This is a genomic window from Paraburkholderia tropica, assembly GCF_014171495.1.
Lineage (GTDB): Bacteria > Pseudomonadota > Gammaproteobacteria > Burkholderiales > Burkholderiaceae > Paraburkholderia > Paraburkholderia tropica.
Map to the genome: position 1 here is coordinate 1034397 of NZ_CP049134.1, position 112887 is coordinate 1147283.

Annotated in this window: 104 protein-coding genes, 4 tRNA genes, 3 rRNA genes and 1 pseudogene (2 of these 112 running past the window's edge); 69 read left to right on the forward strand and 43 right to left on the reverse strand. The window is 64.5% G+C overall.

The window, feature by feature from the left end; genetic code table 11:
* The 3 genes from G5S35_RS04645 to G5S35_RS04655 all read left to right on the forward strand — a co-directional run.
* Nucleotides 1-28, forward strand: the final stretch of a protein-coding gene (locus tag G5S35_RS04645) for a DUF4126 domain-containing protein (RefSeq protein ID WP_065064510.1). 587 nt of this gene lie to the left of the window's left edge; the window shows 28 of its 615 coding nt (coding positions 588-615); its start codon lies off the left edge, out of view; it ends in the stop codon at nucleotides 26-28.
* Nucleotides 29-138: 110 nt separating this feature from the next.
* Nucleotides 139-2652 carry an ABC transporter permease gene (locus tag G5S35_RS04650; protein ID WP_237181344.1) on the forward strand — a complete coding sequence of 838 codons (2514 nt, stop codon included), beginning with the start codon at nucleotides 139-141 and terminating at the stop codon, nucleotides 2650-2652.
* 153 nt (nucleotides 2653-2805) lie between these two features.
* Entirely contained in the window at nucleotides 2806-3228 is a 423-nt protein-coding gene (locus G5S35_RS04655; RefSeq protein ID WP_167371416.1) for a MarR family winged helix-turn-helix transcriptional regulator, read from the forward strand.
* 43 nt (nucleotides 3229-3271) lie between these two features.
* Here the strand turns inward: G5S35_RS04655 and G5S35_RS04660 are convergent, their stop codons facing one another.
* Genes G5S35_RS04660 through G5S35_RS04680 form a run of 5 tightly spaced genes read right to left on the reverse strand, consistent with a single transcriptional unit; the run spans nucleotide 3272 to nucleotide 8584 of the window.
* The gene (locus G5S35_RS04660; RefSeq protein WP_074984794.1) at nucleotides 3272-4024 is read right to left on the reverse strand and encodes an SDR family NAD(P)-dependent oxidoreductase; all 753 of its coding nucleotides are present in this window, start codon (nucleotides 4022-4024) and stop codon (nucleotides 3272-3274) included.
* Between the two features lies 1 nt (nucleotide 4025).
* The gene (locus G5S35_RS04665) at nucleotides 4026-5696 is read right to left on the reverse strand and encodes an AMP-binding protein (RefSeq protein ID WP_183038687.1); all 1671 of its coding nucleotides are present in this window, start codon (nucleotides 5694-5696) and stop codon (nucleotides 4026-4028) included.
* 8 nt (nucleotides 5697-5704) lie between these two features.
* Complete coding sequence (locus G5S35_RS04670) at nucleotides 5705-6193, reverse strand: aromatic-ring-hydroxylating dioxygenase subunit beta (protein ID WP_074984798.1); 489 nt, start codon at nucleotides 6191-6193, stop codon at nucleotides 5705-5707.
* Nucleotides 6190-7539, reverse strand: coding sequence for an aromatic ring-hydroxylating dioxygenase subunit alpha (locus tag G5S35_RS04675; protein WP_183038688.1), 1350 nt, complete (start codon nucleotides 7537-7539; stop codon nucleotides 6190-6192). Before G5S35_RS04675 ends, G5S35_RS04670 begins: the two co-directional genes overlap by 4 nt.
* A gap of 37 nt (nucleotides 7540-7576) precedes the next feature.
* The gene (locus G5S35_RS04680) at nucleotides 7577-8584 is read right to left on the reverse strand and encodes a PDR/VanB family oxidoreductase (RefSeq protein ID WP_183038689.1); all 1008 of its coding nucleotides are present in this window, start codon (nucleotides 8582-8584) and stop codon (nucleotides 7577-7579) included.
* A gap of 241 nt (nucleotides 8585-8825) precedes the next feature.
* Here G5S35_RS04680 and G5S35_RS04685 point away from each other — a divergent pair, with 241 nt between their 5' ends.
* From G5S35_RS04685 to G5S35_RS04705, 5 genes are all read left to right on the forward strand, one after another.
* Nucleotides 8826-9998 carry a thiolase family protein gene (locus G5S35_RS04685; RefSeq protein WP_183038690.1) on the forward strand — a complete coding sequence of 391 codons (1173 nt, stop codon included), beginning with the start codon at nucleotides 8826-8828 and terminating at the stop codon, nucleotides 9996-9998.
* Complete coding sequence (locus G5S35_RS04690; RefSeq protein WP_065064524.1) at nucleotides 9995-10327, forward strand: zinc ribbon domain-containing protein; 333 nt, start codon at nucleotides 9995-9997, stop codon at nucleotides 10325-10327. Before G5S35_RS04685 ends, G5S35_RS04690 begins: the two co-directional genes overlap by 4 nt.
* Before the next feature lie 128 nt (nucleotides 10328-10455).
* Nucleotides 10456-10866 (forward strand): group II truncated hemoglobin, encoded by a 411-nt coding sequence (locus G5S35_RS04695; protein WP_065064526.1) that lies wholly within the window; start codon nucleotides 10456-10458, stop codon nucleotides 10864-10866.
* Between the two features lie 140 nt (nucleotides 10867-11006).
* Nucleotides 11007-11771 carry an alanyl-tRNA editing protein gene (locus G5S35_RS04700; protein WP_065064528.1) on the forward strand — a complete coding sequence of 255 codons (765 nt, stop codon included), beginning with the start codon at nucleotides 11007-11009 and terminating at the stop codon, nucleotides 11769-11771.
* Nucleotides 11768-12358: a DUF924 family protein gene (locus G5S35_RS04705; RefSeq protein WP_183038691.1), complete on the forward strand. Its 591-nt coding sequence runs from the start codon at nucleotides 11768-11770 to the stop codon at nucleotides 12356-12358. Before G5S35_RS04700 ends, G5S35_RS04705 begins: the two co-directional genes overlap by 4 nt.
* Nucleotides 12359-12377: 19 nt before the next feature.
* On the opposite strand, the gene G5S35_RS04710 is transcribed toward G5S35_RS04705, so the two are convergent.
* The 10 genes and pseudogenes from G5S35_RS04710 to G5S35_RS04755 all read right to left on the reverse strand — a co-directional run bounded on the left by G5S35_RS04710 (nucleotide 12378) and on the right by G5S35_RS04755 (nucleotide 20661).
* Nucleotides 12378-13124, reverse strand: coding sequence for an SDR family oxidoreductase (locus G5S35_RS04710; RefSeq protein WP_065064532.1), 747 nt, complete (start codon nucleotides 13122-13124; stop codon nucleotides 12378-12380).
* Between the two features lie 89 nt (nucleotides 13125-13213).
* Nucleotides 13214-13798 carry an LOG family protein gene (locus G5S35_RS04715; protein WP_065064534.1) on the reverse strand — a complete coding sequence of 195 codons (585 nt, stop codon included), beginning with the start codon at nucleotides 13796-13798 and terminating at the stop codon, nucleotides 13214-13216.
* Entirely contained in the window at nucleotides 13795-14532 is a 738-nt protein-coding gene (locus tag G5S35_RS04720; protein ID WP_065064536.1) for a TetR/AcrR family transcriptional regulator, read from the reverse strand. Before G5S35_RS04720 ends, G5S35_RS04715 begins: the two co-directional genes overlap by 4 nt.
* Nucleotides 14533-14811: 279 nt before the next feature.
* Nucleotides 14812-15462 (reverse strand): diacylglycerol kinase, encoded by a 651-nt coding sequence (locus tag G5S35_RS04725; RefSeq protein WP_080180700.1) that lies wholly within the window; start codon nucleotides 15460-15462, stop codon nucleotides 14812-14814.
* A 244-nt stretch (nucleotides 15463-15706) separates the two neighbouring features.
* Nucleotides 15707-16738: a glycosyltransferase family 4 protein gene (locus G5S35_RS04730; RefSeq protein ID WP_065064540.1), complete on the reverse strand. Its 1032-nt coding sequence runs from the start codon at nucleotides 16736-16738 to the stop codon at nucleotides 15707-15709.
* A 173-nt stretch (nucleotides 16739-16911) separates the two neighbouring features.
* The gene (locus tag G5S35_RS04735; RefSeq protein WP_065064542.1) at nucleotides 16912-17862 is read right to left on the reverse strand and encodes a UDP-2,3-diacylglucosamine diphosphatase; all 951 of its coding nucleotides are present in this window, start codon (nucleotides 17860-17862) and stop codon (nucleotides 16912-16914) included.
* 264 nt (nucleotides 17863-18126) lie between these two features.
* Complete coding sequence (locus G5S35_RS04740) at nucleotides 18127-18669, reverse strand: RDD family protein (RefSeq protein WP_065064644.1); 543 nt, start codon at nucleotides 18667-18669, stop codon at nucleotides 18127-18129.
* 154 nt (nucleotides 18670-18823) lie between these two features.
* On the reverse strand, nucleotides 18824-19645 hold the full coding sequence (locus G5S35_RS04745; protein ID WP_074984813.1) for a DUF3106 domain-containing protein: 822 nt from the start codon (nucleotides 19643-19645) through the stop codon (nucleotides 18824-18826).
* Between the two features lie 25 nt (nucleotides 19646-19670).
* Nucleotides 19671-20102, reverse strand: a complete 432-nt coding sequence (locus G5S35_RS04750) for a DUF3619 family protein (protein ID WP_065064547.1) — start codon at nucleotides 20100-20102, stop codon at nucleotides 19671-19673.
* Nucleotides 20099-20661, reverse strand: a pseudogene (locus tag G5S35_RS04755) (RNA polymerase sigma factor). The gene G5S35_RS04750 and the pseudogene G5S35_RS04755 overlap by 4 nt, the downstream one beginning before the upstream one ends.
* 621 nt (nucleotides 20662-21282) lie before the next feature.
* Between G5S35_RS04755 and G5S35_RS04760 the strand changes: the two are divergent.
* The 6 genes from G5S35_RS04760 to G5S35_RS04785 all read left to right on the forward strand — a co-directional run bounded on the left by G5S35_RS04760 (nucleotide 21283) and on the right by G5S35_RS04785 (nucleotide 28395).
* Nucleotides 21283-23058, forward strand: coding sequence for an acetolactate synthase 3 catalytic subunit (locus G5S35_RS04760; protein ID WP_110327650.1), 1776 nt, complete (start codon nucleotides 21283-21285; stop codon nucleotides 23056-23058).
* Nucleotides 23059-23172: 114 nt separating this feature from the next.
* Nucleotides 23173-23664: an acetolactate synthase small subunit gene (ilvN, locus tag G5S35_RS04765; protein ID WP_065064551.1), complete on the forward strand. Its 492-nt coding sequence runs from the start codon at nucleotides 23173-23175 to the stop codon at nucleotides 23662-23664.
* A gap of 127 nt (nucleotides 23665-23791) precedes the next feature.
* Nucleotides 23792-24808, forward strand: a complete 1017-nt coding sequence (gene ilvC, locus G5S35_RS04770; protein ID WP_065064553.1) for a ketol-acid reductoisomerase — start codon at nucleotides 23792-23794, stop codon at nucleotides 24806-24808.
* Nucleotides 24809-24946: 138 nt separating this feature from the next.
* A complete protein-coding gene (locus tag G5S35_RS04775) occupies nucleotides 24947-25600 on the forward strand; it encodes a phosphatidylserine decarboxylase (protein WP_035534386.1) in 654 nt (217 codons plus the stop codon).
* Nucleotides 25601-25611: 11 nt separating this feature from the next.
* Nucleotides 25612-26487 (forward strand): CDP-diacylglycerol--serine O-phosphatidyltransferase, encoded by an 876-nt coding sequence (pssA, locus tag G5S35_RS04780; RefSeq protein ID WP_065064555.1) that lies wholly within the window; start codon nucleotides 25612-25614, stop codon nucleotides 26485-26487.
* Between the two features lie 357 nt (nucleotides 26488-26844).
* Nucleotides 26845-28395, forward strand: a complete 1551-nt coding sequence (locus tag G5S35_RS04785) for a 2-isopropylmalate synthase (RefSeq protein ID WP_065064557.1) — start codon at nucleotides 26845-26847, stop codon at nucleotides 28393-28395.
* A 97-nt stretch (nucleotides 28396-28492) separates the two neighbouring features.
* Here the strand turns inward: G5S35_RS04785 and G5S35_RS04790 are convergent, their stop codons facing one another.
* Nucleotides 28493-29053, reverse strand: coding sequence for a hypothetical protein (locus G5S35_RS04790; RefSeq protein WP_080180698.1), 561 nt, complete (start codon nucleotides 29051-29053; stop codon nucleotides 28493-28495).
* A 148-nt stretch (nucleotides 29054-29201) separates the two neighbouring features.
* On the opposite strand from G5S35_RS04790, the gene G5S35_RS04795 reads away from it, so the two are divergent.
* The 28 genes from G5S35_RS04795 (at nucleotide 29202) to G5S35_RS04930 (ending at nucleotide 56641) form a co-directional block, all read left to right on the forward strand.
* Entirely contained in the window at nucleotides 29202-30521 is a 1320-nt protein-coding gene (locus G5S35_RS04795; RefSeq protein ID WP_183038692.1) for a branched-chain amino acid ABC transporter substrate-binding protein, read from the forward strand.
* 187 nt (nucleotides 30522-30708) lie between these two features.
* Complete coding sequence (rpsO, locus tag G5S35_RS04800; protein ID WP_027795476.1) at nucleotides 30709-30978, forward strand: 30S ribosomal protein S15; 270 nt, start codon at nucleotides 30709-30711, stop codon at nucleotides 30976-30978.
* A 365-nt stretch (nucleotides 30979-31343) separates the two neighbouring features.
* On the forward strand, nucleotides 31344-33482 hold the full coding sequence (gene pnp / locus G5S35_RS04805; RefSeq protein ID WP_074984817.1) for a polyribonucleotide nucleotidyltransferase: 2139 nt from the start codon (nucleotides 31344-31346) through the stop codon (nucleotides 33480-33482).
* Nucleotides 33483-33623: 141 nt separating this feature from the next.
* The gene (locus G5S35_RS04810) at nucleotides 33624-34631 is read left to right on the forward strand and encodes an NAD(P)H-quinone oxidoreductase (RefSeq protein ID WP_124261154.1); all 1008 of its coding nucleotides are present in this window, start codon (nucleotides 33624-33626) and stop codon (nucleotides 34629-34631) included.
* 188 nt (nucleotides 34632-34819) lie between these two features.
* A complete protein-coding gene (tpiA, locus tag G5S35_RS04815; RefSeq protein WP_065064567.1) occupies nucleotides 34820-35602 on the forward strand; it encodes a triose-phosphate isomerase in 783 nt (260 codons plus the stop codon).
* Between the two features lie 107 nt (nucleotides 35603-35709).
* Entirely contained in the window at nucleotides 35710-36102 is a 393-nt protein-coding gene (gene secG / locus G5S35_RS04820; protein WP_074984820.1) for a preprotein translocase subunit SecG, read from the forward strand.
* Nucleotides 36103-36213: 111 nt separating this feature from the next.
* Nucleotides 36214-36298 (forward strand) — tRNA-Leu (locus G5S35_RS04825).
* A gap of 163 nt (nucleotides 36299-36461) precedes the next feature.
* Complete coding sequence (locus G5S35_RS04830) at nucleotides 36462-36821, forward strand: NADH-quinone oxidoreductase subunit A (RefSeq protein ID WP_065064571.1); 360 nt, start codon at nucleotides 36462-36464, stop codon at nucleotides 36819-36821.
* Nucleotides 36822-36893: 72 nt separating this feature from the next.
* Nucleotides 36894-37373, forward strand: a complete 480-nt coding sequence (locus G5S35_RS04835) for a NuoB/complex I 20 kDa subunit family protein (RefSeq protein ID WP_027819582.1) — start codon at nucleotides 36894-36896, stop codon at nucleotides 37371-37373.
* 22 nt (nucleotides 37374-37395) lie between these two features.
* Entirely contained in the window at nucleotides 37396-38001 is a 606-nt protein-coding gene (locus G5S35_RS04840; RefSeq protein WP_065064572.1) for an NADH-quinone oxidoreductase subunit C, read from the forward strand.
* Nucleotides 38002-38010: 9 nt separating this feature from the next.
* On the forward strand, nucleotides 38011-39264 hold the full coding sequence (locus tag G5S35_RS04845) for an NADH-quinone oxidoreductase subunit D (protein ID WP_065064574.1): 1254 nt from the start codon (nucleotides 38011-38013) through the stop codon (nucleotides 39262-39264).
* A gap of 148 nt (nucleotides 39265-39412) precedes the next feature.
* A complete protein-coding gene (gene nuoE / locus G5S35_RS04850) occupies nucleotides 39413-39898 on the forward strand; it encodes an NADH-quinone oxidoreductase subunit NuoE (RefSeq protein WP_065064576.1) in 486 nt (161 codons plus the stop codon).
* Entirely contained in the window at nucleotides 39895-41223 is a 1329-nt protein-coding gene (gene nuoF / locus G5S35_RS04855; RefSeq protein ID WP_065064579.1) for an NADH-quinone oxidoreductase subunit NuoF, read from the forward strand. The genes nuoE and nuoF overlap by 4 nt, the downstream gene beginning before the upstream one ends.
* Before the next feature lie 112 nt (nucleotides 41224-41335).
* The gene (gene nuoG / locus G5S35_RS04860; protein WP_124261155.1) at nucleotides 41336-43669 is read left to right on the forward strand and encodes an NADH-quinone oxidoreductase subunit NuoG; all 2334 of its coding nucleotides are present in this window, start codon (nucleotides 41336-41338) and stop codon (nucleotides 43667-43669) included.
* A complete protein-coding gene (nuoH, locus tag G5S35_RS04865) occupies nucleotides 43670-44734 on the forward strand; it encodes an NADH-quinone oxidoreductase subunit NuoH (protein ID WP_065064583.1) in 1065 nt (354 codons plus the stop codon). It abuts the gene before it with no gap.
* Nucleotides 44735-44748: 14 nt separating this feature from the next.
* A complete protein-coding gene (gene nuoI, locus G5S35_RS04870) occupies nucleotides 44749-45237 on the forward strand; it encodes an NADH-quinone oxidoreductase subunit NuoI (protein WP_065064585.1) in 489 nt (162 codons plus the stop codon).
* Between the two features lie 171 nt (nucleotides 45238-45408).
* Nucleotides 45409-46113 carry an NADH-quinone oxidoreductase subunit J gene (locus G5S35_RS04875; protein WP_074984823.1) on the forward strand — a complete coding sequence of 235 codons (705 nt, stop codon included), beginning with the start codon at nucleotides 45409-45411 and terminating at the stop codon, nucleotides 46111-46113.
* Nucleotides 46114-46130: 17 nt separating this feature from the next.
* Nucleotides 46131-46436, forward strand: a complete 306-nt coding sequence (gene nuoK, locus G5S35_RS04880) for an NADH-quinone oxidoreductase subunit NuoK (protein ID WP_006052894.1) — start codon at nucleotides 46131-46133, stop codon at nucleotides 46434-46436.
* An 11-nt stretch (nucleotides 46437-46447) separates the two neighbouring features.
* Nucleotides 46448-48499: an NADH-quinone oxidoreductase subunit L gene (nuoL, locus tag G5S35_RS04885; protein WP_074984824.1), complete on the forward strand. Its 2052-nt coding sequence runs from the start codon at nucleotides 46448-46450 to the stop codon at nucleotides 48497-48499.
* 13 nt (nucleotides 48500-48512) lie between these two features.
* Nucleotides 48513-50012 (forward strand): NADH-quinone oxidoreductase subunit M, encoded by a 1500-nt coding sequence (locus tag G5S35_RS04890; protein ID WP_065064591.1) that lies wholly within the window; start codon nucleotides 48513-48515, stop codon nucleotides 50010-50012.
* A 24-nt stretch (nucleotides 50013-50036) separates the two neighbouring features.
* Entirely contained in the window at nucleotides 50037-51509 is a 1473-nt protein-coding gene (nuoN, locus tag G5S35_RS04895; protein WP_065064593.1) for an NADH-quinone oxidoreductase subunit NuoN, read from the forward strand.
* Nucleotides 51509-51811: a DUF2818 family protein gene (locus tag G5S35_RS04900; protein WP_065064595.1), complete on the forward strand. Its 303-nt coding sequence runs from the start codon at nucleotides 51509-51511 to the stop codon at nucleotides 51809-51811. Before nuoN ends, G5S35_RS04900 begins: the two co-directional genes overlap by 1 nt.
* Nucleotides 51812-51903: 92 nt before the next feature.
* Nucleotides 51904-52497: an NUDIX domain-containing protein gene (locus G5S35_RS04905; protein WP_065064597.1), complete on the forward strand. Its 594-nt coding sequence runs from the start codon at nucleotides 51904-51906 to the stop codon at nucleotides 52495-52497.
* 268 nt (nucleotides 52498-52765) lie between these two features.
* The gene (locus G5S35_RS04910) at nucleotides 52766-53218 is read left to right on the forward strand and encodes a DUF1178 family protein (protein ID WP_074984826.1); all 453 of its coding nucleotides are present in this window, start codon (nucleotides 52766-52768) and stop codon (nucleotides 53216-53218) included.
* Nucleotides 53219-53284: 66 nt separating this feature from the next.
* Nucleotides 53285-54493 carry an acyl-CoA dehydrogenase family protein gene (locus tag G5S35_RS04915; protein ID WP_124261156.1) on the forward strand — a complete coding sequence of 403 codons (1209 nt, stop codon included), beginning with the start codon at nucleotides 53285-53287 and terminating at the stop codon, nucleotides 54491-54493.
* A gap of 11 nt (nucleotides 54494-54504) precedes the next feature.
* Nucleotides 54505-55632, forward strand: a complete 1128-nt coding sequence (locus G5S35_RS04920; protein ID WP_124261157.1) for an acyl-CoA dehydrogenase family protein — start codon at nucleotides 54505-54507, stop codon at nucleotides 55630-55632.
* A gap of 68 nt (nucleotides 55633-55700) precedes the next feature.
* Nucleotides 55701-56174, forward strand: a complete 474-nt coding sequence (locus G5S35_RS04925) for a MaoC family dehydratase (RefSeq protein ID WP_065064604.1) — start codon at nucleotides 55701-55703, stop codon at nucleotides 56172-56174.
* Entirely contained in the window at nucleotides 56171-56641 is a 471-nt protein-coding gene (locus G5S35_RS04930; protein ID WP_065064606.1) for a MaoC family dehydratase, read from the forward strand. The genes G5S35_RS04925 and G5S35_RS04930 overlap by 4 nt, the downstream gene beginning before the upstream one ends.
* A 121-nt stretch (nucleotides 56642-56762) precedes the next feature.
* Here G5S35_RS04930 and G5S35_RS04935 read toward each other — a convergent pair whose 3' ends face one another.
* Nucleotides 56763-57479, reverse strand: a complete 717-nt coding sequence (locus G5S35_RS04935; protein WP_074984828.1) for a glutathione binding-like protein — start codon at nucleotides 57477-57479, stop codon at nucleotides 56763-56765.
* A gap of 200 nt (nucleotides 57480-57679) precedes the next feature.
* Between G5S35_RS04935 and G5S35_RS04940 the strand changes: the two genes are divergently transcribed.
* A complete protein-coding gene (locus G5S35_RS04940; protein WP_074984871.1) occupies nucleotides 57680-58249 on the forward strand; it encodes a hypothetical protein in 570 nt (189 codons plus the stop codon).
* 69 nt (nucleotides 58250-58318) lie between these two features.
* On the opposite strand, the gene G5S35_RS04945 is transcribed toward G5S35_RS04940, so the two are convergent.
* The 4 genes from G5S35_RS04945 to G5S35_RS04960 all read right to left on the reverse strand — a co-directional run bounded on the left by G5S35_RS04945 (nucleotide 58319) and on the right by G5S35_RS04960 (nucleotide 62334).
* On the reverse strand, nucleotides 58319-59578 hold the full coding sequence (locus G5S35_RS04945) for an acyl-CoA dehydrogenase family protein (protein ID WP_124261158.1): 1260 nt from the start codon (nucleotides 59576-59578) through the stop codon (nucleotides 58319-58321).
* Nucleotides 59579-59671: 93 nt separating this feature from the next.
* Nucleotides 59672-60787 (reverse strand): phosphotransferase, encoded by a 1116-nt coding sequence (locus G5S35_RS04950; protein ID WP_110327628.1) that lies wholly within the window; start codon nucleotides 60785-60787, stop codon nucleotides 59672-59674.
* 39 nt (nucleotides 60788-60826) lie between these two features.
* The gene (locus tag G5S35_RS04955) at nucleotides 60827-61546 is read right to left on the reverse strand and encodes a histidine phosphatase family protein (RefSeq protein ID WP_065064614.1); all 720 of its coding nucleotides are present in this window, start codon (nucleotides 61544-61546) and stop codon (nucleotides 60827-60829) included.
* Nucleotides 61543-62334: an oxepin-CoA hydrolase, alternative type gene (locus G5S35_RS04960; protein WP_065064616.1), complete on the reverse strand. Its 792-nt coding sequence runs from the start codon at nucleotides 62332-62334 to the stop codon at nucleotides 61543-61545. The genes G5S35_RS04955 and G5S35_RS04960 overlap by 4 nt, the downstream gene beginning before the upstream one ends.
* 272 nt (nucleotides 62335-62606) lie before the next feature.
* Here G5S35_RS04960 and G5S35_RS04965 point away from each other — a divergent pair, with 272 nt between their 5' ends.
* Nucleotides 62607-63248: a glutathione S-transferase family protein gene (locus G5S35_RS04965; RefSeq protein WP_065064618.1), complete on the forward strand. Its 642-nt coding sequence runs from the start codon at nucleotides 62607-62609 to the stop codon at nucleotides 63246-63248.
* 94 nt (nucleotides 63249-63342) lie between these two features.
* Here the strand turns inward: G5S35_RS04965 and G5S35_RS04970 are convergent, their stop codons facing one another.
* Both G5S35_RS04970 and G5S35_RS04975 read right to left on the reverse strand, forming a co-directional pair.
* Nucleotides 63343-64536 (reverse strand): pyridoxal phosphate-dependent aminotransferase, encoded by a 1194-nt coding sequence (locus G5S35_RS04970; RefSeq protein ID WP_065064620.1) that lies wholly within the window; start codon nucleotides 64534-64536, stop codon nucleotides 63343-63345.
* A gap of 73 nt (nucleotides 64537-64609) precedes the next feature.
* Nucleotides 64610-65101 carry a putative toxin-antitoxin system toxin component, PIN family gene (locus G5S35_RS04975; RefSeq protein ID WP_065064622.1) on the reverse strand — a complete coding sequence of 164 codons (492 nt, stop codon included), beginning with the start codon at nucleotides 65099-65101 and terminating at the stop codon, nucleotides 64610-64612.
* A 65-nt stretch (nucleotides 65102-65166) separates the two neighbouring features.
* Between G5S35_RS04975 and yaaA the strand changes: the two genes are divergently transcribed.
* Both yaaA and G5S35_RS04985 read left to right on the forward strand, forming a co-directional pair.
* Nucleotides 65167-65964 (forward strand): peroxide stress protein YaaA, encoded by a 798-nt coding sequence (yaaA, locus tag G5S35_RS04980; protein ID WP_065064624.1) that lies wholly within the window; start codon nucleotides 65167-65169, stop codon nucleotides 65962-65964.
* 78 nt (nucleotides 65965-66042) lie between these two features.
* On the forward strand, nucleotides 66043-67206 hold the full coding sequence (locus G5S35_RS04985) for a M14 family metallopeptidase (protein WP_065064626.1): 1164 nt from the start codon (nucleotides 66043-66045) through the stop codon (nucleotides 67204-67206).
* Nucleotides 67207-67320: 114 nt separating this feature from the next.
* Here G5S35_RS04985 and G5S35_RS04990 read toward each other — a convergent pair whose 3' ends face one another.
* The 4 genes from G5S35_RS04990 to G5S35_RS05005 all read right to left on the reverse strand — a co-directional run bounded on the left by G5S35_RS04990 (nucleotide 67321) and on the right by G5S35_RS05005 (nucleotide 71364).
* Entirely contained in the window at nucleotides 67321-68028 is a 708-nt protein-coding gene (locus G5S35_RS04990; RefSeq protein ID WP_074984835.1) for a BspC domain-containing protein, read from the reverse strand.
* Between the two features lie 291 nt (nucleotides 68029-68319).
* Nucleotides 68320-68994: an energy-coupling factor ABC transporter permease gene (locus tag G5S35_RS04995; protein WP_065064652.1), complete on the reverse strand. Its 675-nt coding sequence runs from the start codon at nucleotides 68992-68994 to the stop codon at nucleotides 68320-68322.
* A 10-nt stretch (nucleotides 68995-69004) separates the two neighbouring features.
* Nucleotides 69005-69943, reverse strand: coding sequence for a response regulator transcription factor (locus G5S35_RS05000; protein ID WP_074984837.1), 939 nt, complete (start codon nucleotides 69941-69943; stop codon nucleotides 69005-69007).
* A gap of 206 nt (nucleotides 69944-70149) precedes the next feature.
* Nucleotides 70150-71364, reverse strand: coding sequence for a DUF2863 family protein (locus tag G5S35_RS05005; protein WP_183038693.1), 1215 nt, complete (start codon nucleotides 71362-71364; stop codon nucleotides 70150-70152).
* Nucleotides 71365-71603: 239 nt separating this feature from the next.
* Here G5S35_RS05005 and G5S35_RS05010 point away from each other — a divergent pair, with 239 nt between their 5' ends.
* From G5S35_RS05010 to rrf, 6 genes are all read left to right on the forward strand, one after another.
* Entirely contained in the window at nucleotides 71604-71858 is a 255-nt protein-coding gene (locus G5S35_RS05010; protein ID WP_183038694.1) for a hypothetical protein, read from the forward strand.
* Between the two features lie 158 nt (nucleotides 71859-72016).
* Nucleotides 72017-73549: ribosomal RNA gene (locus tag G5S35_RS05015) — 16S ribosomal RNA — on the forward strand.
* A 65-nt stretch (nucleotides 73550-73614) separates the two neighbouring features.
* A tRNA-Ile gene (locus G5S35_RS05020) sits at nucleotides 73615-73691 on the forward strand.
* Between the two features lie 38 nt (nucleotides 73692-73729).
* A tRNA-Ala gene (locus tag G5S35_RS05025) sits at nucleotides 73730-73805 on the forward strand.
* Between the two features lie 306 nt (nucleotides 73806-74111).
* Nucleotides 74112-76991: ribosomal RNA gene (locus G5S35_RS05030) — 23S ribosomal RNA — on the forward strand.
* A 196-nt stretch (nucleotides 76992-77187) separates the two neighbouring features.
* Nucleotides 77188-77301: ribosomal RNA gene (gene rrf / locus G5S35_RS05035) — 5S ribosomal RNA — on the forward strand.
* The 16S, 23S and 5S rRNA genes sit together here with 2 tRNA genes alongside, the layout of an rRNA operon.
* Nucleotides 77302-77524: 223 nt before the next feature.
* On the opposite strand, the gene G5S35_RS05040 is transcribed toward rrf, so the two are convergent.
* On the reverse strand, nucleotides 77525-77698 hold the full coding sequence (locus G5S35_RS05040) for a hypothetical protein (RefSeq protein ID WP_167371432.1): 174 nt from the start codon (nucleotides 77696-77698) through the stop codon (nucleotides 77525-77527).
* A 140-nt stretch (nucleotides 77699-77838) separates the two neighbouring features.
* On the opposite strand from G5S35_RS05040, the gene G5S35_RS05045 reads away from it, so the two are divergent.
* Nucleotides 77839-78006: a hypothetical protein gene (locus tag G5S35_RS05045; RefSeq protein WP_167371431.1), complete on the forward strand. Its 168-nt coding sequence runs from the start codon at nucleotides 77839-77841 to the stop codon at nucleotides 78004-78006.
* A gap of 85 nt (nucleotides 78007-78091) precedes the next feature.
* On the opposite strand, the gene G5S35_RS05050 is transcribed toward G5S35_RS05045, so the two are convergent.
* The 5 genes from G5S35_RS05050 to G5S35_RS05070 all read right to left on the reverse strand — a co-directional run bounded on the left by G5S35_RS05050 (nucleotide 78092) and on the right by G5S35_RS05070 (nucleotide 82253).
* Nucleotides 78092-79438, reverse strand: a complete 1347-nt coding sequence (locus G5S35_RS05050) for an MATE family efflux transporter (protein ID WP_074987465.1) — start codon at nucleotides 79436-79438, stop codon at nucleotides 78092-78094.
* Entirely contained in the window at nucleotides 79435-79746 is a 312-nt protein-coding gene (locus G5S35_RS05055; protein WP_065057929.1) for a DUF2288 domain-containing protein, read from the reverse strand. Before G5S35_RS05055 ends, G5S35_RS05050 begins: the two co-directional genes overlap by 4 nt.
* A gap of 27 nt (nucleotides 79747-79773) precedes the next feature.
* The gene (locus G5S35_RS05060) at nucleotides 79774-80049 is read right to left on the reverse strand and encodes a hypothetical protein (RefSeq protein WP_183038695.1); all 276 of its coding nucleotides are present in this window, start codon (nucleotides 80047-80049) and stop codon (nucleotides 79774-79776) included.
* Nucleotides 80050-80510: 461 nt separating this feature from the next.
* On the reverse strand, nucleotides 80511-81218 hold the full coding sequence (locus tag G5S35_RS05065; RefSeq protein ID WP_318298082.1) for a peptidoglycan DD-metalloendopeptidase family protein: 708 nt from the start codon (nucleotides 81216-81218) through the stop codon (nucleotides 80511-80513).
* Nucleotides 81219-81341: 123 nt separating this feature from the next.
* Nucleotides 81342-82253: an aldose epimerase family protein gene (locus tag G5S35_RS05070; RefSeq protein ID WP_183038696.1), complete on the reverse strand. Its 912-nt coding sequence runs from the start codon at nucleotides 82251-82253 to the stop codon at nucleotides 81342-81344.
* A 603-nt stretch (nucleotides 82254-82856) separates the two neighbouring features.
* Between G5S35_RS05070 and G5S35_RS05075 the strand changes: the two genes are divergently transcribed.
* From G5S35_RS05075 to G5S35_RS05085, 3 genes are all read left to right on the forward strand, one after another.
* Complete coding sequence (locus tag G5S35_RS05075; protein WP_065057932.1) at nucleotides 82857-83687, forward strand: undecaprenyl-diphosphate phosphatase; 831 nt, start codon at nucleotides 82857-82859, stop codon at nucleotides 83685-83687.
* Between the two features lie 104 nt (nucleotides 83688-83791).
* Nucleotides 83792-83868, forward strand: a tRNA-Arg gene (locus G5S35_RS05080).
* 371 nt (nucleotides 83869-84239) lie between these two features.
* A complete protein-coding gene (locus tag G5S35_RS05085; RefSeq protein WP_183038697.1) occupies nucleotides 84240-86798 on the forward strand; it encodes an SIR2 family protein in 2559 nt (852 codons plus the stop codon).
* Nucleotides 86799-87573: 775 nt separating this feature from the next.
* Here the strand turns inward: G5S35_RS05085 and G5S35_RS05090 are convergent.
* The gene (locus G5S35_RS05090) at nucleotides 87574-87984 is read right to left on the reverse strand and encodes a PH domain-containing protein (protein WP_176081951.1); all 411 of its coding nucleotides are present in this window, start codon (nucleotides 87982-87984) and stop codon (nucleotides 87574-87576) included.
* Nucleotides 87985-88286: 302 nt separating this feature from the next.
* Nucleotides 88287-89867, reverse strand: a complete 1581-nt coding sequence (locus G5S35_RS05095) for an acid phosphatase (protein ID WP_183038698.1) — start codon at nucleotides 89865-89867, stop codon at nucleotides 88287-88289.
* A 315-nt stretch (nucleotides 89868-90182) separates the two neighbouring features.
* Here G5S35_RS05095 and G5S35_RS05100 point away from each other — a divergent pair, with 315 nt between their 5' ends.
* Entirely contained in the window at nucleotides 90183-91673 is a 1491-nt protein-coding gene (locus G5S35_RS05100; protein WP_237181346.1) for a cytochrome-c peroxidase, read from the forward strand.
* 27 nt (nucleotides 91674-91700) lie between these two features.
* Here G5S35_RS05100 and G5S35_RS05105 read toward each other — a convergent pair whose 3' ends face one another.
* Nucleotides 91701-91946, reverse strand: coding sequence for a hypothetical protein (locus G5S35_RS05105; RefSeq protein ID WP_065065898.1), 246 nt, complete (start codon nucleotides 91944-91946; stop codon nucleotides 91701-91703).
* Nucleotides 91947-92140: 194 nt separating this feature from the next.
* On the opposite strand from G5S35_RS05105, the gene G5S35_RS05110 reads away from it, so the two are divergent.
* Nucleotides 92141-92527 carry a hypothetical protein gene (locus G5S35_RS05110; protein WP_110329559.1) on the forward strand — a complete coding sequence of 129 codons (387 nt, stop codon included), beginning with the start codon at nucleotides 92141-92143 and terminating at the stop codon, nucleotides 92525-92527.
* Between the two features lie 7 nt (nucleotides 92528-92534).
* The gene (locus tag G5S35_RS05115) at nucleotides 92535-92993 is read left to right on the forward strand and encodes an NUDIX hydrolase (RefSeq protein ID WP_110329564.1); all 459 of its coding nucleotides are present in this window, start codon (nucleotides 92535-92537) and stop codon (nucleotides 92991-92993) included.
* Nucleotides 92994-93087: 94 nt separating this feature from the next.
* Here G5S35_RS05115 and G5S35_RS05120 read toward each other — a convergent pair whose 3' ends face one another.
* On the reverse strand, nucleotides 93088-94806 hold the full coding sequence (locus tag G5S35_RS05120; RefSeq protein WP_065065896.1) for a glutamine--tRNA ligase/YqeY domain fusion protein: 1719 nt from the start codon (nucleotides 94804-94806) through the stop codon (nucleotides 93088-93090).
* A gap of 165 nt (nucleotides 94807-94971) precedes the next feature.
* On the opposite strand from G5S35_RS05120, the gene G5S35_RS05125 reads away from it, so the two are divergent.
* Nucleotides 94972-95550 (forward strand): RBBP9/YdeN family alpha/beta hydrolase, encoded by a 579-nt coding sequence (locus G5S35_RS05125; protein WP_074987459.1) that lies wholly within the window; start codon nucleotides 94972-94974, stop codon nucleotides 95548-95550.
* A 73-nt stretch (nucleotides 95551-95623) separates the two neighbouring features.
* Here G5S35_RS05125 and G5S35_RS05130 read toward each other — a convergent pair whose 3' ends face one another.
* Nucleotides 95624-96844, reverse strand: a complete 1221-nt coding sequence (locus tag G5S35_RS05130; RefSeq protein WP_065065894.1) for a CaiB/BaiF CoA transferase family protein — start codon at nucleotides 96842-96844, stop codon at nucleotides 95624-95626.
* Nucleotides 96845-97207: 363 nt separating this feature from the next.
* Here G5S35_RS05130 and alaS point away from each other — a divergent pair, with 363 nt between their 5' ends.
* On the forward strand, nucleotides 97208-99832 hold the full coding sequence (gene alaS, locus G5S35_RS05135) for an alanine--tRNA ligase (RefSeq protein WP_065065893.1): 2625 nt from the start codon (nucleotides 97208-97210) through the stop codon (nucleotides 99830-99832).
* Between the two features lie 79 nt (nucleotides 99833-99911).
* Here alaS and G5S35_RS05140 read toward each other — a convergent pair whose 3' ends face one another.
* Entirely contained in the window at nucleotides 99912-100829 is a 918-nt protein-coding gene (locus tag G5S35_RS05140; protein WP_065065892.1) for a LysR family transcriptional regulator, read from the reverse strand.
* A gap of 153 nt (nucleotides 100830-100982) precedes the next feature.
* On the opposite strand from G5S35_RS05140, the gene G5S35_RS05145 reads away from it, so the two are divergent.
* The 7 genes from G5S35_RS05145 to G5S35_RS05175 all read left to right on the forward strand — a co-directional run bounded on the left by G5S35_RS05145 (nucleotide 100983) and on the right by G5S35_RS05175 (nucleotide 107388).
* Entirely contained in the window at nucleotides 100983-102251 is a 1269-nt protein-coding gene (locus G5S35_RS05145) for a YbfB/YjiJ family MFS transporter (protein ID WP_183038812.1), read from the forward strand.
* A 291-nt stretch (nucleotides 102252-102542) separates the two neighbouring features.
* Nucleotides 102543-103073, forward strand: coding sequence for an NUDIX domain-containing protein (locus G5S35_RS05150; protein ID WP_183038699.1), 531 nt, complete (start codon nucleotides 102543-102545; stop codon nucleotides 103071-103073).
* A gap of 64 nt (nucleotides 103074-103137) precedes the next feature.
* Nucleotides 103138-103647: an acyl-CoA thioesterase gene (locus G5S35_RS05155; protein ID WP_183038700.1), complete on the forward strand. Its 510-nt coding sequence runs from the start codon at nucleotides 103138-103140 to the stop codon at nucleotides 103645-103647.
* A 25-nt stretch (nucleotides 103648-103672) separates the two neighbouring features.
* Nucleotides 103673-104611, forward strand: coding sequence for a branched-chain amino acid ABC transporter permease (locus G5S35_RS05160; RefSeq protein ID WP_183038701.1), 939 nt, complete (start codon nucleotides 103673-103675; stop codon nucleotides 104609-104611).
* A 4-nt stretch (nucleotides 104612-104615) separates the two neighbouring features.
* Complete coding sequence (locus tag G5S35_RS05165; RefSeq protein WP_237181347.1) at nucleotides 104616-105911, forward strand: branched-chain amino acid ABC transporter permease; 1296 nt, start codon at nucleotides 104616-104618, stop codon at nucleotides 105909-105911.
* The gene (locus G5S35_RS05170) at nucleotides 105908-106669 is read left to right on the forward strand and encodes an ABC transporter ATP-binding protein (RefSeq protein WP_074987453.1); all 762 of its coding nucleotides are present in this window, start codon (nucleotides 105908-105910) and stop codon (nucleotides 106667-106669) included. The genes G5S35_RS05165 and G5S35_RS05170 overlap by 4 nt, the downstream gene beginning before the upstream one ends.
* Entirely contained in the window at nucleotides 106666-107388 is a 723-nt protein-coding gene (locus tag G5S35_RS05175) for an ABC transporter ATP-binding protein (protein ID WP_183038703.1), read from the forward strand. Before G5S35_RS05170 ends, G5S35_RS05175 begins: the two co-directional genes overlap by 4 nt.
* Nucleotides 107389-107401: 13 nt before the next feature.
* On the opposite strand, the gene G5S35_RS05180 is transcribed toward G5S35_RS05175, so the two are convergent.
* The 3 genes from G5S35_RS05180 to G5S35_RS05190 all read right to left on the reverse strand — a co-directional run bounded on the left by G5S35_RS05180 (nucleotide 107402) and on the right by G5S35_RS05190 (nucleotide 110243).
* Nucleotides 107402-108310 carry an ATP adenylyltransferase family protein gene (locus tag G5S35_RS05180; protein WP_183038704.1) on the reverse strand — a complete coding sequence of 303 codons (909 nt, stop codon included), beginning with the start codon at nucleotides 108308-108310 and terminating at the stop codon, nucleotides 107402-107404.
* 26 nt (nucleotides 108311-108336) lie between these two features.
* Nucleotides 108337-108822: an adenosine-specific kinase gene (locus G5S35_RS05185; protein ID WP_065065883.1), complete on the reverse strand. Its 486-nt coding sequence runs from the start codon at nucleotides 108820-108822 to the stop codon at nucleotides 108337-108339.
* A 149-nt stretch (nucleotides 108823-108971) separates the two neighbouring features.
* Nucleotides 108972-110243: an MFS transporter gene (locus G5S35_RS05190; protein ID WP_065065882.1), complete on the reverse strand. Its 1272-nt coding sequence runs from the start codon at nucleotides 110241-110243 to the stop codon at nucleotides 108972-108974.
* A gap of 503 nt (nucleotides 110244-110746) precedes the next feature.
* On the opposite strand from G5S35_RS05190, the gene G5S35_RS05195 reads away from it, so the two are divergent.
* Nucleotides 110747-112459 carry a methyl-accepting chemotaxis protein gene (locus G5S35_RS05195; RefSeq protein ID WP_373681713.1) on the forward strand — a complete coding sequence of 571 codons (1713 nt, stop codon included), beginning with the start codon at nucleotides 110747-110749 and terminating at the stop codon, nucleotides 112457-112459.
* Between the two features lie 87 nt (nucleotides 112460-112546).
* Here the strand turns inward: G5S35_RS05195 and iolB are convergent, their stop codons facing one another.
* Nucleotides 112547-112887, reverse strand: the 3' portion of a protein-coding gene (iolB, locus tag G5S35_RS05200; RefSeq protein ID WP_065065880.1) for a 5-deoxy-glucuronate isomerase. It continues 463 nt past the right edge of the window; only the last 341 of its 804 coding nucleotides appear in the window; its start codon lies off the right edge, out of view; it ends in the stop codon at nucleotides 112547-112549.

Below are 112887 nucleotides of genomic sequence, written 5' to 3' on the forward strand. Positions count from 1 at the left end.
TTTCTCGCTGCGGAGCCGTCACGATTGAACCCGCCGAATCTGTCCTCGCCACCGTCTACGCCATCTTCTAACCCCGTTTCTTCTCGATCCACGCGCGCCGCCCCCGGCTGGGGCGACCTCGTGCGCCTCGCCGCCCGCATGACCGCACGCGACTGGCGCGCGGGCGAACTGACGATGCTGCTGCTCGCCCTCGTGCTCGCGGTGGCCGCGCTCGCGAGCGTGGGTTTTCTCGCTGATCGTCTGCAACGCGGACTGGAGCGCGACGCGCGCCGCATGATCGCCGCCGATTTCATCGTGCGCGCCGATCATCCCGTCGATCCGGCGTTCGCGCGCGAGGCACAGGCGCTCAAGCTGCAAACCGCGAATACGGCGATTTTCCCGAGCATGGTCAGCGCGGCCGGCGATGCCGACGGCGCGCAGACGCCCACGCGGCTCGCGGCGGTCAAGTCGGTGTCGGCAGCCTATCCGCTGCGCGGCGCGCTGCGTATATCGAGCGGCCCCGGCGCGCCCGATCACGCGGCGCAGGGCATTCCGCCGTCCGGCACCGTCTGGGTCGACGATCAACTGCTCGACGCGCTCAAGGTCCACGTCGGCAGCCAGGTGCGCGTGGGCACGCGCACGTTCACGATCGGCGCGCTCATCACACGCGAACTCGATCGCGGCTTCTCGTTCGTCAACTTCTCGCCGCGCCTGATGCTCAACGAGGCCGATCTCGCCTCGACCGGCCTCACGGGCTACGGCAGCCGCGTGACCTATCGCCTGCTGGTGGCGGGCGCCGATCAGGCCGTCGCGCAGTTCGCGCAATTCGCGCATGCGCGCGTCGACGGCGGCAAGATGCGCGGCGTCGGCCTCGAATCGCTGCAGGACGGCCAGCCGCAAGTGCGGCAGACGCTCGACCGCGCGCGCCATTTCCTCACGCTCGTCTCGCTGCTGACCGCTTTGCTCGCGGCCGTGGCGATCGCGATGGCCGCGCACCGTTACACGCGCCGCCATCTCGACGGCTGCGCGGCCATGCGCTGCCTCGGCGCGAGCCAGCGCACGCTGCGTACGCTGTTCGTGCTCGAATTCGCGGGCCTTGGGCTGGTGGGCGGCGCGATTGGCGTCGCGCTCGGTTATGCGGGCCATCTCGCGCTGCTCGCGTGGCTCGGCACCTTGATCGATGTCGCGCTGCCGTATCCGGGGCCGCTGCCCGCGCTCGAAGGCGTCGCCGCCGGACTGGTGCTGCTGCTCGGCTTCGCGCTGCCGCCGCTGTTGCCGCTCACGCGCGTGCCGCCGGTGCGCGTGCTGCGCCGCGAATGGGGCGAGGAAAGCCGCACGGCGTGGGCTGCGTATGCCGTGGGCATCGCGCTGTTCGCGGGCCTGCTCGTGATCGCGGCGGGCGAACTGAAGCTCGGCGGCATCGTCGCGGGCGGGTTCGCGCTCGGCCTGCTCGTGTTCGCGGGGCTCGCGCGTCTCGCGCTGTGGGGCGCGGCGCGTCTCGCGCGCAGTCAGCGCAATGGTTTGGAGGCGCGCGCGGGCGTGGGCTGGCGCTATGCGCTGGCGTCGCTTGAACGGCGGCCCGGCGCGAGCGCACTGCAGATCACCTCGCTCGCCATCGGGCTGATGTGTCTGCTGCTGATCGCCATGACGCGCAACGACCTGATCGAAGGCTGGCGCAAGTCGACGCCGCCCGACGCGCCCAACGAATTCCTGATCGACATCCAGCCCGACCAGCGCGATGCGGTGGCCGCCTGGCTCTCGCAGCACGGCATCGCGAGCCCCGATCTGGCGCCGATGGTGCGCGGCCGCCTCATCAGCATCAACGGCAAGCCGGTCGATCCCGAGCAGTACAAGAGCGAGGATGCGCGCCGTCTCGTCGACCGCGAATTCAATCTCTCGTACACGACGCAACTGCCCGACGACAACCGCATCGAAGCCGGCCAGTGGTACGGCGAGACGAGCACGCCGCAACTGTCGATCGAGCAGGGACTCGCGAAAATCCTCAACGTGAAGCCCGGCGACGTGCTGACCTTCGACGTGACCGGCCTCGAAGTGACCGCGCCCGTGACGAGTCTGCGCAAGCTCGACTGGGGCTCGTTCAAGGTCAACTTCTTCGTGCTGATGCCGCCCGCGCTGCTGCACGATTTTCCGGCCACGTTCATCACGAGTTTCCATCTGCCCGACGCGCAGCGTAATGTCGTCGACGGGCTGGTTGCGAAGTATCCGAACGTGACGGCCATCGACGTCGGGCCGATCCTCGCGCAGATCCAGCGCGTGCTGGAGCAGGTGATCGGCGCGGTGCAGTTTCTCTTTATTTTCACGCTCGCGGCGGGTGTGCTCGTGTTGTACGCGGCGCTCGCCGGCACGCGCGACGAACGCATGCGCGAGTCGGCGCTGCTGCGCGCGCTGGGCGCGTCGCATCGGCAGGTGAGGTCGGTGCAGATTGCGGAGTTTGTCGCCGTGGGCGCGCTCGCCGGGTTGATGGCGGCGCTCGGCGCGCAGGCTGTCGGCTACGTGCTGGCCACGCGCGTGTTCGACTTCTATCTCGCCTTCGATCCGTGGCTCGTGCCCGCGGGCATCGCGGCGGGCGTGGTGTGCGCGGGCGTGGGCGGCTGGGTCAGTCTGCGTCACGTGCTGGCGCGGCCCGCGTTGCAATCGTTGCGTGACGCTTGACGTTCGAACCGTGATGCGGATGCGCGCGGCGGTGCTTGCCTCACGCGGGTGTCGTGCGCGCGCATTCCGTTATAGGATGCCGGTGCTGCTCACACCGACACCATGACCACCGACTCGACAGAATCAAGCGCATCGACTGAGAAAGCCACGCCAATGCGCTTTCTCGACACCTATCTCGCCGCGCTGCTCGCGCGCGCGAGCGCGCTCATCTCCGACGAATTCCACGCCACGCTCGCGCGCAAGAAGATTCCTGCGCTGCAATGGCGCGTGCTCGCCTGTCTGTCCGATGGTCCGTTGCCGATGGGCGATCTCGGCCGCCTGATCCTCGCCAAGCAGCCGACCGTGAGCAAGCTGATCGATCGCATGGAAGCGGCGGGCATGGTCGCGCGTCAGGACGATCCGCAGAGCCGCCGCCGCACGCTCGTCGCGCTCACGCCGCAGGGCCGCGCGCTCGCGGCGGAGTTGATCGCGCTGGCGCTGGAGCACGAGGCGTCGGTGCTGCTGCCGTTTCCGCCCGAGTCGGCGAAGCTGTTCGTCGAGATGCTGCGTCAGCTGATCGAGCAGCACGCAAAATAACGCACTTTCCCCGCACTTTCCCGCAGCTTCACGGCAAGCGCGGTTAAAGCGCGAGACTGCCCGTGCTCGTCCCGCCGCACACATAAAGCGTTTGTCCCGTGACGAAGCCGTTTTCCGGCGCCGCGAAGAACATCGCGGCGCGCGCGATGTCGTCGGGCTGGCCAAGGCGGCCGACCGGAATGCCCGCCGCGATCTGCGCGACCTTGGGGCTGTCGGCGGGCACGACCGCATGGAACATGTCGGTCTGCACGGGGCCGGGCGCGATGGCGTTCGCGGTCACGCCGAGCGGCCCGAGTTCGAGTGCCCACGTGCGCACGAGGCCGAGCATGCCCGCCTTGGTCGCCGAATACGCGGTGCGCGTGGCGAGCCCGAGCGCCGCGCGCGACGAGATCAGCACGAGCCGCCCGAAATGCTGCGCGCGCATCGCGGGCAACATCGCCTGGGCGAGCGCGATGGGCGCGTCGAGATGCAGATTCGCGAGCGCGATCACGTCGTCGTGCGTGACGTCGGGCAGCAGCGCCGCGCGGATTACGCCCGCGTTGTGCACGAGCGTCGTGGGCGCATGGCGCGCGACGACCTCGGCAGCGGCGGCGCGCGTGGCGGCGGCGTCGCAGAGATCGACTTCGAGGGTGTGCAGGCGCGCGTGGCCCGGCGCGTCGGCGCGCAGATCGAGCGAGATCACTTCGTAGTTCGCTTCGAGCAGATGCTCGACGATGGCGCGGCCAATGCCCGCGTTGCCCCCGGTGACGAGGGCGGTGCGCGGTGCGGCGGATGGCTGGCGGGTGGAGTCGGTCATATCAGTCCTGGCGTTTTTTCAGGGCGCGCGTGTCGATGCAGCGCGCGGTGCCGGGCAACGTGCGCGCGAGTTCCTTGAGCGCGGCGCGTTGCACCTTCTGCGTGCCGGTGAGCGGCAGTGCGTCGACGAACGCGACGTAACCGGGCGCCTTGAAATAGGCGAGTTGCGCGAGACACAGTTGCGCGAGTTCGGCGGCGAGCGGCGCGGCGGCGGCATCGGCGAGCGGTTCGCGCGCGATGATGCAGGCGAGCACTTCGTCGCCGCGCACGGCATCGGGCGTCGCGGCCACGGCGACATCCGCCACGCACGGATGCTTGCGCAGCACGCTCTCGACTTCGACCGCCGAGATGTTCTCGCCGCTGCGCCGGATCACGTTCTTCTTGCGATCGACGAAATAGAGCCGGCCTTGCGCGTCCTGCCTGACGATGTCGCCGGTATGGAACCAGCCGCCTTCCCACGCGGCGGCGGTGGCTTCGGGATCCTTGAGATATTCGCGGAAGAAGCCACGACGCGGATGCTCGCCGCGCGCGCGCACGAGCAGTTCGCCGGGCGTGTCGATGCCGACGTCGCGTCCATCGTCGCCGACGATGCGCACGTCGAGCGACGCTTCGGGCTGGCCGAAGCACGACTGGCCGACCTGACGCGGCTCGCGATTGGCGATCACCACGGCGCCCGCGCCGGTTTCGGTCATCGCCCAGGCTTCGAGCAAGGGCATGCCGAAGCGCGTTTCGAACGGCGCGTGCAGCGTTTTATCGACGCCCGCGCCGAAGCCGAAGCGCACCGAATGCTCGCGATCCTGCGCGCTGGCGGGCGCGCCGAGCAGCATCGCGGGCATCACGCCGAGATAGTGGACGACGCTCGCGCGCGCGGCGCGCACGCTGGCCCACCAGGTGCGCGGATGAAAGCGGTCGAGCGGGACGATCGCGCCGCCCGCGAGGATCATCGCCATGGTCGAGTAGGCCATCGCGTTCATGTGCGTCATCGGCAGCGGCGTGACGAGGCGCTCGACGCCGGGACGCAGCGCGCACAAGCCGCCGATGCGGTTGTACCACTCGCCCGCGCGCAGGAAATACGCGTTGGGCAGCACGCAGGCTTTCGGGCGGCCCGTCGTGCCCGAGGTGTAGAGCAGGGCGCATTCGGTGTCGGCGTCGGGCGTGTCGGCGCGGGCGGGCGTGGCGGCGTGCTGGAGCGTCGCGCCGTCCGTCATGCAGTCGGCTTCGCAGATCGAGACGTTGCGTTGCGCGGCGCGCGCCGCCGCGTGCAGATCGGCATGACGCGCGGCGGGCGCGACGGCGAGATCGAGTTCGCTATGGCCTGCGATGTAGTCGAGTTCCGCGGCGCGCAGTTCGGTCGAGAGCGGCACGACCGAGACGCCGAGCGCATTGAGCGCGAACCAGTGCAGGAAAAATGCGGGCCGGTTTTCGAGCATCAGACCTGCGCGATGTCCGCTGCCAAAACCGGCTTCGCGATAGCGCGCGGCGAGCGCATCGACGCGTGCGAGCGCTTTGCCGTAGCGCAGCGTGTGCGCGTCGATGCCGTAGATCGCGGCGGTTTCGGGCAGCACGACGAGGAAGTCGTGATCGGGCCAGCGTGCGGCGCTGGCGGCGAAGGCCGCGTAGACGCTGGTGTTTGCGTCGGACTTGGCGTGATGGGGCGTATCGGCTGAAGGCATCGCGCGCCTCACAGGAACAGTTGCACGGACGGCAGCGCCGCGTCGCAGTTGAGCAGATCGATGCGCTTTTCGCGGATGCGTAGCGCGCCGTCCTGCTCGACGACGTGATGGCGGACGATGCCGGTGAACACCAGTTGCTCGTCGCCGCGCGCCTCGGCGTAGAAGAACGGCGTGCGCAGGCGATAGCCGCCGGCGTCGGCGGATTCGATTTCGGGGCGCTGCATGACGTGCTGGCAACGGCTCTCGGGCTGCTGCGAAAACGCGCGCGGCTGCTTGAGGCGTTCGATGCGCAGCTTGAGCAGCAGCCGGTCCTCGTACATCAGCGAGGCGTGATTGAGGCCGTCGTGCTGGCCGTGCGCAAGCGGTATCCAGTAGAGGCCGTCGTCGGCGAACAGCGTGTACCAGGCGTCGAACTGCTTGTCGTCGATGAGGCGCGCCTCGCGATAGACGAAGTCGGCGAGCGTGTCGCGCAGGGCGGGATCGTGGGCGTGGGTCATTGCGCGGTTCCGGTTTCGTGCTGGTGTTGCTGCTGGGTTTGCGGCGCCATATGCCGCGCCCAGGCGCGGAACTGGTTGCGCATCGAAATTTCGCTCGTGCCGTTCACGGTGAGATCGGCGACGTGCGCTTCATCCGCGCGATAGTCGCGATGCAGACTCACCCAATCGTTGCCGTTGGCCGCGAGCCCTTCCTGAATCGCGCGATACGCATGCAGATCGTCGTGGCCCACGACCGACATCGGCGAATTGATCAGCCGCGAATAGGTGAGCGTGCGTTGCAGCAGCGCGTCGGGCGCGCCCTTGAGGCGAAAGGTCCACGACTCGATCACCGTCTTGTCGGGCGCGATCGGGCGCACGACGCGGATCGCCTGAATCGCGCCCTTGATCGTGAGGCTCGGGTAATAGACCGTGTTGTGGCGCGCGGTGCCGAGCACCTGTTTCGCCTTCTCTTCGCCCCACGCGGCGATCAGTTGCTGCTCGTATTCGGGCACGGCGGCGTAGCTCGAATGAATCGAGAAGTTCACGCCGGTGTAGCTGTGGCCGTGTTCGAACACGCGCACGCCCATGCCGTCGAAAAAGCCGTAATCGGAGACAAAAGGCACGAACTGTTCGATCGCCATCGGCTTGGGTTCGTCGGCGGATTTGCCTTCCCAGAGTTTCTTCGCCGTGCCCGCCGATGATTCGTGCGCCACCATCGGATGCATCGTGTCGTTCAGGTTCTCGACGAACATCTTCCAGTTGCAGTTGTGCACGTAGCGCAGGCAGCCGCCCGCGATTTCGAGTTCGCCTTCGGGCGAGCGGTCGGCCATGTTATCGATCGACGACAGCGACGCGCCGAAATACTCGCTGAACGTCGGGCCTTCGTCGGCGAGACGCACGAACACGAAGCCGCGATAGATCTCGACGTTCGTCACCGCCTGGAGACCTTGTCCCGAGGGACATTCGGAAAGCCGCGTGCCTTCGTAGCCGTTCTTCAGCGGAATCGCGAGCGGCTTGCCATCGGTTTTATAGGTCCACGCGTGATACGGGCAGCGGAAGAATTTGCCGGTGTTGCCGCTCGGCGCGCTGACGAGTTTCGCGCCCTTGTGCGCGCAGCGGTTCATCAGCACGCGCACGCCGCCGTTGGCCTCGCGCACCATGACGAGCGGCTGGCGCGCGATGTCGACGCTCACGTAGTCGCCCGCATTGGGCACCTGGCTCGTGTGGCCGAGATAGATCCACGTGCGGCTGAAGAGCCGCTCCATTTCGAGGTCGAAGACTTCCTGGTCCAGATAGACGTCGCGATGAACCTGATCGGGTTCGACGAGCGCGGCGAGCGCTGCGGCGTCTTCGCGATAGCGTGGCATGCGGGGCTCCTTGGCGTGGGCGGTGACGAGACGGGTTTCAGGCGTCGATGACGAGGCGCGCCGCGCAGGCGCGCGAGACGCAGATGTGCATGACCTTGCCCGCGCGTTTTTCGGCGTCGCTCAGGCAGTAGTCGCGGTGATCGACCTCGCCTTCGATCACGCCGACCTGGCAGACGCCGCATTCGCCGCGCTTGCAGTCGTAGAGCGGATCGAGTCCGGCGTCGAGCATCGCGTCGAGGATCGATTGCGCGGGCGCGACGCTCAGCGTCATGCCCGACTGGCGCAACTCGACTTCGAAACTCGCGTCGCCGGATTTGGGCGCGGCGGCGGCGAACAGCTCGGAGCGGATGCGCTCGCGCGGCCAGCCTCGCGCCGTCGCCTGCGCGATCGTGGCGTCGATCAGACCTTGCGGGCCGCACACGTAGAGCGGCTGGCCCGGCGTGAGCGAGGCGAGCAGGCGGGCGAGATCGAAGCGCTGCGCGGCGTCGCCGACGTCGTCGCCGTAGAGATGCAGTGCGTCGCCCGCGAGCGTGCGCAGCGCGTCGACGAAGGCGAGTTGCGCGATCGAGCGGCCCGTGTAGTGCAGCGCGTAGCGATGGCCGCGCGACGCGAGTTTCGTGGCCATCGACGCGATCGGCGTAATGCCGATACCGCCCGCGATCAGCACGGCGTCGGCGCAGCCTTCGGGCGCGCTGTCGAGCGCGAAGGCGTTGACGGGCGCGGCGATGCGCAGCGTGTCGCCCGCACGGACCTGCGTGTGCATCCAAAGCGAGCCGCCCGCGCCGTGGTCTTCGCGGCGCACGGCAATCAGGTAATGCGCAGGCGCGGCGGTGGGTTCGAAATCGATCAGCGAATAGGCGTTCCAGGCGGTGCCGTTGCGCGCCTGCACCTGCACGCGCAGATGCGCGCCCGCGCGATACGCAGGCAGCGCGTGGCCGTTGGCGGCGCGCAGGCGGAACGCGGTGACGTGCCCGGTGAGCGGCTCGACGGCTTCGACGATGACGTCGAGTAATTCGGCCTCCTGAGGGAGGGGCGCGGCGCTCATGTCGAGGCTCCTTGCGCGGCGGCGCGTCGTGGGAACGGACTGCGTGTCATGGGGCGTCTCCTGCCCGCCGCGAGAGGCGGCGAGTTTTTTGTCGGCGAAATTCCGGTTTTCGATGCCCGGGTCGGCGCGATTAGGCGTAAACCCTTTAGATTCGAAAATATGAAAATTCATGTGTTTTATTGGATAATGAAAAAAACCGGCTGTCAAGACGAACGCGACCGGGGCCAAAACAGGAGGATCGATGGAGGCGGATTTCGAAGGCGTGGCGCTCGTCTGCGGCGTGGAAGTGCCGTACCGGCGGCAGGCGCCGGAGCACAGCACGGGCGATCTGCTCGCGCAGGCGTTCGACGCGGCGCTCGCGCAGTCGGGCTTTTCGGCGCGCGAGGTGGATGGGCTGGGCGTGGCGTCGTTCACGCTCGCGCCCGATCACGCGATCGACATGGCGTGGCGGCTCGGCCTGAGCCCGCGCTGGTGCATGGACGACTGCCACGGCGGCGCGAGCGCGATCAATCTGTTGCAGCACGCGATCCGCGCGATCCAGCATGGCGACGCGAGCGTGATCGTGCTGCTCTCGGGCGACCGCTTCGAGGCCGCCGATTTTCGTCAGCTCGTCGAGCACTACAACCTCACGACGCGCACGTATCTGCGCCCGCTCGAAAACGGCGGCCCGAACAGCCTCTTTGCGATGCTCACGCAGCGTCATGCGCGCAAGCACGGGCTCGACGCGCGCGATTACGGCGCGCTGTGCGTGGCGCAGCGCGCATGGGCGGCGCTCAATCCGGGCGCGGTGTATCGCACGCCGCTCACGCTCGACGATTATCTGAACGCGCCGCGCGTCGCGGACCCGCTCGGGCGTTTCGATTGCGTGCCGGTCGTGTGCGGCGCGAACGCCGTGGTGGTGGCGCGCGCGGATCTCGCGGCGCGGCGCGCGCAAGCGGGCGCGCCCACGCCGCTGCGCGTGCGCGCGCTGCAATGCCGCTACAACACCGATCATCAGGCGGCCGATGGTTTGCAGACCGGCCTCGCCGCGCTCGCCGACACGCTCTGGCAGCAGGCGAACGCCGCGCCCGCCGACATCGACGTGATCTCGGTCTACGACGACTATCCGGTGATGAGCCTGATCCAGCTCGCCGATCTCGGTTTCGCGCCCGACGTCGATCTGCGTGCGCTGATCGCGCGTATCGCGTCGCGCGAACTGGCGGTGAATACGTCGGGCGGACAGCTTTCGGCGGGACAGGCGGGCGCGGCGGGCGGCATGCACGGGCTCGTCGAAACGATCCGCCAGTTGCAGGGGCTCGCGGGCGCGCGTCAGGTGGCGGGCGCGCGTCTCGCGCTCGCAAGCGGCTACGGCATGGTGCAGTATCGATACGGCATGTGCGCGAATGCGGTCGTGCTCGACAAGGAGAACGCATGACGACGGTGCTGCATATCGAACGCTGCCGCGTCTGCGCGCAGGCGCTGTTTCCCGCGCGTTATCGGTGTCCGCATTGCGGCGCCGCCGATTGGGCGAGCGAGGCCGCGCCGCATGGCGTCGTGGAGGAGAGCACGGTGGTGCGCCATCGCGTGGGCGCGCAGGGAACGGGCGACGTGCATCTCGCGACCGTGCGCACCGCGGCGGGCGCGTTCGTGATCGCGCGTGCCGACGCGCCGCTCGCGCGCGGCACAAGCGTGGCGCTGAGTATCGACGAGACGAACCGCGTCTGGGCGAGTGCGTCCGGAGTGTCGCACCGAGCGTCGCACTGAGCGTCGCCCGGCCTCGTACGCTTCGCTATGCGAAAATCGGCGTCTCCGGCGGGCGCGCGTGCGCCTTGCCGTCCCCGTTTTCGTATCGAAACGTATCGAAACGCCTCGACTCCACCCGAATCAACCGTATGACCGATCCAGCCGACGAAGCGCCGCAGCAACCCACGGCCTTCGAACTCGTCGGCGGCGAGGCGCGCGTGCGCGAACTCGTCGACCGTTTCTATGACCTGATGGACCTGGAGCCCGAATTCGCGGGCATCCGCGCGCTCCATCCGCAGTCGCTCGACGGCTCGCGCGACAAGACCTTCTGGTTCCTGTGCGGCTGGATGGGCGGCCCGGACCACTACGTCTCGCGCTTTGGCCATCCGCGTCTGCGCGCGCGCCATCTGCCGTTCGCGATCGCGTCGTCGGAGCGCGACCAGTGGCTGCGCTGCATGGCGTGGGCGATGCAGGACATCGGCCTCGCCGAACCGCTGCGCGAGCGCCTGCTGCATTCGTTCTTCGACACCGCCGACTGGATGCGCAACCGTCCGGGTTGAGTCGCGCTTGCGGCGCTCCCCGGCTGGCCCGGTGCGAGCGCCGATACAGTCCGGTGCAGGAGCGTGCGAGGCGTATTTTGCGAGTGCGCGCGCATCGCCATAATGGAGGCTCCCGCAGAACGACGAGGAGACGCTTCCCCATGACAACGATTTCCGCCACGTCGGCCACGGCCGCCACGCGCGCGCTCTTTCGCGACGACGCCTATCTCACGCACTGCGACGCCACCGTGCTGGCCGTGGGCGAGGACGGCGTGCGGCTCGACCAGACCGTGTTCTATCCGCTCGGCGGCGGCCAGGCCGGCGACACCGGCGCGCTGGTGCTCGAAGACGGCACGCGCATCGCGATCGCCGACACCCGCAAGGCCAAATTCGAAGGCGCGACGCCCGACGACGCGCTTCATCTTCCCGCGCCCGGCCAGGACGCCGCGCTCGCGCGGCTCGCGGCGGGCATGCGTGTACGCGCCGAGATCGACTGGGCGCGCCGCCATCGGCATATGCGGCTGCATACGGCGAGCCATCTGATGTGCGCGGTGCTGCCGTACGCCGTGGACGGCTGCAGCATCACGAGCGAGTACGCGCGGCTCGATTTCGCGACCGTGGAGCCGATCGAGCGCGAGCACGTCGAGGCGCGGCTCGCGCAACTCGTCGCGGGCGCGCATGCGGTGGCGACCGAATGGATCACCGACGAAGCGATGGCGCAGCGCCCCGAACTCGTGCGCACGATGAGCGTGAAGCCGCCGATGGGTCTCGGGCGCGTGCGCCTGCTGCGCATCGAGAGCGTCGATCTTCAGCCGTGCGGCGGCACGCATGTGCGCAACACGCAGGAAATCGGCGCGCTGCGCGTGGCCAAGCTCGAAAAGAAAAGTGCGCGCACGCGCCGCCTCGTGCTGGAACTCGTCGAATGACGTCGCTCGATCCGCGTGCGCGCGAGGTGCTGGACTTCTGGTTCGGCGCGCCGGATTCGGAGGATTTCGGCCGCGCGCGCAAGATCTGGTTTCGCAAACGCGAGGCGTTCGACGCGCAGTTGCGCGAGCGCTTCGGCGCGCTGCTCGGCGCGGCGTGCGCGGGCGAACTCGACGCCTGGTGCGCGACGCCCGAAGGCGCACTCGCGCTGATCGTCGTGCTCGACCAGTTCTCGCGTAACTGCCATCGGGGCACGCCGCGCGCGTTCGCCGCCGACGCGCACGCGCTGCGCATCGCGCGCGCGATGGTGGCGCGCGGCGACGACCTCAAGCTGCCGACGGCGCAGCATCGCGCGTTCGCGTATCTGCCGTTCGAGCATGCGGAAAACGCCGAGGCGCAGCGCGAGTCGGTGCGGTTGTTCGGTGAACTGGCGAAGGGCGGGGAAGGCGGGGATTACTACGATTACGCGCTGAAGCACGCGAACGTGATCGAACGCTTCGGGCGGTTTCCGCATCGCAATGCGGTGCTGGGCCGCGCGTCGAGCGAGAACGAAACCGCGTTCCTGAGCGAACCCGGCTCGTCGTTCTAAACGGCAGTCCCCGCGAAAATCAGCGGCCGCCGCTCACGTCGATCAGCGCGCCGGTGACGTAGGACGCGGCATCGCTCATCAGCCAGACAATCGTTTCCGCGACTTCGTCGGCGCTGCCGGGACGGCCCAGCGGCGTTTGCGCGCCGAGCACGGCGGCGCGGTCCGGGCGGCCGCCGCTCGCGTGGATCTCCGTGTCGATGAGGCCGGGCCGTACCGCGTTCACGCGCACGCCTTGCGGTCCGAGTTCTTTCGCGAGCCCGAGCGTCATCGTATCGACGGCGCCTTTCGAGGCCGCGTAATCGACGTACTCGTTCGGCGACCCGAGCCGCGCCGCTGCCGACGACACGTTCACGATCGCGCCGCCGTCGCCGCCGCGGTCTTTCGACATGCGCCGCGCCGCCTCGCGCGCGCACAGAAACGCGCCGTAGACGTTCACGTCGAACATGCGTTTCAGACGCGCGGCGTCCATGTCGGCCACCTGGCTCGACGGCGCGACGATGCCCGCGTTGTTCACGAGCGCGTCGATGCGCCCGTAGGCCTGTTCGAGCGTGTCGAACATGGCGATGACGTCGGCTTCGTTCGCCACGTCGCCGCGCACGAGACGCGCGTGGCCGCCCGCGCGGCCCACTTCGGCGGCGGTTTCCTCGGCGGCGGGTTCGTTGTGCAGATAGTTGACGCCCACGGTCCAGCCGCGCGCGCCCAGCAACCGCGCGCACGCACGGCCGATGCCGCGGCTCGCACCCGTGATCAGGACGACCTTGCCCATCGGTATGTCTCCTTCGGGAAGGCGCGCGGCGCGCGCCGTGGTGCATCAAGTGCGCATTAATGGCGCACTAATCGCGCATTAATCGCGCCTCAAACGTTCTCGCGCAGATCGGCCCACTTGTCCTTCGCGGGCGCGTGATAGCGCTGGAGCTTGCCGATCAGCGCGGTGGGATCGCTGTCGAACTGCAGCAGATCGAGGTAGGTCTCGCGCATGAAACCTTCGCGCACGGTGTGCTGAAGCAGCGCGACGAGCGGATCGTAGAAGCCGTCGATGTTGAGCACGCCGACCGGCTTGTGGTGATAGCCGAGCTGCGCCCACGTGTAGACCTCGAACAGCTCTTCGAGCGTGCCCACGCCGCCGGGCAGCGCGACGAAGCCGTCGGAGAGATCGGCCATCATCTTCTTGCGGTGGTGCATGTCGGGCACGACGTGCAGCTCGGTCAGGCCGTTATGGCCCACTTCCTTGTCCACCAGCAGCTCGGGGATCACGCCGATCGCGCGGCCGCCCTCGGCCATCACCGTGTCGGCGATCACGCCCATCAGGCCGACCTTGCCGCCGCCGTAGACGAGACCGAGGTCTGCCGCGACGAGCGCGCGGCCGAACGCGCGCGCCGCGTCGCCATATTTCGGATCGGCTCCGTTCGAGGAGCCGCAATACACACAGACTGCTTTCATTCGCGAGTTTCCTTGCTGTCCTTGCCGGTGGGCGCGCCCGCGCCGTCGCGCGGCGGCAGGTAATCGTAGAACTCGCGCTTGGGCAGCTTGCCCGAGACGAGATCGTCGAAAAGCTGCTTCGCGCGGCCGCGCAGATACGGCGCCATCAGCGACACGATCTGCACGCTCACCTGATGGAGTTCGTCGCGGATCGCTTCCTGGTCGTTGTATTTGCGCGGGTTCATCACGAACTGGTACGAGAGCCAGTAGGTGGCGATCACGCCGATGTTGGTCGAGATCACGGCGATTTCGGCGGCGGTGGCGACCATGTCGCCATCTTCCACGAGCTGCTCGCAGAACTGCTTCGCGAAGTGCACCTTGTGGCTGATGATCTGCTTGAAGTGCATCTCCAGCGTGCGGTTGCGCGCGAGCAGATCGTTCAGGTCGCGATACAGGAAACGGTAGCGCCAGGTGAAATCGACCATGTACTGCAAATACGCCCACATCTCGTCGATGGTGGCGCGGTGGTCGTCGGGGAAACGCAGACGCTTTTCGATCTCCTGCTCGAACTGGCTGAAGATGCTGTTGATGATGTCGTCTTTGTTGCGGAAGTGGTAGTACAGGTTGCCTGGACTGATCTCCATTTCCTCGGCGATGGTCGTCGTGGTGACGTTCGGCTCGCCGATCTCGTTGAACAGTTTCAACGACAACTCAAGAATCCGTTCGCGTGTACGGCGGGGAGGTTTGGCTTCCATGTCCGGCCCTGAATGTGCGGCGCCGGGCGTGGCGCTGCCGCTGATGCGTCGCGTAATGTGCCCGGTCGCGGTTGGTCTTTTTTAAGACTGTCGTTCGATTATAAACCGACGCTTGGGGCGCAAAACGCACCCGCAAGGAATGGAGGGTAGAGGCCGCGCGCGCGTCGCGCAAGGGCGAGCGGCGTCCGGCGTGTGCGGCGGCTGTCCGGAGTCGGTGCGCAGGCGGCCCGAAGTCCGTGTGCAGTCAGCGCAAAAGCGGCCCGAAGTCAGGCCCCGAAGTCAGCGCGATTGCAGCCAGTGCAGCAGCGACGGACCGAAGCGCGGCACGAGGATCAAGCCCCACGTCATCACGCAGGTGAGGAGCGCGACCGTGACCGCCGCGCTGCCCAGATCCTTGGCGCGGCCCGAGAGTTCGTTGCGTTCGAGGCCGATCCGGTCGACGGCGTTTTCGATACTCGAATTGAGCAACTCGACGATCAGCACCAGCATGACCGAGCCGAGCAGCAGCACGCGCTCGACGGGATCGACCGGCACGAATATGCCGATCGGCACGAGGATGGCCGCGAGCGTCAGTTCCTGACGAAACGCGCTTTCTTCGCGGATGGCCGCGCGAAAGCCCTTGATCGAATATTTGAGCGCCTTCAAGGCGCGCGTGGCGCCGCGGTTGCCCTTGTAGGGATTGAAGGGCGCGGGCGCGAGCGGGTCGTCCGGACTCAGCGGCTCGTGCAGATGCGCGGGCTCGGGCGGCTCGGCCGGCATGCCGGGCTTCGGATGAGGCTGAGTCGGCTGGGCGCTCGGCGCATTCGCGGCGCCGCTGGCGCGCCACGGCGAACTGCCGGCGCTGCCCGGCTGGGCGGCGGACGGCGCCTGCGGATCGCGAGGCGCGGGAGACGGCTGCGGCGGGAGCGGGGACGAGGGACGAGGGGCCATATCAGTGCGAGTGGATGCCGCAGTATCGCACGCATGTTGGCCGGTTGCGCGGGAAACGTATGAGGATGCGGCCGGAGCGGCGCGCGGCCCGGCGGACGCCGCCCGCGCGTCGTCGGGCAGCGTCTGCACGCCGTCGTCGGCGCTCGGGCGATCGGTGGCCGCCGGGGCGCAGGGGGCGTTCGAGGCGTCGGGCCGCTTCATCGCTCGCTCCGGTCTTTGGCGGGTGCCGCGTCGCGCGGCCTGCTCAGGCCGCCGCGCTGCTTTCCTGCATCGAGGCGCGCGGACGCGGCTTAAGATGCGAGGCGAACTGCTCGGACGCCGCGTGCCACGAAAAGCGCTCGGCCCACGCACGCGCCGTCGCGCGGTCGATCTTGAGCGCTTCGAGACAGGCTTCGCGCAGATCCTCGTTCATCGCGCCGGCGTCGCCGCCGCTGAGCACGTCGATCGGGCCCGTCACCGGATACGCGGCCACCGGCGTGCCGCAGGCGAGCGCTTCGAGCAGCACGAGGCCGAAGGTGTCGGTGCGGCTCGGGAACACGAACACGTCGGCAGCCGCGTAAACCTTCGCGAGCTCGGGCTGGCTCAGCACGCCCAGATAGTTCGCCTGCGGATAGCGGGACTTCAGCTCGGCGAGCGCCGGCCCTTCGCCGCACACCCACTTCGAGCCCGGCAGATCGAGCTTGAGAAAAGCCTCGACGTTCTTCTCCACGGCCACGCGGCCGACGTAGAGGAAGATCGGGCGCGCGGTGTTGAGCACCTTCGAATCCATCGGATGGAAAATGTCGAGATCGACGCCGCGCGTCCACAGCACGACGTTGGTGAAGCCGAATTTTTCGAGGTCGGCCTTCACGACGGGCGTGGGCGCCATCACCGCGAGCGACGGCTTGTGGAACCAGCGCAGGAAGCGATAGGTCGCCGACAGCGGAATGCCGAAGCGCGCCTGCACGTACTCCGGAAAGCGCGTGTGATAGGCGGTCGTGAAGGGCAGGTCGTGGTCGATCGCGTAGCGGCGCGCGGCGAGACCGAGCGGGCCTTCGGTCGCGATATGGATGGCGTCGGGGCCGAACGCGTCGATGCGCTCGCGCAGATGGCGGCGCGCAAACAGCGAGAGCCGGATTTCCGGATAGGTCGGGCACGGAATCGTGCGGAATTCGAGCGGCGTGAGCAGCTCGACCTGATGGCCGAGCGCGATCAGCTCGCGCGTGGTGTTCTTGAGCGTGCGGACTACGCCGTTGACCTGCGGCTCCCATGCATCGGTCACGATCATGATCTTCATCGGTCGGAGGCCCTCTGGTGGTGCGGTTGGTGTGGCGTCGGCGCGCCGTGTCGGACGGGCGCGGCCGGCGCCGTGCCCGATGTGTTTACTGCGCGTTCACGGCGTGCGTGCGGATAAAAGACGGCGCATGTTCACGCGGGGCCCGTGTGAATCCGGCGAGGCGGCCGCGCCGCTCAGGCCGCGCTCACGCGCGCCTTGCGGCTCGCCGTCTGCGCCTGCGGCGACTGCATCACCGTCCAGTAGACGATGCGCAGTTCGCCCTCGAAGGTCTCCACGAGCGCCGACAGGCTCTCGACCCAGTCGCCGTCGTTGCAGTACAGCACGCCGTCGATTTCGCGGATCTCGGCCTTGTGGATGTGGCCGCAAACCACGCCGTCGCAGCCGCGGCGGCGCGCTTCGTCGGTCATCACGCGCTCGAACGACGAGATGAAGTTCACGGCGTTCTTGACCTGATGCTTGAGGTACTGCGAGAGCGACCAGTACTGAAAGCCGAGCTTTGCGCGGATGCGGTTGAACCAGCGGTTCAGCACGAGGATCACGGTATAGGCCGAGTCGCCGAGATAGGCGAGCCACTTCGCGTGCTGGATCACGCCGTCGAACAGATCGCCGTGCACGACCCACAGGCGCTTGCCGGCGAGCGTGGTGTGGAACGCTTCCTCGCGCACGTGGATGTCGCCGAACGCGAGGTTGCAGAACTGGCGCGCGCCTTCGTCGTGATTGCCCGGGATGTAGACGACCTGGGTGCCCTTGCGCGCCTTGCGCAGCACTTTCTGCACGACGTCGTTGTGCGCCTGCGGCCAGAACCAGCCCTTGCGCAACTGCCAGCCGTCGATGATGTCGCCGACGAGGTACAGGTACTCCGACTCGTTATGGCGCAGGAAGTCGAGCAGATAGTTCGCCTGACAGCCGTTGGTGCCGAGATGGATGTCGGAGAGCCAGATCGTGCGGTAGCGGGTCGGGGCGGGGTGATCGTCGTCGTGAGCATCGGGCGACGTGTCGCCCTGGAAGGGCAGCGGAGGCGGGTTGAGCGACGCGGCGCCCGGACCGGGGTGGAAGGCGGCGGGATCGGCGCCAGGGCCGGAAGTCTGCCGGAAAAGTGGGGTCGCGGTCGTCTTTTGGGCCATGGCACACGCGGCAGGTTGCAATGTGCGCATTGCGCCATGTGCCCATGACGACGCCGTGACAGTCACAAGAAGGTCTTGTTACTCGCCCTCGGCTGCGTTTGCGGGCGAGCGCCAAGTCTGCGCGGGGCCTGGCGTTGCGTCGCGGCGCGCGTGAACGGTGACGCGCGCGTACCGCCCCATGACATATCGATGACGTGGTTTGGCGGCAACGCGGCGGCTCAGCCGGATGATTTCGCTCCGCCGCGTGCGGTGGTTTGTCGGCTTTCAGCGCGGCACGGCGACGATGCGCGTGCCCGCAAGTCGATCGTGCGGGAAGCGACGCTCGCGGTCCAAACGCGCGGCGCCGGCCCAGAGCGCGAACCAGACGGCTTCGAGCGCAAGCGTGTGGGGAATCGTGAGATCGAGCAGCGGATGCAGCACGAGCGGCGGCAGGAACCAGAGCCACGCGGCCAGGTAGCGCAGCGTCGCGCGGCCTAGCGTCGGCGGCGCGCCATCGGGGCCGACGACGCGCATGCGCCAGGTTTTCATCGGCAGCGTCTGGCCGCCGCGATGCCAGAAGCCGACGAAGTAGAGCCCGGCCACCAGCACGATCCACGCGGACATCGCCCGATGGTAGGTGTAGCCATTGCGCTGTTGCATGACGAGGCTGAATGCGAGCCCGGCGATGAAGATCACGCCGAACAGCAGCACGCTTTCGTAGACGAGCGAGGCGAGGCGGCGTCGCAGGGTGACGGGTGCGGGCGCGGCGGGGATGCGTGAAGCGGCGGTCGCGGGATCGGCGCGATCGGCGGAATCCGCAACGGGCAGAGCAGTGGAAGCGCGGTCGTTCACGTTGGCGTCGCGGTGTCGGCGGTGTCGGAATGAGGGCGGGACACCGCAAGAATAACCGCGAACGGGGGCAGGGCGAAACGCGTGCTAATGCCAGGCTTAACGCGAGGCGAAGCGGCGGCGCACGCCGGGCTCAGGAGCCCTTGAATGCCGCAGGCGCTTCGGCGGGCGACACCGGCACCGGAACTGCGGGCTCGAAGCTGCCGGCCGCCGGAATGCTGGCGGCGGCCGCCGCGGCCGTGCCGCTGTTCTGGCCGGTCGAGCCCGGTTGCTCGGGCACCACGGGCGCGGGCACGCCGTTCACACCCGACGCGTTGCCGGCGGCGCGTGCACGGGCGCGATGCTCGCGTTCGTTGACGAGACGCTCGATGTCGCGGATTTCGCTCTTGTTGCCGCTCGGCGGCGCGCTGACCACCGTGCGGCGCTTGCGCTCGCTGGCGGCGAGCTTCGCCTTCTGCTCGTCGGAGAGTTCCTGGTACGCCTTCCACGCACGCTGACGCGCCTGTGCGGGCAGTTCCTTCGACACCTGATAGTTCTCGCGCGCAACGCGGCGCTGTTCGGGCGTCATGCGCACCCATTCGGCCATGCGTTCTTGTAAGCGTTTTTGCGCTTCGGGCGTCATCTTCGGATAACGCGCGGCGATCCGCAGCCATTTGCGCTTGCGTTCATCGCTGAAACGGTCCCACTCGCTGGCGAACGGCGCGAGCGCGACACGTTGCGCGTCGCTCAGGCGCGACCACGCCAGCGGGCTGCCGCTGCCGGGTTGCTGCGCGAACGGTGCAGTGGCCGCCGGCTCGGCGACGGTGGCGGTGGAACCCGGAGCGGGCGCATTGGCCGCGTTGGCGGCTTCCGGCGCGGCGAGCTCGGGATGAAAGCGCGGGTAGGTCGCTGCATACGACACCAGCGCCGCGACCACAGATCCAATGACAACGGCCAGGCCGCGCTTGTAACTCACCCCGTCAATCCCCCGGTTTTCCGTATTAATGCGAGCGCGACAGGTACGCGTTGAAGCCGTGATCGAGATAGGCCGTGAGCGGCAGGTCGTCGCTCAGCATGGCCGCGTCGATATCGGCGAGTTCCGCGGTACGTTGTTGATCTTCGAAGTACGCGATCGCGAAGAGGCCGGCCACCAGCGCGGCGAGCGGCCACGCGAGCGCGAAGCGTGCGAGGGCGGAGCGGCGGCGCGGCGCCGGCAGGCCGCCCGGCACACCACCGATGGCGCCGACACCCGCGGCGGCCAGCGCCGGCGCGCGCACGAGCACGGGCTCGGCCTTCTTGCGGGCGAGCGCGGCCTTGCGGGCGGCGGACAATCGGACAGTGGTGGCAGAGGGCAGGCTGGCGGCGCTCTCGTCGAGCGCGCGGCGCAACTCCTGCACGAACTCTAGTTCTTGTTTATCGAGAGCGGAGCTCATAGCGTGATTCCTTTGGCCTTGAGCGCCTGAGCCAGCGTATGCGTGGCCCGCGAGCAGTGCGTTTTCACACTGCCCTCGGAACAGCCCATGGCAGCGGCGGTTTCGGCGACATCCATATCTTCCCAGTAACGCATCAGAAACGCCTCCCGTTGACGTGCTGGCAATTTCTGGATTTCGTCGTCGATGAGCTGGAGGACCTGGGCGCGCTCCATCTGCTGTTCGCTGCTTTCCGCACCGGGAGAGCCCGATTCGGCCTCGAAGGTTTCGAGCGGGTCGAAATCCTCGTCGTCGGCGCCGCTCAGCGAGGAGAACAGGCTCACCCACGTATTGCGTACTTTCTGCCGACGAAAATAGTCGTGCATCGTATTCTGCAGAATACGCTGGAAGAGCAGCGGGAGCTCGGCGGGGGGCGGTCTCCGTATTTTTCCGCGAGCTTGATCATCGCGTCCTGCACGATGTCGAGCGAGGCGTCGTCGTCGCGCACGGCGTAGACCGTCTGCTTGAACGCGCGTCTTTCGACGCCCGCCAGGAAATCGGCGAGTTCCTTGTCTGATGCCATCCGTTGCAGGGCGCCGCCACCAGCGTACGCGTAATCGTTCGAAAAATGTCGTAAAACTCGCGGATGCTAGCAAATTTTCGCGCCGGCGGGTGATCCGGGCGTCCACGCAGCCGTGTCGCGTCAGCTTGGGCGCGGCGCGGATCATGTCCGGCGCCGCTGCCGCGCACTTTACCCGATCCGCGGCGCGCCGGTGCGGGTGAACGCACCGGATGCGCAGATGGAGTCGGTTTGAAGGTTGTTGGCAAGCCGGCGCAGCGTATTAGTAAGCGACTGCGCCTTAACAGCGCCTTAATTGCGTTTTTTCGCTTTGGCTGCGCTCCCGTTTTGCTTCCGTTTTGCTCCCTTGCGCTCGCGTTTCGCCGCCTCGCCGGCCCATGCCGATGTCCGGCGCCTGCGCAACCTTTGTACCTGTGATTCGAAAATGCGCCACGAATCGACAATAAGCGCTTGACCGAATGCTTTCGAGCCGCTATCTTCGACGGTTCGCAACATAAGTGACTGTCTCAATTGAGATGAGCCCAAGAAGCTCATCTGTCAACTGGACGCGCCGCTTGAACCCGAGCCACAAGCCCGGCAGAGAGCACCCGATCAATTTTTTGCCGAAAATTCGAAAGGTGAATGATGAACATGCCCAGCGCGGAATTCTCCACGTCGGTCCCCCCCTCGCAAGAATCTGACCCTCAAGCTCAAAACTCCATCGGCGGAACCGTGCTGATGAAGGCGCTCGCCGACGAGCAGGTCGAATTCATCTGGGGCTATCCCGGCGGCTCGGTGCTCTACATTTACGACGAGCTGTACAAGCAGGACAAAATCCAGCACGTTCTCGTGCGCCACGAACAGGCAGCCGTGCACGCGGCCGACGCCTATGCGCGCTCGACCGGCAACGTCGGCGTGTGTCTCGTGACCTCGGGTCCTGGCGTCACCAACGCGGTGACCGGCATCGCAACGGCCTACATGGACTCGATCCCGATGGTGATCATCAGCGGCCAGGTGCCGACTGCCGCCATCGGTCAAGATGCGTTCCAGGAGTGCGATACGGTCGGCATCACGCGTCCCTGCGTGAAGCACAACTTCCTCGTGAAGGACGTGCGCGACCTCGCCGCCACCGTCAAGAAAGCTTTCTACATTGCGCGCACCGGCCGTCCCGGCCCCGTGCTGATCGACATTCCGAAGGACGTGTCGAAGACGCCGTGCGCGTACGAACCGGTCAAGAGCGTTTCGCTGCGCTCGTACAACCCGGTCACCAAGGGCCACTCGGGGCAGATCCGCAAGGCGGTGTCGCTGCTTCTCTCGGCCAGGCGTCCGTACATCTACACCGGCGGCGGCATCATCCTCGCGGATGCGTCGCGCGAACTGAACCAGTTCGCCGACCTGCTCGGCTACCCGGTCACGAACACGCTGATGGGTCTGGGCGGCTATCGCGCGAGCGACCGCAAGTTCCTCGGCATGCTCGGCATGCACGGCACCTACGAAGCCAACATGGCGATGCAGCACTGCGACGTGCTGATCGCGATCGGCGCGCGTTTCGACGACCGCGTGATCGGCGACCCGGCGCACTTCGCGTCGCGTCCGCGCAAGATCATTCACATCGACATCGACCCGTCGTCGATCTCGAAGCGCGTGAAGGTCGATATCCCCATCGTCGGCGACGTCAAGGAAGTGCTCAAGGAGCTCATCGAGCAACTGCAGCACGCCGAACACGGTCCGGACACGGCCGCGCTCGCCGACTGGTGGAAGGACATCGAAGGCTGGCGTGAAAAGAACTGCCTGAAGTTCGACCGTTCGAGCGACATCATCAAGCCGCAGTTCGTGGTCGAAAAGGCGTGGGAACTCACGGGCGGCAATGCTTTCGTGTGTTCGGACGTCGGCCAGCACCAGATGTGGGCCGCGCAGTTCTACCGCTTCAACCAGCCGCGCCGCTGGATCAACTCCGGTGGTCTCGGCACGATGGGCTTCGGCCTGCCGGCGGCGATGGGCGTGAAGATGGCCCACCCCGACGACGACGTGCTGTGCATCACGGGCGAAGGCTCGATCCAGATGTGCATTCAGGAGCTGTCGACCTGCAAGCAGTACGACACGCCCGTGAAGATCATTTCGCTGAACAACCGCTACCTCGGCATGGTCCGCCAGTGGCAGCAGATCGAATACAGCAAGCGCTATTCGCATTCGTACATGGATGCGCTGCCTGACTTCGTGAAGCTCGCCGAAGCGTATGGCCACGTCGGCATGCGGATCGAAAAGACGGCCGATGTGGAGCCGGCGCTCAAAGAAGCGCTGCGCCTGAAGGACCGCACGGTGTTCCTCGATTTCCAGACCGACCCTTCCGAAAACGTCTGGCCGATGGTTCAGGCCGGCAAGGGCATCACCGAGATGCTGCTCGGCTCGGAAGACCTGTAACGGTTTTTGCACGGCGCCGTTCCAACCTCGCGCGGCGCGCGTCCACACAACGGGCGCGCGGGTTCGCGGGGAAGGGCGGCAACCACGCTCACTGGATAAATCGCGGATCACATCATGAGACACATCATTTCCGTTCTGCTGGAAAACGAGCCGGGCGCGCTGTCGCGCGTGGTCGGCCTCTTCTCCGCACGCGGCTACAACATTGAAACCTTGACGGTGGCGCCGACCGAAGACCGTTCGCTGTCGCGCATGACCATCGTTTCCATTGGCTCGGACGACGTGATCGAACAGATCACGAAGCATCTGAACCGCCTGATCGAGGTGGTGAAAGTGGTCGACCTTACCGAGGGCGCCCACATCGAGCGCGAGCTGATGCTGATCAAGGTAAGGGCGGTCGGCAAGGAACGTGAGGAGATGAAGCGGATGGCGGATATTTTCCGTGGCCGCATCATCGACGTCACCGAAAAGACCTACACGATCGAACTGACGGGTGCGAGCGACAAGCTCGACGCGTTCATCGAGGCGCTCGACAGCACCGCGATTCTCGAAACCGTCCGTACGGGCGGCTCGGGCATCGGGCGCGGAGAGCGCATTCTGAAGGTGTGACCCGACTCAGTCGATCTTGCACCGGAACTTGACCGGATGCGCGGCCCGCGACAAGCGACGACGCATCCGGCGCAGCACTAGCTAATTGCAGTACCGAAATTCACCAGACTCTCGCCAAGGAACCAACATGAAAGTTTTCTACGACAAGGACGCCGATCTCTCCCTCATCAAGGGCAAGCAGGTCACCATCATCGGTTACGGCTCGCAAGGCCATGCTCACGCGCTGAACCTGAAGGAAAGCGGCGTGAACGTCACGGTTGGCCTGCGCAAGAACGGCGCATCGTGGAGCAAGGCTGAGAACGCCGGTCTCCAGGTCAAGGAAGTGGCCGAAGCGGTGAAGAACGCCGACGTCGTCATGATGCTGCTGCCGGACGAGCAGATCGCCGACGTGTACGCGAAGGAAGTTCACGCGAACATCAAGAACGGCGCAGCCCTCGCGTTCGCGCACGGCTTCAACGTTCACTACGGCCAGGTGATCCCGCGTGCGGATCTGGACGTCATCATGATCGCGCCGAAGGCGCCGGGCCACACGGTTCGCGGCACCTACTCGCAAGGCGGCGGCGTGCCCCACCTGATCGCTGTCCACCAGGACAAGTCGGGCGCAGCACGTGACATCGCCCTGTCGTACGCGGCAGCGAACGGCGGCGGCCGTGCCGGCATCATCGAAACGAACTTCCGCGAAGAAACCGAAACCGACCTGTTCGGCGAACAAGCCGTGCTGTGCGGCGGTACGGTCGATCTGATCAAGGCCGGCTTCGAAACGCTGGTCGAAGCAGGTTACGCGCCGGAAATGGCGTACTTCGAGTGCCTGCACGAACTCAAGCTGATCGTCGACCTGATCTACGAAGGCGGCATCGCGAACATGAACTACTCGATCTCGAACAACGCCGAATACGGCGAGTACGTGACGGGCCCGCGCGTGATCACGGCCGAAACGAAGAAGGTCATGAAGGAAGTCCTGAAGGACATCCAGACCGGCGAATACGCGAAGAGCTTCATTCTCGAAAACAAGGCCGGCGCGCCGACGCTGCAATCGCGCCGCCGCCTGGGCGCCGAGCACCAGATCGAAGTGGTCGGTGCGAAGCTCCGCGCGATGATGCCGTGGATCGCTGCAAACAAGCTCGTCGACCAGTCGAAGAACTAATCTGACGGACTGAGTACGACCTCGCGTGCGGTTTTATACTGCTTCGCGACAGTGAGTGCCAAGAAAAGCCGCCCAGGTGGGACGAAGCCTGGGCGGCTTTTGCTATCCTACGGTTTTTAAAATAACAGCGAAGCCACCATGAATTACCCTCATCCGATCATCGCGCGCGAAGGCTGGCCGTTCATCGCCATTGCGGCCGTCGTGGCGCTCTTGATCCATGCGGTCGCAGGCTTCGGACTCGCATGGCCGTTCTGGCTGATCCTGATCTTCGTCGTTCAGTTCTTCCGCGATCCGCCGCGCCCGATTCCCACCCAGGCCAACGCCGTCCTGTGCCCCGCCGACGGCCGCATCGTCGCCGTGGAAACCGCGCACGACCCGTACGCCAACCGTGAAGCGCTGAAGATCAGCGTGTTCATGAACGTTTTCAACGTCCACTCGCAGCGTTCGCCCGTCGACGGCGCCGTCGCGAAGGTCGAATATTTCCCGGGCGCGTACCTGAACGCCGCCATCGACAAGGCCTCGACCGAGAACGAACGCAACGCCGTCGTGCTGACGATGGCCGACGGCACGACCGTCACCTCGGTGCAGATCGCGGGCCTGATCGCGCGCCGGATTCTCTGCTACGTGCGCGCAGGCGAGCCGCTCTCGCGCGGCCAGCGCTACGGCTTCATCCGCTTCGGCTCGCGCGTCGACGTGTATCTGCCGGTGGGTAGCCGTCCGCGCGTGTCGATCGGCGAGAAGGTGTCCGCCTCGTCGACGATTCTCGCCGAGCTGCCGACCCAATCGGCATAAGGAGGGCAGGTATGGCCGGATTCAAACCGCGTCGTCCCCGCAATCCCGCCGGCGGCCCGCTGCCGCGTCCGTTTCGCCGCAACAAGGCGGTGCAGGATCAGGTCGGCGTGGCGGCGAGCCGTCGCGCCGCGCGCCAGGATTTCCTGAAGAAGCGCGGCATTTATCTGCTGCCGAACGCGTTCACGACCGCGGCGCTGTTCTGCGGTTTCTTCGCCGTCGTGCAGGCGATGAACGTGCGCTTCGAAGTGGCGGCCATCGCCATTTTCGTGGCGATGGTGCTCGACGGCATGGACGGGCGCGTCGCGCGCATGACGCACTCGCAGAGCGCGTTCGGCGAGCAGTTCGACAGCCTTTCGGACATGGTGTCGTTCGGCGTCGCGCCGGCGCTCGTGATGTACGAGTGGGTGCTCAAGGATCTCGGGCGCTGGGGCTGGCTTGCGGCCTTCGTCTACTGCTCGGGTGCGGCGCTGCGGCTCGCGCGCTTCAACACCAACATCGGTTCGGTGGACAAGCGTTTCTTCCAGGGCCTGCCGAGCCCGGCCGCGGCCGCGCTGATCGCCGGTTTCGTCTGGCTCGCGACCGATAACCGCGTGCCGGTGAAGCTGTCCTGGCTGCCGTGGGTCGCCTTCGTGCTGACGATCTACGCGGGCGTGACGATGGTCTCCAACGCGCCGTTCTACAGCGGCAAGGCGCTCGACGTGCGGCATCGCGTGCCGTTCGCGGCCACGCTGCTCGTGGTGGTGGCGTTCGTGCTGGTGTCGTCGGATCCGCCGTTGATGCTGTTCGGCCTGTTCGTGCTCTATGGCCTGTCGGGCTATGTCTTCTGGGCGTATCAGGGGCTGCGCGGGCGCGCCAATCCGGCGCGTTCGTCGCCGCGCGAGCGCTAGGGCGCGCGGCGACTTCTGTCGCGAATACGATGAAAGGGCCACGCGCGAGCGCGGCCCTTTTTCTTTTTCGCCTGTTTCTTTCGCGTCACGGCAACGCCGGGCGGCGCTTTGCGCCCGCAGGACTTATCGGATTGCGCTATCGCCGGTTTCCGGCTATAGTCGGGCGATGGACACCATCCAGTTCCCCCTCTTTTCCCTTCAAGCCGGCGCGCTGCTAAGCACGCTAGCGCTAGCGCGCCTGCCGCGCTGATCTCGCTCGCCCTCCGTAAGCCTCGTTCATTGTCAGCGTCGCCATCGGTGGCGCGAACACCCAAAATCCGTTTTTAGACACTGAACAAGTCCCCCCGGAGACCCAAAATGGCAGCAGAAAAGCTCATCATTTTCGATACGACGTTGCGCGACGGCGAGCAGTCGCCCGGTGCGTCGATGACGAAGGAAGAGAAAATCCGCATCGCGAAGCAGCTCGAGCGGATGAAGGTCGACATCATCGAAGCGGGCTTCGCGGCCAGCTCGAACGGCGACTTCGACGCGATCCACACGATCGCCGGCATGATCAAGGACAGCACGATCTGCTCGCTCGCCCGCGCGAACGACAAGGACATCCAGCGCGCCGCCGACGCGCTCAAGCCCGCCGACCACTTCCGCATTCACACCTTCATCGCCACGTCGCCGCTGCACATGGAGAAGAAGCTGCGCATGTCGCCGGAGCAGGTGCTCGAACAGGCGAAGCTGGCGGTGCGTTTCGCGCGCAAGTTCACCAACGACGTGGAGTTCTCGCCCGAAGACGGCAGCCGCTCGGACATGGATTTCCTGTGCCGCGTGCTCGAAGCCGTCATCAACGAAGGCGCGACCACGATCAACATCGCCGATACGGTCGGCTACGGCGTGCCGGAACTCTACGGCAATCTCGTGAAGACGCTGCGCGAGCGCATTCCGAATTCGGACAAGGCTGTGTTCTCGGTGCACTGCCATAACGACCTCGGCATGGCCGTGGCGAACTCGCTGGCCGGCGTGCAGATCGGCGGCGCGCGTCAGGTCGAGTGCACGATCAACGGTCTCGGCGAGCGCGCGGGCAATACGTCGCTCGAAGAAATCGTCATGGCCGTGAAGACCCGCAAGGACTACTTCGGCCTCGACCTCGGCATCGACACCACGCAGATCGTGCCGGCCTCGAAGCTCGTTTCGCAGATCACCGGTTTCGTCGTGCAGCCGAACAAGGCGGTGGTGGGCGCGAACGCGTTCGCGCACGCGTCGGGCATTCACCAGGACGGCGTGCTCAAGGCACGCGACACCTACGAAATCATGCGCGCGGAAGACGTGGGCTGGACCGCGAACAAGATCGTGCTCGGCAAGCTCTCGGGCCGCAACGCGTTCAAGCAGCGTCTCCAGGAACTCGGCGTGCAGCTCGAAAGCGAAGCCGAACTCAACAGCGCGTTCGCCCGCTTCAAGGAACTCGCCGACCGCAAGTCGGAGATTTTCGACGAAGACATCATGGCGATCGTCACCGAGGAATCGGCCGAGCAGCAAGAGAAGGAACACTACAAGTTCATCGCGCTCTCGCAGCGTTCGGAAACCGGCGAGCGCCCGCACGCGCGCATCGTGTTCTCGGCGGACGGCTCGGAAGTGACGGGCGAAGCCGCGGGTAACGGCCCGGTCGACGCAACCTTCAACGCGATCGAAACCGAAGTGGGCAGCGGTTCGGAACTGCTGCTGTACTCGGTGAACGCGATCACGACCGGCACGCAGGCGCAGGGCGAAGTGACGGTGCGTCTGTCGAAGGGCGGCCGCATCGTGAACGGCGTGGGCACCGATCCGGATATCGTCGCGGCGTCGGCCAAGGCGTACATCTCGGCGCTCAACAAGCTCTACTCGTCGGACACGAACAAGCTCAATCCGCAGCTTTCGTAAGCGTTCGGCCGGTGCGTCGCCTCGTGCGGCGCGCGCCAATGAAAAACCCCGCGTTCGCGAGAGCGCGGGGGTTTTGTTTTGCCGGGCCAGGTCCGGATCAGAAGCGGGCGCGCAGATCCGGATCGTGCAGCGGATCGGGCGTTTTCTGCGTGAGGCGCAGGATGCCCTGATCGTCGAAATAGAAGCTGTAGAGCATGTACCAGACGCCGTCTTCCAGATAGCGATAAGTCCATGCTTCCTTCTTCATCAGCGGGAAATAGGACGTATCGACCGGGCGGCCGAAGTTCACGAGCACATCGGCGCGCGTCCATTTGCCGATCTCGGCCTTGTAGAACTCATTCGGCTGCAGGACCTGGCGCACGTTGACGACCTTGCCGTTCTTGTCGATGTCGGCGGCCGTGGTGACTTCGCCCATCGGCTGCGTGGGCCACATCAGGCGCTTGCCGCCGTCGGGCAGGTCGTAGACTTCGCGCGGCGGGCCGAAGCGGGCGATCACGGACTGGGCGTCGTCGCCCGCGTGGAACTGCTGCCAGGGCTGCGCGCAGCCCGCGAGCGCGAGCGCGCCGAGGCCCGCGAGCAGGACGCGGCGCGGCGCGCGCGGCGCCTCGCGCGTGAAGCCGCGCAGCGTGGCGATGGCGGAGGAAAGGCGGTCGAACATGAATGCTCCCCGGGGCGCCGTGCGAACCGGCGCCGAATATGGAGCCGTTATTTTGACACGTCGCGATCACGGCGGGCTTGCGGGCGTGCGCCGGTGCGCCCTATGATCCGCGCTTTATTCGAGTTTGCGTAGCGAGAGGGCAGAGCGCATGACGGCACGATTCACGCGATATTTCACCCACGCCCCGGCGCTGTTGACGCTGGCGGCGGCGCTCCTGAGCGTGGCGGCCCCGGGCGCGTTGCGTACGGTGGACGCCGCCGAGGCGAGCGGCGTTGCGGCAGGCAAGCCGATCCCGCTCGCGCTGATCGAAGGCATGTCCGGCCCGTTTGCCGATGCGGGCGCGGCGGTCGAGCGCAACCTGCGTTTCGGCGTCGAGCGCGTGAACGCGCAGGGCGGCGTGGCGCTGCCCGACGGGCGGCATCCGCTCGAACTGGTCGTGCTCGACAGCAAGGGCAGCACCGAAGCCGCGCTGATGCAGCTGCGCGCGGCGCAGGACCGCCACATCGGCTTCGTCATGCAGGGCAACAGCTCGGCGGTGGCGGCGGCGCTGGTGACGGCCATCGACCGTCAGAACACGCGCGAGCCCGATAACCGCGAGCTGTTCCTCAACTATTCCGCCGACGATCCCGCGCTCACCAACGCGAATTGCAGCTTCTGGCACTTCCGCTTCGACGCGCACGCGGGCATGCGTATGGACGCGCTCGCGGACGTGATCGCCGCCGACAAATCGGTCAGGAAGGTCTACCTGCTCAATCAGGACTACAGCTTCGGCCACGACGTGAGCACGCTCGCGCGCTCGGCGCTGGCTAAGGACCGGCCCGATATCGCGATCGTCGGCGACGAGTTTCACCCGATCGGCCGCGTGAAGGATTTCGCGCCGTATATCGCGAAGATCCGCGCGGCGGGCGCCGACGCGGTCGTCACGGGCAACTGGGGCAACGACCTCACGCTGCTGGTGAAGGCGGCGCGCGAGCAGGGCCTCGACGCGAAGTTCTACACCTTCTACGGCAACAGCCTCGGCGCCCCGGCCGCGCTCGGCGACGCAGGCGTCAAGCACGTGATCGCCGTGGCCGACTGGCACCCGAACGCGGGCGGCGCGGCCTCCGACGCGTGGTACAAGGCATTCCGCGCGCGCTATCCGGCGGCGCAGGACGACTACCCGGTGCTGCGCATGTCGATGATGGTCGAGATGCTCGCCCAGGCGATGACGAAGGCGGCCTCGGCCGAACCGGCGGCGGTCGCGAAGGCGCTCGAAGGGCTGCGTTTCGACAACGGCTTCCATCCGATCCTGATGCGCGCCGACGATCATCAGGCGATCCAGCCCCTTTACGTCATGCAGATGGACAAGCAGGGTACGCCGGGCGTGCGCTTCGACAACGAGGGCTCCGGCTACGGTTTTCGCACCGTGCTGGCGCTGCCGGCGGAGCGTACCGCGCCGTCGACGGTCTGCAAGATGAAGCGTCCGTGAACGCGTCGTGACAGGTGGGTTCGCGGCGCATGGTCGCTGTGCTACAATACGCGCCTTGTCGAAAATCTCGGCAAGGCTGTATCGCAGTAAAAGCGCAGTAGAAGCCGCTGTAAAAACCTCGTAGTTGCAACTAACCACGGCACGGCCGTTCTTCCGTGACCGCTTGTTTGTTTCAAAGGAAAAGCAAATGTCCGTAGCAGATATCAAGAAGTCCGACATCGTCGCGCAATTCGCGCGCGGCACCGGCGACACGGGTTCGCCCGAAGTTCAGGTTGCACTCCTGACGTCGCGTATCAACGAACTGACTGGCCACTTCAAGTCGCACGCAAAGGATCACCACAGCCGTCGTGGTCTGCTGCGCATGGTGAGCCGCCGTCGCAAGCTGCTCGACTACCTGAAGGGCAAGGACGCTGATCGTTACCGCGCACTGATCGAAAAGCTGGGTCTGCGCAAGTAACCGGAAGGTCTTCCAGAAAGATGCCTGTGTCAGTTCCACTGATACAGGCATTTTGTTTTTGAACGGTACGCTTCTCGCGATGCGTATCGGCTGGCAGTACAAGGCAGTAGCAGGAAAACGCAGGGCAAACGCAGGAAAACGCAGTACCGCAGCACAAAGCAGCCAGGGCCGCACTTCGGGGCAGAGCTTTGTGTCATTCCAGCAGATCGTGCGCGGCCATTGGCCGCGAGGGCGCGCCCAACGCACCCGCGCGCTCCGCTGGAATGGCATAACACTCCTCTTCCCGCGCGGTGCCGGAACCTTGACTTGCCGTGACGTCCGCGTGTGCGGGCGCCGCATAACAAATGAGTAAGGAGTGAGTGACCATGACCATGTTCAATAAAGTCGTGAAGGAATTCAAATGGGGCCAGCACAATGTGCGCCTCGAAACCGGTGAAATTGCCCGTCAGGCGAGCGGCGCCGTCATCGTCGACGTCGAAGACACCGTGGTGCTCGCGACCGTCGTCGGCGCGAAGACCGCCAAGCCGGGTCAAGACTTCTTCCCGCTCACCGTCGATTACCTCGAGAAGACCTATTCGGCCGGCAAGATCCCGGGCGGTTTCTTCCGCCGCGAAGGCCGTCCGTCGGAAGGCGAAACGCTGATCTCGCGCCTGATCGATCGTCCGCTGCGCCCGCTGTTCCCGGAAGGCTTCTACAACGAAGTCCAGGTCGTGATCCACGTCCTGTCGATCAACCCGGAAGTCCCGGCTGACATCCCCGCGCTGATCGGCGCGTCGGCTGCGCTGGCGATCTCGGGTCTGCCGTTCAACGGCCCGGTCGGCGCCGCACGCGTGGCCTACATCAACAACGAATACGTCCTGAACCCGACGCGTTCGCAAAGCAAGCAGTCGCGCCTCGACCTCGTGGTCGCCGGCACGGAGCGCGCGGTGCTGATGGTGGAATCGGAAGCCGACCAGCTGCCGGAAGACGTGATGCTCGGCGCGGTCGTGTTCGGCCACGAGCAGATGCAAACGGCGATCGACGCGATCCACGAACTGGTTCGCGACGGCGGCAAGCCCGAGTGGGACTGGCAGCCGGCCCCGAAGAACGAAGCGCTGATCGCGCGCGTCGCGGAAATCGCTCACAGCGACCTGCTCGCCGCGTACCAGCTGCGCGACAAGCAACAACGTTCGGCCAAGCTGAAGGAAGTCTACGCAGCAACGTCGGCGAAGCTCGAAGAAGATGCGGCTGCGGCCGGCACGACGGCGGCCGACAAGGCGACCGTCGGCAACATGCTGTTCGACATCGAAGCCAAGATCGTCCGTTCGCAGATCCTGAACGGCGAGCCGCGTATCGACGGCCGTGACACGCGCACGGTTCGCCCGATCGAAATCCGTACGGGCGTGCTGCCGCGCACCCACGGGTCGGCACTGTTCACGCGTGGCGAAACGCAGGCGCTGGTCGTCGCGACGCTCGGCACGAAGGGCGACGAGCAGATCATCGACGCGCTCGAAGGCGAGTACCGCGACCGCTTCATGCTCCACTACAACATGCCTCCGTTCGCGACCGGCGAAACGGGCCGTGTTGGTTCGCCCAAGCGCCGCGAAGTCGGCCACGGCCGTCTGGCCAAGCGCGCGCTGGTCGCGTGCCTGCCGAGCGCTGAAGAATTCGGCTACTCGATCCGCGTCGTCTCGGAAATCACCGAGTCGAACGGTTCGTCGTCGATGGCTTCGGTCTGCGGCGGCTGCCTCGCGCTGATGGACGCCGGCGTGCCGATGAAGGCGCACGTTGCCGGTATCGCGATGGGCCTGATCCTCGAAGACAACAAGTTCGCGGTGCTGACCGACATCCTCGGCGATGAAGATCACCTCGGCGACATGGACTTCAAGGTTGCGGGTACGGAAGCTGGCGTGACCGCGCTGCAGATGGACATCAAGATCCAGGGCATCACCAAGGAAATCATGCAGGTCGCGCTCGCGCAAGCGCACGAAGCGCGTCTGCACATCCTCGGCAAGATGACCTCGGCGGTGTCGGGCGTGAACACGGAGCTGTCGGCTTACGCTCCGCGCATGATCACCATCAAGATCAACCCGGAAAAGATCCGCGACGTGATCGGCAAGGGCGGTTCGGTGATCCGCGCGCTGACGGAAGAAACCGGCACGACGATCGACATCTCGGACGACGGCGTCGTGACGATTGCTTCGACCTCGAGCGAAGGCATGGCCGAAGCGAAGAAGCGCATCGAGAACATCACGGCCGAAGTCGAAGTGGGCCAGGTGTACGAAGGCGCGGTCCTCAAGCTGCTGGACTTCGGCGCGATCGTGAACCTGCTGCCGGGCAAGGATGGTCTGCTGCACATCTCCGAAATCGCCAACGAGCGCATCAAGGACATCAACGACTACCTGAAGGAAGGCCAGATCGTTAAGGTCAAGGTCATCCAGACGGATGAGAAGGGTCGTGTGCGTCTGTCGGCGAAGGCTCTGCTGAACGAAGGCAATGCACCGCAAGGCGAACCGCAGCAGTAAGGCGGCAAGCTGAAACGGCCGGCAGCGTGATGAGCGCGCCGGCCGTTTTTTTATGAGAATGTCGGAAGAGATTACCGTGCGTCCGCCTTGCGGGCGCGACATCATTCATGCGCGGGGCGCGCAGCCCTTGGGAGACCTGAGATGAAGGCCGTTGAAATAACCGAATTCGGTACGCCGGACGTGCTCAAGCTGACCGAGCGCCCGACCCCCGAGCCGAAGGCCGGCGAAGTGCTGATCAAGGTGAGCGCGTCGGGCGTGAATCGTCCGGACGTGTTTCAGCGCAAGGGGTCCTATGCGCCGCCGCCGGGTATTTCGGATCTGCCTGGCCTCGAAGTGGCGGGCGAGATCGTCGGCGGCACGCTCGACGAGAAGTACAATCCGTTCGGCCTGAAGATCGGCGACCGCGTGTGCGCGCTGATCGCGGGCGGCGGTTACGCCGAATACGTGGTTGCGCCGCTCGGCCAGTGTCTGCCGGTGCCGCAAGGTCTGACGGACGTCGAGGCGGCGTCGCTGCCCGAAACGTTCTTCACGGTGTGGAGCAACGTGTTTCAGCGCGCGCAGCTCGGCAAAGGCGAGGGTGGCGAGAACGAAACGCTGATGGTGCAGGGCGGCTCGAGCGGCATCGGCGTGACGGCGATCCAGATCGCGCACGCGCTCGGTTTCCGCGTGTTCGCGACCGCGGGCTCGGACGAGAAGTGCCGCGCCTGCGAGGCGCTCGGCGCGGAACGGGCGATCAACTATCGCACCGAGGATTTCGTCGAGGTCGTGAAGTCGCTCACGCACGATCGCGGCGTGGACGTGATTCTCGACATGGTGGCGGGCGGCTACGTGCCGCGCGAACTGTCGGCGCTCGCGACCGGCGGCCGTATCGTGCTGATCGCGACGCTCGGCGGCTCGAAGTCCGAACTCAACATGGGCGAGATCCTGCGCCGCCGTCTGACGGTCACGGGCTCCACGTTGCGCGCGCGCTCGGTCGATTTCAAGGCGCAGATCGCGCAGGAACTGAAGGCGAATGTGTGGCCGCTGATTGAAGAGGGTCGCATCAAGCCGGTCGTGTTCAAGGTGTTTCCGGCCGCGCAGGCCGCCGAAGCCCATGCGCTCATGGAGAGCAGCGAGCACATCGGCAAAATCGTGCTCGACTGGTCCTGATCCGCCAAACGGACCTCGAATGTGGCGGGAACCGGCGTCATCAAGGCGCGCAAACAGGTTCGAGCTTGATTTTTCGAGGCTTTTTCGGCGCGTTTTTTCGCCGATCGGGTGTCTGCCGGTTTGACCCGTCCGGATTACGCACAGTAAAATAGTGTGTTTTGCGTCCGCTTTTAACAGCAACCGAAACAATGACGAATCAACGATCGAAGCTCGTAGTCGGTAACTGGAAGATGCATGGCCGCCTGGCGGCCAATGCGGCACTGCTCGAAGGCGTCGCGCAAGGCGCGCAGGCGTTGGCCGCCGACGTGCGCGTCGGCGTGTGCGTGCCGTTCCCTTATCTTGCGCAGGCTCAGGCGTTGCTCGGCGGCAGCCGGGTCGTGTGGGGCGCGCAGGATGTGTCGGCGCACGAACAGGGCGCCTACACGGGCGAAGTCGCGGCCGGCATGATCGCCGACTTCGAGGCGGGTTTCGCGATCGTTGGTCACTCGGAGCGTCGCGCTTATCACGGCGAAAGCTCGGAGCTCGTCGCGGTCAAGACGCAGCGCGCGCTGGCGGTCGGCATCACGCCGATCGTCTGCGTGGGCGAAACGCTGGAACAGCGCGAGAGCGGTGCGACCGAGCAGGTCGTCGGCGCGCAGCTCGATGCGGTGCTGGCGGTGTTGTCGGTGGAAGAGGCGGCGCGCATCGTCGTCGCGTACGAGCCGGTCTGGGCCATTGGCACGGGCAAGAGCGCAAGCTCGGAGCAGGCGCAGCAGGTGCACGCGTTCCTGCGCGCGAAGCTCGCGGCGAAGGGCGCGCAAGTGGCCGACGTGCCGCTGCTCTACGGCGGCAGCGTGAAGCCGGACAACGCGGCGGAGCTGTTCCGTCAGGCCGACATCGACGGCGGCCTGATCGGCGGCGCAGCGCTGAAGGCGCAGGATTTTCTCGCGATCTGCGCGGCCGCTGCGGCGGGCGCGAGCGTCGCGGGCTGAAGGTGAAGCCAGGCCGGTGTGCGGCGCTCTAGCGGGCGCCGGGCGCGGGCAGCATATGCGCGTGTCTCAGGGGAGGCAGGCGCTCAACAAGGACTCAGGTGAGTGTGATGCTGTATTTGAAAACGTTGATTATCGTCGTTCAGCTTCTGTCGGCGCTCGGGGTGATCGGCCTCGTTTTGCTGCAGCATGGCAAGGGCGCGGACATGGGTGCGGCATTCGGCAGCGGCGCGTCGGGCAGCCTGTTCGGCGCGAGCGGTTCGGCCAACTTCCTGTCGCGGACTACTGCAGTTCTCGCAACAGTTTTTTTCCTGTCGACGCTTGCGCTAACCTACTTGGGGTCGTATCATGCGAAGCCTTCGGCGGGTGTGTTGGGTGCTTCGGCTCCTGCCCCGGTCGTGGCCTCGGCTCCGGTCGCTGCAAGCCTTACCGCAGCGCCTGTCGCAAGCGCTCCGGCGGCGGCTTCGGCAGCATCGAGCAGCGGCAACGACGTACCGAAATAAATTCAAAAAACTTGTTTTTGTGCATTGAACAAACGTCAGGAACAAGTTAGAATTTAAGTCTTGAAGCGATTCGCGGGTTTCAATAAATTGTTGTCCCGGATTGCATGCAGTGCCGACGTGGTGAAATTGGTAGACACGCTATCTTGAGGGGGTAGTGGCGAAAGCTGTGCGAGTTCGAGTCTCGCCGTCGGCACCAAATGTATCTACAAAATGCCAGCCGCTTGCTTCAGCTTCGGCTGGCATTTTTGCTTTATACGTCGTGTTTGTTTCGTTCGCAGCGCGAAGTACGTAAAGTGATTCCCGCAGTGCGACATGATGTGTTCCTGCGGAACCTCAGAACCAACCGATAGAGGATAGCCTTGAACCTCGCTACCTATTACCCCGTCCTGTTGTTCCTTCTCGTAGGTCTTGGTCTGGGCGTAGCGCTGGTATCAATCGGCAAGATCCTCGGTCCCAACCGGCCCGACAGCGAAAAGAATTCTCCGTACGAGTGCGGCTTCGAAGCGTTCGAAGACGCGCGCATGAAGTTCGATGTACGGTATTACCTCGTGGCCATTCTCTTCATCATCTTCGATCTCGAAACGGCATTCCTGTTTCCGTGGGGCGTAGCCCTGCGCGATATCGGCTGGCCGGGCTTTCTGTCGATGATGGTGTTTCTGCTCGAATTCCTGCTGGGCTTTGCCTACATCTGGAAGAAAGGTGGTCTCGACTGGGAATGAGGGGTTAATCGCCGGTTAGCATGGGCGGCACTGTAGGGACAACTGCAGGCCGTCCGCTGGAGTGGAAAGCACATGAGTATCGAAGGGGTCTTGAAGGAAGGGTTTGTCACCACCACGGCTGACAAGCTGATCAACTGGACGCGCACCGGCTCCCTGTGGCCGATGACGTTCGGGCTTGCGTGTTGCGCGGTCGAGATGATGCACGCGGGCGCGGCCCGCTACGACCTCGACCGCTTCGGCGTGGTGTTCCGTCCGAGCCCGCGGCAGTCCGACGTCATGATCGTGGCCGGCACGCTCTGCAACAAGATGGCGCCCGCGCTGCGCAAGGTCTACGACCAGATGGCCGAACCGCGCTGGGTGATCTCGATGGGGTCGTGCGCCAACGGCGGCGGCTACTATCATTATTCGTATTCGGTCGTGCGCGGTTGTGACCGCATCGTGCCGGTCGATGTCTATGTGCCAGGCTGCCCGCCCACCGCGGAAGCTCTGGTCTACGGGGTGATCCAGTTGCAGGCGAAGATTCGCCGCACCAGCACCATCGCCCGTCAATAAAGGCCAAGCGCCTCCCCACAATATGGCAAGCAAACTCGAGACCCTGAAAGCGAACCTCGAAGCGGCCCTTGGTGCGCGCATCGTCACTCTCACTGAAAAGCTCGGTGAGTTGACCTTGGTCATAAAGGCGGTAGATTACCTGAACGTAGCGCAGGAACTCCGCGACAATGCGTCGCTCCGCTTCGAGCAGTTGATGGACCTGTGCGGCGTCGACTACCAAACCTATGGCGACGGCGCCTGGGAAGGCCCGCGCTTCGCGGCTGTGTCGCATCTGCTCTCCGTCACGAACAACTGGCGTCTGCGTCTGCGCGTCTACGCGCCGGACGACGACGTGCCCATCGTGCCTTCGCTCGTCGAAATCTGGAGTTCGGCCAACTGGTACGAACGTGAAGCGTTCGACCTGTTCGGCATCGTCTTCGAAGGCCACCCCGACCTGCGCCGCATCCTGACCGACTACGGTTTCATCGGCCATCCGTTCCGCAAGGACTTCCCCGTCTCCGGCTACGTCGAAATGCGTTACGACCCGGAGCAGAAGCGCGTGGTCTACCAGCCGGTCACCATCGAGCCGCGCGAAATCACGCCGCGCGTGATCCGCGAGGATCGTTACGGCGGTCTGAGGAAACACTAAGAGGGTCGCATGTCAGAGATCAAGAACTACACGCTCAACTTCGGCCCGCAGCATCCGGCAGCGCACGGTGTGCTGCGCCTCGTGCTCGAGCTCGACGGCGAAGTGATCCAGCGCGCCGATCCGCACATCGGTCTGCTGCACCGCGCGACCGAGAAGCTCGCCGAAAGCAAGACCTTCCTGCAGTCCGTGCCGTACATGGACCGTCTCGACTACGTGTCGATGATGGTCAACGAGCACGGCTACGTGATGGCCATCGAAAAGCTGCTCGGCATCGAAGTGCCGATCCGCGCCAAATACATCCGCGTGCTGTTCGACGAAATCACGCGCGTGCTGAACCACCTGATGTGGATCGGCTCGCACGGTCTCGACGTGGGCGCGATGGCGGTGTTCCTCTACGCGTTCCGCGAGCGGGAAGACCTGATGGACGTCTACGAGGCGGTGTCGGGCGCGCGCATGCACGCGGCCTACTACCGTCCGGGCGGCGTCTATCGCGATCTGCCCGACGCAATGCCGCAATACAAGGCGTCGAAAATCCACAACGAGAAGGCGCTCGCCAAGATGAACGAGGCGCGCCAGGGCTCGCTGCTCGATTTCATCGACGACTTCTTCACGCGCTTCCCGGGTTGTGTCGACGAGTACGAAACGCTGCTCACCGACAACCGCATCTGGAAGCAGCGTCTCGTGGGCATCGGCGTGGTGAGCCCCGAGCGTGCGATGCAGCTTGGTCTGTCGGGCGCGATGCTGCGGGGTTCGGGCATCGAGTGGGATCTGCGCAAGAAGCAGCCGTACGAAGTCTACGACCAGCTCGATTTCGACATTCCGGTCGGCGTGAACGGCGACTGTTACGACCGCTATCTCGTCCGTGTGGAGGAGATGCGTCAATCGACCCGCATCGCGAAACAGTGCATTGAGTGGTTGCGCAAGAATCCGGGTCCCGTGATGGTCGACAATCACAAGGTTGCGCCCCCGTCGCGCGTGAACATGAAGTCGAACATGGAAGAGCTGATTCACCACTTCAAGCTCTTCACGGAAGGCTTCCACGTGCCCGAAGGCGAAGCCTACGCAGCAGTGGAACATCCGAAGGGTGAATTCGGCATCTACCTGGTGTCGGATGGCGCGAACAAGCCGTATCGTCTGAAGATCCGCGCCCCGGGTTACGCCCACCTGGCCGCGCTGGACGAGATGGCGCGCGGTCACATGATTGCCGACGCGGTCACGATCATCGGCACGCAGGACATCGTGTTCGGCGAAATCGACCGCTAAGGCAGCAACAGCCGGTGCGCCCCCGAAGCAAGAGGAGGCGCGCCGCGCGAGAATACCGGGAATACCACGTCTGTCGCAGCGAGCAGTGCGCTACACGCGCGGCAGGGTTGTGTCTGGTGTGAAATGAATTAACGAGCCGTGACAGAAAATGATCTCAGCTGAAGGCCTGAAAGAAATCGATCGCGCGTTGTCGAAGTACCCCGCCGATCAGCGACAGTCCGCCGTGATGGCGGCTTTGGCCGTTGCTCAGGAAGAGCATGGCTGGCTGTCCCCCGAACTCATGCAGTTCGTGGCCGACTACATCGGCATGCCGCCGGTGGCCGTCGAGGAAGTCGCCACGTTCTACACGATGTTCGAGACGAAGCCCGTCGGCAAGCACAAGATCACGCTCTGCACGAATCTGCCGTGCCAGCTCGGCCCCGATGGCGGCTCGGAGAGCGCCGCCGACTACCTGAAGCAGAAGCTCGGTATCGACTTCGGCGAAACCACGTCCGACGGCAAGTTCACCTTGAAAGAAGGTGAGTGCATGGGCGCGTGCGGCGACGCACCGGTGATGCTTGTGAACAACCACCGCATGTGCAGCTTCATGAGCCGCGAGAAAATCGACCAGCTGCTCGAGGAGCTTTCGAAATGACTTCGTTGCACGACCGTCACATCAAACCGCTGATTCTCGCGGGCCTCAACGGCGAGAACTGGCATCTCGAGGACTACGTCGCGCGCGGCGGCTACAAGCAGCTGCGCCGTATTCTCGAAGAGAAAATTCCGCCCGAGCAGGTGATCGCCGACGTCAAGGCAGGCGGTCTGCGCGGCCGCGGCGGCGCGGGCTTCCCGACCGGTCTGAAGTGGAGCTTCATGCCGCGTCAGTTCCCGGGGCAGAAGTACCTCGTCTGCAACTCGGACGAAGGCGAGCCGGGCACGTTCAAGGACCGCGACATCCTGCGCTGGAATCCGCATGCCGTGATCGAAGGCATGGCGATCGGCGCGTACGCGATGGGCATCACGGTCGGCTACAACTACATCCACGGTGAGATCTTCGAGGTCTATCGCCGCTTCGAGGCCGCGCTGGAAGAAGCGCGCCAGGCGGGCTACCTCGGCGACAACATTCTGGGCACCGACTTCACGTTCCAGCTGCACGCGCACCACGGTTACGGCGCGTATGTCTGCGGCGAGGAAACGGCGCTGCTCGAATCGCTCGAAGGCAAGAAAGGCCAGCCGCGCTTCAAGCCGCCGTTCCCGGCGAGCTTCGGCGTGTACGGCAAGCCGACCACGATCAACAACACCGAAACGTTCGCGGCGGTGCCCTTCCTGCTGACCGTCGGTCCGCAGACCTACATGGAACTGGGCAAGCCGAACAACGGCGGCACCAAGATCTTCTCGATCTCGGGCGACGTCGAGCGTCCGGGCAACTATGAGATTCCGCTCGGCACGCCGTTCGCGACGCTCATGGAACTCGCCGGCGGCGTGCGTGGCGGCAAGAAACTGAAGGCCGTGATTCCGGGCGGCTCGTCGGCGCCGGTCATTCCGGGCGACCTGATGATGCAGACCGACATGGACTACGACTCGATCGCCAAGCAGGGCTCGATGCTCGGCTCCGGCGCGGTCATCGTCATGGACGAAACGCGCTGCATGGTGCGCTCGCTGCTGCGTCTCTCGTACTTCTACTACGAAGAGTCGTGCGGCCAGTGCACGCCGTGCCGCGAAGGCACGGGCTGGCTGTACCGCGTGGTGAACCGCATCGAGCACGGCCTCGGCCGTCAGGAAGACCTGGATCTGCTGAACTCGGTCGCGGGCAACATCATGGGCCGCACGATCTGCGCGCTGGGCGACGCAGCGGCCATGCCGGTGCGCGGCATGCTCAAGCATTACTGGGACGAATTCGAATATCACGTGCACAACAAGCGCTGTCTCGTCGGCGGACATGCCGGCTCGCACGCGGCCTCGGAATCGGTGGCCGCCTGAGGGTACGGGCAGACGTAAGCGTTAGCGCGTTGTGCGCGGGCCGCGTGGCTCGACGCAACGGGGTAGACCGCTGTGAAATTGAGCGGTAACAGGTTAGGGACGATTAACCATCATGGTTGAACTTGAAATAGACGGCAAGAAGGTGCAGGTGCCCGAGGGCAGCATGGTGATCCAGGCCGCGCAGCGGGTGGACACGTACATCCCGCACTTCTGCTATCACAAGAAGCTGTCGATCGCGGCCAACTGCCGGATGTGTCTCGTCGATGTCGAGAAGATGCCGAAGGCCGTGCCTGCGTGCGCCACGCCGGTGTCGCAAGGCATGATCGTGCGCACGACGTCCGACAAGGCCGTGCAGGGTCAGCAAGCCGTGATGGAATTCCTGCTGATCAACCACCCGCTCGACTGCCCGATCTGCGATCAGGGCGGCGAATGCCAGCTGCAGGATCTGGCGGTGGGCTACGGCAAATCGGCATCGCGTTACAGCGAAGAAAAGCGCGTGGTGTTCCACAAGAACGTGGGCCCGCTCATCTCGATGGAAGAGATGTCGCGCTGCATTCACTGCACGCGCTGCGTGCGCTTCGGCGACGAGATCGCCGGCGTGATGGAACTCGGCATGCTCGGCCGCGGCCAGCATTCGGAAATCAGCACGTTCCTCGGCAAGACCGTCGACTCGGAACTGTCGGGCAACATGATCGATCTGTGCCCGGTGGGCGCGCTCACGAGCAAGCCGTTCCGCTTCTCGGCGCGTACGTGGGAACTGTCGCGCCGCAAGTCGGTGAGTCCGCACGACGGCACGGGCGCGAACCTCGTCGTGCAGGTCAAGAACAACCGCGTGATGCGCGTGCTGCCGTTCGAGAACGAAGCCATCAACGAATGCTGGATCTCGGACAAGGACCGTTTCGCGTACGAAGGTCTGAACAGCGAAGATCGCCTCACGCACCCCATGATCAAGCAAGGCGGCGAGTGGGTGGAAACCGACTGGCAGACCGCGCTCGACTACGTGGTGAAGGGCATCAAGGGCATCAGCGACGAACACGGCGAGAGCCATCTCGCCATGCTCGCGAGCCCGCACAGCACGGCTGAAGAACTCTATCTGGTCAAGCAGCTGGCCGACGCGATCGGCACGCCGAACGTCGACTTCCGTCTGCGTCAGAGCGACTTCTCGGCGCCGCTTTCGGGCGCGCCGTGGCTCGGCACGAAGATCGCCGAACTCTCGCTCGCCGACTCGGCGCTCGTGATCGGCTCGTTCCTGCGCCGCGACCACGCGCTGTTCGCCGCGCGTCTGCGTCAGGCTGCCAAGGGCGGCGCGCAGATCACGCTGCTCAACGCAACGGGCGACGGCTCGCTGATCCCGAACGCGCAACGCATCGTCGCCGCGCCGTCGGCATGGCTCGACGAACTCGCCACGATCGCGGCCGCGGTGTCGGAAGCGAAGGGCGTGGCGCTGCCGGAAGCCTTCGCGGGCACGCAGTCGAACGACGCGGCGAAGCAGGTTGCCGCTTCGCTCTCGACGGGCGAACGCCGCTTCGTGCTGATTGGCAACGCCGTCGTGCAGCATCCCGATTTTGCGCTGCTGCACGCAGCCGCGCAGTTCATCGCCGAACACACGGGCGCGACGCTCGGCTTCCTCACGGAAGCGGCTAACACGGTCGGCGCGCACCTCGTGGGCGCACTGCCGGGCCGCGACGGCCTGAACGCACGCGAAGCGTTCGAGCAGCCGCGCAAGGGCTATCTGCTGTTCAACGTCGAGCCGGAATTCGACACGGCCAACCCCGCCGCCGCGCGCGCCGCGCTCGCGCAGGCCGAAATGGTCGCCGTGTTCTCGCCGTACAAGACGGGTCTCGACTACGCGGACGTGCTGCTGCCGATCGCGCCGTTCACGGAAACCTCGGGTACGTTCGTGAACGCCGAAGGCACGGTGCAGACCTTCAACGGCGTGGTGCGCCCGCTCGGCGACACGCGTCCGGCCTGGAAGGTCCTGCGCGTGCTGGGTACGCTCATGAAGCTGCCCGGCTTCGAATACGAAACGGCCGACGAAGTGCGCCGCAAAGCGCTCGGCGACGGCAGCTTCGACACGCGTCTGTCGAACAAGGCCGTGGCGCAGGTTGCGCGCGGCAGCGTCGCCAAGGCGGCGGAAGGGCGCTTCGAGCGCGTCGCCGACGTGCCCATCTACAGCGCCGACCCGATCGTGCGCCGTGGCGAAGCCCTGCAACTCACGATGGCGGCCCGCGTGGCGAACACGGTCGGTCTGCCGGCAGCGCTGTTCGATCAGCTCGGCCTGAAGGAAGGCGACGCCGTGCGCGTGCGCCAGGGCGAACTGTCGGTGACCGCGCCGGCAACGCGCGATGCGAATCTTGCGCCGACGACGGTGCGCGTGTCGGCGGCCACGCCGGCCGGCGCGCAGCTCGGCAGCCTGTTCGGTGAACTGCTGGTGGAGAAGGCGTAAATGAGCTTGTTCGATACGATCAATGCAGGCGGCAGCCAGCTGCTCGGCGTGGCCTGGCCCACGGTCTGGGCGCTGGTGCGCATTCTCGTCGTCGCGGTGGTGATCCTGCTGTGCGTGGCGTACCTGATCCTCTGGGAGCGCAAGCTGATCGGCTGGATGCACGTGCGTCTCGGCCCGAACCGCGTCGGTCCCGGCGGCCTGCTGCAGCCGATCGCCGACGTGCTGAAGCTGCTGCTCAAGGAAGTCATTCAGCCCGCGCAGGCGAGCCGCTGGGTCTACATGATCGCGCCGATCATGGTGGTGGTGCCGGCCTTCGCGGTCTGGGCGGTGATTCCGTTCCAGGCGGGCGCGGTGCTCGGCAACATCAACGCGGGTCTGCTCTACGTGATGGCGATCTCGTCGATCGGCGTCTACGGCGTGATTCTCGCGGGCTGGGCCTCGAACTCGAAGTACGCGTTCCTCGGCGCGATGCGCGCCGCGGCGCAGATGGTGTCGTACGAAATCGCGATGGGCTTCGCGCTCGTCGTGGTGCTGATGGTGTCGGGCAGCCTGAACCTCTCGGACATCGTCCAGGGTCAGATGCGCGGCATGTTCGCGAGCTGGGGCATCACGTTCCTCTCGTGGAACTGGCTGCCGCTGCTGCCGATGTTCGTCGTCTACTTCATCTCGGGCATCGCCGAAACGAACCGCCACCCGTTCGACGTGGTGGAAGGGGAGTCGGAAATCGTCGCGGGTCACATGGTCGACTACTCGGGGATGGGCTTCGCGCTGTTCTTCCTCGCCGAGTACATCAACATGATCGTGATCTCGGCGCTGGCTTCGGTGCTGTTCCTCGGCGGCTGGAGCGCGCCGTTCGGGTTCCTCGACTTCATCCCGGGCGTGTTCTGGCTCGTGCTGAAGGTCTTCTGCCTGCTGTCGGTGTTCATCTGGGCGCGCGCCACGTTCCCGCGTTACCGCTATGACCAGATCATGCGTCTGGGCTGGAAGGTCTTCATTCCGGTCTGCGTGGTGTGGCTGATCGTGGTCGGCTTCTGGTATATGTCGCCGCTGAGCATCTGGAAATAAGGGGCGAACGAAACATGAACGCGATTCAAAACTTCTTCAAGACGTTCTTCCTGACCGAGCTGCTCAAAGGTCTGGCGCTGACGGGCCGTTATACGTTCAAGCGCAAGGTCACCGTGCAGTTCCCGGAAGAGAAGACCCCGATGTCGCCGCGTTTCCGTGGCCTGCACGCGCTGCGTCGCTATGAAAATGGCGAAGAGCGCTGCATCGCGTGCAAGCTGTGCGAGGCCGTGTGCCCCGCGATGGCGATCACAATCGAATCGGAAGTGCGCGAGGACAATACGCGCCGCACGACGCGCTACGACATCGACCTGACCAAGTGCATCTTCTGCGGTTTCTGCGAAGAGAGCTGCCCGGTCGACTCGATCGTCGAAACGCACATTCTCGAGTATCACGGCGAGAAGCGCGGCGATCTGTATTTCACGAAGGACATGCTGCTGGCCGTCGGCGACCGCTACGAAGCGCAGATCGCGGCGAACAAGGCAGCAGATGCACCGTACCGTTGATCTTAAGCTTGACGCTGCATCGGCCCGCGGTTCGGGCCGGCTGCGGGGAACGCGCGTGCCGCAAAACGCCGCGCGCCGCAGTCTGACCGCCGCCGCGGCGCACTCTGGTCTGGCCGCCAGTCCGCGCCGCGCAATCCGCCTCACGATGGCCTCAACGATGAACCAGTAATCATGGAATTCACGACCGTCCTGTTTTACATCTTCGCGCTGCTGCTCACGCTATCAGGGCTGAAGGTGATCACCTCGCGCAATCCCGTCTCGTCGGCGCTCTTTCTCGTGCTCGCGTTCTTCAACGCGGCGGCGGTCTGGATGCTGCTCGAGGCCGAATTCCTCGCAATCCTGCTGGTGCTCGTCTACGTGGGCGCGGTGATGGTGCTGTTCCTGTTCGTGGTGATGATGCTGGACATCAACATCGACGTGCTGAGCCGCGACTTCAAGCGCTTCATCCCGGTGGCGACCATCGTCGGCGCGATCATCGTGGTCGAAACCGCGCTGATCCTGTGGCATGGCTACGGCGCGACGAGCGCACCGGTGCCGGATACCTCGGCGGCCGCTGCGGCGTCGTTGTCGAACACGCATCTGATCGGCAAGATCATCTACACCGATTACATCTTCGCGTTCGAAGTCGCGGGCCTCGTGCTGCTGGTGGCGATCGTCGCCGCGATCAGCCTGACCGTGCGCGAGCCGAAGGACAGCAAGCGCCAGAACGTCTCGAAGCAGGTGGCCGTGCGTCGCGAAGACCGCGTGCGTCTCGTGAAGATGCAGGCCGTCGTGGAAGTGCCGGAGCCGGAACCGGCGCCGGAAGACGCGGCAGCTGCGGCGCCTGCCGCCGGCGCGGCGCCCGCTGCCCCGGCCGCACCGGCAACGAAGAGCTAAGCGCGAAGGAGCGAAACATGTTGACTCTGGCCCATTACCTCGTGCTTGGCGCGATCCTCTTCGCGATCTCGATCGTCGGAATCTTTCTTAATCGGCGCAACGTCATCATCATCCTGATGGCGATTGAGCTGATGCTGTTGGCGGTGAACACGAACTTCGTCGCGTTCTCGCATTACCTCGGTGACGTTCACGGACAGATTTTCGTGTTCTTCGTGCTAACTGTTGCGGCCGCGGAAGCCGCGATTGGTCTGGCTATTCTTGTGACTCTGTTCCGCAGCCTCGACACGATCAACGTCGAGGACCTCGATCAGCTCAAAGGCTAAGGCAGGCTGCTATGGCAACAACACTCAACGAATCCTTATTGCTGGCGATTCCGCTTGCGCCTCTCGCCGGTTCCCTCATTGCCGGTCTGTTCGGCAAGACGGTCGGGCGCGCGGGCGCGCATACGGTGACCATTCTCGGCGTGGCGATCGCGTTCGTGCTCTCGTGCATCACGTTCCTGGACGTGCTGAACGGCGCGAGCTTCAACGCCACGGTGTACGAATGGATGTCGGTCGGCGGCCTGAAGTTCGAGGTCGGCTTCCTGATCGACTCGTTGACGGCGCTCATGATGATCGTCGTGACTTTCGTGTCGCTGATGGTGCACATCTACACGATCGGCTACATGGCCGAGGAAGAGGGCTACCAGCGCTTCTTCTCGTACATCGCGCTGTTCACCTTCTCGATGCTGATGCTCGTGATGAGCAACAACTTCCTGCAGCTGTTCTTCGGCTGGGAAGCGGTGGGCCTCGTCTCGTACCTGCTGATCGGCTTCTACTTCAAGCGTGAAAGCGCCATCTACGCGAACATGAAGGCGTTCCTCGTGAACCGCGTGGGCGACTTCGGCTTCCTGCTGGGCATTGGTCTGCTGCTCGCCTACGGCGGCTCGCTGAACTACAACGACGTGTTCGCGAAGGGCCACGAAATCGCGGCGCTGACGTTCCCGGGCACCTCGTGGAATCTGCTCACGGTCGCGTGTATCTGCCTGTTCATCGGCGCGATGGGTAAGTCGGCGCAGTTCCCGCTGCACGTCTGGCTGCCCGACTCGATGGAAGGCCCGACGCCGATCTCCGCACTGATCCACGCGGCAACGATGGTCACGGCCGGTATCTTCATGGTCGCGCGCATGTCGCCGCTGTTCGAACTTTCCGAAGCGGCGCTGTCGTTCATCGTCGTGATCGGTGCAATCACCGCGCTGTTCATGGGCTTCCTCGGCGTCGTGCAGAACGACATCAAACGCGTGGTTGCTTACTCGACGCTCTCGCAGCTCGGCTACATGACGGTCGCGCTCGGCGTGTCGGCGTATCCGGTCGCGATCTTCCACCTGATGACCCACGCGTTCTTCAAGGCGCTGCTGTTCCTCGGCGCGGGTTCGGTCATCATCGGCATGCACCACGACCAGGACATGCGCAACATGGGCGGCCTGCGCAAGTACATGCCCATCACGTGGATCACCTCGCTGGTCGGTTCGCTCGCGCTGATCGGCACGCCGTTCTTCTCGGGCTTCTATTCGAAGGACTCGATCATCGACGCCGTGAAGCTCTCGCACCTGCCGGGTTCGGGCTTCGCGTACTTCGCGGTCGTGGCGAGCGTGTTCGTGACCGCGCTGTACTCGTTCCGCATGTACTTCCTCGTGTTCCACGGTCCGGAGCGTTTCCGCGGTCCGAAGCATCCGGAATCGCCGATGGCGATCGAGGCGGCGCAAGGCCACGGTCACGGCGATCATGGTCACGACGAGCATCACGTGCATGTGCCGCACGAGTCGCCGTGGGTGATCTGGGTGCCGCTGGTGCTGCTCGCGATTCCGTCGGTGATCGCCGGTGCGTACGCGATCCAGCCGCTGCTGTTCGGCTCGTTCTTCCAGAACGGCGTGGCGTTCGACAAGGTGATCTTCATCGGTCAGAACCACGAAGCACTCACGGAAATGGCTTCGGAATTCCAGGGCTGGGCCGCGATGGGCGCGCATGCGTTCTCGGGTCTGCCGGTTTGGCTCGCGCTGGCGGGTGTGGTGGTGGCGTGGTTCTTCTACATGAAGCGCCCGGATCTGCCGGCCGTCGTGCAACGTACGTTCGCACCGGTCTACAAGCTGCTGGCTAACGCGTATTACCTCGACAAGATCAACGAAATCGTCTTCGCTCGCGGAGCGGTCGCAATCGGTCGCGGTCTGTGGAAGGAGGGCGATGTCGTCGTGATCGACGGCGTCGTAAATGGGAGCGCCAAGTTTATCGGCTGGTTTGCGACTGTTATTCGATTCCTGCAATCCGGCTATATCTACCACTACGCATTTGCCATGATCATTGGCATGCTTGGCCTCCTTACCCTGTTTGTAACGCTCAGCGGCAAATAAGGCGAGGAAACGCATGCACGCAACTCCGATTCTCAGTATTGCGATCTGGATGCCGATTTTATTCGGCGTCGTCGTTCTAGTAGTGGGTTCCGACCGGAACCCGGGCCGAGCCCGCTGGCTCGCGCTTATCGGTTCAGTGCTTAGTTTCCTCGTCACGCTTCCGCTCGTTTCGGGCTTCGACACCACCACGGCTGCGCTGCAGTTCGAGGAGAAGGCGGTCTGGATCGACCGGTTCAACATCGCCTATCACCTGGGCGTCGACGGCATCGCGATGTGGTTCGTGGTGCTGACGGCGCTCATTACCGTGATCGTCGTGATCGCGGGCTGGCAGGTCATCAAGGAAGACGTCGCGCAGTATTTCGCCGCCTTCCTTGTCCTGTCGGGTCTGATGATCGGCGTGTTCTGCGCGGCTGACGGTCTGCTGTTCTACGTGTTCTTCGAAGCCACGCTGATCCCGATGTACATCATCATCGGTATCTGGGGCGGCCCGAATCGCGTGTATGCGGCCTTCAAGTTTTTTCTGTACACGCTGGCCGGCTCGCTGCTGATGCTGGTCGCGTTGCTGTACATGTACCGTGTGACGCACACGTTCGACCTCGCCACCTGGCAGGACGCCAAGCTCGCCATGACGCCGCAGATTCTGCTGTTCATCGCGTTCTTCTTCGCGTTCGCCGTGAAGGTGCCGATGTGGCCGGTCCACACGTGGCTGCCGGACGCGCACGTCGAGGCGCCCACGGGCGGCTCGGTGGTGCTGGCCGCCATCATGCTGAAGCTCGGTGCATACGGTTTCCTGCGTTTCTCGTTGCCGGTCACGCCGGACGCGAGTCATTACCTGGCGCCGGTCATCATCACGCTCTCGCTGATCGCTGTCATCTACATCGGTCTCGTGGCGATGGTGCAGGCGGATATGAAGAAGCTGGTCGCGTATTCGTCGATCGCCCACATGGGCTTCGTCACGCTCGGCTTCTTTATGTTCGGCCCGTCGAGCCAGCTTGCGATTGAAGGCGCGATCATCCAGATGATCTCGCACGGCTTCGTCTCGGGCGCCATGTTCCTGTGCATCGGGGTGCTGTACGACCGCATGCATACGCGTCAGATCGCCGATTACGGCGGCGTCGTCAACACGATGCCGAAGTTCGCGGCGCTGGCCATGCTGTTCGCCATGGCCAACTGCGGCCTGCCGGGCACCTCCGGGTTCGTCGGCGAATTCATGGTGATTCTGGCGGCTGTGAAGTTCAACTTCTGGATCGCATTCGGGGCGGCGTTCACGCTGATCCTGGGCGCGGCCTATACGTTGTGGATGTACAAGCGGGTGTACTTCGGCGCCATCTCGAACGATCATGTTCGCGAGCTGAAGGACATCAACGGTCGCGAATACTTCATTCTTGCGGTGCTCGCGCTGTTCACGCTTTTCATGGGCATCTACCCGAAGCCCTTTACCGATGTGATGCACGTCTCCGTGGAAAACCTCCTCTCCCACGTCGCAGTGTCGAAACTGCCGCTGTCACAGTAATACCGAGCGGAGGAACAAAAGATCATGCCAAACGCCCCTATGAACGCTCTGCTACCCGACGCGCTGGTGATGACCGGCCTCATCGTCGCGTGGCTCAACGACACGTTCTCCGGTCCTTCGGGCCGGCGCACGACCTACTTTATCGCGCTGCTGACCACGGTCATCGCCGGTATCTGGTTTGCGGTGAACGCGTTCGACCCGCACGTGTACTACTACTTCACGCGCATGTACGTGGTGGATGCGTTCGCCAGTGCCATGAAGGCGGTCGTCACGCTCGGCTACGCCGTGTCGATTGTCTATTCGCGCAAGTATCTCGAAGACCGCGACATGTTCCGGGGCGAGTTCTTCCTGCTTGGCATGTTCTCGCTGCTCGGCCAGCTCGTGATGATCTCGGGCAACAACTTCCTCACGCTGTACCTCGGCCTCGAGCTGATGTCGCTGTCGCTGTACGCGGTTATCGCGCTGCGCCGTGACGCGACGCAGTCGAACGAAGCGGCCATGAAGTACTACGTGCTGGGCGCGCTCGCATCGGGCTTCCTGCTCTACGGCATCTCGATGCTGTACGGCGCGACCGGTTCGCTCGAACTCGGCGAAGTGTTCAAGGCGGTTGCGTCAGGCCACATCAACGACATCGTGCTGCTGTTCGGCGTGGTGTTCATCGTGGCGGGCGTGGCGTTCAAGATGGGCGCGGTGCCGTTCCACATGTGGGTGCCCGACGTCTATCAAGGCGCGCCCACGGCCATGTCGCTGCTGACCGGCGGCGGCCCGAAGGTCGCGGCGTTCGCCTGGGCGGTGCGTTTCCTGGTCATGGGTCTGCTGCCGCTGGCCGTGGACTGGCAGCAAATGCTGATCATCCTGGCGGCGCTGTCGATGATCGTCGGCAACATCACGGGTATCGTCCAGCGCAACGTCAAGCGCATGCTCGCGTACTCGGCCATCTCGAACATGGGCTTCGTGCTGCTCGGCCTGCTCGCCGGCATCGTCGACAACAAGGCGACGGGCGCGGCCAGCGCATACAGCTCGGCCATGTTCTACAGCATCGTCTACCTGATCACCACGCTCGGCGCGTTCGGTATCGTGATGCTGCTGTCGCGTCGCGACTTCGAAGCCGAAACGCTCGACGACTTCAAGGGCCTGAATCACCGCAGCCCGATGTTCGCGGCGGTCATGATGGTCATGATGTTCTCGCTCGCCGGCATTCCGCCGACGGTCGGCTTCTATGCGAAGCTCGCCGTGCTCGAAGCGACGATGAACGCCGGCCTCACGTGGCTCGCGATCCTCGCCGTCGTGACGTCGCTGTTCGGTGCGTTCTACTACCTGCGTATCGTCAAGCTGATGTACTTCGACGCGCCGACCGACACCACGCCGATCGAAAGCCATAGCTGCAATCGCGCGCTGCTCACGCTCAACGGCGTGGCCGTGCTGGCACTGGGTATCATCCCGGGTCCGCTGATGTCCGTCTGCCTGCAAGCCGTTTCGCATACGCTGCCGCTGTAATGTCGTCTGCTGGCTGGTTTATTGTGTTGTTGGCGCTTGCAGGCGCCAACCTGCCGTTCTTCAATCAACGGTTGTTCGGCCTGGTGCCGGTGCGCGCGCAGAAGAAGAGCGCGTGGATCCGCATCGCCGAACTGATCGTGCTGTATTTCGTGGTCGGTGCGTTCGGCTTCCTGCTGGAAGCGCGCGCCGGTAACCGCTTTGACCAGGGCTGGCAGTTCTACGCCATCACGTTCAGTCTTTTTGTCGTGTTCGCGTTTCCCGGCTTCGCCTGGCAATATCTCGTCAAACGCCGTCAGGCGTGATGCGCGCGCCTCGTCCCGCACGAGGCGCGCGTTGTCAGTTTCTCGCGGCTTTCCCGCGCCTTCCCGATCACGCGTCTTTCCGAGGTTTCAACATGGCTGCTGAAGATCAGAAACACGACCCGGCGCTCGCCGAGACGTGCGTCGAAAGCACGACGCTCCACGCGGGCAAATTTCTCACGCTCAAATGCGATACGGTCGCGCTGCCGGACGGCAAGCACGCCACGCGCGAATACGTGCAGCATCCCGGCGCGGTCATGGTGATTCCGCTGTTCGACGACGGGCGCGTGCTGATGGAGCGCCAGTATCGCTATCCGCTGTCGCGCGTGATGACCGAGTTTCCGGCAGGCAAGCTCGATCCGCAGGAAGGCGCGCTCGCATGCGCGATCCGCGAATTGAAGGAAGAGACCGGCTACACGGCGCGCGAATACATTTATCTGACGAAGATTCACCCGGTCATTTCGTACTCGACCGAGTTCATCGACATCTATCTCGCGCGTGGCCTCACGGCGGGCGAGTCGAAGCTCGACGAAGGCGAATTCCTCGAAACCTTCACGGCCACGCTGCCCGAACTGCTCGAATGGGTGCGTGACGGCAAGATCACCGACGTGAAGACGGTGATCGGCACGTTCTGGCTCGAAAAGGCGCTGTCGGGCGAGTGGCCGCTCGGCAAGGCGGAGCAGGGCTGATCCCGAATCCGCGCGGCACCCACGCATGAGGTGTACAGCAAACACGGCGGCCCGCGAGGCCGCCGTGTGCATTCTGGCGCGCGGTTGTCGGCCCGGCTGCATCAGCGCGCAAAATCGGGCGGCGCTACAATCCATCACCGGCATTCCCGGCGCATCGATGCCACAACCGAAGCGGGCAGGGCAGTGAATACCCCACCCCAAAAATTTACGAACGGTCGTTCACAAATTTTCGATTTACGCTACACTTCAACGCAAGCCTTGATTCCCCATGAAGGTCCTCGATCTACAGTGCCCAGACGGCCATCGGTTTGAAGGCTGGTTCGCTTCCGCAGACGACTTCGAGTCGCAGCGCGAGCGCAAGCTGGTCGAATGTCCGATGTGCGGCGCGAACGAAGTCACGCGCCTGCCGTCCGCGCCCCGGCTGAATTTGTCGGGCGCGCGCGCAGCGTCCGACACGCCGCCCCGCGCTCAGGGCGAACACGCTGAGCAGGCGGCGCAGTGGCAGGCGCAGGTGATGCGCGTGATGCGCGAGGTCCTGGAGAAGACGGAGAACGTAGGCGACCGTTTCGTCGAGGAGGCGCGGCGCATTCACTACAACGAAGCGCCGTCGCGCAACATTCGCGGAGTCGCTTCCGTGGAGGATGCGCAAGCTCTCGTCGAAGAAGGCATCGATGTGATGCCGCTGCCGGTGCCGGCCGCGCTGAAGGGTCCGCTGCAATAGCCATGCGGGTCTTCGTCGAGGCTGGGGGGATCGTCCCCAACCAGCCGCGGCCAGGAGACAACCCGCATGGATCTCGATTACTCCCCCACCGACGACGCATTCCGCGCCGAAGTCCGCACCTGGCTCGAGGCCAATTTGCCTCAGGCCATGCGCGACAAAGTCCTGAATCACAAGCGCCTCTCGCGCGACGACATCGCCAGCTGGCACGCGCTGCTCGGCCAGAAGGGCTGGTCCGTACCCGCATGGCCCGTCGAATTCGGCGGCCCCGGCTGGACCGAAGCGCAACGCCATATCTGGGACGCGGAATGCGGGCGCATCGGCGCGCCGCCGGTGCTGCCGTTCGGCGTGTCGATGGTCGCGCCCGTCATCATGAAGTACGGCAACGAAGCGCAGAAGCGTCGCTATCTGCCGCGCATCCGTTCGGGCGAAGACTGGTGGTGTCAGGGCTATTCCGAACCCGGTTCCGGTTCCGATCTCGCTTCGCTGCGCACGCGCGCCGTTCGTGTCCAGGACGCGGCGGGCGACCATTACGTCGTGAATGGCCAGAAGACCTGGACCACGCTCGGCCAGCACGCCGACATGATGTTCTGCCTCGTGCGCACCGACCCCGCCGCGAAGAAGCAGGAAGGCATTTCGTTCCTGCTGATCGACATGAAGACGCCTGGCATTACCGTGCGTCCGATCATCACGCTCGACGAAGACCATGAGGTCAACGAAGTGTTCTTCGAGGACGTGAAGGTGCCGGTCGAGAATCTCGTCGGCGAGGAGAACCGCGGCTGGACTTACGCGAAATATCTGCTCGGCCACGAGCGCACGGGCATCGCCCGCGTGGGCGCCTCGAACCGCGAACTCGCGTTCCTCAAGACCGTCGCGCTGAACCAGAAGAAGAACGGCAAGCCGCTGCTGCTCGATCCGGTGTTCGCCGCGCGCGTGGCCGCCGTCGAAATCGAACTGATGGCGCTCGAAGTCACCGCCGAGCGCGTGATCGCGAGCACCAGCAACGGTCGCGGTCCCGGTCCCGAAGCGTCGATGCTGAAGATCAAGGGCACCGAAATCCAGCAGGCGCTCACCGAGTTGATGGTCGAGGCGGTCGGTCCGCTGGCCGCGCCGTTCGATCCGGCGTTCCTCGAAGGCGAGCACGCGCACGCAGCAGGCGGCGACGACGACGCGGCCCCGCTCGCGGCGTACTACTTCAACTATCGCAAGACGTCGATTTACGGCGGGTCGAACGAAATCCAGAAGAACATCATCTCGCAGATGATCCTGGGGATTTGAGGAGCGGCGCAATGGACTTCAATTTCACCGAAGAGCAACAGCAACTCGCCGACGCGCTGCGTCGCTATCTCGACAAGAACTACGGCTTCGAAGCGCGTCAGTCGATCGTGAAGACGCCCGAGGGCGTCTCGGCCGATCACTGGAATGCGTTCGTCGAACTCGGCCTCACGGCGTTGCCGGTGCCGCAAGCGCAGGGCGGTTTCGACGGCACGCCGTTCGACATGCTGGTGGTCATGCAGGAACTGGGCCGCGCGCTCGTGATCGAGCCGTACTGGGCGACGGTCGTGGGCGTCGAGGCGCTCAAGCTCGCTGGCGCGGACAACGCTGAAAACGCGCAATTGCTCGAACGCGTCGCGAGCGGCGAGGTCAAGCTCGCGCCCGCGTTCCACGAACCGGAAGCGCGCTACGACCTGTTCTCGCTTGCCACCACGGCGAAGGAAACCGGCAACGGTTTCGCGCTCAGCGGCGCGAAGTCGGTCGTGCAGCACGGTGCGCAAGCGGACTTCTGGATCGTGCCGGTGCGCCTTGCGGGCGAAGTCGCGTTGTTCGTGGTCGCGCGCGACGCGAAGGGCGTGACGCTCAGCGACTACCGCACGATCGACGGCCAGCGCGCCGCCACGATCCGGTTCGACGCCGTGCAGGCCCGCCGTCTGGGCGACGCGAAAACGGGCGCGGCCACGTGGGAGCGTATCGCCGATTACGCCACCTTCCTGCTGTGCGCGGAAGCGGTCGGCGCCATCGACGCGCTCAATCACGCGACGGTCGAATACACGAAAACGCGTCAGCAGTTCGGCGTGCCGATCGCGCGCTTCCAGGCGCTCCAGCACCGCATGGCCGAGATGCTGATCCACGGCGAACAGGCGCGCTCGCTGACCTACCTCGCGGCCGCGCGTTACAGTAGCGAGTCGCCCGACGAGCGTCGTCGCGCGATTTCGGCGGCGAAGGCGCGGGTGGGCCAGGCGGCGCGCTACGTCGGTCAGCAGGCCGTGCAACTGCATGGCGGCATGGGCGTGACCAACGAAGTCGCGGCGGCGCATCTGTTCAAGCGCCTCGCGATTATCGAAACCACGCTCGGCGACGTCGATTACCACCTCGAACGCTTCGCCTCGCTGCCGGGCTTCGCACAAGCGGCCGCCTGAGCCGCGCGCCGACGCCGGCGTCGCTAGCATCGCCAGCGTCGGCGGCATCATGAAACGGAGAGTTAGCGATGGGCGTGAGTTACGAAGACCTCGAAGTGGGCAAGTCGTATGAAGTCGGCTCGCACACGTTCGGGCGCGACGAGATCGTGCAGTTCGCGCAGCAATACGATCCGCAGCCGTTCCATGTGAGCGAGGCGGGCGGCGAGGCGTCGATGTTCCGCGGCCTCGTCGCGAGCGGCTGGCACACCTGCTCGGTCATGATGGGCATGCTCGTGCGCAATTTCCTCGACGGTTCGACGTCGATGGGCTCGCCGGGCATCGACGAAATCCGCTGGATCAAGCCGGTGCGAGTCGGCGATACGCTCACGATGGTCAACAGCATCGTCAGCAAGCGCGTGTCGGAGAGCAAGCCGGATCGCGGTATCGTCGAAACGCGCTGGGAAGGGCGCAATCAGCACGGCGAAGTCGTCGTGACGGTCAGTTCGAAGGCGTTGTTCGGTTTGCGCCACCCCGGCGCGCGTCATTCTGGAGAGGCGAAATGAGCGAAGCATCCGTCATCGAAATCGCCGATCTCGACGCCTTGCGCGCACGCGTGGGCGCCGAGCCGTTCGTGAGCGGCTGGCGCACCGTGAGCGCGGCGAGCGTGCAGGGTTTCGCCGACGCCACCGGCGATCATCAGTGGATTCACCTCGACGCCGAGCGCGCGCGCCGCGAGTCGCCGTTCGGCGGTCCGATCGCACATGGCTTTCTCACGCTGTCGCTCGTGCCGGTGCTGCTGGAGTCGACGATTTCGCTGCGTCAGCGCATGGGCGTGAACTATGGGATGAACCGCGTGCGCTTCACGTCGCCGGTGCCGGTGGATGCGCGCGTGCGCGGGCGCTTCGGCGTGAAGGAAGTGAGCGAGGTCGAACGCGGCGGCGCGCAGGTCGTGTGGGACGTGACGATCGAGTGCGAAGGCAGCGAGCGTCCGGCCTGCGTGGCCGAATTCATCACGCGGCATTACTTTTGAGGCGCTTTTGAGGAGCTTCTGAGCCTTTGGGCGCCACGCGCTCGATCCATGAAAAAAGCGGCATCCGGTGCAAACCGGACGCCGCTTTTCTTTTAGCGCGGGCGCGGAGTCTGCGGGCGAATCACGCCGCCTTCGCGCCGTGCTTCGCGTACTGCGTCGCGCCGAACAGCATTTCCTTCGCCTTGTCGTCCATCAGCGGCTTGCGCGCGTTCGCGAGCACTTCCACGCCGCGCTTGACCGCCGGTCGCGCGGCGATGGTTTCATGCCAGCGCTTCACGTTCGGCAGCGCGTCGAGATCGATGCCCTGGTTCTGCCAGGAACGCGTCCACGGGAACGCGGCGATATCGGCGATCGTGTAGTCGTCGCCGGCCAGATACTCGCTCTTTTCGAGCTTTGTTTCCATCACGTTGTAGAGACGCTTCGCTTCGTTCGTGTAGCGGTTGACCGCGTACTCGATCTTCTCGGGCGCGTAGATGCGGAAGTGGTGCGCCTGGCCGAGCATCGGGCCGAGGCCGCCCATCTGGAACATCACCCACTGCAGCACGTCGTAGCGCGCGGCGAGATCGTCGGGCATGAACTTGCCGGTTTTCGCCGCGAGATAAATCAGAATCGCGCCCGATTCGAACAGCGAGAACGGCTTGCCGTCGGCGCGCGTCGGGCCTCCGGAATCGACGATCGCCGGAATCTTGTTGTTGGGGCTGATCTCGAGAAACTCGGGCTTGAACTGGTCGCCCGCGCCGATATCGATCGGATGCGCGCGGTACTCGAGGCCCGTTTCCTCGAGCATGATGTGGACTTTGTGGCCGTTGGGCGTGGCCCAGCTGTAGACGTCGATCATCGTGGCTCCTTGGGACGATGGCGCCACGGTATGGGCGTCGGCGCCTGAACTGGCGCAAATTAGCATAGTTCGCCGCGCCGCGCAGAAGCCCGCAAAGTGACCTCAATGTCAGCGTGGGATCGCGCGGGCGCACGGCGGTGGCATCATGTTGCGCAGTGTCCCACTTTCGCGCTTTGCACCCGCATGCGCACACGTCGACGATGACTGCATCCGCTGCCGCACACACGCGCTTTTTGCCGAGTCACCAGTTCTATGAGCGACACGCGGCGTCCGTGGACGAGACGTCGCCGGCGCGCATTCTCGACGCGCTCGTGGCGCTCGACATGCGCGACGATTGGGTCATCGATACGCTGATGCGCGTGCGCGAAGCGCCGACGCGTCTGGTGCAGCGCCTGCATGGCGAGGCGCGCGCGCCGTTCGGCCTGAGTACGTTCACGCCGCTCGATCGCGGTGAGCGCGAGTTGTCGTTCGGGCTGGCGGGGCGCTTCTGGCGTCCGGATTTCGGGCTCGTCGATGTCGCGGATGCGGCAGCTTTTCTCGCGCTAGCGCGCACCGATATCGCGAAGCTGGTGCTGCGGTTTCGCGTGGAGGAGGGCGAGCGCGCGTCGCGGCTCGTGACCGAGACGTTCGTGCATTGCCCGTCGTGGTCCACCCGGATGTTGATGACGCCGTACTGGCTCGCGATCCGTGCGGCCAGCGGCTGGATCCGGCGCAGAACGCTGGCGTCGGTGGCCAGATCGCTCGCGGCGCAGCGCGCGAGCGCAAACTGAGATCTGACTGAGCGCACGCATCGAGCGGTGTTCGATCCGCCCGATGCGGCGCTGAGTGCTACGCCGGAATTACGAGCGCGTGACCGGCATTTCCACGCGCGACGCCGCGCCCGGCTCCAGATGACGCGCGAGTTCGAGCTTGGCGATGGCGTTGCGGTGCACTTCGTCCGGGCCGTCGGCGAAACGCAGCGTGCGTGCCTGCGCATACGCGTAAGCGAGCGGGAAGTCGCCGCTCACGCCGCCGCCGCCATGCACCTGAATCGCCCAGTCGAGTACCTGGCAGGCCATGCTCGGCGCGACCACCTTGATCATCGCGATCTCGCCGCGCGCGCCCTTGTTGCCGACCGTGTCCATCATGTACGCAGTCTTCAGCGTGAGCAGGCGCGCCTGTTCGATCATGCAGCGCGCTTCGGCGAGACGTTCCTGCGTGACTGTCTGCTGCGCGATGCTCTTGCCGAACGCGACGCGCGAGAGCGCGCGCTTCGCCATGAATTCGATCGCGCGTTCCGCCAGTCCGATCAGCCGCATGCAGTGATGGATGCGGCCCGGCCCGAGACGGCCTTGCGCGATCTCGAAGCCGCGCCCTTCGCCGAGCAGGATGTTCGACGCCGGCACGCGCACATTTTCCAGCTTGATCTCCATGTGGCCGTGCGGCGCGTCGTCGTAGCCGAACACCGTGAGCGGGCGCTTGACCGTGATGCCCGCCGCGTCGGACGGCACGAGGATCATCGACTGCTGCGCGTGGCGCGGACCATCGGGATCGGTCTTGCCCATCACGATGTACACCGCGCAGCGCGGATCGCCCGCACCCGACGACCACCACTTCGTGCCGTTGATCACGTAGTCGTCGCCGTCACGCTCGATGCGCGTCTGGATGTTGGTCGCATCCGACGAAGCGACTTCCGGCTCCGTCATCAGGAAGGCCGAGCGAATCTGCCCCTGCAGCAGCGGATCGAGCCACTGGCGCTTGTGTTCCTCGGTGCCGTAGCGCTCGATGGTTTCCATGTTGCCGGTGTCGGGCGCGCTGCAATTGAACACTTCGGGCGCCCAGATCACGCGGCCCATGATCTCGCACAGTGGCGCGTATTCGAGGTTCGTCAGGCCCGCGCCGCGATGCGACTCCGGCAGGAACAGATTCCACAGTCCGGCTTCGCGCGCCTTGACCTTGAGTTTCTCGACAATTTCGGTGGGCACCCACGCGTTGCCGGCGGCGCGGTTGCGCTCGACTTCCTCGTGATAGACGGACTCGTTCGGATAGATGTGTTCGTCGAAGAACGCGAGCAGCTTCTCGCGCAGCGCCTGCACTTTCGGGGTGTAATCGAAATTCATCTGGGACCTCGCTAAAGAGCACCGAATACGTTTCGAGTGCGATGGGTTTGCTGATCGGTTTGCCGATGATGAGTCAGGAAATCCGGCGCGCGGCTAGCGCACCTTTTGCGCGTAGTGCCACGCGAGTTCGGCCATCGGCCGCGCGCGGCGTCCGGCGTCGGCGGCCTGGGCGCTGGCGGCGGTGCCGTCGACCACGCGTTTCATGATCCCTTGCAGGATGGCCGCGATGCGGAACATGTTGTAGGCGAGATAGAAGTTCCAGTCGCCGCGGATTTCGAGGCCGGTGCGCTCGCAATACCGCTGCACGTAATGCTGCTCGTCGGGAATGCCGAGCGCCTGCCAGTCGAGTCCGCCGATGCCGCGGAACTGGCCAGGCTCGACGTGCCACGCCATGCAGTGATACGAGAAGTCGGCGAGCGGATCGCCGAGCGTCGAGAGTTCCCAGTCGAGCACGGCGAGCACGCGCGGCTCGGTCGGATGGAAGATGAGGTTGTCGAGGCGGAAGTCGCCGTGCACGACCGACACGCGCGAGCCCTGATCGTCGGGCATATGCTGCGGCAGCCATTCGATCAGGCGATTCATCGCGTCGATCGACTCGGTTTCCGAGGCCTGATATTGACGGCTCCAGCGATCGATCTGGCGTGCGAAATAATTGCCGGGCTTGCCGAAGTCCGCGAGACCGATGGCGTCGGGCTTCACGTTGTGGAGCGCGGCGATCACGCGGTTCATTTCCTCGTAGATCGCGCCGCGTTCCTCGCGCGTCATGCCGGGCAGTGCCTGGTTCCAGAGCACGCGGCCCTCGACGAACTCCATCACATAGAACGCGCGGCCGATCACGGCTTCGTCTTCGCACAGCGCGAGCATCTTCGCGACGGGCACGTCGGTGGCGCCGAGCGCATCCATCACGCGATATTCACGCTCGATGGCGTGCGCCGAAGGCAGCAGCTTCGCCTTCGGCCCCGGCTTCGCGCGCATCACGTAGCTGCGCGTGGGCGTGACGAGCTTGAAGGTGGGATTCGACTGGCCGCCGGCGAACTGCTCGACTGTGAGCGGTCCGGCGAAGCCCGCGACGTGCGCCGTGAGCCACGCGCTCAAGGCGTCGATATCGAAACGTTGACGGTCGGCCACGGGCCGCGTGCCTTCGAACGCCGAGAAGTCGGTGGACTTGTCGGCGGCGTTCTTGTCTCCATCCGGGGTGGCTTGCGCCATGTTTGTCTCCGTTCTTGTGTAAGCCGTCGGTGCAACGCGCTAGCGCTGCGGGCGATAGCGCAGATATTGCGCGTACAGCATCTCCATCGTGGTGTTGCGGGTGTCGCGATGCAAAGGCGAGGGCGGCGCGTGGTTCAGCGCGCGCACGACCCAGTCGTGCGGCGCCGCGCCCGCATCGAGCACGTTGATGCAGCCGGTGGTTTGCGCGAGGTGGCCGAAGAACATGCGACCGCCTGCCGTGATCGCGTGCGAGAGAATCGCGCGGTTCACGCCGCCGTGCAGCACGAGCAGCGCCGTGTCCCAGGCGGGATCGGCGCGCAGTTCGGCGATAGCGGGCAGCACGCGATCGAGCAGTTCGCCGATGCTTTCGCCGCCGAGAAAGCGCGTCTCTTCGGACACGACGCCGTCGAAGGCGCGCAGAAACGCGTTCTCGATGTCGGCGGGCGCGATGTCGGCGAGACGGCCGCCGCGGATTTCCTGCCACGCCGGTTGTTCTTCGAGGGCGATCTGCTGGCCGGTCGCGTCGAGCACATGCTGCGCGGTTTCGATCGTGCGCCGCAAGCCGCTCACGATCACGCGGTCGAAGCGCACGCCTTGCTGCGCGAACGCCGCGCCGGCGGCGCTCGCCTGGGCGCGGCCGTTGTCGTTGAGCGGCACGGTGTCCGGATCGATCGCGCGGCCTGAATCGTCGAAATAGGTGACGTCGCCATGGCGCATCAGATAGATGCGGCGGCGCTGCGGCAACTGGAATTCGCTCATCGCTTGTAGACCGGGGAACGTTTTTCGAGGAACGCGGTGATGCCTTCGAGGCCGTCGCTGTGATGCAGCGAGGCGACGAAGTTGTCGCGTTCGGCGGCGAGCTGCTCGTCGAGCGTGTGCGTGACGGCGACGTTCGTCAGACCCTTGATGCGCGAGACCGAGTTCGGTGCGATCTTCGCGAGTTCGTCGGCCCAGGCGAGCGCGGCGTCGAGCGCGCCCTGCGGTTTGGCGAGGCGGTTGACGACGCCCAGTTCGGCGAGGCGCGGCGCGGCGATCGGCTTGCCTTCGGCCATCAATTCGAACGCGAGCGCGCGCGGCAGCGACTGCGCGAGGAACCACGAGCCGCCGCCGTCGGGCGTGAGGCCGACACGCGCGTAGGCCATGACGAACTTCGCGTCCTCGGCGGCCACCAGCAGGTCGGCGGCCAGCGCGAGCGAGAAGCCCGCGCCTGCCGCGGCGCCTTCCACGGCGGCGATCACGGGCTTGCTGCACTGGCGCATGGCCGTCACCCATTGGGCGAGCATGTCGATGCTGGCGGCCTGCACCGACGGGTCTTTCGCGCGGTTTTCGAGCAGGCGGTTCAGGTTGCCGCCCGCGCAGAAGAAGTTGTCGGCGCCCGTGAGGACGATCGCGCGCAGCGACGGATCGCGCTCGGCGGTGTCGAACGCTTCGATCGCGGCGGCGTACATGTCGGGATGCAGCGCATTGCGCGCGCCGGGATTCGAGAGCGTGAGCACGAGCGTCGATTCGTGGCCGTGCGGGCGGGTGCTGAGGAGTTCGGCGCTCATGACTGGGCCTCGTTCGATGCGATGGTAACGGCGCGCAGGCGCGTGACGCTGCACGCGGCGCGTTTGCCGGACTTGCCTTTTACGGCGAGTTTCGCGAAGGTGTCGGCGGGATACGTTGCCGCATCGTCGCCGGATGTCTCAATATTGAAATGATGGAAAGTCATTGGAAGCCTGGCTCCATGATTGGCCTAGAATAGCACGGTCGTACATTTTCATGAAAACGGTTCGGCAATCCCGGATTGCCGCGCATCGCCCCCAAGGAGGAGACGAGGATGATCAAGCTGCATGGTTTTGCGGTCTCGAACTACTACAACAAGGTGAAGTTCGTGCTGCTCGAGCACGGCATTCCGTTCGAGGAAGTGCTGACGAAGCTGCCGCTCGCCGAGGCGCAGCTCGCCGAATCGCCGGGCGGCAAGGTGCCCTACATCGAAACGGAGCAGGGCTTTCTGTGCGAGTCGGAAGTGATTGTCGAGTATCTGGCGGCGCGCTTTCCGGAGAAGCGCATCTTCGCGGCCGATCCGTGGCAGGCCGCCAAGGAGCGTGAGCTGATCACCTTCATCGAAACGCATCTGGAGCTGGTCGCGCGCGAGCTGTACGGCGAGGCGTTCTTCGGCGGCAAGGCCAGCGACGAAGTGAAGGCGACGGTCGAAAAGCGTCTGAACCGCTATGTGGCGAGCTTCAAGCGGCTCGCGAAGTTCGCGCCGTACGTGGGCGGCGAGCAGTTCGGCGTGGCCGACATGGCGGCGTTCGTGAGCCTGCCGCTCGTCGGCATGGCGACGCAGAAGGTCTACGGCCGCGATTTCCTCGCCGAGGCCGGCGTGGACTGGAAGGCGTACGTCAAGCTCGTGAGCGAGCGCCCGGCCGCGCAGCGCGTGGGCGCCGACCGCAAGGCGTACCTCGAAGCGAACGCGTAACGCGCGCAAGCGCGCCCTGCCGTGCGATGACCGGACACGCCTCGAGGCGGTTCGCGGCGTCATCGCGCTGGCGGGGCGGCGGGATGTTACGCGCTCAGAGCCGCGCGAGCCGTTCGAGCGCGCTGGCGAGGGTGCTCTCCTGCTTGGCGAAGCAAAAGCGCACCACGCCCGATTCGTGCGACTCGTGATAGAACGCCGACACCGGAATAGCCGCCACGCCGATCTCCGAAGTGAGCCACTTCGAGAACTCCGCTTCAGGCAGGTCGCTGATCGCCGAATAATCGACGCACTGGAAGTAGGTGCCTTCGCACGGCAGCAGCTTGAAGCGCGAGTTCGCGAGGCCAGCGCGGAAGAAGTCGCGCTTGCGCTGATAGAACGCGGGCAGGTCCAGATACGGCTGCGGATCGCGCAGATACTGCGCCAGACCCACCTGCATCGGCGTATTCACCGTGAACACGTTGAACTGATGCACCTTGCGGAATTCGGCCGTGAGCGGCGCGGGCGCGGCCACGTAGCCCACTTTCCAGCCGGTCACGTGAAACGTCTTGCCGAAGCTCGACACGATGAAGCTGCGCGCGGCCAGTTCCGGATAGCGCGCCACGCTCTCGTGCGGCTGGCCGTCGTAGACCATGTGTTCGTAGACTTCGTCGGAGAGGATCAGCACGTTGGTGCCGCGCACGATCTCTTCGAGCTTGCGCATGTCCTCGGCGCGCCAGACCGTGCCGGTCGGATTGTGCGGCGTGTTGATGAGGATCAGGCGCGTTTTCGGCGTGATGGCCGCGGCGAGGCGGTCGAACGGAATCGCGTAATCGGGCGCTTCGAGCGTCACGAACACGGGCTTGCCGCCCGCGAGTTCGATCGACGGCAGATAGCTGTCGTAGGTCGGCTCGACCACGATCACTTCGTCGCCGGGATGCACGGTCGCGAGAATCGTCGTGAGGAGCGCCTGCGTGGCGCCCGCCGTCACCGTGATTTCGCTGTTGGCGTCGTAGCGGCGGCCGTAGACCTGCTCGATCTTGCCGGCGATCGCTTCGCGCAGCGCAGCGACGCCGGCCATCGGCGGATACTGGTTGTGCCCGTCGCGCATGGCTTGCGCCACCGCGTCGACGATGCGCGCATCGCAGTTGAAATCGGGGAAGCCCTGACCGAGATTGACCGCGCCCTTTTCGGCGGCGAGCGCGCTCATCACCGTGAAGATCGTCGTGCCGACGTCGGGCAGGCGCGACGGAAAAGAGGGCGTGAGCAGGTTCTGCGTCGACGGAGCTTGCGAAGGATGCGGTGCGTTCATGGCGCGGTCGTCTGGAATCGGAGGAACAGGAAAGCCTGATTGTAGGGAAATCGGCGCGGCTGCGTGCGCCGGTTCAGGCGGCGGCTTCGGCCGCGCCGCCCAGCCCGCATTCGGCGACGAACACATCGGGCGTGCCGATCCGGAAACCGAAGTCGCGCGCGATGCGCTTCGCGAGCTTGAGCACGGCGCGGTCCTTCGAGACCAGCCACGCCGCGCCGCTCGCGCGCGCGAGTTCGAGAAACTTCTGGTCGTCGCGGTCGCGGCATTGCGGCAGCGCGCGCGCGTCGGCGGGCAACTCGGGCGGCTCGATCAGCGAGACGAGCGGCGCAAGCGCGGCCAGCGCGCCGGCCTTGTCCACGCCGCGCCCCTGCAGATGCGGATAATCGAGCACGAACGCGAGCTCGCCGCGGCAGCGCGCGTCGATCAGCGCTGTGAGCGCGCCGCGTTCGAGCGCGGCGCGGATCGGCCGCGTGTGGGGATCGTCGAAGATGAGGATGTCGAGCCAGACATTGGAGTCGAGCACCACGATGGGCGCGTCGGGATTCCGGGGCGTAAAACCGGTCATTCGTGAATTCGCTACAATCGGGCTTTCGCCTTTGAACATGGGCACCGCGTGCCCTGCAAGCCTCTATGATAATCGTTCTGTCGCCGGCCAAATCGCTCGACTATGACACGCCGGCGCACGTCGACACCCACACCATCCCCGATTTCGTCGACGACGCGGCCGAGCTGATCGACGGCCTGCGCCGCCTGTCGCCGCAGCAGATCGGCACGTTGATGAGCATTTCCGACCCGCTCGCGCGCCTGAATTTCCAGCGTTACGCCGACTGGTCCACGCGCTTTAGCCAGAGCAACGCGAAGCAGGCCGTGCTCGCGTTCAACGGCGACGTGTACGAGGGTCTCGACGCCCGATCGCTTTCGCACGCCGACCTCGACTACGCGCAAAACCACGTGCGCGTGCTTTCGGGTCTCTACGGCCTGCTGCGTCCGCTCGATCTGCTGCAACCGTATCGCCTGGAGATGGGCACGCGCTTCGAGAACGCGCGCGGCAAAGATCTCTACGCGTTCTGGGGCGAGCGCATCACGCACGCGCTCAACGCGCAGTTCGAGCACAACCACGCGAAGAGCGCGAAGCACGGCGCACGCGTGCTCGTGAATTGCGCGTCGAACGAATACTTCAAGGCCGTGAAGCCGAAGAAGCTCGACGCGCCTGTGATTACGCCGGTTTTCGAAGACTGGAAGGGCGGCCGCTACAAGATCATCAGCTTCCACGCGAAACGCGCGCGCGGTCTGATGGCGCGCTATGCGGTCGAGAACCGCATCGCCGAACCCGAAGCGCTCAAGGCCTTCGACAGCGAAGGCTATGCATTCGATGCGGGCGCATCGAACGATTCGACCTACGTATTCCGCCGTCGCATCGCCGATTGAGCGATTTGACCGATTGATAGATTGATAGATTGACCGTTTGAGCGGCGCGCGAGCACCGATCCAGCCAAGGATATTGCCATGACGATTTCCATCTCCAGCCAGTTCGACGCGGGCGCGATCGAAGTGCTGTCGTGCGAGCAGCCCGACGACATCCGCCTGCGCGTGCGCCCCGACAATCAGTCCGAATTCGCGCAGTGGTTCTACTTCCGCCTGACGGGCGCGCGCGGCGAGCCGTGCACGATGACCTTCGAAAACGCATCGGCATGCGCGTTTCCCGAAGGCTGGCGCGACTATCAGGCCGTCGCGAGCTACGACCGCGTGAACTGGTTCCGCGTGCCGACCTCGTACGACGGCAAGGCGCTGACCATCGAGCACACGCCCGATTTCGACAGCATTTACTACGCGTATTTCGAGCCGTACGGCGAGGAGCGCCACTCGGAATTCCTCGGCGCGCTGCAGCAGTTGCCGCACGCCACGCTGAGCGAGCTCGGCCAGAGCGTCGAGGGCCGGCCGATGTCGCTGCTCTCGCTCGGCATGCCCGGCGACACCACGCCCGAAGGCAAGCCCAAGCAGACCGTGTGGATCATCGCGCGCCAGCATCCGGGCGAATCGATGGCCGAATGGTTCGTCGAAGGTCTCGTGAAGCGGCTGGCGGGTTGGGGCGACTGGTCGGGCGATCCGGTCGCGCGCAAGCTGCTCGACCGAGCGATTTTCCACATCGTGCCGAACATGAACCCGGACGGCAGCGTGCACGGCAATCTGCGCACGAACGCCGTGGGCGCGAACCTCAATCGCGAATGGATGGAGCCGGATGCGCAGCGCAGCCCGGAAGTGCTCGTGGTGCGCGACGCGATCGAGCAGACCGGCTGCGATCTGTTCTTCGACATTCACGGCGACGAAACGCTGCCTTATGTGTTCGTGGCGGGATCGGAAATGCTGCCGGGTTTCACGGATCAGCAGCGCACGGAGCAGAAGGCGTTCATCGACGCCTTCAAGATCGCGAGCCCCGACTTCCAGGACAAGCACGGCTACGAAGCGAGCCGCTATCGCGAGGACGCGCTCAAGCTGGCGTCGAAGTACATCGGCCATCGTTACGGCTGTCTCTCGCTCACGCTCGAAATGCCGTTCAAGGACAACGCGAATCTGCCCGACGAGCGCGTGGGCTGGAACGGCGAGCGCAGCGCGTCGCTCGGTGCGGCGATGCTGCAGGCCATTCTCCATCACGTTGAGACCTTCGCCTGAGGTTCGCCTGACGGCATCGCCACGACGGTGACGATATGAAAAAGGGGGAAGCGGTGTGAGCCGCTTCCCCCTTTTTTGTTCGCGCTGTTGTGTGCGTGAACTGTCGTGCCGCGCTTACTGCGCCGTCGACTTTTTCTTCGTCGACGACTTCTTCGCTGTGGCTTTCGCGGTGGACTTCGTGGTCGATTTCGATGCGGACTTCGTGGCGCTCTTCGACGAGGTGGACGAGGACTTGTGGCTGGACTTGCTCGTCGACTTCTTCGTCGTGCCCTTGCTCTTGCCGGTCGCCTTTTTCGACTTGGCGGTGTGTTTGCCGCTCACGTGCGCCGCGCCGGGCGACGCGCTGCTGCGCTCGCTGCGCGCACGTGCGGGCGGTTCGGGATCGTTCCAGCTGAAGGCGAGGATCTGCTGACCGACGTAGCCGCAACGGAATTTGAGATCGTACGGCGCGTGGCTGCTGTCTTGCGGAATGCCGATGCCGTCGACGGTGACGATCGTATCAACCTTCACGCGCTGCTTGCCTTCATCGAAGGAATCGTTCCAGGGCGTGACGGTGGCGTGCGCGCTATCGAAGGAACTGGGCGGGAATTCGACGTGATCGAGCACACTCGACGTGCCGGCGATGAAGTTGCCGTGCGCGGCGCAACGCGCGACCAGCGGATCGGCATGCATCTGCGTGACGTAGGTGTTGACGAGATCGTTTTGCTGCTCGAGCTGATCGGCCTCGGCGGGCAGCGTGCAGACGAGCATCAGGCTCGCGGCGCAGGCGACCAGTCGGCCTCCAGTACGCAGCAACTGGCGGAAAGCGATGTTGCGGTCCATCTGATTGTTCTGGATGAGGGTGGAACGTCTGGCACCGTAAGATGCTGCGCTGCGTGGTTGAGTTCAATCCTGAAACAATTATTTCGCGCGTTGCCCTCGTGGGATCGACCGTTGTTGCCGCACACGCACTGAGCGCGACGCGGCGTGTGGCCGCAGGCGCCGATTCATTCTAGCGTACGACCGGCGGACCGCAATCGAGGAAACCATCAGGGAGGCGACGCGTTGCTTGCGTCAGCGTTGCTTAGGTGCTCTCAGGTGCTCTCAGGTGCGCTCGGTTTTGCTCAGCCTGGCTCAGGTGCGAGGGCCGCCGAGGCGATAGCGTCGCACGTCGTAAGTCGTGACCCACGCGGGACGGTAGACAGCGATCAGTGCGGTCGCCATGCCGGTGAACCAGGCCTCGCCGGACGCGAGCAGGAACACGCTGAACGCGTAGCCGGCCGGCACCGCGAGCATCGAGCCGTTGTTGAGCGCGATGTGCGTGCCGAGCGCGAGATACGCCGCGGCGGAGACGGCGATGGCAGGTGAGACGAAGCCCTGCCCGACGATGAACATGAAGAGATTGCGCGGCAGCCAGGCCGTGAAGGCGCGCTGCAGCAACGCCGACAGGCAGACCGGAAACGCACCGTAGACGAGGAAGGTGAGCGCGACGCCGTCCCACGGCGAGTCGAACACCAGCGCCGCGAGGGCGACGACCACGGCCATGGCAATGAGCGCCAGGCCCCAGTCGAACAGCGTGACCACGAGGGTGGCGCCGAGCAGATGCAGCACGGTGCCGTCTTCGAGCCACGCGTTACTCGCCCACAGCACGGAGACGGCCACGATAATGGCGAGCCACACGTGCTGGAGCGTCGCGTCCTGCAGACGCTTGAACGGGTTGTTCCATAGCGCGAACGCGAGCAGACCCGCCGATGCAACCCATGCACCGACGATGACCCACAACGGTAGTGGCGTATAGAGGAACCCCATGAGCTTCATATTACTCGTTGGAGGGCAAAACGTGTGCGCTGCCTGGCGGCGCTTCGGGGTCTTCTGTATCGACGAGGGTGGTCCCGGGCGGGTTGCAGGGCGCGGGCGCCGTGTCGCCGTAAGGCGGCGTGGGCTCCGCGGCCATCGGTAGCGGCGCGAAGGTGTCGTCTGTCAGCAACGGATAGCGGAACTCCGCTTCTACGCGGGCGCGCAGTGGCGTGGGGCCGTGTTCGCCATGTGCGGGTTTGCGCGGACTGTCGCGACGCGTGCGCAGCACCTGCAGCTGATTCGACAGCAAGCCGTTGTAGATCGCCACGGCCGCCGCCCGGTTGGGCGCGCCGAGTTGCTGGAAGATGCTCGCCAGGTGAACCTTGACCGTGCCTTCGCTGATGCCGAGTGCGCGCGCGATCATCTTGTTCGTGCTGCCCATATGCACGCAACGCAGGATCTGCTCCTGGCGCGGCGAGAGTGCCACCCGGGTCGAGAGTTTGCGCGGCAGTGGCATGCCGCGTGCATTGCGGCGTGGCGGAACCGGCCACGCACCGGGCGGGCAGAACGTCGGACCAAAGACATCGGCGGGCAGATGGTCGCCGCCAAGCAGAATCAGTTCGAGCAGTTTGACGATCAGAATCGAATCCGTGGTGCGGCGGATGATGCCGCGCGCGCCTTCGGAGAGGAGGGCGCGAACCTTATGCGGCGGTTCGGTGCGATCGACGAGCACGGCGATGGGCAGCGTGCGGTGCCGGCTCACGAACTGACGCAGTTCGCCGGCGACGATGCCGTCGTGCCAGTCGATCACGAACAGATTCGGGGTGAAACGTTGCGCCGCGCGTTCGGCGCTACGCCAGTCAGGGGCGTCGCTGAAACGCGCGCGACGGTCGATTTGTCTTAACAGCGCCTTGAGCCCTTCGCGCCGTTCGGCGTCCGGATTGAATACAGCAAACCGCATAACACTGCCCTCCCGTGTATTGCCTCTCGAAATGTTGTGCTGCGCGTACCTTCGGCACACGTCGCTCGAAACCGGAACTACCGCACCATGATGACAAAAAGGCCGCCGTTTGACGGCCTGTCCAGATGGCGTAGGACGTAGGGCAAAAAAAAATCCCGCACAGTGGCGGGACTTGGGATGCAGCGGGTAGGAATACGCCGCGTTGCTTAGTGGAAGTGCGGCTGAACGGGCTCAGCATCTTCCGGCATCTCGGCGTGGACGATTTCACCGAGCGGATCGGCATAGAGCGGCACGCCGCAATCGTCGCAATATTCCGGCTCGAAGCGGCCCGCGTGGCGACGGATATCGGTGATGCCCGATTCCTTGAGCAGCGTCACGATTTCTTCGAGCGGGCCGGTGGCGTCGCTTTCTTCGGACGGCTCTTCGTCGATCTCCGCGTCACCGTTTTCGCGACCGTAGAGCGGCCAGACGACGCCGTACAGCACGTCGTTGCTGCCGCGCTTCGTGAAGCCGATGCGGTATTCGTCGATGCGACGTTCGCCGAAGCCGGCGACGACGGCGCGCAGGTCTTGCGCCGTCGCGCCGATCGTGTCGAGCAGATAGCGTACGGCGGTGCGGATGGTGTGCGGGCGCACGCGCTCGTCGGCGTCGCGGCAGGCGGAGTAGTACGCGTCCGGCAGCAGGCATTCGAACTCGCAGCCCGGCATGACGACGGCCAGATTGGCACCGCCCTGCGTGGCCCATTGTTCGAGGCACTGCCCGCGCTCGATGCGCGAGCCGTTTTCTTCTTCCTGCCAGCGGAACAGCGGCGCGCCGAGCGGTGCAGCCACCACGGCGAGCAGGAAACGCGGATCGGCGAGGATCGGCGACGTCTCGGGCAGCTCGCCCGTGCTGATCTTCGCGACGTTGCCGGTCAGCGCCGACTGCGAAAGCTGCTGGGCGAGGCGCCACGTTTCCACGTGATGGCGCGGCAGCTGGTCGATGCTATAGAGATAGGGCGCCATCGCGACATGCGTGCCGCTCGCCAGCACGTGTGCCTGCAGATGCGTGCGCAGGGCTTCCGAGGCATCGGCCTTCAGCGGACCCGACGGAATCACGTAGCGCGTCCAGGCGAGCACGGGCGCGGCAACCAGCAGCGCTTCGTACTTCTCGCCCTCGTGCTCGAGAATGAACGACTCGCTATGCGTTTCCGCCATGTCAGCGAGCGCGCCGTAGGCGTCCGGATGATTCTGCTGCAGATGATCGAGCGCGGCGTCGAGCGTGGTCTGATTGCCGTTTCGCACGACCTTCGCTAGGAGCGTGTCGAGCTTGGCCTCCCAGAAGCGGTCTTCGGTGCGGCTGCCCGAGGCGAACAGGGCGAGCGACAGGCCGACAAGCTTGTCGGCGTCAGGGGGGAGGCGTTTGGCGATTCGCGAGCGCATAAATCTGTGAGTTGGGATGCAGAGAACCCCATATTCTAGTCTGTTCCGCGCAGGCCATCGGTTTGCCCTACAGGATGGGGAGAAGAGGGCGTGCGGCCGCGTGCCGTTCTATGCGTTGGCGGGCTTCTGCTGGGGGTGTCGTGCGGTTTGAAGCCTCGGTTTGACGCTTGAAGGACATACCAAAAATCCGCTTGCAATAAGTCATGCGTGTGACTAGAATTCGCCTCCTTCGCAATTCGATGTCACTGACACCGCAGCGCGAAGCCCGCGACGAAACGAGCGGGTTCGCAGGATCAACAAGCTTTTTAAGCGGCGACGTAAAAAAAGAAGTTGACGAAACGAAAAAGAGACTTCATAATCTCGTTTCTCTGCTGCTGACGCAGCAACGCAGCAAACGCCGGGTAGTAACAGCGCACTACGGTGCGGCAGTCGAACCGGGCAGTTTGCGCGACGCGATCTTTAAAAATTTACAGCCGATAAGTGTGGGCGCTTGATAGGTGATGCGACCTGGCGGGTTCTTCGGAGCCGGTCAGGAGAAGCAAAAGTATCAAGAGTCTCACACTAAAGTAAGTCAGGTTTTTGAAGCAATTCAGATACCTGTCAGCTTTGAGTGAGCGACCGGTTCGAAAGAACCGAAAACAGTAACAGGTTTAAACTGAAGAGTTTGATCCTGGCTCAGATTGAACGCTGGCGGCATGCCTTACACATGCAAGTCGAACGGCAGCACGGGTGCTTGCACCTGGTGGCGAGTGGCGAACGGGTGAGTAATACATCGGAACGTGTCCTGTAGTGGGGGATAGCCCGGCGAAAGCCGGATTAATACCGCATACGATCTACGGATGAAAGCGGGGGATCTTCGGACCTCGCGCTATAGGGGCGGCCGATGGCGGATTAGCTAGTTGGTGAGGTAAAGGCTCACCAAGGCGACGATCCGTAGCTGGTCTGAGAGGACGACCAGCCACACTGGGACTGAGACACGGCCCAGACTCCTACGGGAGGCAGCAGTGGGGAATTTTGGACAATGGGCGAAAGCCTGATCCAGCAATGCCGCGTGTGTGAAGAAGGCCTTCGGGTTGTAAAGCACTTTTGTCCGGAAAGAAATCCCTGGTCCTAATATGGCCGGGGGATGACGGTACCGGAAGAATAAGCACCGGCTAACTACGTGCCAGCAGCCGCGGTAATACGTAGGGTGCAAGCGTTAATCGGAATTACTGGGCGTAAAGCGTGCGCAGGCGGTGATGTAAGACCGATGTGAAATCCCCGGGCTCAACCTGGGAACTGCATTGGTGACTGCATCGCTTGAGTATGGCAGAGGGGGGTAGAATTCCACGTGTAGCAGTGAAATGCGTAGAGATGTGGAGGAATACCGATGGCGAAGGCAGCCCCCTGGGTCAATACTGACGCTCATGCACGAAAGCGTGGGGAGCAAACAGGATTAGATACCCTGGTAGTCCACGCCCTAAACGATGTCAACTGGTTGTCGGGTCTTCATTGACTTGGTAACGTAGCTAACGCGTGAAGTTGACCGCCTGGGGAGTACGGTCGCAAGATTAAAACTCAAAGGAATTGACGGGGACCCGCACAAGCGGTGGATGATGTGGATTAATTCGATGCAACGCGAAAAACCTTACCTACCCTTGACATGTACGGAATTCCGCTGAGAGGTGGAAGTGCCCGAAAGGGAGCCGTAACACAGGTGCTGCATGGCTGTCGTCAGCTCGTGTCGTGAGATGTTGGGTTAAGTCCCGCAACGAGCGCAACCCTTGTCCCTAGTTGCTACGCAAGAGCACTCCAGGGAGACTGCCGGTGACAAACCGGAGGAAGGTGGGGATGACGTCAAGTCCTCATGGCCCTTATGGGTAGGGCTTCACACGTCATACAATGGTCGGAACAGAGGGTTGCCAAGCCGCGAGGTGGAGCCAATCCCAGAAAACCGATCGTAGTCCGGATCGCAGTCTGCAACTCGACTGCGTGAAGCTGGAATCGCTAGTAATCGCGGATCAGCATGCCGCGGTGAATACGTTCCCGGGTCTTGTACACACCGCCCGTCACACCATGGGAGTGGGTTTTGCCAGAAGTGGCTAGTCTAACCGCAAGGAGGACGGTCACCACGGCAGGATTCATGACTGGGGTGAAGTCGTAACAAGGTAGCCGTATCGGAAGGTGCGGCTGGATCACCTCCTTTCCAGAGCTCACGCACTCGCGTATCAAAGCGCTCACACTTGTCGGCTGTAATAAAGACAGACTCAGGGGTCTGTAGCTCAGTCGGTTAGAGCACCGTCTTGATAAGGCGGGGGTCGATGGTTCGAATCCATCCAGACCCACCAACTGGTCTGACGGGCAGTTCCCTGAAGTATGCATGACTGGGGGATTAGCTCAGCTGGGAGAGCACCTGCTTTGCAAGCAGGGGGTCGTCGGTTCGATCCCGTCATCCTCCACCAATCCTCAATGCCTAGTGTCCGGTGAAACACAAACCGGGTATTACGCATTGGCGATTGAGCCAGTCAGAGCGATGTGAGTAAAACCATGTCGGCTGTCGTTCTTTAACAATCAGGAAGAAGTAGTAAAGAGATTCATCTGAAAGCACTTAGAGATGGGTGCGAGTAGGTGAATCAGGGTTGTGATTGTATCAATGTATTTTTAAGTGATCGAAAGATTGCCTTGAAATACGGCGCAACACGAATACTCAACCTGTAGCGAGTGGATTGAGTGGTTCCTCCGGGGATCATGAGACACACCCGTTATAGGGTCAAGCGAACAAGTGCATGTGGTGGATGCCTTGGCGATCACAGGCGATGAAGGACGCGGTAGCCTGCGAAAAGCGGTGGGGAGCTGGCAAACAAGCTTTGATCCACCGATATCCGAATGGGGAAACCCACTCCGTATGGAGTATCCATGACTGAATACATAGGTCATGCGAAGCGAACGCGGCGAACTGAAACATCTAAGTAGCCGCAGGAAAAGAAATCAACCGAGATTCCCAAAGTAGTGGCGAGCGAAATGGGATCAGCCTGTACTCTTTATCTTCGTTGTTAGCCAAACGCTCTGGAAAGTGCGGCCATAGTGGGTGATAGCCCCGTAGGCGAAAACAGCGAGGAAGAACTAGGTGTACGACAAGTAGGGCGGGACACGTGAAATCCTGTCTGAAGATGGGGGGACCATCCTCCAAGGCTAAATACTCGTGATCGACCGATAGTGAACCAGTACCGTGAGGGAAAGGCGAAAAGAACCCCGGGAGGGGAGTGAAATAGATCCTGAAACCGCATGCATACAAACAGTCGGAGCCTCGCAAGGGGTGACGGCGTACCTTTTGTATAATGGGTCAGCGACTTACATTCAGTGGCAAGCTTAACCGAATAGGGCAGGCGTAGCGAAAGCGAGTCCGAACAGGGCGTTCAGTCGCTGGGTGTAGACCCGAAACCAGGTGATCTATCCATGGCCAGGTTGAAGGCACGGTAACACGTGCTGGAGGACCGAACCCACTAACGTTGAAAAGTTAGGGGATGAGCTGTGGATAGGGGTGAAAGGCTAAACAAACCTGGAAATAGCTGGTTCTCTCCGAAAACTATTTAGGTAGTGCCTCGTGTATCACCTTCGGGGGTAGAGCACTGTCATGGTTGATGGGTCCATTGCGGATTACGTCGCCATAGCAAACTCCGAATACCGAAGAGTGCAATCACGGGAGACAGACATCGGGTGCTAACGTCCGGTGTCAAGAGGGAAACAACCCAGACCGCCAGCTAAGGTCCCCAAATATGGCTAAGTGGGAAACGAAGTGGGAAGGCTAAAACAGTCAGGAGGTTGGCTTAGAAGCAGCCACCCTTTAAAGAAAGCGTAATAGCTCACTGATCGAGTCGTCCTGCGCGGAAGATGTAACGGGGCTAAGCCATATACCGAAGCTGCGGATGCACATTTATGTGCATGGTAGGAGAGCGTTCTGTAAGCCTGCGAAGGTGCGTTGAAAAGCGTGCTGGAGGTATCAGAAGTGCGAATGCTGACATGAGTAGCGATAAAGGGGGTGAAAGGCCCCCTCGCCGTAAGCCCAAGGTTTCCTACGCAACGTTCATCGGCGTAGGGTGAGTCGGCCCCTAAGGCGAGGCAGAAATGCGTAGCTGATGGGAAGCAGGTCAATATTCCTGCACCATTGTTGAATGCGATGGGGGGACGGATCGCGGAAGGTTGTCCGGGTGTTGGAAGTCCCGGTCCTTGCATTGGAGAAGGCGCTTTGGCAAATCCGGGCGCGGAATTCAAGGGTGCGAGGCCATGCTCTTCGGAGCAGAAGCAACTGGAAGTGGTTCCAAGAAAAGCCTCTAAGCTTCAGTTCAACAGTGACCGTACCGCAAACCGACACAGGTGGGCGAGATGAGTATTCTAAGGCGCTTGAGAGAACTCGGGAGAAGGAACTCGGCAAATTGGTACCGTAACTTCGGGATAAGGTACGCCCTTGTAGCTTGACTGGCCTGCGCCAGGAGGGTGAAGGGGTTGCAATAAACTGGTGGCTGCGACTGTTTAATAAAAACACAGCACTCTGCAAACACGAAAGTGGACGTATAGGGTGTGACGCCTGCCCGGTGCCGGAAGATTAAATGATGGGGTGCAAGCTCTTGATTGAAGTCCCGGTAAACGGCGGCCGTAACTATAACGGTCCTAAGGTAGCGAAATTCCTTGTCGGGTAAGTTCCGACCTGCACGAATGGCGTAACGATGGCCACACTGTCTCCTCCCGAGACTCAGCGAAGTTGAAGTGTTTGTGATGATGCAATCTCCCCGCGGCTAGACGGAAAGACCCCATGAACCTTTACTGTAGCTTTGCATTGGACTTTGAACCGGTTTGTGTAGGATAGGTGGGAGGCTGTGAAGTGTGGACGCTAGTCTGCATGGAGCCGTCCTTGAAATACCACCCTGATCTGTTTGAGGTTCTAACCTTGGTCCGTAATCCGGATCGGGGACAGTGCATGGTAGGCAGTTTGACTGGGGCGGTCTCCTCCCAAAGGGTAACGGAGGAGTACGAAGGTACGCTAGGTACGGTCGGAAATCGTGCTGATAGTGCAATGGCATAAGCGTGCTTGACTGCGAGACTGACAAGTCGAGCAGGTGCGAAAGCAGGTCATAGTGATCCGGTGGTTCTGTATGGAAGGGCCATCGCTCAACGGATAAAAGGTACTCTGGGGATAACAGGCTGATACCGCCCAAGAGTTCATATCGACGGCGGTGTTTGGCACCTCGATGTCGGCTCATCTCATCCTGGGGCTGTAGCCGGTCCCAAGGGTATGGCTGTTCGCCATTTAAAGAGGTACGTGAGCTGGGTTTAAAACGTCGTGAGACAGTTTGGTCCCTATCTGCCGTGGGCGCTGGATATTTGAAGGGACCTGCTCCTAGTACGAGAGGACCGGAGTGGACGAACCTCTGGTGTACCGGTTGTCACGCCAGTGGCATCGCCGGGTAGCTATGTTCGGAAGAGATAACCGCTGAAAGCATCTAAGCGGGAAACTCGCCTTGAGATGAGATATCCCCGGGGCTTCGAGCCCCTTGAAGGGTCGTTCAAGACCAGGACGTTGATAGGTCAGGTGTGGAAGCGCAGTAATGCGTTAAGCTAACTGATACTAATTGCCCGTAAGGCTTGATCCTATAACAGGTGTGTTTTGCGATGATCGTTAGTGCTTCAGCACTTACGGGCATCCCACCCCCGCAGGGGGCAAAGCGCACGGTTGAGAGATCAGTGTTGTGCCGATATAAACAACACAACCCGAATTCAGTAAAAACTCTTTACGCTTCTTCCAGATTGGCTGTGGCGCCCCCAAAGGCGACGCAGCAACCCGTCATGCCTGATGACCATAGCGAGTCGGTCCCACCCCTTCCCATCCCGAACAGGACCGTGAAACGACTCTACGCCGATGATAGTGCGGATTGCCCGTGTGAAAGTAGGTAATCGTCAGGCTTCTTATGCAGTACGTCCAGAACCCCGGCTTCTCCAGAAAGAGAGCCGGGGTTCTGGCGTTTGGGCGTGGGAAATACGCGTGCCGGCTAGTGACTAACGTGCTCGGCTAGCTCACGGTAGCGCGAATAGCAAACCGCTCCCCGCAGCTGCTATCGAGCAGCCGCAGAATAGACGCAACGTCCGTCTGACCACAACCAAGGGCCGCAATGGCCCCCGCCTCAGCTCAATGTCTGCGGCGCACGCGCTCGAGCACGTGATGCTCGGCGAGCCAGTGGTGCATCATGCCTTCCCCGTTGTGTTCCTTCCGGTAAGCGCGCGATTCGAAAATCGATAGCCCCAAAAGAACGAGCAGGCCGACAGCAAGGCCAGCGAGCCCAGCGATGGTTTCGGTATCCATGGCAGCCTCCTTGGGTTGCAGCCATATCACCATCTTAGGACAGAGGCGGCCAGGAAAAAATGATGGTGTTTGCGAACCGGCGCGTCACGCGCGCAGCCTGTACACTGCTGCGCGGCAACATTTTTTTGGGATTTAAATCGATGTCACGTGTCTGGCTGGCCATCGCAATGGCCGCACTGCTTTCGGCTTGCGCCGACAATTCGGCGAGCAAGCATCATGGTCCGCCGCCTCACGATCCCGCCGACTATCACGGCGTACCGACCGACGACCGGCCGCCCGTGATGATCGAAACGCCGCCCGCGCAGTAATCGGCCCCGAGCAGGCAGAGCAGCGAAGCAGCAGAGCAGGGCAAGAGGACGATGAAGCCGCGCGCCTCAAGGAGCCTTGAGGCGCTCAGCGAGCCATCGCAGGCTGAATCGCTCCCGTAATGCGCGGGAGGAGCGGATAGAGTGTCAGACCGCGCGCCGCCATGAAGATCAGCAGCGCGGCCCAGAGCCCGTGGTTGCCGAACGGCGCAACGAGCGCCCACGAAGCGGCGAGAAACACCAGCAACGAAATCGCCATCGCCTGCATGAGCTCGCGCGTGCGCGTGGCGCCGATGAAGACGCCGTCGAGCAGGAAGCCCCACACAGAGATAATCGGCGAGAGTGCTGCCCACGGCAGGAAAGCCCGGGCCGCGGCGCGGACCGTCGACTGATCGGTGAGCTTGTCGATGATCCAGCCGCCGGCGCCCCAATAGACCACCGAGAATCCGAGCGCGCCGAGCGCCGCCCAGAACAGATTCACCTTGACGGCTTGGCGGAACGCATGGCGGTCGCGCGCGCCGATCGCTGCGCCGACCAGCGCCTCACTCGCGTGAGCGAATCCGTCGAGCCCATACGCCATGAAGGTCTGAAAGTTCAGCAGCAGCGCGTTGGCGGCGAGGATCGCGTCGCCCTGCCGCGCGCCCAGGTGGGCGAACCAGCCGAACGAACCGAGCAGACATATCGTCCGCAAAAAGATGTCGCGATTGATCGCGACTAGCCGTTTGAGCGCGGCCGGTTCGACGGCGGCGCGCCAGTCGAGCGGCGTGAGCCCGCGCGGGCGCAGATGCCAGAGCACTGCCGCGCCGAAAAAGAAACCAACTGTGTCGGCGGTCGCGGTCGCCGCGCCGATGCCGGCGATACCCCAGCCGAAGCCGTAGACGTAAGCCAGCACGGCCACGATATTGACGGCGTTGATCAGCACTTGCGAGACCAGCGCGATACGCACGCGTTGCATCCCCAACAGGTAGCCGAGGACGACGTAGTTCGCCAGCGCGAACGGCGCCGAGCCAATGCGCGCGTGGCTATACACGGTGGCGTTGCGCTGCACCGCGTCGCTGCCGCCGATCAGCGCGAGCGCGTAATGGATCAGCGGCGTCTGCACGAGCAGGATGAACGCGCCGATGCCGAACGCCAGCACTAACGCGCGTACGACATTCACGCGCAATGCCGCCTGGTCGCCGGCGCCGTGCGCCTGCGCGATCAGTCCGGTCGTGCCCATGCGCAGGAAACCAAAGCCCCAGAAGACGAAATTGAAGAAGAGGCCGCCGAGCGCGACGCCGCCCAGATCGGCGGCACGGCCCAAATGCCCGGCGACGGCCGTGTCGACGGCGCCGAGAATCGGCTGGGTGAGATTGGCGAGGACGATCGGAAACGCGAGCGTCAACACGCGCCGATGCCAGTCGCCCCGCGAAGGCAGGGAGGCGCCGTCGCTCAACTGCGCTCCTGCACGCAGACCCACGGCGAGACGACCACCGCCCACAATTCCGGCTTGCGATCGGCGAAATCGGCGGCCGTCTCGGCTTGCATGCGCTGCACGAGACCCGACGAGAGCCACTGCGTCACGCGCGTGCCGTCGTCGCTTGCGATCGCTTCGGCGACGCTCACGAGGTCGAGGTCGCGCGCCACCGAAAGCAGCTTGCCTTGGGCGAAGAAACGCTCGAGATCCTGCCAGTCGATCTTGGCGGTCTCTCCGAGCAACTTGGCGTAGAGGGGGCTGGGCGTGGCGTTGTCGTTTTGGGTCATGATCGTGAGAATCGATTGCGGCCGATACTATAAACGATAGACGGCGAGGCGGTCTGGCGCTTCCGAACTGCGACGCTCAGGCGTGCAATCCCGCTTGCGCTGACGTGCGCATTTCGTCTGATAAAAAGTCGGTAAATTAACGATTAACGCTTTATTCGATCGGCGCGAACTGAAGGATATGAAGAAGCGCGGATTAATCGGACGAAAGGCAAATTGGCAATGCCCGTAAAACGTGATCGCCGTGAGCCGATTGGAAAACGGAGTCGGGTGTTCCAAAAAACCAACTTCGGCGAATAATTGCATTCCTTTGTGCGTTGGACCACTTAATGACTATCGGTGGCGCGCGGGTCGAAACTGCTCGCTGCGGTGCAGTGAAGGCAGTCCGTTCCGTCACTCGCGCGCTATTGATCAGTCTGTCGCAAAGTCCCGCCGCAAAAGGCTTTTCGGCGAAACGGCCGCGCAATCGTGCGCGCGCTGCAACGCGCATTTTTATGCGTGTAAGGCGGCGCTTTACAACATCGTTTCACCAGGGAAAGTCCGGGCGACACATAATCCGTGCGCCGCGACACATATTCGATCTAATTAAGTGATTGCGCGGGCAGGGTCGCGTTGATAGATTGCCATTCGGCGCATGGTAAACCGGTCCTTTGCCGATATGCGCCAAACCCCCGTTAGCCCGGCGCCACGCCGGGCTTTTTTTTGTGCGTTCTATTTCATTCGCCGCGAGCGTTAATCGAGTAAAACGACGCGGCGAATGAGAACGTTCAGCGCGGCGGCAGATCGCGTGCCGGGTCGATCGAGCGCCCCTGGTAACGGAGTTCGAAATGGAGCATCACGCGGTCGTTATCCGAATCGCCCATCGCGGCAATCTTCTGTCCTTGCGCAACCGACTCGCCTTCCTTTACGAATAGCGCCTGATTGTGCGCATACGCGGTGAGGTAATCGCCGCCATGTTTGATGATGAGCAGGTTGCCGTAGCCACGCAGGCCGTTGCCCGCGTACACGACGGTGCCGGGCGCGGCGGCGACGATCGGCGTGCCGGGAGCATTCACGATGTCGATGCCTTTCGAGTTGCGGCCGTCGAAGTTGCGGACCACCTGGCCGGCGGTCGGCCAGATCAGCGAAATGGACGAGACGGGTGCGGGCGCCGGACCCGAGCTGTCGGGCGCCGACTCGCGAGGCGCGGCAGCCGTGGCGCGCGGCGTGGTGCGCTCCGCGCCCGCCGCGGAACCGGCCGGCGGCGCGACGCGCAACACCTGGCCGACTTCGATCGCATCGGGGTTCGACAGATTGTTCCAGCGAACGATGTTCGACACCGATTGCCGATTGCCGCGCGCGATCTTGCTGACCGTGTCGCCGCGTTCCACGCGGTAGAAACCCGGGCCGACCGGTGCCGAGCCGCAGGCGGCGAGCAGCGCGACGAGCGCCGCGCACGCGAGTTGTCTGAATCCTCGTCTAAATCGTTGTGCCAATGTTGAACCTCGCAGGACGCCGTCGCGCGGTTCGACCGGAAGGCGAAACGCGGCGGCAAAACGTCTGATTTTAACGGTTTTGCCGCCGCGCCAGCGCCTTTCAAGCCGGCGGGAACGGATGCGTCAGACGAGCGCTTCGACGTGCAGACGCAGCGTCGCGGTTTCGGTCGCGCCCGGCGCGAGCCAGCGCAGACCGAGCCCGTTGTGGATCGCGTCGGGCAGACCGAGCCACGGTTCGACGCAATAGAAGTCCGAATCGGCGGCTTCCGTCCACGTCGTCACCGCGTACCACGGCAGCGAATCGGGACGGTCGAGATCGATCGTGACCGCGCGCCGCAGGCCCGGCGTGACGAGGCGCACCGGGACCGACGGCGGCGTCGGTTCGAGCACGTGAAAGCGGTCGGTGATGCCGGCGTCGTCGAGACGATAGAGCGTCTCGCCGCGCTCCGGCGCGCTGATCGAACCGTCGGGCGACTGGTGACGGCGCACCGCCAGCGGCATCTCGAGCGTGCTTTCAGCGCGCTGCGCGTGCGGCAGCGCAAAGTAAAAGTGATGGCCCGCGTACCAGGGCAGCGGCGCGTCGCCGGTATTGGCGACGGTCAGCGACACGTCGAGCGTGTGATCGTCGGCGAGACGGTAAGCGGCCTCGAAGCGAAAGCCGAACGGATAGCCCGCGCGCGTCGCCGCCGAGTCGTCGAGCGTCATGCTCACGCCACGCCCGTCGTCGTCCACCTGGGCGGCAAACGGCAGGTCGCGAGCGAAACCGTGCATCGGCAGATCGCGCACGACGCCGTCGGCGTCACGCCAGCGGCCGATCTGGCCATCGACGAAATGGCGCCCGAGAAACGGAAACAGCAACGGATTGCCGCCGCGTATGCGCGCGGGCTGCTCCCAGTTCGCGTTGTCGGGCCAGCGGATGACCGCTTCGCCGCCGACGTGCCACGAGAGCAGGCGGCCGCCGGCCCACGGTGCGAAGCGCAGCGTGGAGACGCCGCTGTTGAGTTCGAGAAGGTCCTGCGGAGGGCGTGTTTCCATGGCCTGTCACTGAGTCGAGGGGAAGGAAAGGCCGCGCCGGAGCGGCGGCGGGCCGCGATTGCACGATTCTGGCGCAATTCTGGTCCGAGTCGCGCGGGTGCGCCGGATTGTGCGCCGCTTTCAGATGCGTGAAAACCCTCGTCGGGAAATCGTGGGTGTTGTGCAAGGCTGGCCGCCGCCATAATCGGCCTGAATGAATGTGCGATTTCGCACACTGCACGAGTGAAGGAGGGCGCGGAAAATGGATATCGCAATGGCCATGAGCATGGGATTGTTCAGCCTGTTCGTCGGGAGCAGCGCGTACTTCTTCTACAAGATGGCGCGCTAAGCGAAAAAACGCGCAAGCAGCGAGCCGTACACCGCGTGTGGCTTGCAGTTATCTTTCATTCTGGCCGGCGTTTGCCGGCTTGTTCCTTTCTGAATGGCGCGCGCTCGCTGCGCCTTCTGTCCATATCGCCGCTATTTTGTTGCGACGCGGTAACTTTTCCGACAAATGAGTCTTGAAGCTTGGCGCTGCAATTCGGGCCAGGCATAATCGGTGCGCTTTGCCGCACTGTCCCCGCGATGGTCGGCGCCATGTCCAACCATTCCGAGGATCCGCGCGTGAGTCTCTCGTTTCTTTTCTTCCTGAGCGTGCTGCAAGGCGTCACCGAACTGTTCCCGGTCAGCAGCCTCGGTCACACGCTGCTTGTGCCGGCGCTGTTCGGCATGCATATCGACAAACACGCTCCGCAACTGTTGCCGTTTCTCGTCGCGCTGCATCTCGGCACGGCGATCGCGCTGCTCTGGTATTTCCGTGCGCGTTGGGTCGCGCTGATCAGCGGTTTCTTCGCTTCGCTCGGCGGCCGCAAGAACGACGACGGCCACATGATGTGGGCGCTGATCATCGGCACGATTCCGACCGGCATCGTGGGTCTGGTGCTCGAAAAGCGCATCGAGGCGATCTTTCACGACCTGCGCATCGTCGCCGCCGCGCTGATGGTGAACGGCGTGCTGCTGTGGCTCGGTGACCGTCTCCAGCAGGCGCGCGCGCATCGCGCGCCAGAAAAGCTCACGTTTCGCCAGGCGTTCCTGGTCGGTCTTGCGCAGATTGGCGCGCTGATTCCGGGTTTCTCGCGCAGCGGTTTGACGATGATCGCCGGTAACGCCGCGGGTCTCACGACCGAGAAGGCCGCGGAATTCTCATTCCTGCTCGGTACGCCGATCATCTTCGCGGCGGGCGTGCTCGAACTGCCGAAGCTGTTCCATGCGCGCGACCAACTGACGACGGCGCTCGTCGGCGGCGTGCTGACCGGCATCGCCGCGTGGCTGAGCGTGAAGTTCCTGATGCGCTATTTCGAGGGCCGCGGCCGTCTGGCGTCGTTCGGCCTGTACTGCGTGATCGCGGGCGCGATTTTCCTCGGCTGGTTCGTGATGCATCCGCAACCCGCTTGATGGCGGGCCGTGGGCGGGACGTCCGGCTCGAGGCGAACGCGGTATAATTCACGCCCGTCTTCGGCCGCGCCCCGCGTTGGGCCGAAAACGCGCAGATTTTCCACGCGACAGTAGCTCAGCTGGATAGAGCATCGGCCTTCTAAGCCGAGGGTCGGGGGTTCGAGCCCCTCCTGTCGCGCCAATATTTTCAAGCACTTAGCCCGGTCATTGTGATCGGGCTTTTTGCTTTCTGAAACGCATGTAGGTGCTGTGTAGTTTTTTCGGTCCACGTGGTGTGGCGTTTCGGTGATTGACGGTGCGAGATCGCATCGCAGATCTACCATTGCGTGGTACGCCACCAATTCCTAGGGAAGACTTAACACTTGATCTGTGCGATGAGTTAATCGGCTAACTCATCCTACTTTGCGTGGTAACGCCTTGCGCTGTACCCCTCTCAGTTCACCCGAAATCTCCGAAAGGCACGTCAAGCCTCTGCCCCGGCCCTCCATCCGGCGCGGCATACGCCAACTGCAATGTGGCAAAATGTATTCCTCGATTCGACCCGTATTCCAAATGCCAAATCAAACTACATCGGTCGCAGGCGCTCTTGCGGATTTTTTTCAAAAATCGTCATTCCCCATTCTTTTCACTGGTGCTGGGGTATCGATGTTAGCGGGGCTACCTGACTGGAAAGGGCTGTTGAATCGCATGGCGGAGACTATTCGCCCCAACGATCCGATGACCGCGACCCAGATAACGCACTACGTTGCGAGAGGTAGTCTGACGAAGGCAGCGGATTTTTTCTGGATCACCGACGAGACACTTGAAAGCGATAAGCATTTGATCATCAAGACAATCCTTGATGAATACGACGCCAGACCGCTCAAACATCTTGCATCCCTCCCGTTCAAGGGCGTTATAACGACTAACTTCGACCGTTCAATTCTCGACGCAATCGCGCTCGCAGGCCGGCAAGTACCGAGAGACTATCGGCTAGGCGACGCAAGCTTCGGACAAGCAACTTGGGAAACTGAGCCCTACGTAGCGCGAATCCACGGTTGCGCGGAGTTTCCGCAGAGCATGGTTCTGTCGGAAAGGCAGTTCGAGAAGTTGCTAGCTAATGACGCGTACATTGACCTCCTGACGCAAATTTTCCTCCACAGAGAAGTCCTATTTCTCGGATTTTCTTTTTACGATCCAGCGATTCGCTACGTTCTCGAACAGATAGAGAGACGGTTCGGAGTAGCGCCGCCTGGACGCCATATGGCGATACTGCCCGAGTCGAACGCGTCCGAACTCATACAAAAGGCGAGTCGCCTCAATATTGCCGTCATCAAGTATGACGAGAGCAACAAACATGAAGCACTTTGGTCGGGAATCGCGGAGTTTGCCGACACAACGAAACGCGTTCAACAACGCGCATCTGCATCAATAGACCATCCCTATTCGAAAACGAAGCAGTACCTTGCGGCATGTTACGCACGTGTGAGCGTTGCGTCGGAAAATACGCCTCTTCGTGAAATCGTAATCGAAGGCATTCTGTCTGCGTCGCTTCAGCGCGAGCATCCCAAATCGCTCGGTCTTCTTGATCTTCGCGAGACCGTAAGAACTGCGCTTGGCATAAAGGGCAAAGATGTAGACCAGATTGTTGAGGCAGCAATTAAAGAACTTATCGATGCAAAGCTAGTCCGCAAACACCGAGTTGAAGGTGCAAAAGGTAATCGTTTCGCCTGGATTGGCGATCCCGACGCTACGTCTACGTTGAACGATGCCATAGAGTGCCTCAAGTCGAGCCTGATGGACCGCGCTCATGTTCAGGAGGGATGGCGTCCGCCGCCGCACGTTGCTGACACACTCGCGTTGTTCTTGAAGGAAATTGTTCATCGGCGCGGATGGGACTTGGGTGCTGCCTTCGCGGCTGGCAAAGCACCTGACAATTTGGCATTCCGCCCGGTGCTAGCCGAGTGTGCACACAAATTGTCGGCGTTCGATCGTGAGCGTGTGGAACGGACAATTGAGAGCTTGTTTCAGCACCCGACCGAACGAGAGGCGGAACTTCTGGGAGAACTGGGTCGCATAAGCTTCGCCGTCGAGTTGGCGTTCCAAGCCCCGCACACGACCCTACTGCACCGCGCGACGCTTCCGCAGAGAATCTATTTCGATACAAACCTGCTCTTGCCGACGTTCATAGATGGTCACCCTCATCATCAAACTTACGTTGATTTGCTGGGGCGGATAAAAAGTGCTGCCTCAAAAGCGGGAAACAAACTTCAACTCACTGCGTACAGTGGCTACCTTAACGAGATGATTAGCCACAAGAACGCCGCAATGGCGTACGCGAAAGAGGCTGGTGACAATTTTGAAGCTTTGGCTCGCAGCGACGCCTTGTATCATGGCCCGGGCAATATTAATGTGTTCGTTGGTGCGTATGTGAACTCGGTGGAAAATGGGCATCCTCGCGGATTCGAAGCGTTCTTGAAGCGAGTTTCCCCCTACACAACGGAGACAGAACTGAGACGCTGGATTGAGAAGAATGGCTTTGTGGTTGTGGATTCGGTAAAGAATGGGGTCTACGGCAAGCTCTACCCGACTCTTGAGCAGCGTAATGCGACTCGTCTTTCAAATGGAAAGCAACCTATTCTTGTTGAGCATGATGCGTTGCAGCTTTCACTTTTAGATGCGGATCACAAAAAGGGAGAGCGAGCGCTATTCGCTACGGCCGACAGGCAATTGTATGAGGATGTGGCCTCGTCTTCGTTTAAACATCTCACCGAATTTATGGTGAGCCATATTGGAATTGTGCAGTTTGTTGACCTTTTGGTTGGCCTGAAAAGTGACGATCGGACACTTGGTGAGTTGCTGTGGAGCAATAAGGTTTCCGAGAAAGCACAAAGAATTCGCTCGTACCTCACAGTAGAGGCATTGAGCAAGTACGACGCTGCGATGGCAATGACTCTGCATTCGGTTGTTGAAGCCCAGTCTGAAGATATCGCGAAGAAATTGGACCGACAAGGTGCCGATCTAGAATCCCATGATCCTACTACTCGCGTAAAAGCGTTCAAATCGTTAGGGACCCTAGAGGCAAACTTCTTTTCGGGACTTAGCGAGCAGATGTCAAAAAAGAAACGATGAATTCTCTTCGCGTCGCGTTTAGCGACTCGTTTGTGCGGAGCTAAACGGCTCCGCGTCTCATTTGCTCAAATTCAGCCATTGTTCTCGCTTGGTTTCGAGCGCTAAATAGAGGGGGCGTAGTCGTGGCCGAACCTATTTTTCAAATTAGGAACACAGAGAAATCCTTGCCGTAGCGCTGAGTCTGTCGCATCGGAGAGATGCGAGCCAGAGCTTCAACTTAATGGTGTGGCCCGATGCGCGACGGGTTTTTGGCTGATAGAGCGAGTGTTTTTAATAGGCAGTCGCGCCGGTTTAGGTGGAGTGCTGAATCAAGACTCACGCGAATACTCCACGGAAAGGCCATCTCTCTACAAACTTGGCGCGAGCCTGTTCGTAAGTGCGAACCTTCAAGCGGATGGCTTCGATCTTCTGTGGCCCACTTACCAACACCGCCGTGCATAGGCCAATCTCGGGAGCAAAGCTCTCTCGTTGCGCGGCCGCAAAGCGGTCAAGGTCGGCTCTGTCTTGCCTCATTTCGCCGGGTTGCGAACGCAAATCGATAAGGCGTGCGCGAAGGACATCGGCCACACTCTTGCCAGAAGCATCGGCCTTCAAGACTGATTGTTTCGGCAATTCTGGTCAACACAGGGAAATGTGCATTTGCTCGGCCTTCTAAGCCGAGGGTCGGGGGTTCGAGCCCCTCCTGTCGCGCCAAACAAAAAAAGCCCGCAATTTGCGGGCTTTTTGCCATTTATCTGCGATCACCATCGCGCGCGCCTCAACGAAAAGACGCCCCTCAAGCCGCCAGCTTCATCTGCGCGACGATCACCTCGCGCAACCTCGCGAGCCGCTCACGAAGTACGAAGGGTTGATCGATACTCGCGATCCTGAGCGCCGGCGCACTCGCGCGCCCGATCACGATCGTCCCGTAGTCGAACAGTGCGCCGACCGGTCCTTGACGCACATGCACGCGGCGCACATCGCCCAGCTCGAACGCGACACGGCGATGACGCACGATGCCGAAGGTCGCGATCACGCGCTTTCTCGTCAGCGCGAGTTGCGTCGTCAGCAGCAGGGCGATTGCGAACGCGAACAACAACACGCCCGCGCCAAACAACATCGCCGCCGAAAACATCGCGTCGCCGAGACAGCCCACCAGCACGCCCCAGATCATCAACACGATGCCGAACGTGATCCACGGGCTCATGGCCCACATGCTGAGATGGCCCTCATAAACGACCCGCTCTCCGGGAGGCAGCACCGATTCGACGCGCACCATGTTTGATCTCCATTAAATATTGCCTAGTCAACTAATAACAGACTAGTGGATATGATGGAATCATGACTGTGGTCAAAAGTCGCGTTAGAAAAGCCGCTCAAACCGCAAATAAATCGCGCTGTGTCAAAAAAATAGCGGGCAGCCACATGGCTGCCCGCGAAGAAAGCTGGACACCCTGATGTCCAGCGATCGATGGCCGTTGTCGATCAGCGCATCAACGTCTCAAAACATCAGAGCTTCAGGTCGAGCGCGTTGGTCAAATCGCCCATCGTCTGGCCGCCGTTGCTCTTGAGCGCGGCGTCGCGCGTGGTGATGCCTTGCAGCGTCGGCAGCGAGAAGCGGCGCGTGATCAGGCGCAGGATCGACGTCGTGTCGTACTGCGTATGGTCGACGTAACCCTTCTTCGCGTAAGGCGAAATGACGAGCGCCGGAATGCGCGAGCCCGGACCCCAGCGGTCGCCCTTCGGTGGTGCCACGTGATCCCAGAAGCCGCCGTTTTCGTCGTAGGTCACCACGACAACCATGTCCTTCCACTGCGGGCTCTTCTGCAGATGCGAAATCACGTCGGCGATGTGCTGGTCGCCGCTCGCCACGTCGGTGTAGCCCGCGTGCTCGTTCAGGTTGCCCTGCGGCTTGTAGAACGACACTGAGGGCAGCGTGCCCGCGTCGATCGCCTTGATGAACTCGCTGCCGTCCATGCCGCCGTCGAGCAGGTGAGCCGCGCGCGCGGCGGTGCCCGGCGCGTAGTTCGAGAAGTAGTTGAACGGCTGATGGTGCGGCTGGAAGTTCGGCGCCGTCATGTTCGCGCCGTAGATCACGTTCGAGGTGCTGTTCTGCACCGCGCTCACGGCCGCGCCCCATGCGCCGCCGTACCACGCCCACGTGACGTTCGCGTTCGAGAGCAGGTCGCCGATGTTCTGCGCCGACTGCGGCGGCATCGTCGAGGCGTTGTTCGGATCGGCGAGATTCGCTTCGCCGCCCGAGGCGGCCGTATTGCCGCTTGGCTGATACGGCGGCTGCATCGTGTTGACGGCGTAGAAGTCGGGCGTCAGGTTGCCCGACTTCACGAACTTCGGCACGCCGGTGAGCGCCGAGGCCGGCGAGTTCGAAGCGAGCGTGAGCGACACGCCGTCGGCGTTGACGCTGGAAATGGTCGGCTGGGCGGTGGCCGTCGCGGCGTTCGCGTAGTACGGCGTGCACGCGCAGATCAACCATTGGTGGTTCAGGAACGAGCCGCCGAACGCGCCCATGAAGAAGTTGTCGGCGAGCGTGTATTGCTGCGCGATCTTCCAGAGCGGCAGTTTTTCGGCGCTGGTCGTGTAGTGGCCCATCACCAGGCCGCCCGAGTCGGCCCACGCGGCGAACATGTCGTTCTTGCCGCCGTGGATCTGCATCTGGTTTTCGTAGAAGCGGTGATAGAGGTCGCGCGTCGTCGTCGAGAGCGGGACGTTGAAGCCGTTCGGATCGTCGATGGCAAAGGGCGCGTTCGCCATGTTTTCGGTCATCGCCGCGGTAACGACGGGCGTCACGCCCGTTTGCGTCAGGCCGTTCCAGACCGTCGGCAGCGTGGCGAGCACCGAGCCGTCGCGATCGAGCTGCTGCGCGCTCGCGGCCGTGACGTTCTGCAGGCCGTTGGCGCCGGGGAAGTTGCCGTACAGGTTGTCGAAGCTGCGGTTTTCCGCATAGATCACGACGATGTTCTTCACCGACGACAGGCCCGGCTTGCTGTCATTGCCGCCGCAGGCCGCGACGGCCAATGCCGCCGCCGCTGCTGCGATCGGCGTCGCATAGAACCATTTTCTGTTGAACATTTTTTCTCTCTCGCGTTGGGGGCGCCGGGCGGCGAGCGCGGGAGTGACACCGGCCGTCGGGCGAGGCGCAGTGTCTCAGCGAAATTTGACAGCTATATGTAAATAATTACATTTAGCTTTTCTTATCCCTCGATTTGCGTAACGCGCAAATTACACGGCGTCATTGGAATGTCATGAGCCTGACATACGCTTTCGCGACTTCGATGCGTTGCCTGCTGGATGCATCGGTTTTCGCGGCAGCGCGGTGCGCGGGTTCGACGGACCGGACCTGAGCGTACTTTCGCGCGCGCCGCACACCAGTTCGGGGATCAGTTTATGTGGCATCGTTCGGCGCGACGCGCGGCGCTTGAGGGCAGTTTTTCCAACACGCATTCGCAGACTTGCGCGCGCAGGCCGCGCGGTGTTGGCCACGGCCGTTTGCTGATCGCGGCCGCGTTGCTGTCGATGCTGGCGGGCTGCGACGGCGGCACGCAGGACGCGTCGGCCGGGGTGGAAAACGGCACGCAAAACGGCACGCAAAACGGCGCGAGCGCACAGGACGCGCAAGCCCGATCGAAGGCCAACGCACCGGTCAACGGCGCGAAGCTGATCAAGATTTCCGCATCGACGGCCGCGACGCCGACAGCCCAGCTGATAGCCCAGCCGACAACTCAACCGCACGCCCAGTCGCGCGCCGAGGTCTACGCGCAGGTGCGCCGCATGACGGCGCTCGGCAAGCAGATGTTCTTCGATCCGTCGCTGTCGGGCTCGGGCAAGATGTCGTGCGCGACCTGCCACAGCCCGAATCACGCGTTCACGCCGGCCAATGCGCTCGACGTGCAGATCGGCGGCGCCGACATGCATCGTCAGGGTATGCGCGCCGTGCCCACGCTCAAGTATCTGCAATCGGTGCCCGCGTTTGCCGAGCACTATCACGATTCCGACGACGAAGGCGACGAGAGCGTCGACGCGGGCCCGACCGGCGGCCTCACGTGGGACGGTCGCGTCGATCATGGCGGCGACCAGGCGCGCATTCCGCTGCTGTCGTCGTTCGAGATGGCGAGCACGCCCGCGAAGGTGACGGCGGCGGTGCGTGCGGCGCCGTACGCCAACGCGTTTCGCGAGGCCTTCGGCGAGCACGTTTTCGACGACGACAACGCCACCTTCCAGGCCGTGCTGAAGTCGCTCGAAACCTTCGAGCAGGCGCCCGAGGTGTTCTATCCGTACACCAGCAAGTACGACGCGTATCTCGCGGGCAAGACCGCGCTCAGCGCCGCCGAATTGCGCGGCCTGCAACTGTTCAACGACGAGAAGAAGGGCAATTGCGCGAGCTGCCACATCAGCCAGCGCGCCAAGGACGGCGCGCCGCCGCAGTTCAGCGACTTCGGCCTGATTGCGATCGGCGTGCCGCGCAATCGCACGCTCGCCGTCAATCGCGATCCGCGTTTCTTCGATCTCGGCGCGTGCGGGCCCGAGCGCACGGATCTCGATCATCGCGCCGAATTCTGCGGCCTGTTCCGCACGCCGACGCTGCGCAACGTCGCGCTCAAGAAGACGTTCTTCCACAACGGCGTCTATCACTCGCTCGAAGACGTGCTGCGCTTCTACGCGCGGCGCGACACGAATCCGCAGGAGTTCTATCCGGTGGTGAAGGGCAAGGTGAAGAAGTTCGACGATCTGCCGCAGCAATACTGGGCGAACCTGAACACGGAGCCGCCGTTCGACCGCAAGCCCGGCGATGCGCCGGTGTTTTCCGACGCGGAGATCAAGGATGTGATGGCGTTTCTCGACACGCTCACCGACGGCTGGCAGCCCCCGGCGCACTGAGCGCGCGCATGTAAGCGTGCGTTCCGTTCAGGACGACACGATCAGCAGGCAGGTCGCCGTGAGCATCACGAACGACACCAGCAGGCAGATGAAGCCGCCGCGCACCGCGAACTCCGGCCAGGCCGGCGCCTGATCGACGACGCCGAAGCTCAGGTCCGCCATGGCCGGATCGGTGCACGGCGCCTTTGAATGGTGGGCGAGCACCGCCATCAGGCCGATGCACAGCAACGCCAGGACGACGGCGAACAGGCTGAGCGCGGCGGCGTAAGTCATGACAGAAAAATCCTTGTATCACGTCAGTGGATGACAGAGGAATCGTAGAGCCGGGGCAGGCAGGCAGCTATCGGACCAATCCGAAAAACCGTGGGGCAGACTGACGTGGAGCGTCGGACGAAAACAGGGCCCGTGCTATCCTTTTTGAGATCCAACGATTGCCCTACAAGATCGCTCTACAAGGAGAACATTCGATGTCGAAGTCGCCCCGAGTTCTGTCAGGTATTGCCGCCGTGTTGCTGCTCGCGTTCGGCGCGAGCGCGCAGGCGGCCAATCTGGGTTTTCTGCATGACACGCCCGCGTCGTGGATGAAGCAGGCGGACTACGACTCCCTCACGCACGCCGTGCGCGACGCGGTCGCCAACAAGGCGGACGGCGAGTCGTCGACCTGGAACAACGACGGCCTGCGCAACAGCGTCAAGATCGACGCCACCATCACGCCCACCAAGACGGAAAAGGACGGCAACAAGACGTGCCGCGACACGGACGTCGTCGTCAACGCGAAGGGCCAGACGATGACGCTGCATCCGCAGTTCTGCCGCGAAGGCGAGGGTCAGTGGGTCTACCAGAAGCGGCACTGAGCGCGTGGTGAACGGCAAGACCGTGTCGTGCGGCATCGTGCTGCTCGACCCCGAGGGGCGCGTGCTGCTCGCGCACGCGACCGGCACCGACCATTGGGACATTCCGAAGGGACAAGGCGAGACGGGCGAAACCGAGGTGCAGAGCGCGCGGCGCGAGATGGTCGAAGAGACCGGTATCGACGTGAGCGCCGCGCGGCTCGTCGATCTCGGGCGTTTCGCGTATCGGCGCGACAAGGATCTGCATCTGTTCGCGGCGCGCGCGCTGGCGAGCGAGAGCGATCTGTCGCGCTGCGTGTGCGTGTCGATGTTTCCGCGCCGCCACGACGGTGTGATGATTCCCGAGATGGACGCCTGGCGCTGGGTCGCGCCCGCCGACGTCGCTCAGTACGCGAGCCGCAGTCTCACGCGCCTGTTCAACACGGCGCTGTCGCTGACGGAGCTGCATCGGCGGATCGAAACGGCCTGAGCCGGCCAGAGCGTTTCGCGCGCCGCCGCCATGAAAAAAGCCCGCACGGCAAACGTGCGGGCTTTTTCATTCGCGCGATGCTGCGCCGGCGGCCTTACTTGCCCCAGCTGTCGCGCAGACCGACGATGCGGTTGAACACCGGCGCGCCCGGCTTCGAGTCGTAGCGGTCGGCGACAAAGTAGCCGTGACGCTCGAACTGGAAGCGGTCTTCCGGCGCCGCGTTGCGCGCGCCCGGCTCGACGAACGCCTGGACGACGCGCTTCGAGTCCGGATTCAGCGCTTCGAGGAAGTCGCGGCCGCCCGCGTCCGGCTGTTCTTCGCGGAACAGGCGGTCGTAGAGGCGCACTTCGGCCGGCACGGCGTTGTCGGCGCTGATGAACTGGATCGTGCCCTTGACCTTGTAGTTGCTCGATCCTTCGGTGCCCGACTTGCTGTCCGGGAAGTAGTTGCAATGCACGGCGACGATGTTGCCGTCGGCATCCTTCTCCGCGCCCGTGCATTCCACGACGAAGCCGTACTTCAGGCGCACCTTGTTGCCCGGGAACAGGCGGAAATAGCCCTTGGGCGGCGTTTCCTGGAAGTCCTCGCGCTCGATCCACAGTTCACGCGAGAACGTGAATTCGCGGACGCCGCGCTCCGGATGATGCGGATGCACCGGCGCGCTGCACTGCTCCGACTGACCTTCGGGATAGTTGTCGACGATCAGCTTGAGCGGATCGAGCACGGCCGTCGCGCGCGGCGCCTTGTCGTCGAGGTCGTCGCGCAGCGCGCCTTCGAACACGCTCATGTCGATCCACGAATCGACCTTGGTCACGCCGATACGCTCGCAGAACAGCTGGATCGCTTCGGGCGTGAAGCCGCGGCGGCGCACGCCGACGATGGTCGGCATACGCGGATCGTCCCAGCCGTCCACGTGGTTTTCGGTCACGAGTTGCAGCAGCTTGCGCTTGCTGGTGATCGCGTACGTGAGGTTCAGGCGCGAAAACTCGATCTGTTGCGGCAGCGGACGCGTGAACACGCCGGCGTCGGCCAGTTCGTTGAGCACCCAGTCGTAGAGCGGACGGTGATCTTCGAATTCGAGCGTGCACAGCGAATGCGTGATGCCCTCGAGCGCGTCCGAAATGCAGTGCGTGTAGTCGTACATCGGATACACGCACCACTTGTCGCCCGTGCGGTAGTGATGCGCGAAGCGGATGCGGTAGATGACCGGGTCGCGCATGTTGAAGTTCGGCGACGCCATGTCGATCTTCGCGCGCAGCACGTGCGCGCCTTCCTCGAACTCGCCGGCCTTCATGCGGCGGAACAGGTCGAGGTTTTCGTCGACGGAGCGCTCGCGGAACGGCGAATTCTTGCCCGCTTCCGTGGCCGAGCCGCGGTTCGCGCGCATCTCTTCCGGCGTCTGGCTGTCGACGTACGCCTTGCCGCGCTGGATCAGCAGTTCGGCAAATTCGTAGAGCTTGTCGTAGTAGTCGCTCGCGTAGAAGAGGTACTCGTGGTCTTCCTTCTTCCAGTCGAAGCCGAGCCACGTGACCGCGTCGATGATCGAGTTGACGTATTCGACGCTTTCCTTTTCCGGATTGGTGTCGTCGAAGCGCAGGTGACAGACGCCGCCGTAGCGCTGCGCCACGCCGAAGTTCAGGCAGATGCTCTTCGCGTGGCCGATGTGCAGATAGCCGTTCGGCTCCGGCGGGAAGCGCGTTTCCACGCGCTGCGCCCACTTGCCCGAGCGGTTGTCGTCGTCGATGATGTTGCGGATGAAATTGGATGCCGCAGGCGCGTCCGTGCGGTCGGCGTCTTTACGTTCGGTATTCATGCGAAAAGGGAAGTCGTTCGAGGGCGCGCCGCACATCGCACTGCACGTTGCAGGCCAACGTTGCAAGCCGGGCGCCCGGTGGTGCCTTCCATTCTACCTGACGCGCCCCACCGTGCCAGCCCTGGCGCCGGAGCGGGGCGCACAACGCCGCGAAGCAAGGAAAAAATGACGACGATCGACACACGGGTGCGGGTTTTGCCGGGCTACATGAACTCGGGGCCGGGGCACTGGCAGACGCGCTGGGAGGCCGCGCACGCGGGCTTCGCGCGCGTGGCGATGCCCGACTGGCTGCATCCGGACTGCGCGGCGTGGTGCCGTGCGCTGGAGGCGGCGCTGGCGGCCGAACCGCAGCGCGACGGTGAGCGTGAAGGCGAGGGCGGCGTGCTGCTGGCGGCGCACAGCCTCGGCTGCCTGACGGTGGCGCACTGGGCGGCGCGTTTTTCGAGCGCGGCGACGCGCGCGAAGGTCGCGGGCGCGCTGCTGGTGGCGCCGCCGGACCCGCATGGCCCCGAATTTCCGCGCGACGCGAGCGGCTTCGATCCGGTGCCGCTGGCGGCGCTGCCGTTCCCGAGTGTCGTGGTCGCGAGCAGCGACGATCCGTACGGCGGGCTGGATTTCGCGCAACGCTGTGCGCAGGGCTGGGGCAGCCGCTGGGAGGCGATCGGCGCGCGCGGGCACATCAACGCCGAAAGCGGCCTTGGCGACTGGCCGCAGGGCTTTGAATGGCTGATGTCGATGGGTTGATGTCGATGGCGCTAAACGAAATCCGGCGGCGCGCGAAGCGAAGTCCGCTCGCCGCCGGCGCGCCGCCAAGGCGTCAAAGCACGCCTTTTGCGCGCAATGCCTCGATCTGCTCGTCGCCGTAACCGAGCACGCCGCGCAGCACGTCGGCCGTGTGCTCGCCGAGCGTCGGCGGATGGCTCGCCACCACAGGCGGCGTCTCGCTCATCCGGATGGGATTGCGTACGAGCCGCGCCATGCCGCCCGTCGGGTGCGGCACGTCCACCTGCAGGCCGCGCGCGATCACCTGCTCGTTCTCGAACACTTCGCCCAGATCGTTGATCGGCCCGCACGGCACGCCCGCGGCTTCGAGCGAGCCGATCCAGTCGGCCTTGCTGCGCGTGCGGATGAGGTCGGCGACGATCGGCACCAGCGTGTCGCGATGGCGCACGCGCTCCGGATTGGTCGCGAAACGCGCGTCGTCGGCGAGATCGGCGCGGCCCGCGACTTCGACGAACTTGCGGAACTGCCCGTCGTTGCCCACGGCGAGAATGATCCAGCTATCGCTCGTCTGGAAGGCCTGATAGGGCACGATGTTCGGATGCGCATTGCCCCAGCGCACCGGCGGCTTGCCGCTCGCGAGGTAGTTCGTGTTCATGTTCGCGAGCATGGCGACCTGCACGTCGAGCAGCGCCATGTCGATGTACTGGCCCGCGCCCGTGCGGTCGCGGTGCGCGAGCGCCGTGAGCACGGCGATGGTCGAGTACATGCCGGTCATGAGGTCGGCGATCGCCACGCCGGCCTTCTGCGGGCCGCCGCCCGGCAGGCCGTCGCGCTCGCCCGTGATGCTCATGAAGCCGCCCATGCCCTGCACGATGAAGTCGTAGCCCGCGCGCGGCGCATACGGGCCGGTCTGACCGAAGCCCGTCACCGAGCAATAGACGATGTCCGGCTTCACTTCGCGCAGCGAGTCGTAGTCGAGCCCGTACTTCTTCAACTGCCCGACCTTGTAGTTCTCCAGCACGACGTCGCTCTGCGCGGCCAGCTCGCGCACGATGCGCTGACCTTCCGGCGTGGCGATATCGACGGTCACCGAGCGCTTGTTGCGGTTCGGCGCGAGATAGTAGGCGGCCTCGGCGGTGTCCTCGCCGTCGGGCGTTTTGAGATACGGAGGCCCCCAGTGGCGCGTGTCGTCGCCGGCGCCCGGACGCTCGACCTTGATCACGTCGGCGCCGAAATCGGCGAGAGTCTGCGCGCACCACGGTCCGGCGAGAACGCGGGTGAGATCGAGTACGCGGATATGGCTGAGAGCGCCCATGCTGTATGTCTTCCAATATCGTTTTGAGGCGGGCCGTCGAGGCGGCCGTTGCGTCCATATTAAGCGATTCGCGCTCTGCACGGCTTATTTCGGTACAAAGTTTCGCTTGGCGGAACAAATTGCCGCGCGACAGCGCTCGCCCGACGCCCCGCGCGCAACGAATCGTCAAGCGCGTGCACACGCCGCCGCATACGGCGTGGCAGCGATGCACGCCGGTCCGCGGACGCCGCCGCGCGCGTGCGTCGATCCCGTATAATCGTTCGATTCAGCATCGAGGAAACCGCGCACGCGCAAGCTGCGGCCCGTGTTTTCGAGATCAAACAAGATTCAGCACAGACGCCCCGAAGGTAAATACAGCACGCCATGAAAGCCTCCGAAATCCGCGAGAAATTCCTCAAGTTCTTCGAATCGAAGGGCCACACGATCGTGCGCTCGTCGAGCCTCGTGCCGGGCAACGACCCGACCTTGCTCTTTACCAACTCGGGCATGGTGCAGTTCAAGGACGTGTTCCTCGGCGCCGAATCGCGTCCGTACTCGCGCGCGACCACTGCGCAGCGCAGCGTGCGCGCGGGCGGCAAGCACAACGACCTCGAAAACGTCGGCTACACGGCGCGCCACCACACGTTCTTCGAGATGCTCGGCAACTTCTCGTTCGGCGACTACTTCAAGCGCGACGCGATCCACTACTGCTGGGAACTGCTGACCAAGGTCTACAGCCTGCCGGCCGACAAGCTCACGGTCACGGTCTACAAGGAAGACGACGAAGCCTTCGACATCTGGGCGAAGGAAATCGGCGTGCCGGTCGAGCGCATCATCCGCATCGGCGACAACAAGGGCGCGCGCTACGCGTCGGACAACTTCTGGCAGATGGCCGACACCGGCCCGTGCGGCCCGTGTTCGGAAGTGTTCTACGACCACGGTCCGGACGTCTGGGGCGGCCCGCCGGGATCGCCTGAGGAAGACGGCGACCGCTTCATCGAGATCTGGAATCTCGTGTTCATGCAGTTCAACCGCGACGCGCAGGGCAACATGACGCCGCTGCCCAAGCAGTGCGTCGACACCGGCATGGGTCTCGAACGTCTGGCCGCCGTGCTCCAGCACGTGCACAGCAACTACGAGATCGACCTGTTCCAGAACCTGATCAAGGCCGCCGCGCGCGAAACCGGCATCAGCGACCTCACGAACAACTCGCTGAAGGTGATCGCCGACCACATCCGCGCGTGCTCGTTCCTGATCGTCGACGGCGTGATTCCGGGCAACGAAGGCCGCGGCTACGTGCTGCGCCGCATCGTGCGCCGCGCGATCCGCCACGGCTACAAGCTCGGCAAGAAGGGTTCGTTCTTCCACAAGCTGGTGAACGATCTGGTCGTCGAAATGGGCGCGGCCTATCCGGAACTGACCGAAGCGCAACAGCGCGTGACGGATGTGCTCCGCCAGGAAGAAGAACGCTTCTTCGAGACCATCGAGCACGGCATGTCGATCCTCGACGGCGCGCTGGCCGACCTCGAAGCGAAGGGCGGCAAGACGCTCGACGGCGAACTCGCGTTCAAGCTGCACGACACCTACGGCTTCCCGCTCGACCTCACGGCGGACGTCTGCCGCGAGCGCAACGTCACGGTCGACGAACCGGCGTTCGACGAAGCCATGGCGCGCCAGCGCGAGCAGGCGCGCGCCGCGGGCAAGTTCAAGATGGCGCAGGGCCTCGAATACTCGGGCGCCAAGACCACGTTCCACGGTTACGAAGAGATCGCGTTCGACGACGCCAAGGTCGTCGCGCTGTATGTCGACGGCTCGTCGGTCAACGAAGTGAAGACCGGTCAGGACGCCGTGGTCGTGCTCGACCACACGCCGTTCTACGCGGAATCGGGCGGCCAGGTCGGCGACCAGGGTGTGATCTCGAACGCGAGCATCCGCTTCGCCGTCGCCGACACGCTCAAGGTGCAGGCCGACGTCTCGGGCCACCACGGCACGCTGGAGCAGGGCACGCTGAAGGTCGGCGACGTCGTGAAGGCGGAAATCGACGCCGTGCGTCGCGCCCGCACGGCCCGCAACCACTCGGCGACGCACTTGATGCACAAGGCGCTGCGCGAAGTGCTGGGCGCGCACGTGCAACAGAAGGGCTCGCTCGTCGACGCCGATAAAACGCGCTTCGACTTCGCCCACAACGCGCCGATGACCGACGACGAAATCCGTCGCGTCGAGCAGATCGTCAACGCGGAAGTGCTCGCGAACGCGCCCGGCATCGTGCGCGTGATGTCCTACGACGAAGCGGTCAAGGGCGGCGCGATGGCGCTGTTCGGCGAAAAGTACGGCGACGAAGTGCGCGTGCTCGACCTCGGCTTCTCGCGCGAACTCTGCGGCGGCACGCACGTGACGCGCAGCGGCGACATCGGCCTGTTCAAGATCGTGGTGGAAGGCGGCGTCGCGGCCGGCATCCGCCGCGTGGAAGCGATCACCGGCGACAACGCCGTGCGCTTCGTGCAGGACCTCGACGCGCGCATCAACGCGGCGGCGGCGGTGCTCAAGGCGCAACCGGCCGAACTCACGCAGCGCATCGTGCAGGTGCAGGATCAGGTGAAGTCGCTCGAAAAGGAACTGGGCGCGCTCAAGTCGAAGCTGGCGTCGAGCCAGGGCGACGAACTCGCGGGCCAGGCGATCGACGTGAACGGCGTGCACGTGCTCGCCGCCACGCTCGAAGGCGCGGACTCGAAGACGCTGCGCGAAACGGTGGACAAGCTCAAGGACAAGCTCAAGAGCGCGGCCATCGTGCTGGCGGCCGTCGAAGGCGGCAAGGTCAGCCTGATCGCGGGCGTGACCGCCGAGGCCAGCAAGAAGGTCAAGGCCGGCGAACTCGTGAACTTCGTCGCCCAGCAGGTGGGCGGCAAGGGCGGCGGCCGTCCGGACATGGCGCAGGCGGGCGGCACCGAGCCGGCGAACCTGCCGGCAGCGCTCGCGGGCGTGAAGGGCTGGGTCGAAGCGAAGCTGTAATCGCGCAGATTCGCCGATGAAAAAAGGGCTGTCCGCAAGGGCAGCCCTTTTTGTTTTTGTGCCGACGAGCGCGCGTGCTTCAGGCCACAGCCGCCGCGGCGGCTTCGGCGGGCGTGTGCGTTTCACCGCGCGCATGCGCAAGCAACGCCGACTTCAGCGCATCGAGCGCCGGCGACAGATGCCCGCGCCGCCAGACAAGCAGCGTGTCGATCTGGCCGAGCGTGCCGAGCGAATGCACGGCGATGTCGTCGGCATTGCGCTGCAGATCGAGCACCGAGCGCGGCGCGACGGCCACGCCCGCACCTGCCGCCACGCACGCGACGATCGCGTGATACGAGCCCAGCTCCAGCACGCGCGTGGGCCGGATGCCGTGCTCCAGATACCACGCCTCCACGTAGTTGCGATACGCGCAGCCGCGCTCGAACGCGACCAGCGTCGAGAGCGCGACGTCGCCCGGCTGGCGGATCGGCCGATGCCCGCGCGGCGTGATCATCACCAGTTCCTCGCGATAAACGCTTACGTGCTCGAAGACGTCGGCGGCGGGCGGACCCGCGAACGGCGTCGCGACCAGCGCGGCGTCGATCTCGAATTCGCGCAGCCGCTCCATCAGACAGCCAGTCGTGGCCGTTTCCAGTTCGAGCGTGACGTCGGGCCATGCCTGGTGATAGCGCGCGAGCACGCCGGGCAGACGGCTCGCGGCAGCGCTTTCCATGGTGCCGAGCCGCAGCCGCCCCGCCGGCCGCGCCGCCTTGAGCGCGTGACGCGCTTCATCGGCGAGCGCGAGCATCCGTTCGGCGTAGGGCAGCAGCGTTTCGCCGGCGGGCGTGAGCACGAGGCGGCGGCCGTCGCGCGTGAACAGCGGCGTGCCAAGCTCCTCCTCGAGCTGCTTGATGCGCGTGGTCACGTTCGACTGCACGCGGTTGAGCTTGGCGGCGGCGCGCGTCACGCCGTTTTCGCGGACGACGGCCCGGAAGATCGCGAGCTCGGCGAGATCCATGATAGTTCTCTAAACGGGAATGATTCGTTCATCATAATTCATTTTTAAGGAATGTTTTCAGCGACTACCATGCTGGGAAACCTCGTTGCGCGATGCCGCCTCGCGTCGCCCATGCCGCCCCGTTTCTTCGTCTCCTTCCGTGTTTCGCCGATCATGACCGACCTTGCCGCCCGCCGTTCCGGCTCCCAGACCGCCCGCCGCCCGCATGCCGCCCGACGCGCCGCGCTCGCGTGCATGGCGACGCTCGCCGCAGCGCTCGGCATCGGACGTTTCGCGTTCACGCCGCTCCTGCCGCTGATGCTGCACGGCGGCGGACTCGATCTGCAACACGGCGGCTGGCTCGCGTCGCTGAACTACGCGGGCTACTTCGTCGGCGCGGTCGGCTGCGCGGCGCTGCGTTTCGCGCCCGCGCGCATCGTGCGCGCCGGGCTGGCGGCGACGGCGCTGCTCACGCTCGTCATGGGCCTCACGCACGCGTTCTGGATCTGGGCCATCGTGCGCTTCCTGGGCGGCGCGGTGAGTGCGGCGACCTTCGTGTTCGCGTCGCAATGGGGACTGCGCCGGCTCGCGCAACTGGGCGCGCACGAGTGGGGCGGCGTGATCTTCACGGGACCGGGCGTCGGCATCGCGCTGACGGGGCTGGCCGTGAGCGCGGCGGGCGCGCTCGGCGGCATCGATGCGCGCGTCGGCTGGCTCGGGTTCGGGCTGGTGTGCGTGCTGATCGCGGTCTGCGTGTGGCCCGTTTTCGGCGATGAAACGCGCGAGGCGGGCGAGGCGGCGACGTCAGCGGCAGCGTCTGGATCGCCTGCATCGACTGCGTCCGGCGCTTCGGCGCAAGCCGCAACGTCTTCCGGCAGCGGCAGCACGTCGAACCGCGCCGACGCCTTCTGGCTCGTCCTGCTTTACGGCGTGCCGGGCTTCGGCTACATCATCACGGCGACTTTCTTGCCGGTGATCGCGCGCCACGCGCTGCCGGGCTCGATGTGGCCCGACCTGTTCTGGCCGATGTTCGGCGTCGCGTTGATCGTGGGCGCGCTCTCGGCGGCGCGTCTGCCGCTGCACTGGGACAACCGCCTGATGCTGGCCGTCTCGTACGTATTGCAGGCGCTCGGGATCGCGCTCGGCATCGTCTGGCCGAACGCCGCAGGCTTCGCTTTCGGCAGCGTGCTGATCGGCTTGCCGTTCACGGCGATCACGTTGTTCGCGATGCGCGAAGCGCGTCTGCTGCGCGGCGAGCATGCGGCCGCGCTGATGGGCTACGCGACGGGCGCCTACGGCATCGGCCAGATCGCCGGGCCGTTGGTCGCCGCGCCGCTGGCGGCGTCGAGCGGCTCGTTCACGAGTTCGCTCGCGCTCGCCGCCGCCGCGCTCGTGCTCGGCGCGCTGGGGCTCGTTTGGCGCGCGCTGCGTTCGCGCGCCTGAAACGGGGCGAGCGGCACCGCCGGTTTCGTCAGGATCGCCAGGCGCCTCCCGGCATCTTCCCGCATCTCCCGCCATTTCGTGGACGCCGTTTCGTGGATTTTTGCGCCCATGAACGCCGCCGCTGCGCGCCGTCACGTCCACGCCCGCCGAAGCCCACTCGCACGCCAACGCCGATAGCGCACTAAAATGGCAGCTTCGCGCCGCCTGCGCGCGCCTGCCGGGCGGCTCGCAGCGGCGCGGTTGTGTCCCGCGCTTGCTTCCCGCGTCTGTGCCCTGCGAATCCATCGAGCCATGAGCGAATACCAGTTTTGCCCGCGCTGCGCCTCGCGTCTCATCGAGCGCGCCGATGCGGCGCACGAAGGCGGCCGCGTCCGCCGCGCCTGTCCGGACCCTGTCTGCGGCTACACGCATTGGGACAATCCGCTGCCCGTCGTGGCGGCCATCGTCGAATATGAAGGGCGCATTCTGCTGGCGCGCAACGCGGCCTGGCAGGAGGGCATGTTCGCGCTCATCACCGGTTTCCTCGAAAACGGCGAGACGCCCGAAGAGGGCATCGCGCGCGAAGTGCTCGAGGAGACCTCGCTGCTCACCCAGAGCGTCGAGCTGATCGGCGTCTACGAATTCATCCGCAAGAACGAACTGATCATCGCGTATCACGTGAAGGCGACGGGCACGATCGCGCTGTCGCCGGAACTGCTCGAATACCGTCTGGTCGAGCCCGCGAAGCTGCGGCCCTGGCGCGCGGGCACCGGTCAGGCGCTCGGCGAATGGATGCGCCGCCGCGGCCTGCCGTTCGAATTCGTCGAGCGGCCGGGGCAGTGAGTCCGGCGCGCCGTCATGCCGCCTGTGCCTGCGCAGGCTTCCTCAACTTCATGTTCCCGATCCGATGAACCGACCGCTCGCCCGTGACCGTTCCGGCTATCGCCACTTCCTCACCATCACCACGCGCTGGATGGACAACGACGTCTACGGACACGTCAACAACGTCGTCTACTACAGCTATTTCGATACCGTGGTGAACGAGTATCTGATCCGCGCGCAGGCGCTCGACATCGAGCACGGCGAGACGATCGGCCTCGTGGTCGAGACGCAGTGCAACTACTTCGCGCCGCTCGTCTTTCCCGATCGCGTGGAGGCGGGACTGCGCGTGGCGCGGCTCGGTTCGTCGAGCGTGCGCTACGAGGTCGGCCTGTTTCGCGAGGGCGACGCCACGCCCGCCGCGCAGGGCCATTTCGTGCACGTCTATGTCGATCGCGAGACGCGCCGTCCCGTGAAAGCGCTGCCCGACGCGTTGCGCGCGGCGCTTGCGCCGCTCGTCGTCGAGGATGACGCCGACGCCGACGCCGACGCCGACGCCGACGCCGACGCCGACGCCGACGCCGGCGCACGAAGCTAGCCGCCGCGCACATCGACACGCTGTCGTGCAGGCCTTTCTCATCGATACGCTCAACGGCGCGAGCTACGGCCTGCTGCTGTTCCTGCTCTCCGCCGGGCTCACGCTGATCTTCAGCATGCTCGGCGTGCTCAACTTCGCGCACGCGAGCTTCTACATGCTCGGCGCGTATCTGGGCGTGACGCTCGCGGGCTGGTGCGGCTTCGGCTGGGCGCTCGTGCTCGCGCCGCTCGCGGCCGGACTCGTGGGCGCGCTGTTCGAAGTCGCGCTGCTGCGCCGCGCGCGGCCCGGCGGTCCGCTGAATGCGCTGCTGCTGACGTTCGGCGCGGCCTGGGCGATCGGCGAAATCGTCAAGCTCGTCTGGGGTTTGCAACCGCTCGCGGCGACCGTGCCCGCGTGGCTCGACGGTCCGCTGTTCACTTTCGGCGGCGCGGCGTTCTCGCGCTATCGCGGGTTCGCGATGCTGATGTCGGCGGCCATGCTGCTGCTGATTTTCATCGCGCTGCGCGTGTCGCAGACGGGCCTCGTCGTGCGCGCCGCGCTCACGCACGCGGCCGCCGTCGAAGCGCTCGGCCACGACGTGCCGCGCGTGCGCACGCTGGTCTTCGCGCTCGGCACCGCGCTCGCGGCGCTGGCGGGCGTGGTGGCCGCGCCGCTGTTCGTCGTCGAGCCCGCGATGGCCGAATCGGTCGGTTCCATCGTGTTCGTGGTGGTGGTGACGGGCGGGCTCGGCTCGCTCGGCGGCGCGTTCGTGGCGTCGCTCGCGGTCGGTTTCCTGCAGACCTTCGCGGTGGCGAGCGACGTGTCGTTCGGTGCGCTCGCCGCGCGCGCGGGCGTGACGCTCGCGCCCGCGTGGAGCGCGCTCACGCTCGCGCAGGCCGCGCCGCTGCTGCCGTATCTGTTGCTCGTCGCGATGCTCGCCGTGCGTCCGCAAGGGCTGTTCGGCCGGCGCGGCGAGGATGCGTGACGCCATGCGCGCCAAACCTCACGCCGATCGCCCCTTCGCTCGCACGCCGCACACGCGTGTTTCGGCGCTGATGTGGCTCGCGCTCGCGGTGCTGCTGGTCGCGCCGCCGCTCGTCTCGGCGTGGCTTTCGCCGTCGGGCGCGCCGCAAGGCTGGCTGCTCGCGTGTCTCGCGCAAACCGCCGCGATGATCGTGTTCGCGCTCTCGTACAACCTGCTGCTCGGCGAGACCGGCTTGCTCTCGTTCGGCCACGCCGTGCCGGCGGGGCTTGGCGCGCTGGCGGCCGCGCATTGCTTCAACCGCTACGCGATGGCGTTGCCCTTATTGCCCGTGATCGGCGGCGTGGCGGGCGCGGCGGTCGGCGCGTTGACGGCCTGCGTCGCCGCGCGCCGCGCGGGCACCGCGTTCGCGATGATCACGCTCGGCCTCGGCGAACTGGTCGCCGCCGCGGCGTGGGCGCTGCCCGGCTGGTTCGGCGGCGAGGCCGGCGTGCCGATCGACCGCGCGAGCGGCCCGGCGCTCGCGGGCTGGAGCTTCGGCCCTGATCGTCAGGCGTACTGGCTGATCGCGGCGTGGTGTTTCGCGGCGTGCGTGGCGATGCGCGTGCTGTCGCGCGCGCCGTTCGTGCGCCTCGCCAACGCCGTGCGCGACAACCCGCGGCGCGCCGCGTCGCTGGGCGCGTCGCCCGCGCGCGTGCGGGCCGCGATGATCGTGCTGGGCTCGGCGTTCGCGGGCGTTGCGGGCACGCTCGCGCTCATCAACGTCGAACTCGCCGCGGCCGAGAGCGTCGGCATGATGCGTTCGGCCGCCGTGCTGATCGCGACGGTGACGGGCGGAGCGGGCGCGTTCTTCGGTCCGGTGCTCGGCGCGCTCGTGTGGGTGGCGTTCAGCGTCGGCGTGGCGAGCCTCTCGCGCGCGTGGATGCTCTACGTGGGCGTGTTTTTCATCGTGGTCGTGCTGATGGCGCCCGAGGGTCTCGCGGGCCTCGCCGCGCGCGAACGCGCGACGCTCGCGCGTAACGGCTGGCGAGCCTGCGTCGCGCCGTGGTGCCTGGCGCTGCTCGCGGCGATCAGCGGCACGCTCGCGTTCGTGCTCGCGGTGCAATGGGCCTACGCCATCCGTTTCGGCGACGACGATGCGTCGGCCAACGCCTTCGCCGCGCTGTCCACGCATGCGCAGTGGTCGCTCGGCGCGGCGATCGGCGTGTTCAGTGCAATCGGCTGGCTGGCCGCACGCCGCGCCTCTGCGCTGCGCCGCGCACGCTTCGGCGCGAACGTCGCTCACCCGGAGACGCGGCCATGACGATCGCACTGCGGCTGAGCGGTATCGAGAAGCGCTTTGGCGCGACGCCCGTGCTGCGCGGCGTCGATCTCGACGTGCGCGCGGGCGAACGTCATGCGCTGATCGGCCCGAACGGCGCGGGCAAGTCCACGCTCTTCAGCCTGATCGCAGGCGAGCAGCGCGCGAGCGCGGGCCGCATCGAACTGTATGGCCGCGACGTCACGCGGCTCGGCCCGCCCGCGCTCGCGCGCCGTGGCCTCGCGCGCAGCTTCCAGACCACCAGCGTGTTCGCGCGTCTCTCGGTGCGCGAGAACCTGCGCTGCGCCGTGCTCGCCTCGTTGCGCGGCGGCGCGGGCTTCGCGGCGCGCTGGTTCGGCTCCGCGCAGGCCGACGCGCGCGCCGCAGATGTGCTCGACGCCATCGGCCTCGCGCATGCCGCCGAACGCGAAGCGGCGACGTTGAGCTACGCCGAACAACGCGCGCTCGACCTCGGCCTCGCGCTCGCGGGCGGCGGGCAGACGCTGCTGCTCGACGAACCCACGGCAGGCATGAACCGCGCCGAAGCCGCGCGCGCGCTGGCGCTGATCCGCGCGACCACGGCGGGCAAGACGCTGCTGCTCGTCGAGCACGACATGGACGCCGTGTTCGGTCTCGCCGATCGCGTCTCGGTGCTGGTGCAAGGCCGCGTGATCGCCACCGGCACGCCGCAGGCGATTCGCGCCGATGCCGCCGTGCGCGAGGCCTATCTGGGCGCCGACTTCGGCGCGGCATCGTCATGAGCACGACGAGATCGTTACTGCTCGACGTCGCGGGCCTGCGCGCGTGGTACGGCGCGAGCCAGGTGCTGCATGGCGTCGATCTGCGCATCCACGCGGGCGAAATCGTGGCGCTGGCGGGCCGCAATGGCTCGGGGCGCTCGACCTTTGCAAAGGCGCTGATGTCGATGGTCGCCGCCGATGGCGTGCGCCGCTTTGCTGGCGTCGATCTCGCGCCGCTGCGGACCTTCGAGATCGCGCGCCTCGGCCTGGGCTACGTGGCGGAGCAGCGCGACGTTTTCCCCACGCTGAGCGTCGACGAGAACCTGCGGCTCGGCGTTGTGAAGCGCGGCCGCCGCACGCCGCGCTTCACGCTCGACGAAGCGCGCGCGCTGTTCCCGATCCTGCACGAGCGGCGCGCGGCGCGCGCGGGCGTGCTCTCGGGCGGCGAGCAGCAGATGCTCGTGCTGGCCCGCGCGCTGATGGGCGATCCCGATCTGTTGATCGTCGATGAACCGGCCGAAGGTTTGTCCGCGCAGATGACCGCGCGCGTCGGCGATGCGCTGCGCGCGTTGCGCGAGCGCGGCGTCGCGGTGCTGCTGATCGAGCAGCGGCTCGCGCTCGCGCCGACGCTCGCCGATCGCGTCGCGGTGATGGGGCATGGCCGCATCGTATTCGAGGGCGCGCCGGCGGAACTCGCGCAGCGCGAGGACATCGTGAGCGAATGGCTCGGCGTCGGTTGAGATCGTTGCGTGCTCAACGAGGTTGAGCGACGCGCGCGAGCGCCGTCATCGGTCCGATGTGCGCGAGCGCGGCGCGCTGCTGCGCGTCGCGCACGAATAGCGAACCCGCGAAACCGAGCGCATTGATCGACATGCCGTCCACGCATTCCTGCGTGCGCGGCACCACCAGCATCCAGCGCCGCGTGACGAGCAGGTTGTAGGGCGCACGTTGATGCGCCAGTCCTTCCACGTCGATCGCGCCGATTCCCACCGCATCGAGCAGCGCGCGATAGGTGCGCCACGCATGCCGCGCGGCCTCGTCGGCGCTGCCTTGCCGCAGATCGAGCGCGGCGAGTGCGTGCGCGAACGGCAAGCCCGGCACGCGCGCGATGCCGCTTTTGACTAGCGCCGATTGCCATAAAATTTCCATCGGCAGCGCGGTTTCGGTCGCATCATCGAGCGGCAACGGCACCGCCTGCAGATGTTTGTGCGGCTGACTCGCGCCCGCCGCCGCGCCGCCGTTGTAGAAACCGAGCGCGTCGAACCCGCGCAAGGCGACGAGCAGCGCCGCGAAATCGTCGAGATCGAGCAGCGCTTCCTGCGGCACGAAACGCCGCGTGACGATCAGCAGATGATCGTCGATCACGTTGTATTTGTTGAGCAGCGCGAGATGCGTCGGCGAGAGCGTGCCGACGCACAGATCGTCGTCGCAGGGCAGAAATGGGTTGCGGCGCGTTGCGCTGCTTTCAATGGCCTCGGTGCGCCGCGCCATCTCCTTGCGCGCGAGGCTCGACACCTGGCGCACGGCGAAACGCACGCCGCCGTCGTCGAGATGCGTGAGGACCGTGTCGATGGGTTGCAGCGCGCCGCATTGCAGCGCGTGGCGCGTTTGCGCGTCGAGCGCGGCGCGCAGCGTGGCGGACGTGAGCGGTGTCGATGTCATCGGCGAATGTGTGACGGACCCGGCTCTCACGCCTTGTAGCCGATCGCGCGCAGCAGATCCTTGCGCCAGCGCACGTCGTCGTCGGTCTCGACGCCGAGTGGCGGCGCGCCATCCACCACGCCGACGATGCCGCGTCCGCGATCGGTCTCCGCGATCAGCACGTCGGTCGGATTGGCCGTCGCGCAGAAGATGCGGCACACCTCGGGCACGGCTTTGACCGCGTTGAGCACGTTGACGGGAAAGAAGCCGTCGCCGAGAAACACGATAAAGCTGTGGCCCGCCGCGATGCGCAGAGCGTTATCGGTCGCCATGTCGACGAGCGCTTCGTGCGTGCCCGAGCGGCGCACGAGGCGCTTGCCCGACGCCTCGCAGAAGGCCAGCCCGAACGCGATGCCCGGCGCCGCGCCGTACAGCGCTTCGTGCAGGTCCTCGACCGTTTTGATGAAGTGCGATTGCCCGAGGATGAAGTTGGTCGCTTCGGGCTTGACGATTTCAACCGTGGAAAGCTGCATGGCGGACCTCGCGCGAACGTCTCGAAGGCAGAGGCTTCCAGCATGGTTCGAAGTCGCGGCCAATGCAAGCGGCGCGGATCGTCGACGAAAAAACGGCCGGCGCCTTCGCAGGCAGCCGGCCGTTTTCGGTGCGACGCGCGCAGCGCGGTTTAAGCAGCGGCCTTCGCGCGTTTCTTCTTCCCTTCGACGTCGGGCAGGAACACCGTGAGAATGCCGATCAGCGGGAGGAACGAGCAGACCTTGTAGACGAACGTGATGCTGGTGGCATCCGCGAGCTGGCCGAGCACGGCCGCGCCGATGCCGCCGAGACCGAACGCGAAGCCGAAGAACAGGCCCGCGACCATGCCCACCTTGCCCGGAATCAGTTCCTGCGCGTAGACGAGGATCGCCGAGAACGCCGAGGCCAGCACGATGCCGATGATCACCGTGAGCACGCTGGTCCAGAACAGGTTCGCGTAGGGCAGCAGCAGCGTGAACGGCGCGACGCCCAGGATCGAACCCCAGATCACATACTTGCGGCCGATGCGGTCGCCGACCGGGCCGCCGATGATCGTGCCCGCGGCCACGGCGGCGAGGAACACGAACAGGTGCACCTGCGCGGCCTGCACGGGCAGATGGAAGCGGTCGATCAGATAGAACGTGAAGTAGCTGTTGATGCTCGCGAGGTAGAAGTACTTCGAGAACACCAGCAGCACGAGGATGCTGATGGCCATCGCCACGCGTCCACGCGAGAGGGCGACGGCGGGCGCTTCGGCGCGCTTCTTCTTGAGATTCGGATGCGCCTTGTACCAGCGGCCGATCTGCGTGAGCACGAACATCGCCACCAGCGCGGCCACCGAGAACCACGCGATGCTGCGCTGACCATGCGGAATGATGATCGCGGCGGCCAGCAGCGGTCCGAGCGACGAGCCCGCGTTGCCGCCGACCTGGAACAACGACTGCGCGAGGCCGTGGCGGCCGCCCGAGGCCATGCGCGCAACCCGCGACGACTCCGGATGGAACACCGACGAGCCGCAGCCAACCAGCGCGGCGGCGACCAGCAGCACGCCGAAGCTCGGCGCGACCGACATCAGCAGCAGGCCGCAGAGCGTGAAGCCCATGCCGACGGGCAGCGAATACGGCATCGGGCGCTTGTCCGTATAGACGCCGACGAGCGGCTGCAACATCGACGCCGTGATCTGGTACGTGAGCGTGATCAGGCCGATCTGCGTGAACGACAGCGCGAAGTTGTCCTTGAGCATCGGATAGATGGCCAGGATCAGCGACTGGATCATGTCGTTGAGCAGGTGCGAAAAACTGATCGCACCGAGCACGCTGTAGACCGTGCGCTGCACGGCCGGCGCGGCGGAAGGTGTGGCGGTGGACGCTGCGGACGCAGCGGCGGCGCCGGACAGGGCGCGCTTGTCGAGGCTGGTTTCCATATGTCTTTGGCAGGAGAGCATCAAGCGGACGCCGGCTGAATGCGCGAGGCAATCAATGCGGCGACGGCATGAAAGAGTCGTATATAGGAGTTATGAAGCGCAGTGTAATGTGTCTTGGAAGAATCGTACGGACAAGTTTTGTCGCGATTCGGACACCGATCACCGCGATTCCGCCGCGACGCCTTGCCGCAGGCGTCTCGCGCAAACGGGAAATTTGTCGCGGCAATTTTGGCGGCGGATTTTGGCCGGTTATAACCCGCGAAGATGCGCGAACATTTCCGCGACATTACGGGGCCGGTACGCGGACGACGACGCCAGTGCGACACGCTAAAGATCGCGCGGCGCCGTGCCGTTGACCGGAGTTGAGGCGTTGCGCCATGCATGAGTCGCCACGAGCGCTCAGCGAGAGGCGTCGGCGGGTTTGGGCGGATATCGGAGAGCCTGGACGCAGCCGGCGCGGCGCACGTCGTACAACAAGCTGGAGACCGATAACGATGCGAGCAATGACTGAAGCGAGCCGCCATGCGGGGTTCGTGCCGGACGAATTGGGGGCGCCAGGCGCAAACGGCGCAACGGGGCGCGGTGGCAGTAAAGGCAAGGGCAAGAGCAGGAAGCGCGCGGCGGCGGACACCGCCTCGCACCTCTCGGTGAAAGCGACGCTGCGTCTCGCGTTCGCCGTGGTGCTGGTGGGAACGCTCGCGATTGGCGCGTTCTCGCTCACGCAGATCAGCCGCCTCAACGATTCCACGGAATCGATCTACGAACAGGGGCACGTCGCGAGCCGCGCCGCCGAGGAAGCGCGCGGTCACGTGCTGCGCGCGAGCCGCGCGCAGAAGATGCTGCTCACGGCGACCACGGCGAAGGAACGCGACGAACTCGGCGACGGCATCGAAAAGGATCTGTCCGCGATCGTCGACGAAATGAAGGTGCTCGACGATCTCTCCGCCCACGCCGGCAGCGGCCACGCGCGCGCCGACGCGCTCGCCTCGCAGAAACAGTTCTCCGATGCCATGCAGACCTGGAGCGGCCATCTGCGCGACTTCGTCACGCTCGTGAAGGCGCAGCCTCTCGATCTGTCGCAGATGAGCTGGCAGGTCGGCACCCAGGACGTCTCGCTGCTGGTCGAAACCGAAAAGCTCGAAAAGCTCGTCGATCAACTCGTCGAGCAACGCGGCGCGGCGGCCAAGGCGACCATCGCGGCGTCGGCGTTCATCTTCAAGTCGTCGTTCGTGATGATGGCGGCGGCCACGATCGCGCTGTTCGTCGTGGCGTTCTTCGTTAGCGAATGGGTCGTGCGGCGGCTGTCGCGCGCGCTCGGCGGCGAGCCCGCGCATGCGAAAGCCATCGCCGCGCGCATCGCTTCCGGCGATCTCGCGCAACCGGTCGTCGTGCGCGAGCGCGACGCGCACAGCATGCTCGGCGCGCTGCGCGACATGCAGCAAGGTCTCTCGACGACGGTCGCGGAAATCGCGGCGAGCGCGGAAGCCATCGCCGCCGCGTCCGGCCAGATCTCGACCGGCAATCTCGATCTCTCGCAGCGCACCGAGGAACAGGCCGTCGCGCTCGAACGCACGGCCAGCAGCATGGAGCAACTGACCTCGACCGTGCGCCTGAACGCGGAGAACGCGCAGCAGGCCAGCACGCTCGCGGGCAACGCCTCGCAGATCGCGGAGAAGGGCGGCGCCGTGGTGGGCCGTGTGGTCGCGACGATGGGCGAGATCAACGAGAGCGCCAAGAGCATCGCGGACATCATCGGCGTGATCGAGGGCATCGCGTTTCAAACTAATATTCTCGCGCTGAACGCGGCCGTGGAAGCGGCGCGCGCGGGCGAGGAAGGGCGCGGCTTCTCGGTGGTCGCGGGCGAGGTGCGCAATCTCGCGCAGCGCAGCGCGGCGGCGGCCAAGGAGATCAAGACGCTGATCAGCGCCTCGGTCGAGCGCGTGGCGAACGGGTCGACGCTCGCCACCGACGCGGGCAACACGATGGACGAAGTCGTGAAGGCGGTGCGCCGCGTGAACGACATCATCGGCGAGATTTCGGCGGCGTCCAGCGAGCAGCGCGCGGGCATCGAGGAGATCAGCCGCGCGGTCACGCAGATGGATTCGGGCACGCAGCAGAACGCGGCGCTCGTGGAAGAAGCGACGGCCGCGGCGCAGTCGCTCGACGATCAGGCGAAGGTGCTCAAGCGGCTGGTCGGCAAGTTCCATCTGGCGTGACGGATCGTCCGCGAGCGATCGCGTAAGTGGAAAAGAAAACGCCGCGTTTTACGCGGCGTTTTGCATCGTGACGCGTTTATGTCGCAGCTATTTCGCGTCGCGCTCGATGATCCATTCGTGCGCGGGATCGTTATGGAAGTGCCATTCGCGCCTGGGGCCCGCCATCACGTTCAGATAGTACGAGTCGTAACCGTACGGCACGACCACCGGATGATAGCCGCGCGGCACCATCACGACGTCGTGATCTTCCACGGCGAGGGTTTCGTCGAGATCGCGCGCGTCGGTGTAGACGCGCTGGAACGCGAAGCCTTGCGGCGGATTCAGGCGATGGTAGTAGGTCTCTTCGAGCGCGCTTTCCTGCGGCAGGCGATCGGCGTCGTGCTTGTGCGGAGGATAACTCGACGAATGCCCCGACGGCGTGCGCACTT

Coding starts and splice junctions, on each gene's coding strand:
- G5S35_RS04715 (WP_065064534.1), bottom strand. CDS start 13,798: ATGAAAGCAGTCTGTGTGTATTGCGGCTCCTCGAACGGAGCCGATCCG.
- G5S35_RS05185 (WP_065065883.1), bottom strand. CDS start 108,822: ATGCAGCTTTCCACGGTTGAAATCGTCAAGCCCGAAGCGACCAACTTC.
- G5S35_RS05100 (WP_237181346.1), top strand. CDS start 90,183: ATGTGGCATCGTTCGGCGCGACGCGCGGCGCTTGAGGGCAGTTTTTCC.
- G5S35_RS04730 (WP_065064540.1), bottom strand. CDS start 16,738: ATGAAGATCATGATCGTGACCGATGCATGGGAGCCGCAGGTCAACGGC.
- G5S35_RS04695 (WP_065064526.1), top strand. CDS start 10,456: ATGACCGATCCAGCCGACGAAGCGCCGCAGCAACCCACGGCCTTCGAA.
- G5S35_RS04905 (WP_065064597.1), top strand. CDS start 51,904: ATGGCTGCTGAAGATCAGAAACACGACCCGGCGCTCGCCGAGACGTGC.
- nuoK (WP_006052894.1), top strand. CDS start 46,131: ATGTTGACTCTGGCCCATTACCTCGTGCTTGGCGCGATCCTCTTCGCG.
- G5S35_RS05120 (WP_065065896.1), bottom strand. CDS start 94,806: ATGAATACCGAACGTAAAGACGCCGACCGCACGGACGCGCCTGCGGCA.
- nuoG (WP_124261155.1), top strand. CDS start 41,336: ATGGTTGAACTTGAAATAGACGGCAAGAAGGTGCAGGTGCCCGAGGGC.
- G5S35_RS05110 (WP_110329559.1), top strand. CDS start 92,141: ATGTCGAAGTCGCCCCGAGTTCTGTCAGGTATTGCCGCCGTGTTGCTG.
- G5S35_RS05005 (WP_183038693.1), bottom strand. CDS start 71,364: ATGCGCTCGCGAATCGCCAAACGCCTCCCCCCTGACGCCGACAAGCTT.
- G5S35_RS04760 (WP_110327650.1), top strand. CDS start 21,283: ATGAACATGCCCAGCGCGGAATTCTCCACGTCGGTCCCCCCCTCGCAA.
- ilvN (WP_065064551.1), top strand. CDS start 23,173: ATGAGACACATCATTTCCGTTCTGCTGGAAAACGAGCCGGGCGCGCTG.
- alaS (WP_065065893.1), top strand. CDS start 97,208: ATGAAAGCCTCCGAAATCCGCGAGAAATTCCTCAAGTTCTTCGAATCG.
- G5S35_RS04985 (WP_065064626.1), top strand. CDS start 66,043: ATGACGATTTCCATCTCCAGCCAGTTCGACGCGGGCGCGATCGAAGTG.
- G5S35_RS04690 (WP_065064524.1), top strand. CDS start 9,995: ATGACGACGGTGCTGCATATCGAACGCTGCCGCGTCTGCGCGCAGGCG.
- G5S35_RS05125 (WP_074987459.1), top strand. CDS start 94,972: ATGACGACGATCGACACACGGGTGCGGGTTTTGCCGGGCTACATGAAC.
- G5S35_RS04990 (WP_074984835.1), bottom strand. CDS start 68,028: ATGGACCGCAACATCGCTTTCCGCCAGTTGCTGCGTACTGGAGGCCGA.
- G5S35_RS05140 (WP_065065892.1), bottom strand. CDS start 100,829: ATGGATCTCGCCGAGCTCGCGATCTTCCGGGCCGTCGTCCGCGAAAAC.
- G5S35_RS04940 (WP_074984871.1), top strand. CDS start 57,680: ATGACTGCATCCGCTGCCGCACACACGCGCTTTTTGCCGAGTCACCAG.
- G5S35_RS04700 (WP_065064528.1), top strand. CDS start 11,007: ATGACAACGATTTCCGCCACGTCGGCCACGGCCGCCACGCGCGCGCTC.
- secG (WP_074984820.1), top strand. CDS start 35,710: ATGCTGTATTTGAAAACGTTGATTATCGTCGTTCAGCTTCTGTCGGCG.
- G5S35_RS04720 (WP_065064536.1), bottom strand. CDS start 14,532: ATGGAAGCCAAACCTCCCCGCCGTACACGCGAACGGATTCTTGAGTTG.
- G5S35_RS04750 (WP_065064547.1), bottom strand. CDS start 20,102: ATGAGCTCCGCTCTCGATAAACAAGAACTAGAGTTCGTGCAGGAGTTG.
- G5S35_RS04795 (WP_183038692.1), top strand. CDS start 29,202: ATGACGGCACGATTCACGCGATATTTCACCCACGCCCCGGCGCTGTTG.
- G5S35_RS05040 (WP_167371432.1), bottom strand. CDS start 77,698: ATGGATACCGAAACCATCGCTGGGCTCGCTGGCCTTGCTGTCGGCCTG.
- G5S35_RS04665 (WP_183038687.1), bottom strand. CDS start 5,696: ATGCCTTCAGCCGATACGCCCCATCACGCCAAGTCCGACGCAAACACC.
- G5S35_RS04675 (WP_183038688.1), bottom strand. CDS start 7,539: ATGCCACGCTATCGCGAAGACGCCGCAGCGCTCGCCGCGCTCGTCGAA.
- G5S35_RS04710 (WP_065064532.1), bottom strand. CDS start 13,124: ATGGGCAAGGTCGTCCTGATCACGGGTGCGAGCCGCGGCATCGGCCGT.
- nuoE (WP_065064576.1), top strand. CDS start 39,413: ATGATCTCAGCTGAAGGCCTGAAAGAAATCGATCGCGCGTTGTCGAAG.
- G5S35_RS04975 (WP_065064622.1), bottom strand. CDS start 65,101: ATGACCGGTTTTACGCCCCGGAATCCCGACGCGCCCATCGTGGTGCTC.
- G5S35_RS05195 (WP_373681713.1), top strand. CDS start 110,747: ATGACTGAAGCGAGCCGCCATGCGGGGTTCGTGCCGGACGAATTGGGG.
- G5S35_RS05090 (WP_176081951.1), bottom strand. CDS start 87,984: ATGAGCCCGTGGATCACGTTCGGCATCGTGTTGATGATCTGGGGCGTG.
- G5S35_RS04705 (WP_183038691.1), top strand. CDS start 11,768: ATGACGTCGCTCGATCCGCGTGCGCGCGAGGTGCTGGACTTCTGGTTC.
- G5S35_RS04685 (WP_183038690.1), top strand. CDS start 8,826: ATGGAGGCGGATTTCGAAGGCGTGGCGCTCGTCTGCGGCGTGGAAGTG.
- G5S35_RS04900 (WP_065064595.1), top strand. CDS start 51,509: ATGTCGTCTGCTGGCTGGTTTATTGTGTTGTTGGCGCTTGCAGGCGCC.
- G5S35_RS04915 (WP_124261156.1), top strand. CDS start 53,285: ATGGATCTCGATTACTCCCCCACCGACGACGCATTCCGCGCCGAAGTC.
- G5S35_RS04965 (WP_065064618.1), top strand. CDS start 62,607: ATGATCAAGCTGCATGGTTTTGCGGTCTCGAACTACTACAACAAGGTG.
- G5S35_RS05000 (WP_074984837.1), bottom strand. CDS start 69,943: ATGCGGTTTGCTGTATTCAATCCGGACGCCGAACGGCGCGAAGGGCTC.
- G5S35_RS05155 (WP_183038700.1), top strand. CDS start 103,138: ATGAACCGACCGCTCGCCCGTGACCGTTCCGGCTATCGCCACTTCCTC.
- G5S35_RS04890 (WP_065064591.1), top strand. CDS start 48,513: ATGCACGCAACTCCGATTCTCAGTATTGCGATCTGGATGCCGATTTTA.
- G5S35_RS05145 (WP_183038812.1), top strand. CDS start 100,983: ATGACCGACCTTGCCGCCCGCCGTTCCGGCTCCCAGACCGCCCGCCGC.
- G5S35_RS04655 (WP_167371416.1), top strand. CDS start 2,806: ATGCGCTTTCTCGACACCTATCTCGCCGCGCTGCTCGCGCGCGCGAGC.
- G5S35_RS04910 (WP_074984826.1), top strand. CDS start 52,766: ATGAAGGTCCTCGATCTACAGTGCCCAGACGGCCATCGGTTTGAAGGC.
- G5S35_RS05085 (WP_183038697.1), top strand. CDS start 84,240: ATGCCAAATCAAACTACATCGGTCGCAGGCGCTCTTGCGGATTTTTTT.
- G5S35_RS04950 (WP_110327628.1), bottom strand. CDS start 60,787: ATGGCGCAAGCCACCCCGGATGGAGACAAGAACGCCGCCGACAAGTCC.
- G5S35_RS04840 (WP_065064572.1), top strand. CDS start 37,396: ATGGCAAGCAAACTCGAGACCCTGAAAGCGAACCTCGAAGCGGCCCTT.
- G5S35_RS04670 (WP_074984798.1), bottom strand. CDS start 6,193: ATGACCCACGCCCACGATCCCGCCCTGCGCGACACGCTCGCCGACTTC.
- G5S35_RS04725 (WP_080180700.1), bottom strand. CDS start 15,462: ATGGCCCCTCGTCCCTCGTCCCCGCTCCCGCCGCAGCCGTCTCCCGCG.
- G5S35_RS04960 (WP_065064616.1), bottom strand. CDS start 62,334: ATGAGCGCCGAACTCCTCAGCACCCGCCCGCACGGCCACGAATCGACG.
- G5S35_RS04660 (WP_074984794.1), bottom strand. CDS start 4,024: ATGACCGACTCCACCCGCCAGCCATCCGCCGCACCGCGCACCGCCCTC.
- G5S35_RS04920 (WP_124261157.1), top strand. CDS start 54,505: ATGGACTTCAATTTCACCGAAGAGCAACAGCAACTCGCCGACGCGCTG.
- G5S35_RS04775 (WP_035534386.1), top strand. CDS start 24,947: ATGAATTACCCTCATCCGATCATCGCGCGCGAAGGCTGGCCGTTCATC.
- nuoL (WP_074984824.1), top strand. CDS start 46,448: ATGGCAACAACACTCAACGAATCCTTATTGCTGGCGATTCCGCTTGCG.
- pnp (WP_074984817.1), top strand. CDS start 31,344: ATGACCATGTTCAATAAAGTCGTGAAGGAATTCAAATGGGGCCAGCAC.
- tpiA (WP_065064567.1), top strand. CDS start 34,820: ATGACGAATCAACGATCGAAGCTCGTAGTCGGTAACTGGAAGATGCAT.
- G5S35_RS04970 (WP_065064620.1), bottom strand. CDS start 64,536: ATGAACGCACCGCATCCTTCGCAAGCTCCGTCGACGCAGAACCTGCTC.
- G5S35_RS04930 (WP_065064606.1), top strand. CDS start 56,171: ATGAGCGAAGCATCCGTCATCGAAATCGCCGATCTCGACGCCTTGCGC.
- nuoF (WP_065064579.1), top strand. CDS start 39,895: ATGACTTCGTTGCACGACCGTCACATCAAACCGCTGATTCTCGCGGGC.
- G5S35_RS04875 (WP_074984823.1), top strand. CDS start 45,409: ATGGAATTCACGACCGTCCTGTTTTACATCTTCGCGCTGCTGCTCACG.
- G5S35_RS04785 (WP_065064557.1), top strand. CDS start 26,845: ATGGCAGCAGAAAAGCTCATCATTTTCGATACGACGTTGCGCGACGGC.
- G5S35_RS05105 (WP_065065898.1), bottom strand. CDS start 91,946: ATGACTTACGCCGCCGCGCTCAGCCTGTTCGCCGTCGTCCTGGCGTTG.
- G5S35_RS05150 (WP_183038699.1), top strand. CDS start 102,543: ATGAGCGAATACCAGTTTTGCCCGCGCTGCGCCTCGCGTCTCATCGAG.
- G5S35_RS05060 (WP_183038695.1), bottom strand. CDS start 80,049: ATGCAATTATTCGCCGAAGTTGGTTTTTTGGAACACCCGACTCCGTTT.
- G5S35_RS04845 (WP_065064574.1), top strand. CDS start 38,011: ATGTCAGAGATCAAGAACTACACGCTCAACTTCGGCCCGCAGCATCCG.
- G5S35_RS04925 (WP_065064604.1), top strand. CDS start 55,701: ATGGGCGTGAGTTACGAAGACCTCGAAGTGGGCAAGTCGTATGAAGTC.
- G5S35_RS05010 (WP_183038694.1), top strand. CDS start 71,604: ATGTCACTGACACCGCAGCGCGAAGCCCGCGACGAAACGAGCGGGTTC.
- G5S35_RS04835 (WP_027819582.1), top strand. CDS start 36,894: ATGAGTATCGAAGGGGTCTTGAAGGAAGGGTTTGTCACCACCACGGCT.
- G5S35_RS04945 (WP_124261158.1), bottom strand. CDS start 59,578: ATGAATTTCGATTACACCCCGAAAGTGCAGGCGCTGCGCGAGAAGCTG.
- G5S35_RS04650 (WP_237181344.1), top strand. CDS start 139: ATGACCGCACGCGACTGGCGCGCGGGCGAACTGACGATGCTGCTGCTC.
- G5S35_RS05055 (WP_065057929.1), bottom strand. CDS start 79,746: ATGACCCAAAACGACAACGCCACGCCCAGCCCCCTCTACGCCAAGTTG.
- G5S35_RS05045 (WP_167371431.1), top strand. CDS start 77,839: ATGTCACGTGTCTGGCTGGCCATCGCAATGGCCGCACTGCTTTCGGCT.
- G5S35_RS05070 (WP_183038696.1), bottom strand. CDS start 82,253: ATGGAAACACGCCCTCCGCAGGACCTTCTCGAACTCAACAGCGGCGTC.
- G5S35_RS04735 (WP_065064542.1), bottom strand. CDS start 17,862: ATGGCCCAAAAGACGACCGCGACCCCACTTTTCCGGCAGACTTCCGGC.
- G5S35_RS05095 (WP_183038698.1), bottom strand. CDS start 89,867: ATGTTCAACAGAAAATGGTTCTATGCGACGCCGATCGCAGCAGCGGCG.
- nuoH (WP_065064583.1), top strand. CDS start 43,670: ATGAGCTTGTTCGATACGATCAATGCAGGCGGCAGCCAGCTGCTCGGC.
- G5S35_RS04680 (WP_183038689.1), bottom strand. CDS start 8,584: ATGAGCGCCGCGCCCCTCCCTCAGGAGGCCGAATTACTCGACGTCATC.
- G5S35_RS04955 (WP_065064614.1), bottom strand. CDS start 61,546: ATGAGCGAATTCCAGTTGCCGCAGCGCCGCCGCATCTATCTGATGCGC.
- G5S35_RS04790 (WP_080180698.1), bottom strand. CDS start 29,053: ATGTTCGACCGCCTTTCCTCCGCCATCGCCACGCTGCGCGGCTTCACG.
- G5S35_RS05180 (WP_183038704.1), bottom strand. CDS start 108,310: ATGACATCGACACCGCTCACGTCCGCCACGCTGCGCGCCGCGCTCGAC.
- yaaA (WP_065064624.1), top strand. CDS start 65,167: ATGATAATCGTTCTGTCGCCGGCCAAATCGCTCGACTATGACACGCCG.
- ilvC (WP_065064553.1), top strand. CDS start 23,792: ATGAAAGTTTTCTACGACAAGGACGCCGATCTCTCCCTCATCAAGGGC.
- G5S35_RS05165 (WP_237181347.1), top strand. CDS start 104,616: ATGCGCGCCAAACCTCACGCCGATCGCCCCTTCGCTCGCACGCCGCAC.
- G5S35_RS05130 (WP_065065894.1), bottom strand. CDS start 96,844: ATGGGCGCTCTCAGCCATATCCGCGTACTCGATCTCACCCGCGTTCTC.
- G5S35_RS04810 (WP_124261154.1), top strand. CDS start 33,624: ATGAAGGCCGTTGAAATAACCGAATTCGGTACGCCGGACGTGCTCAAG.
- rpsO (WP_027795476.1), top strand. CDS start 30,709: ATGTCCGTAGCAGATATCAAGAAGTCCGACATCGTCGCGCAATTCGCG.
- nuoI (WP_065064585.1), top strand. CDS start 44,749: ATGAACGCGATTCAAAACTTCTTCAAGACGTTCTTCCTGACCGAGCTG.
- pssA (WP_065064555.1), top strand. CDS start 25,612: ATGGCCGGATTCAAACCGCGTCGTCCCCGCAATCCCGCCGGCGGCCCG.
- G5S35_RS04995 (WP_065064652.1), bottom strand. CDS start 68,994: ATGGGGTTCCTCTATACGCCACTACCGTTGTGGGTCATCGTCGGTGCA.
- G5S35_RS04935 (WP_074984828.1), bottom strand. CDS start 57,479: ATGATCGACGTCTACAGCTGGGCCACGCCCAACGGCCACAAAGTCCAC.
- G5S35_RS05175 (WP_183038703.1), top strand. CDS start 106,666: ATGAGCACGACGAGATCGTTACTGCTCGACGTCGCGGGCCTGCGCGCG.
- G5S35_RS05190 (WP_065065882.1), bottom strand. CDS start 110,243: ATGGAAACCAGCCTCGACAAGCGCGCCCTGTCCGGCGCCGCCGCTGCG.
- nuoN (WP_065064593.1), top strand. CDS start 50,037: ATGCCAAACGCCCCTATGAACGCTCTGCTACCCGACGCGCTGGTGATG.
- G5S35_RS05170 (WP_074987453.1), top strand. CDS start 105,908: ATGACGATCGCACTGCGGCTGAGCGGTATCGAGAAGCGCTTTGGCGCG.